The organism is Afipia sp. OHSU_II-C1, assembly GCF_000497575.1.
In the GTDB taxonomy this organism is placed as follows: Bacteria; Pseudomonadota; Alphaproteobacteria; order Rhizobiales; family Xanthobacteraceae; genus Afipia.
In genome coordinates this window covers 166,579-265,056 of record NZ_APJI01000023.1, presented here as the reverse complement: position 1 = coordinate 265,056, position 98,478 = coordinate 166,579, and the positions used below count along the sequence as shown (strand labels likewise).

Genomic DNA, 98,478 nt, shown 5'->3' with positions numbered 1-98,478 from the left:
ATCAGCGATTTACTTGGGGAATGTGGGCTGCATTGGAGATCTGGCGTGCTGTCGACCGCCAGACCTGATGCAATCAGGCGGCGCGATTTGTACTCGTCACGGAAACTGTGCGCGGGCACCGTCGTCGCAGCGCGAACGTCGAGTTGGGTTGCGGCCACGATCCGTTGCGAACAGGAGAAGACCCGGCGGCATATGCCGCCGGGCCTTCTTTCGCCCGGCCTAGAAGGGGATGTCGTCGTCCTGATCGGACTGCCTGTCGCCCTCGCTTTCGGTCTGCTTCGCCCGGCTCAGGAAGTCGACCGTTTCGGCGATGATCTCGCAGCCGTAGCGCTCAACGCCCTGCTGGTCGGTCCACTTCGTGTAGTGGATGCGGCCGCGCACCAGAACCTTCATGCCCTTCTGGCAATGCTCCTGGACCGTCTTGCCGAGGCCGTTGAAGCAAGTGATCCGGTGCCATTCGGTGTCCTGGACCCGATAGCCGTCCTTATCCCGAACAACCTTGCCTTCCGAGTAGCGGGGCCGCGAGGTGGCCAGCGTGAAGTGGGTGATACGCGTCCCGCTCTGGGTGGTGCGGGATTCGGGGTCCTGGCCGATGTTGCCAGCGAGAATGACGATGTTCTGCATTTTAAGTCTCCGTTGCTCCTCGGAGGGACCATTCCCTCCGACGAGACCCGGAAAAGACCGTCGGGAGACGCCAGCACTGACGCCTCGGCGGCAGCTCGACCCCTAAGGCCCGGAGTGGCGCGGGCAGGCGCTTTAGCGCCAACACGGTCCGGAGCCGCGGGGGTTGCGGCCGGAAACCGAACGGTCTTAGGGGATCAATCAGTCGGGGGGATTGGCGCCTCTGAGAGCCGGATTACGGAGACGCCCGGCGGAATCATCGTTCGAGCCGACAGCAGCATCGCCTCAGAATCAACACCGCGTCGCCTTGCCGGCTCGCTCGTCACCCCATTCACGGCCACCGCTCACGTCGCCAGACGGAAGGCCATTCGGGAAAAGGCAAAAACGCTATCGGACTCCAGGTGAATGGTCGCGATTGCGGTTCACTGGGAGGCGGCGTGATCCGCCGGCATTGCCGCAAGTGCAAATGAAGTTGATGCGGCCTGCGTTCACGAGAATGAATGCAGCAGGGCAACGACCGTTACGGCCGTGAAAGATTCATGCCCCATGACCGATTTCCGGAGCCGGGCGCAGCTGATCGAAATTGCGGCGGTGAGGACTGTCTCGACCTGACATTCATATTCTGAGCGGGACGCCCAGAGTTCGGCGGTAAAAGCTGCGGGGTTTCCCGAAAGCGGAAGATCGCGAGTGCTTCAGCGCGACAAGACGCTTTCACCAAGTGCGTTGAGACTGACGATTGCGGCGCCGCCGATGAACAGACCGGCGGCTCCACAAAGGAGGTTGAGCGCGATGGCCGAGTCGATGGCGTGCTTCGCGACACTATGCACGAGCGCATAGCCGGCGATCGCGGCGGGCACAGCGAAGACGGCGAGAGCGACCAGGCGCAGAAGCGGATTCTTCGCGAAGCCGAGAACGGCGATGACGAGCGCGACGGACAGCAACGCAGCGGCAATGGCGGCGAAGCCCGACATCATCACGCCGGCTCCAGCGTCCCAGGTGTATTGAGCCGCCGTCAGTCCGGCCCAGAAAGGAAGCGCGTAGATCGCGAGATTATAGGCGACGACGCAGAATGCGATCGTCAAAAAAACGGCGAGCAGGATCAGCGTCATGGAAGCCTCCACATGAACGGTTGAGAGTTCACGACAGGCTGCCTGTGGATGCGCTCCGCCTGCGACTATACTGCTTTGCCGGTTCTGCGTGGGTCGTGCATTTTTCCTCGGACATACCGATGTCGTCAAGTAACGTTCGGAGGTCGATCGTCTGCATCGTGGTGGTTCATTTGCCGCTATCGTACTTCGATCATCAACCAGCAAACGAGCATTGATATGTTGCGCAATAGGAGGCGACGTCATGACGCGGAAAGTCCGCAAGGATGATTTCCCGGTCAGCCAGGTGCGCCGCTATCTCGAACCCGGCCCGATCGTCCTTGTGTCATCGCAATGGCAAGGCAGGACGAATATCATGACGCTCGGCTGGCTACGATTCTGGAGTTCTCGCCGTCGCTCGTCGGCCTGATGATTTCGGGCGGCAATCACAGCTTCGATATGATCAAAAGCAGCGGCGAATGCGTGATCAACCTGCCGACAACGGCGTTGACCGACACAGTGGTAGGGATCGGCAATACGTCTGGAGCAGAGATCAACAAGTTTGCGGAGTTCGGTTTGACGGCAGGCCCACGATGTCGAGGCGCCGCTGATCGATGAGTGCCATGCGAACTTCGAGTGCCGCTTGCACGACGACGTGTTGGTCGATCGCTATAATTTTTTCATCTTCGAAGTGGTGAAGGCGCATGTGGCGGCTTCACCGAAGCATCCCGAGACGCTGCACTACACCGGCGATGGTGTGTTCATGGTATCCGGCAAGATCATCAGCCGGCGCTCGCTGTTCAGGCCCGAGATGCTGGGTTGAGGCGGCGCTTATGCGCCGCCGTTGAACTTCATGACCGGAATGCCGAGCTTGCGGGCCTTGTCCGCAAGGTTCTCCTGAATCCCGGTGCCGGGGAAGACGAGGACGCCGACGGGCAGGACGTCCAGCATGGCATCGTTACGCTTGAAGGGCGCCGCCTTGCCGTGTTTCGTCCAGTCAGGCCGGAAGGCGACCTGCGGCACCTTGCGCCTGTGTGCCCAACGGGAGGCGATCAGTTCGGCTCCTTTCGGCGTGCCGCCGTGCATCAGCACCATGTCGAGGTGCTTGGCATGGACCTGATCGAGCTTCGCCCAGATCAGGCGGTGGTCGTTGAAGTCGGCGCCGCCGGTCACGGCAACCTTCGGGCCAGCAGGCAGCAACACCTCGGTCTCGATCCGGCGCTTCGCCGCAAGAAAGTCGCGGCTGTCGATCATCGCGGCGGTGAGATTGCGATGGTTGACGATCGAGCCGGTGCGCGGCCGCCACGCGGTGCCGGTATGGTGCTCGAAGGCCTCAGTGGCGACGTCGCGGAATAGTTCCATGCTGTTGCGCCGTTCGATAAGGGTCTGACCTTCTGCCGTGAGGCGCTCCAGTTCGACCGACTTCACCTCGCTGCCATCCTGTTCGTTCTGGAGGCGGCGCTGCCCCTGTTCGTTGTCGTCTAGTTCGCGCTCCACCCGGCCCGTGGCGCGGTGGAAGAGATTGACGGTCCCCCAGAGCAATTCTTCGAGGTCGGGTTCAAGGCGGGTATCGCCGAGCGTCGCGATGAGGGCGTCGAAGATATCTGCGACAGCGGCGGCGACGGCATTGCCCTCGGGCAGCGGCCTCGGATCGGGTTCGTCCTGAAATGGGCGCCAGCCGTAGAGCTGGAGTTCGGTGAGAACATGATCGGTGGGAGACGAAGCGTGGACCGGCTCAAAACCTGCATTATCGTCTTCGTTCGTCATCGGGAGCGTCCTTTGTCTGGAGACCGCGCCCATCGCGGCCTTCGCAGGCGTCGAAAGCCCACGGGCGGGACGGCCTGGCAGCCCTCGCCATCTCGCGAGGGCCTTGATGGCCAAGCCCGGCTATTTTGTTTCGCGCTGCAAAGGCGGGGCTCGTCCCCGCCGGCGGAAAATAGCCGGAGCGCCGCCATTGCCCCGCCGGCTCGTTTGTGGGCCGATCGCCCTCTCAGAAGGCCGTGGGTGCGGGACTCTCCGACAAGAGAAGGCTGCTCGCGGTGATGAAGGGAGACGGCAGTTCGAGAAGACGCCCAGCCGCGCCTTGTCTCCCGCCGATCCCTCAACCCTCCATGAACCGGCTGACGTCTTCGGGACGAAGCTGCTCCTTCAAGGCCGCCCGAAGGGCGTCGACGCCGCGCCAGCGCAGATCCTCGTTGAAGTCCTCGCACACCGGCGACACCGAAATCGCCTCGATGCCGACGTTCATTGCTCTGGCGACCAGGCTGTCTCGCGCGCCGTCTCCGGCCGGGTCGCGATCTCTGAAGACATAGAGCCTGCGCACCGTCAGCGGGAACAAGATGGCGGCGAGGTGAGCGGCCGAGAGCGCCGCCAACATCGGCATGTGGGGCAGAACCATGCGGGGTGATAGCACGGTCTCGATGCCTTCGCCGGCCGCGAGCACCTCACCGGCGACGCCGAAGCGGACGCCGCGCCCGAGAAGGTCGCCCATCGCCCGGCGCGGTGTATCGACAGGCGCCTTGCCCGAACCGTCCGGGGCGAGCCAGGTGCGGTGCGCGCCGGTCTGCCGGCCCTCGAGATCGGTGACGGCGGCGACCATCGCCGGCCAGATCTCGGTGGGCGAATGCTCGTCGGGCTTGTAGTAGCACCTCGGATGGTAGCGCAGCGCGGTAACGCCGACGAGCGACGTGATCGCCCGCCCGTTGAGGTAGGTCGCCGCGAGCGTGCCGCCGATCGGCTGCGCCATGGCGAAGAGACGCCGCGACGCTTCAGGTGAACCCGACAGCGCCGGACTTGCGGTCCGGTTCGTCGGCGCGCTCTGCGGCTCGGGATGCGGGAGCGCGAGGAAACGGCGCGCTTCCTCGGCCACATCCTTGAAGTCGACGAGGCCGAGCGTTTCGCGGATGACGTCGAGAAGATCGCCATGCTCGCCGGTTGCTCCGTCGGTCCATTTGCCCGCGGCGCCCTTGCCGGATTCCGGCCCTGCAAGGCGCACGAACATCGAGCGGCCGGGCGTGTTCTTCGCATCGCCGACGATCCAATATCGTCCGGCGCGATGGCCGGACGATAAATATTGTTTGCAGACGGCCTCGGCATGTCGGCCGAGACGAGACGCCAGTTCGGAGGCATCGTGACGCGCCATCACGCTGTCTCCTGCTCGCCGATGCGCGCGACCGGCCAGCGATCAAGCAGCTTGCCGAGCACCGTCGGAGCGTTGGCGTCGGTCGGCACGAACATACGCAGCTTCCACGAGATGATCTCATGGTAGAGGCCGTAGGCGGTGAGGCGTTCGCGCATCGTGTCGTCAAAGCCCGACAACTCGATGCGGTTCGCGCCCATGACGCGGGCGCGTCGAAGCTGGAGGCCCTCGGCAAGATCGAGGATCGTCCGGCCGTCCATCAGAGCCGTGAAGGCATCGTCCGGCGTGAGTGAGGTCGAGCGGGTTGTCGTCGCGGTGGCGGCCCAGGCCGGCGAGACCTTGCGGCCGATGATGCGCTCGCCCGCATCGGTCTGGAGGCGATAGACGCGCGTGGACTCGTGCGGCAGCCGTTTCCAGATGGGAAGGAGAAGCCCCGTGACCATGTGCAGCTTGGTCTCGGAGAACGGTGGCACCTCGGAGATTTCAGCGATCCACGCGGCGGCGAACGCATTGCGGTCGGTCTCGATCCAATGCGTCTCGCGCATCTGCCGGATCGGCAGATTGTGGGCTTCCATCGGCCGGATCAGCCGGACGCGGCGCTCGATCTCGCCGTCATCGAGCATGACGCTGCTCGCAGGGATCTGCACCGCGGCGCGGCCGGAGCGCTCGTTGATCAGCAGGGCCGCACGCGGGTCGCGGAGTTCGGCAAGGGCGTCATCGAGCGTCAGCGGCCGATTGCGCTTGCGCTCATTGATCGTCAGCAGGCTTGTTTCCGCGCCTGTACGCGGATGCGTGTAGATCGTCTGTCGATCGGTGATGACGAAGCTCTCGGCGCGCAGCGTCTCCAGCCCGGCATCATAGGTGCCCGACGCGATCGCACCCTCGATCCTGGCGGCAAGAAGCTGCTCGAAGGCCGTGAACAGCACGCCCTGAAGCTCGATGGTGAGCGCGAGCAGCCGGTTCAAAAATGTCGTGATCGGCGGCAGCTCGTCCTTGATGCCGTTCGAGTCCATCAGCTTCAAGCCGGTGGCGGTCTCGAAGCGCTGGAGCGAGCATCCCTCGACCTTGCCGCGGACCAACAGGAAATAAAGCTGGCGCAGCGCGTCGCGCGCATAATGCGATTCCAGATTGTCCTCGGGCCGGAACAACCCCTGTCCGCCCGTCTGGCGCTGGCCGCGCGTGATGGCCCCCAGCGTGTCGAGGCGACGCGCGATGGTCGATAAGAACCGCTTCTCGGCCTTCACATTGGTCGAGATCGGGCGGAATAGCGGCGGCTGCGCTTGATTGGTGCGGTGGGTGCGGCCGAGACCCTGGATGGCGGTATCCGCCTTCCAGCCGGCCTCGAGAAGATAATGGACGCGCAGCCGCGTGTTCTTCGCGGACTTTTCCGCGTGATAGCTGCGGCCGGTGCCGCCGGCATCCGAGAAGATGAGCCCGCGCTTCAGATCGTCCATGAAGGCTTGCGTCTCCGCGAGATTGGCGGACGCCGCGCGATTCTCGACCACGAGCCGGTCGACGGTGGCGCTGCGCTTGCGCACGATGCGGCGCGAACGGCCCGTCACCTCGGCGACAACATCGGCGCCGAAGTGCTGGATGATCTGGTCGAGCGCGCCGGGCACCGGCGGCAGGCTGGCGAGCTTGGCGATCAATTCATCGCGGCGCGCGACAGCTTCGTGGCTCTCGACCGGATGGCCGTCACGATAGACCGGCCGCGACGACAGGTTTCCCGAACTGTCGGTGAAGCGTTCGTAGAGCTGCACCGGGAAGGAATGGGCAAGGTAGTCGAGGACGTATTCGCGAGGCGTAATGTCCACGCGCACGTCATTCCATTCCTCGGTCGGCAGTTCGGCCAGCCGCCGTTCCATGAGTGCCTCGCCGGTCGAGACGATCTGGATCACGGCCGAATGACGCTCTTCGAGATCGCGCGTGATCGAACGGATCAGGGTCGGCGTTTTCATGCTGGTGAGCAGATGGCCGAAGAAGCGCTGCTTGGCCGACTCGAAAGCCGAACGGGCGGCGGACTTCGCCTGCCGGTTCAGCGTGCTCGATCCGCCTTCGCCGGCGCCGGTGATGTTGGCGGCCTGCATTGCGGCGTCCAGATTGTTGTGGATGATGGCGAACGCGCCCGCATAGGCATCGTAGATGCGGATTTGTTCGGGCGTCAGTTCGTGCTCGACAAGCTCGTATTCGACGCCGGCGAACGAGAGCGAGCGGGCGGTATAAAGGCCGAGCGCGCGCAGGTCGCGGGCCAGCACCTCCATCGCCGCGACGCCGCCCGCCTCAATCGCCTCGACGAACTCGGCGCGCGTGACGAACGGAAAATCCTCGCCACCCCACAGGCCGAGTCGCTGGGCGTAGACAAGATTGTGGACGGTGGTGGCGCCGGTTGCCGAGACATAGACAACGCGCGCGTTCGGAAGCGCGTGCTGGAGGCGCAGGCCAGCACGGCCCTGCTGCGAGGCGGCGACGTCGCCGCGCTCGCCCTTGCCTCCGGCGGCGTTCTGCATGGCGTGCGCCTCGTCGAAAATGATCACTCCGTCGAAATCGGAGCCCAACCATTCGACGATCTGCCTGACCCTGGAAACCCTCTCTCCGCGATCGTCGGACCTGAGCGTAGCGTAGGTTAGAAATAGGATGCCTTCGCTGAGCGTGATCGGCTTGCCTTGCGGGAATCGCGACAGCGGCGTGACCAGCAAACGCTCCATGCCGAGTGCGCTCCAATCGCGCTGCGCGTCCTCCAGCAGCTTGTCGGACTTCGAAATCCAGACCGCCTTGCGGCGACCTTGCATCCAGTTGTCGAGAATGATCGCGGCGGACTCGCGACCCTTGCCGACGCCGGTGCCATCGCCGATCATGAAGCCCTGACGGAAGAGGACGCCGCTCTTGGCGTCGTCGGACGCGGCGGTCAGGACGTCGAACGTGGCGTCAACCGTCCACGCGCCGGCGAGATAGTTGGAATGCGCTTCGCCGGCATAGATGACGGTCTCTAACTGAGCGTCGGAAAGCAGCTCGCGGATCTTCTCCGGCAAGCGCGGCCGGTAGCTCGGCTTCGGCGGCGCTATGCTCGCCATGGCGGCCGACTGGACGAGCTGGGTCGGATGCGCCTGAGATCCGGCAATGTGGATTGCCTGAAGTCCGTATTCCTCATAGATGGAATCGGAGATGTGGCCGCCCTCGGCTGCCTGCCAATCGACGGTTTCGTATTCGAGCGGAATGCCGTCCGGCTCAGCCAGCGCGGCGGCTGGAGCAGCCTTCGCCGCCCGGTTCAGATAGCCGCGCACGGTGTGGGCGACGGCTGGCGCCGCGACCGGCACGGCGACGGACGGATCGACGTGCAGCCGGCCGGGCAGATGCGAGGCCAGCCAGCCGAGCAGCGTGGCGACGTCCGGCGCGATGCCCGGCGCGGCCGGAAACGCGGTCGGATCGTCGGCGGGCATCTTGTCGATGACGGTCAGCCGCGTGGCGATGGTCGTGCCGTGCTTGGCATAGACCGAGCCGTCGATGGCGGCCGAGAACACGACGCGGCCGCGTTCCTGCAGCCGGGCATAGGCCGAGGACCAGGCCGACGCATCGGGCGCGAAGTTCGCGCCGGTGATGGCGACGAGACGGCCGCCGGGAGCGAGACGCGCCAACGCCGAGGCAACATGGCGAAAGGCGGCGTCGGCCATGCGGCCTTCGACATTCGCCATGACCGAGAACGGCGGGTTCATCAGCACCACGGTCGGGACCACGGCCGGATCGAGATGGTCGTCGATCTGAGCCGCGTCGAAGCGCGTGACGGATAGGGCCGGAAAGAGGGAAGAGAGAAGCGAGGCGCGCGTCTCGGCCAGCTCGTTGAGCACGAGCGAGCTGCCGGCGATCTCGGCCAGGATGGCGAGGAGTCCGGTGCCGGCCGAGGGCTCCAGCACGCGGTCGGCCGGCGTGATCGCGGCGGCCGTCATCGCTGCAAGACCCAGCGGAATCGGCGTCGAGAACTGCTGGAAGGTCTGCGCTTCCTGCGAGCGGCGCGTGTGCGTCGGCATCAGGCCGGCGATCTTGACGAACTGCGGCAGGATCGCCGTCGGGTTGCCGACTTTACGGAAAAGCGGCTTTCCGTATTTGCGCAGAAAGAGGACGGTTGCGGCTTCGCAGGCGTCATAGGCCGTCTTCCAGTCCCATGCGCCGGCGGAGTCGGAAGCGCCGAAGGCAGCTTCCATCTTGCCGCGCAGGGTGGCGGCGTCGATGCGCTGACCGCGTTCGAGATGTGGAAGGAGGAGCTGCGCCGCGGCGAAGATCAAAGGCGCGCTGTCGGAATCGCTGACGAGCAGAAGCTGTGCGGCAGCGGGCAATGCCACCGATGCGGAAGTCATGGTCATGATGCGAACCTCGGGAGAGCGGGACGGGAGTGAGCCGCGCAGCGCTCTCTCTCGACCGCACTGGCTCACATCTGTCCCCGCCACGCTCTCGCTCTCAGATCATGGCGGTCGCCAACATGAAAAAAGCGCCCCACCGAAAGGCGGAGCGCTCGTGAAATTCAATCGATGGCCTGGAAGATCTCCGATGCCTCGGGATGTCCGTCGCACCAGGCATGCAAGCGATGGTAGCCTTCCACCAGATGGTCGGACTCAAATTGGAAGGAGAGATGTGAGAAGGTGAAGAGCGTGGCGATGATGCCTGCGGCCTCCGCCGAGACCTCGCCGCGAAATTCGGTGATGTCGCTTTCGATCCGAAAACGCGAGGTTGATTTCGGCGCCAGAAACAATGGCTGGCCATCGCATTCGTAGAAATTCCAGAAGCAGCCGCCATAGTCTCGGGGGCTAAGACGATCCATGAATGTATAGACGGTATTTTCAGCGACGATCAGATGGCGAAGGCCGAATATCGTCGGCAAGAACATCTCGCGGCGGTTGTCCGGAACAAGCGTCGCGACATGGGTACTGGCGTCTTGCGTCGTCATGGGGCTGATCTCCCGAGAGCGGAAGAGGACGAGTCTGGATAGCGCTCTCTCTTCTTCTGTTCGGGCCCATCCCCCGACAACCCTCTCCCTCTCAGTTCGACCAAAGCTCGTTTGCGATCTCGCGTGCGATCATGGCCCGCGCCTTCATCATCAGGTGGTCACCGCGCGTTTCAGGATGATCGATGAACCGCGCGGCAGGGCCGTTCTCGATCCAGTCGGCGTAGGAACACCAGCTCCGGTCGGTCAGTGTCGGACGCCCAATGCGGTTTCGGCTCGACGACGCCGCCGCCGCCGCGCATCTCTTCCCACGGAAGCGAGCGCTCCGAGGGAGGATTGCGGCGATCATCAGCGAAAATTTCATCGATGGTCATCATGCTGCACCGCTGTCTTCGGACTTCTCGATGAAGCTGGCCGGATTGTCGGGATCTGGCGGCAGGTAAGCGTCGTAGGGATTGCAATCCGCAACGAGATGGCCGAACGGCGCGAACACGTAATCGTCTCCGTCGCGTTCGACAGCGCACAGGACGTAGCGCGGCTCGCGCGTCACGACGTCGAGGCACTCCAGGAGTGCTAGGTTGCCGTCATCAGCCGCGCGCAGCATGGTGTTGAAATTCGTGCGAACGGGATCGGGAATAGCCATGGGGTTCTCCTGAAACAAAATGGCCCGCTGTCGAAGGGACAGCGGGCCAGGTGGGTGGGGAAATGCGGTGGTCAGGCGGCGGCGCGGCCCTCGACGACATCGGCGCCGACCTCGTCGGCCGTGATCTCCTCAAGGCGAGCATGGTGATAACCGGCCTTGGCCAGCCACAGTTCGGCAGCTTCGCGGTTGTCGGCGAGATACAGCAACTCTTCATCGTCGCCGATCCGGTTCAACACACGGACCATGCCGATCTTCGGACGTTCGGCTATCTCGAAGCTGAGATCGCTGTCGACCGAATGGGTGCGTATGACGGTGACGAGGATCACCGAGCCGGATTCGAAATTGCCCTCGTGCAGGGTGATCGAGGCCGGCGCGATATAGGTGGCGCGATCGCGCGGCGGCTGTTTGCGCACGAGCCGACCGACACCGTTGCGGCTTTGCCAGGCCGCGAGCTTCTTGGTGAAACGCGCTGGCGGCTTCGGCTTGTGATCCGTGTAGCGGATCAGGGCGCCGATGGGCGCGATATCGTAGATATTGTGTGCGGACATGACGTCAGCCTCCTGAAATGAAAATGGCCCGGCGGGATGTCGGGCCTTGGGATGGAAGGGAAGAAAAGCGGGGCGACCGGGAGCCGCCCCGCTGGTGCGCGTCACTCGGCGGCGGCGAGAACCGTCGGATCGTCGATAGCGTCGGTTGCAGCTTCCTCGTCGCCGCCGGCGAGGAACTCCGGCAGTGCGACGTCGCCGCCATCTTGCCCCGCCGAGGTTTCAACAGCCGGCGCCTCGGCGATGAGGCGCAACGGCTCCGGCAGCCAGCCGGTGTCGGCCAAGAGACGTTCGGCCTCCCGCGCCATATCGTCCTTCTTCAGGTGGTCGATCAGGCGCACCTTCTCCTCACCAAGCGCCTCATGGATCGCTTCGAGGATGCGGGGCTTGGTGACGCGGCCGAGGTAGTTCGCGACGGTCGGCCGGAAACCGGCATCCGACATGTCGAGGCCGGTGACGCGAGCAAGGCGGTCGGCTTCCGCCATGCGGGTCCGCAGGCCGTGCTCGGAAATCCCGGTCGCGCTCATCGGATTTGGACGCTCATAGAGCGCGTTGATCCCGAAGGAAACGCAATGGGCGAGAAGCGCCATGCGGCTGGCATCGTCGAGCACGTCGAGCCAGTCCCACAGCGCGTCATCGTCGGCCGGCAGATCGGCTTTCCAGCCCGCATGCCGTTCGCTGACCGATTTCGCGTAGGCGCTGTCCTTGAGGTCAATTCCCTGCTCACGGAAATACACCTCACGCATCGACACCTGGACAGCCGAACCGCTCGTGGAGCGCTTGAAGGTGTCACGGACCAGCCGGTGCAGCAGCGCCGTCATGGCGATGTGCGGATGAGAGCCGACAGCATCGCTCAGCGCGACGGTGCGATGCGCCGTCAGTTCGGCAACCAACCGCTCGGGAAGAGGCTTGATGATCTCTTCTTCCTCTTCGGGCTCGGCCGGCTGTCCGCCGATGGTGACGACGGTGCGCTTGCCATCCGGCGCGAGCGTGTCGTCGGCGACGTCGTTATCCTGTGGGGCATTGCCGTCGACGGTCTCGGGCTGTTCGTCCTCGGGACGGACCCAGCCGCGATCGACGACAAGGGCGCCGTCCTCGTCGACAGTGACGAAGGCACCGGCGATGGCGATCTCGGCGGAGTTATAGATAGCAGGACGGCGTTCGAAGACGTCGAGCTGCTTCTCGATCTCGCCGAGCCGGTGGTCGATGTCGTCCGGCAACTCGTCGTACTCGGCATATTCAGTCTCGAGACGCTCCTGCTCCTCGCGCAACTTCTCGCGCTGCCGCTGCTCCTTCTTGGTCAGTGGCGCGAAGGTGCCGGTGATTGCGCGCAACCCGTGATCATGGCCATAGGGAAGTTCGAGGTCGGCGTTGACCCACTTCCAGCCTTCGGCCGCGACCTCGTCGGCGGTGACCTTCAGTTTCTCGGCGACAAGGCGATCGAGAAGCGCCACATCTTCCAGCCAGCCGTTCTCGTCATCATCGAAGAGGTAGCTCGGAAGCACCTGGCCACCTGCCGCCATATAGGCATCGATACCGACGAACAGCGCGCGTTTGTCGGATGCGGCAACGGTGGTTTCGGTCAGCATGCTCCGGATACGCGAGGGCTCGCGATAGTAAGACTGCTTGACAGCCTCCCATACTTGCTCCTGACGGGCATGATCCGGATGCGCGGTGAACGCCTCCAGCATCGCCAAGGTCATGGCATCCTGGGCATACACGTCGTGCAGCTTTGGCGAGACCTTGGCGAGCGCGAGGCGCTGATCGACATAACGCTGGCTGGTGAAGTAGGCGCTGGCGACTTCCTCGGTGCTCATCCCGCCGTCGACCATGCACTGGAACGCCTTGAACTGATCGAGCGGATGCAGCGCGAGCCGGAATGTGTTTTCTGCCAGCGAGTCGTCGGTCGCCGAGGTCTTGGCGTCGGCCTTCTTGACGATGCAGGGGACAAGGCCATCGGCGGGGAAGCGACCGGCTTCGACCAGGCGTGCGATCGACCTGTAGCGGCGTCCGCCAGCCGGAGTCTCGAAATCGCCAGTCTCATTGCCGTCGGCATCAAGAACCACGCGAACATTGAGGCCCTGTATGAGATCCTCGCGGCGGTCGATGTCACGGGCGAGGTCGTCCACGCCGGCCTCGACGCCGGTTTGGCGAACGTTGGCCTCCGACAACCTGATGCGGTTGAACGGAATGTCGCGTGCTCGCGAGAAGACGATGATTGCGGGTGCGCGTTTTTTCTTGGCAGCTTTTGCCATGGTGGGTTACTCCGTGACGGGCAGCCGGGAGCCTCTCTCTCGACCTATCAACCCGTCAGCGAAAACCCATCCCCTCTCTTCCTCTAAGCCGCGGAACGCGCGCGTTAGGTTGGCGCCGTGCGATCATTGCGTATCGGTGGAGAGGAGGATCATGCCGCGTTCCTGTCCATCGAGGATTCGGCAGCGACCGCAACGGAATTGTCTTCCGGCAGGAAGGACAAGATCCAGTCGGCCGCCTTGCTGGCCTGGCTGGCGGCGCGGACGACGGCGCGGGAATCCTCGCGCAGGGTTTCGAGCCAGGAGCCAATGTAATCCGCGTGGCGCACCGTCGGCACGGTGCCGAGCGAGGCGCAGGCGAAAGCGCTCGACATCTCGGCAACCAATTCCTCGAAGGCATATTTCCTCGTGCCGAAGGAGCCGGAGAGATCGCGATTCAGCCGGCTGTGATGGCCGCTGGCGTGCCCGATCTCATGCAGTGCCGTGCGATGCCAGTTGATCGGTTCGAAATAGGCTTGCGGCGGAGGAACCTGCACATAGTCGTGCGCCGGGATATAGAAGGCGCGGTTGCCGCCGATGCGGAAGTCGATGCCCGTTGCTTTGATGAGCGCTTCGACCTTCGGCTCGATCAAGCCTTGCGGCGTCGGCGGCGCAGCGACGGCGATTTCGTCGGGCAGGCCCTCGCATTGCGCCGCGTTGAAGACGGTGAAGCGCTTCAGGAAGGGGATCGATTGCGCTTCCTCGCCGGTTTCGCGAGCGCGCTGCTTCTCGCCCTCGGGCACGAAGCGATCGGCATAGACGACAGTGGTGCCGCGCTCGCCCTTGCGGACATTGCCGCCAAGAGAAAGGGCTTGGCGGAAGGTGAGCCAGCCCTGGCCGGGAAAGCCGTGCTCGATGACGGCGCCCCAGAGGATCAGAATGTTGATACCGCTGTAGGTGCGACAAGTCCCGGCATTCTTCGGGAAGCCGAGCGGGGCTTTTGCCGTGGACGAGCCCCATGGCTGAACCCAGGGGAAGCGGCCGGCCTCCAGCTCGGCGATGACCTTGGCGGTGATTTCGTCGTAAAGGTTCGCCCGGTTCGCGCCGGCGCGTGGGGTGCGATCATGTCTGGACATCGCGGTTCTCCGCGACAGGCGCCGGAGACCTGTTCTCCAGCCCTCAACCCGTCACGGCAAACCCGGCCTGCACTCTCACTCTAACCGGGACGACGTGGTCGGTATTCAGAGGCCAGCTTCCTCAAACACCTTCTTGAGGATAGGCAGCGCCGTCATCGCGGGTGGCCATCCGGCGTAGAATGCGATCTGCGTGACAGCCTCGATAATCTCTTCCTTGGTCACGCCATTCTCGAGCGCCTTCTTGATGTGAAACGGCATCTCGTTGATCCGGTACATCGCGATCAGGCAGGTGATCGTCACCAGGCTGCGGTCACGCGGCTTCAGCGAGGGGTTTTCCCAGACGTCGCCAAACAGCACCTTGTCGGTGATCTCGGCAAGGTGTGGCGCGATGTCGCCAAAGGACTTGCGCGCGTTGGTCGGTTCAGTAGGCATCGTCTTTACTCCTACGGTTAGGGGCCATGGCATGACGGCCGCCACGGTCATCGAGATCGCGGATCGGCGCGTGAAGAGTGGCGCAAACGCCATCAGTGCGCGGTGAAACCGCCATCGACCGGCAGCGCGGCGCCGATCACGAAACTGGCCGCCGGGCTGCACAGCCAGAGCACGGCCGCGGCGATTTCCTCGGAACGTCCGAGGCGACCGATCGGCTGCTGCTTCATGATCTCGGCCATCGCATCCGATTGACCCTCCAGCATCGCCTGCACCATCGGCGTGTCGATCGTGCCGGACAGATCGCATTGATGCGGATGCCGCGCGGCGCATATTCGACGCCCGCGCTTTTGGTCATCCCGATCACGGCATGTTTGGTCCCGTGATAGGCGGCGCGTCCGGGCAATCCGACCAAGCCCCCGAGCGACGAGCAATTGACGATCGCCCCCGAGCCCTGCGATCGCATCACTCTGAGTTCATGCTTCATGCAGGCCCACACGCCGCGCTGGTTGACGGCGGTGACGCGCTCGAAATTCGCCAGCGGCTCGTCCGCTGCGTCGGACGGGGGCACCTGGATGCCGGCATTGTTGAACGCCATGTCGAGCCGGCCATATTCGGCGACCGCCAGGTCGATCATAGCCGCCACCTGCGTTTCATCGGCGACGTCGCAGGCCGTGCCGATCGCGGCGCCGCCCGCGGCGACGATCCGCTTCACTTCCTGCGCGGCGAGATCGCCATCGATGTCGGCCAGCACCACGGATGCGCCATTCTCGGCGAAGGCGCGCGCGGTCGCGAGCCCCATGCCCTTGGCCGCGCCGGTGACCAGCGCGACCTGATCCTTGAAAACATAGACCGGGTTCATGAGGTCAGCCCTCCCGACCGGCGGCGGCGATCTGCCGCTTCTTGCCGAACACCGGGAAGGCACCGGCCTCTCCGTAGTCGGTGCTGTTCTCCCAACCCTTGAGGGTGTCCATATCGGCATCGGAGATGACGAAGCCGATGGCGGCATTGTCGCGCATGTGCGCCGCATTGGCCGTCTTGGGTAGCGGGAGCAGGCCGAGCTGGAGGCAATAGCGGATGCAGAACTGCGCGATGCTGACCCCATAGCGCTGCGCCAGCGCGCCGAGCTGGGCGTTCCTGAGCGCGGCGCCATGGGCGACAGGGGAGTAGGCTTCGACCAACAGCCCCTTCGATCGCGAATAGTCGATCAGGTCGAACGGGGTGTTGCCGACATGGGCCAGGACCTGATTGACCATCGGCGCGACGTTGCCGTTGTCGAGCAAATTGTCGAGGTCCGCGGCCTCGAAATTCGAGACGCCGATCGCGCGGACCTTGCCGGCGGCGTAGGCTTCTTCGAGCGCGCGCCATGCTTCGAGATTGCCTTCGAAGAAATGCTCGCCTTCCCGAAACTCTGCCCAGGGCTGCGGGCTGTGAATCAGCAACAGGTCGATATGATATAGCCCGAGCGCCCGGAGCGACTTGTCGATGCGGGCGCTTGCCGCAGCGAAGGTCTTGCACTCGGCTGTCAGCTTCGTGGTCACGAAAATCTGGTCGCGGGATACGCCGCTCGCGCGAAGCCCCGCGCCCACGCCGTGCTCGTTCTCATACGCCTGGGCGGTATCAATGTGGCGATAGCCGATCTCGATGGCTTCGCGCACGACACGTCCGGTATCGGCGTCGGGAATGCACCAGGTGCCTAGCCCCAGCTTCGGGATCTTCACCCCGTTTGCGAGAGTATATGTCTCTTCCAGTATCATGCTGCTTACCTTCAATCTGTACCCTTCGGGCCGGGGCCGTACCCCGGCTTCTTGGTGAGCGTGCTCCATCGACCCCGAATGTCAGTCTCGTAGACCTGGGCGGTCCACGCGTCGGGCTGGACCTCCTCGAAGCCGACCGACACCGCTTCATCGCCGTAATTCAGGATACGGGTGACATCCCGGACGATGGCCGCGGACAAATCGCGCTTCTGCGCGTCGGATTTGCCGGGCCAGAGCTTCACGATGACGTGGGGCACGGACTACTCGCTTCCCAGCGGCGCGAGATATTCCTCGTCCGTCACCTTCTCCATCCAGACGACATTCTTCCCGTCGATCGTGTCCTGAATGGCGATGTGGGTCATGCCCTCGTGTGGGGCGGCGCCATGCCAATGCTTGTGCTCGGCGGGACACCACAGGATGTCGCCGGCGTGGAACTCCAGCTTCGGTCCACCCTCGACTTGGGTCCAGCCGACCCCTTCGGTCACGATCAGCGTCTGGCCAGCGGGATGCGTGTGCCAGGCAGTGCGAGCGCCGGGTTCGAAGTGGACGATCCCGCCACTCATGCGCGATGGATCGGGGCGCTGGAATGCGCCGGTGACAGTGACCTTGCCGGTGAAATATTCGGGCGGGCCGTCGACCGTCTTGAGGTCGGCTTTACGGGTGATGTCCATGGTCGTGATTCCTTCCTGTGCCGCGGCGGCACCTGTGGCCGACACGACAGCGGCAAGGACAATTGCGAGCTTGATCATGATGGCCGGGCTCCAAATCGAGTCGCTCGCCCTGGGCATTGAGCATGGCCATCATTTAGTCGGTCGGGCCGATCCGGATTAGCGCCCTCGGAAGCAATGAACTGATGAACACAGATCAACAGCGTGTTAGTGTGATGCAATGCAGCTAAGCCGGACCGATCTTGCCGATTTCCTCTACTTCCTGGCTATCGTCAGACATTCCAATTTCCGTCGCGCGGCCTTGGAAATGGGGGTCACGACCTCGGCACTGAGCCATGCCATCACCGCACTCGAAGCGCGGCGCGGTGTTCGATTGTTGAACAGAACCACGAGGAGCGTGACGCTCACTGCCGCCGGGGCGGAGCTTCGGGCGTCAATCGAAGGTCCATTGCAGATCGTTGGCGAGGCGGCGGAGAACCTCAACAGGTTCCGGGATGCGCCGATGGGCCGCGTCAGGATCAACATTCTGGAGGATGCGGTCCCGCTTCTGCTCGACCCTGTCATGCCGATCTTCGTCGACCGCTATCCAGAGGTCGAGGTCGACATCAGTGTGAGCAACCGCCGATCGATGTCATCGCGAGCGGTTTCGACGCCGGTATCCGCTATGGCGGCACCGTGCCGGAAGACATGATCGCGCAGCGGCTGTCGCCGGACATCCGTTGGGTTGCCGCCGCGTCGCCCGTCTATCTCGAACGCTTCGGTACGCCTACTACGCCACACGATCTGCACAAGCATCGCTGTGTCCGCATCCGCTTGGGTAATGACCAGATCTATCAGTGGGAATTTGAGCGCGGACAAGAGGCCGTCGCGGTCGCCACACCTGGCCCGCTAACGGTGGATGAAAGCCATGCGGCGATCGGCTTTGGCCTCAGCGGCGTCGGCATGATCTACGGCGCGGAACCGGTGCTCCGGCCGTATTTGGATCGTGGCAGCTTGAAGGTCGTGCTAAGCGACTGGGCGTCGATGGGCAGCGGGTTTCACGCCTATTATTCCGGTCGCCGCCAAGTCCCCACTGCATTGCGCCTGCTCATCGATCTCATCCGTGAGATTGCTCCACTCCACTGAAGCTTACCGTGCAGGCGTATCACTGTATCACTGCTCGATCCGTCAGTTGGTTTCTGCCGACGCTCTTGCCCTTCGGGGGCGTTGCGGGGGGCTCCCCGCAGAAGGGGGTGTGTCGGCAACGAGAGTGCCGACCAGGGGGAAGACTTTCCCCCTCCCACACTCGTCAGGAACGCCGGTATCCGCGCATTTCCTCGTCGACGATGGCCTCCACGACCTTCATGTCCATCTCGGCAGCGGGTAACAGGCGCGCAACCTCGGAAGCAACCTTTGCCCAATGCCAGAACTCAGGCCTGTTCCCTTGTGCGCGGCTACGGGCGGCCAGGCGCTGCGCTTCATAATAGGCTTGGCGTTCGTGGTGCGTAATCAGGACGCGGGCGTCCTGCTGCCAGCGTTGGCGCATCCGTCGCCGGCGCTCGATCCAGTCGGTGAGGACACGGAGCATTTAGTTGCGCTTTCCGATGCGGAAAGAACCGGCAGGAAGGGCGATCATGGTTCGGGAGCCATTCCCCTTTCGACGTCCGCCTGCGCATTCTGGATGTACAGCCACCTAGCCGAGCAATTTTGGCTCGGTTCTCTGAATGAAGTCCAAATTTCTGAGTTTTGGCTATAGTTTAGCAAGCGACTCGTTGGAGGGGATAGTGAACATTTATTGCAGGGGGGCAGCTCGCATCAGGCACATGGCGACTGGCGATATCTATGAGATCGAGAGTGACGAACTGGATTGGGATGCGGTGGGCGGCGATGAACGCCAGATGGGGCCGGAAATCCATTATGAAGCGATATTAGAGCATCCCGCGTTGGGGGAGCTTAGATGGTCGCTGTGGGAATATCCCATAGGGGCTGAGAACCGTCATGAGACGAATGTGGGAGGGCATGGAGTCCTTGAAGATTTTGAATTCGGCCTTGAACATGATGAGCCTGAGCCGGACGATCAGGAGGGAAATTTGGACAAACCAGGAGGAGCGGAAGAGCCAAAGCAGACATTCCGTTTCATTCGAGGGAGCGACACCGATAGTCGCGAATATGATTGGGTCGAAGGCGCCGATATTGTTCGTAAGGCTCTGGCGGAGTCGTTGAACGCGAAAAATGTCGCTTTCCTACTCGGAGCGGGGTGCTCGTCGCTACGTGTAAACAATGCCGAGGTTGGTATTCCAACCATGGCACCGCTTGCCGCAGAATTCACGAAAACGCGCAAAGAGGATGTTGCGGACTTTCCCACGATTGCGGAGCGTAAGGTGTTCGTCGAGCAACTCGGCATTGATATCAGCGCGAAGGAATATGCTCGTAATCTCGAACGCCTGATGGAACTGCTTCACAGCCTGCGGTTTGCGCTGGAGCGAAGCGCGCTTGAAGTATCGAAAAAGCAACTGATTGCCGTGGTGTCGGTCATAAAAAAGGTTCAGGCTTTTCTGTGGGAAAAATGCACCAAAGGGGCCTTTGCCGTCGGTGATCGCGGTGTTCTGAATCTGTATGAAACTTTTTATCGGAAACTCGTTCTGCGTGACCGTTCTCTGCCGCGGCCCTGGGTGTTCACGACCAATTATGATCTTTTCAACGAGACGGCTATGGATAGGCTTGGCCTGCCATATGCAAACGGGTTTTCCGGTGTTGTCGAACGCCGCTTCAATCCCGCGACTTTTCGGTACGCGTTAGCCGAGCAGCTCGATCTGACAAGCCGAAAATGGTCGGCAGTCGATGGGTTCGTCTATCTCTGCAAGATCCATGGTTCGATAAGTTGGACGGAGGACGATCACGGTCTCTTCCCGATTAGAGAAACAGCGGCTTCCGAAGTGCCCGGAAAGGTCATGATTTATCCAACGCCAGGGAAGCAGAATGCCAGCCTCGGATCGCCTTATGCCGACCTTTTCCGTGAATTCCAGTCGCGGGTCGTCCGGGAACAGAGCGTTCTGTTTACGATGGGGTACGCATTCGGCGATGAGCATATCAACAACATCATCTATCAGGCGCTGACGATACCCACGTTCCGACTGGTTATCTTTGTAGACCCCAATCTCGATGGCGATATCGCCAAATTGAAAGCTCTCAACGATCCCCGGATTTGGATCATAGGGGGTGAAGGCCCGGAAGCGGGACGCAAGGCGCATTACTTCGATACGATTATCGAGCAGTTCATGCCTCAGCGACCGAGTGAACGCATTGATGAGGCTGTCCGCAAGGTTCTAGATGCGATGGCTCCTTCTCAGAAGAAGGAGGAACAAGAATGAGCCGTGACGACCGAAAGCGGGCTATCGGCAAGGTCGTCTCCGTTGCGGCCGATAAATTTGTCGTCGAGATGCACGCTGGGACCGACAACTTCACGGTCGTCGGATTCGATGACGTCCACTACGTGGCTCGCCTCGGCTCCTTTTTAATGATCCCAGCGCAGACGGAGTATGTCGTCGCAGAGGTCGTCGGGCTTCGCGAGCGAGATGTCGGCAGTTCAGATCGACGCGATGGCGATATGGACAAGGCGTCATCGGCGAAGTTTCTGGATGTCGTACCGGTGGGGATGCTTCCCCAAAAACTAGACGAGAAATTTCGGTTCGGTGTGTCTATATTCCCGTCGCTCTACGCCGATGCGCTCTATGCTCTGGACGCCGAACTCGATCGCGTGTTTGAGACGGACGTTCCAAGCGAGCCAGCTCCGAAGAGGGGAGGACACCCGCCTATCCCGCCGGAGGCAACTCGATTCCGCGCGTTGACAATTGGTCGGTCCGTTATTTTCGACGGCTACGATGTGAAGGTTCGAATTGATGACTTCTTCGGAGGTCATACTGCGGTCCTCGGAAATACCGGCAGCGGGAAGTCCTGCACGGTTGCATCCGTGATTCAGTCGCTGTTCGATAAACCCGACGAGCATCATGCCCGTGGTGCGACGTTCGTGATATTCGACGTCAATGGAGAGTATGCTCGGGCGTTGACGCCCTTGGCGAACGGCAACGGAATCGGCGTTTCCCACGTCGTTCTCGATGGAACCGCTGCCGAAGGCCGTTTCCGGCTACCCCACTGGTTTCTTGAACAGTCGGAATGGGAGTTGCTCCTTCAGGCGAGCGAACGCACTCAGGTGCCAATCCTGCGTATGGCGTTGGGTCTATCGACGCTGTTTTCGGGAGGGAACGCACAGGAACTCAATGGTATCAAGAATCATATCTTAGCGACCTGCCTCAGTCAGATCCTGCGTGACGACTCTGGGAGTCCGTCGAAACACGATCGTATGGTGGGCCTCCTTCAGCGCTTCAATACTCAGCAAATTAATAATCCAACGATTGCACAGTTCATCAGGATTAATTTCGGCCAGATGGCCAATCCCCAAGGGCTGACAAACTACCTTCTTGGTGGAGCACAGGGAGGAGGGTTCATTATCGATGGCCTGAAGATGCCTACCTATAAGTCTCTTCCATTTGAATTTTCTGCCCTTGGCGAAGCCCTGGACCTCGCGATCCTCTATGAGGAAGCGCATGGAAACCGGCAGATACGCGACTACTGCTCCCAGATGATCACCCGATTCAAATCGCTCGAAGAGCGGGCGGAATATGCTTTCCTGCGACACGATCTACAGGGTGGTGGTCATGATCCATCCATGGGCACCTTTCTGTCGCAGCTTTTGGGTTTGGTGCAAAATGACGCAAACTGGGTAAAGCGAAATCAGCTCATCATCATCGACATGAACTCGGTCGAAGATGAAGTGGTAGAACTCGTGGCTTCCGTTCTGGCACGGATGTCGTTTCGTCTTCTTCGCCAAGCCGATCCACGCAATCGCTTTCCTGTCCATCTGCTTCTCGAAGAGGCGCATCGCTACGTTGCATCCACTCCATCGCGCTATGCGATCGATGCGAGCCGCGTCTTCGAGCGCATTGCGAAAGAGGGCCGAAAGTACGGCCTTTTCCTCTTGGTCGCATCTCAGCGACCGAGCGAGTTATCGAAGACGGTGCTTTCGCAGTGCTCAAACTTCGTGATCCACCGAATCCAAAATCCAGATGACCTCTCACATATTCGGCAGATGACACCGTTTATCTCAGATGCCGTTCTAAAGCGACTTCCCTCATTGCCAAAGCAGCATGCTTTGGTTTTCGGGACCTCTGTCAATCTTCCGACAACATTCAAGGTCCGCGACGCTGATCCACTTCCTGCAAGCGATGACGCTAGAATCCGCGATCTTTGGTTCCACGAACAAGGGCGCGCGGCTCAGGTGCTTATTGGCGTGGCGCCTATTCAGCAGGCAGGTGCGGGAGACGTCTTCGACTAATGACCAACGCCTCAGATTTGGAAGCTTTCGCTGCGGCGCTCGAAGCCAGCTCGGACTATCGAGTTCTTAGGCGTCTTCGACCTCGCCCCACGGTTGAAGGATTCGATGTTGCTGAGACACGCACGGGCCTTATGATCGATGTTGAGACGACAGGTCTCGATCCGGATCGGGATGAGATCATTGAACTCGCGATGGTGCCGTTCCGATACGCGCTTGATGGCACGATTGTAGAGGTCCTGGAGCCTTTCGACCGTCTCCGTGAGCCGAGCAAACCGATTTCGTCCGAAATCACTGTGTTGACGGGGATTACGGATGCAATGGTTGCGGGAAAGTCGATTGACCCCTCGGAAGTCACGATGTTTGCTGCGCCGGCGGCTGTAGTCATAGCCCACAATGCGGCGTTCGATCGGCGCTTTCTGGAGCGCTTCAGCCCTGTGTTTTCAACCAAGCCATGGGCGTGTTCTATGTCGGAGATCGACTGGGCAGCCGAAGGGTTCGAGGGCGCGAAGCTCTCCTATCTCGCGATGGCTCTAGGCTTTTTTTACGACCGGCATCGAGCTGCGAATGACTGCTTGGCCGCCATTGAGTTGCTTGCACGCGAGTTACCTCGTGCACGAGCGCCAGCCTTGGCAAAGCTGCTTGAGCGCGCGCGGTTGCCGACCTGGCGGATCTGGGCTGAGAACTCACCATTTGAATTCAAGGACCTCCTAAAAGCGAGGGGATATCGTTGGAATGGCGAAGAAAACGGAAAGCCGAGATCTTGGTATGTTGATGTTTCCGACGCTGAGAAAGAAGCGGAAATCTCTTACCTTGCGCGAGAAATATACCAATATGAAGTAGACGTTCGAACAGTTCGTGTCACCGCCTATGATCGGTTTTCGAACAGAGTCTAGCTCCCTTGGCCGCCGCCGTGATTGCTGAAAAATTAGTTTTGTTGCTGAGCTTCGTTTGTGTGCTGACAGGCACTCAGAACTTAGTTGATCGAAGTAATTGCAGCGCTCTCTCCAACCCTTCCTGGCTCTGGGCGGCGACCTCGATTGGTCGTGGGGCAACGGCATCACCCAGAGATCGTAGATGAGAGTTGCCGGTTGTCAGCCAGAGATTGCGACGCTCGTTATCTCTGATCGCTGTCTCCGCGGCAGTGCACAGCTTGCTCTTCCTCTCCTCCTGTTGAGTTACCATGCGCATTTGACGATCTTTTTCGGCTTGGCGTCGCGCCTCTATGGCTCGTTGCTCGTCGGCCGCCTTGCGAGCCAAGTCGTCTGCAATACGTTGTTGATGTCGCTCTTCTGCTTGTCGCTGTAGTTCTTCGTGGCGGCGTTTGCGCTCCGCTTCGGCTAACTCTTCGCGTCGGCGCTCTTCGTCACGTTCTTGTTGACGTTCGGTACGTTTCGTGTCCAGCAGAGCGTCCCAAGCGGCGGCGTCAGGCGCCGGCTGCGTTACCCATCGAGCCGATGCGCCCCATCCTTTGCCGGGCAAGGGCAAGCGATAGCGGAAGTGCTCGTCACGACCAGGCCACGCACGGAGCACCTCGTCGTCAGAGACCAAAGGATCAGGGGCGTGCTTTCCGCACGCTGGGCACTTCTGGCGGGCTCGCTTTGGTTGGAAGTATGCACTTTCACCGCCGTCGCTCAATGGCCCCAAGGGAAGACCGACTTTCCTCGATAGTGCTTCGGCTGTCGAAAGGATCGGTTCATACCAGCGCCACTCGTCGCGCACGACTTTGACGGGAAGTGTGCGCGGTCGGCGAGGATGTCCGATGAGGAGATGGGTAATCCTGAGAAAACGAGCTTTGCAGTCTGAACATTCTTCTGCGTGATGCACGAAGGCTCCTGGCACAACCTCGGTGTGTTCCTTGCCTCGCCAGGTCTTGCTACCTTCGAGGATGGGACGGAGCTGACGCGCGAGCGAGTTGGAAAGGTCGTCGGATGCGAGCTGGAAACTCGACGCTTGGTAGCCGCGAAGATGCGGAGCATTGACGCGCAACTGTAGGATGGCGCCGGCAAATTGATCTGCGCCGATCTGTTTTCCGTCAACAGGACGAAAATCGTCGGTAAAAGCGACGGGCCTAACTCGCCGAGCAAAATCTGTTGTCGCTTGCCCTCGTGTTGCAGTTCGAAGCAAGCCGGGATGGTTCCCTGTAGATCGATTTTGTACTTCCATCCAGGAACGGTGCGGATGAGTCGAGCAAGTTCGTTTGCCATCCCCACTTGGCGCTCAACGGCGCCGAGCAGGCCCCTGACTGCCGCCCCGACACTTGCCATCTGTTCTCGGATCGAGGTTCCGTGGACGGGAGCTTGTAGGCCGTCGCCAAAATCGTTGAAGTGATTTCTCGGACCTTTGAGCCAGAATGCGGAAACCTCCGAGGCTTCGAACCTGTCGTTACGTGCCCCAGTCCGTCGTTTTGCCTGCGCCGAAAGCTGGACTTCGATTGCGATCTTGATGCTGCCGCGTATGGCTAGAACGTCGGCGCGCCAGCCGTCGCCTGAGACCTCAACATCTGCCTGCCATCCTACCAGAGATTGAACTGCTCTTGCCGCGGCGGCCTTCAAGGACTCATGTTCGTCAGATTCGCCGCTGGAAGAGCAGCGATCGTAGCCGGACTTGTGGGCAAAATAGCGCAGATCGAGCGGACTGTGGCTGGCATAAGCTGGGGCATCGCAGCAGGACATACGGAGCCGATTTTCTGTCCCCTTTGACGCACGCTGCGCCTCTGACCAGTCCCCGTCCGAGCAGAGGATAGAAACTATTTCGCGGCCATCGAGCTTAGCCTTCAGAGGCATTACAGCTCCGCGTCGATGACACGCCGGCGCGCGATGGTCATCGATCTCGAGCATTGTCGAATCTGGTCCGTTAACAGCAGCTTGAGCCGTAGATTCTTGTGTCCGGAGATCATGTTTGAGAGCCTATCTCGTGTTGAACTCCATATAGGTGGAATAGGCGCGCATTCCCTTAGCGGCATTCGATTTGGCTACGACCGTTCGATTAATCCGCTGTTGCAGATACTCGCAAACTGCATTGAACTTCTCAATTGGTAGTAGCCGCCAAGGGGCACCGAAATTGCTCTCAATGTTCTTGGATATCGCGCCATAGCTGAATTTCGACGCGCGCATCCGGTCTGCACCGGCAAATTTATTGTATCGGTCGATTAGATATTGCACATAGCGCGTGGTTTCCTGATCAGAACCGATCGTTCCGGGTGGTGCATTAATGCTGATAGAGCGACGGGTGGTGCGCACATGGACTTGGTGCGCTTGAATGGCGCCGGGACTGTTGATCGCGATATTGCCGCTGTTCTGGCCGATCGTGATCCGGTCGAGGTCGTTCAAGAGAAGCTTTGCGAATATGAGATCGGCCGGTTGCTCGGCTCGGCCGGCGGCGCTTTCGTGAATGGTCTTCATGTCTTGCAGAACATCAACCGTATAGATCTGCGGCTCCCCGTCGACAACTTTGTGATGATGTCTGCACAAGAGGAGGAGGTTGCCAAAATCGTTCCGGCCTTTGTCAGATTGTGAAGGATCGTAGCGAGGGCCTCCGGGGCTGCGAGCAGCGATATGACAAATTTCGCCAGTGACGTTACCCGCGGTTTCGATGATTGGCAGCGTGCATCTTGGGAATGCGCAGGTGTTTCCGGAAAGAGCGAATAATCGCTTTATGGTCTTAGCCGTCGGTTCTGCCATTGTGTTCCGTTGCCTTGCATTGACAGTTGGGCTGGAAGAGTCCGCCTAGCTCTAACGATTGACGAATCGAATTTGTGGTTCAGAAAGCAGCCTAGCAACCTAAGTCCCTCGGTGTGAGTAAAGTACTCGCTCAGTGACTGAGGTAGAGCCGTCGGTGTTGTTTCTCTCGTTGAGCGTCTCAATCATTAGCGGTTAGAGCCCTGAGTTCGGCGAGGAAGGTGGTGCCGGCTTCCACAGCTTGCATTGCCGGGTCCGCGTCAATATCCACGCCAACCCGTCACGGCACACCCGGCCTGCACTCTCACTCTTAGGGGGGGCGTTGCGAGGGTCTCCCCGCAGAAGGGGGCGTGTCGGCAACGCAGTGCCGACCAGGGGGAAGGCTTTCCCCCGCAAAACCACAAATGCGGAAGTCAGGATTTCAGAGGGCGAAACACCGTCTACGTGGTAGCTTCGAACCCGGCTCTCAAGCCTTCAGCATTTTTTCAATAACGTGCATGGGTAGCACCAGGCGCATGGAATCAGGCAGGCGCACGAAGCCGTTGCCCTCATAGAAGGCAGCGGCGCGCTCATTGATCGCGTCAACGACGAGCATCGACGAACCAACAGTCGAGGCTGACGCATACGCTCGCTGCACTGCGTCGGCGAGAAGGATTCCTCCTAGACGCTCTCCTTGCCTTGCGGCCGAAACCGCAAGACGCCCGATCAACGTGGCGCTCACTAACGGATAGCGTGGCACATATTTGCGGGCAGCGGCCGGTACGTCGCCCTGTTGCAAGCCCGTTGCGCAGAGCGTGTAATAACCAAGCACCGTCCGGTTCGCCTCGGACTCCACAAGGATGAAGACACCATTCGCCTTGCGCCGCACGTCCTGACTCGCCTGCGTCCGCAGATACCGGTCGAGGCTGTCGACGCCGCATGAAAAGCCATCGCGATCATGATCGGCGGAGAACGGCTCGATTCTCAAGTCCGATCGAGAGTCCGTCATGTTCAGGAAGCAATGCGACGCCTGTGCTCGGCGATCGCGCGCGTGAGTCTTTCGCTCGGTTCGGGCGGGTTCATCAGCGCGTTGAAGAAAGCCTCGCGATCACGGTTCGAGAGCACGAGCGTCTCATGTTCGGCGATCGTCCGGCGTGCGGTATCGGCGAGCGCAGTGACACAGAAGTCGCTCACCTTGCGCTGCGACAGATGAGCCGCGCGCTCGATGAGATCCTTGGTCTCTTCATCAATCCGGAACCCGAGCCGCTCGACACGGCCGGGTACGTTTCGGGGGGATCGGGCCTGATTGCTTGACATAAGAATTCACCTGATAACAGTTTTATAGCTTAAATGTACGTCTAATTGACGAACATTGCAAGTTAAACGTGCGGCGATTCTCGTAATGCGACACGGGATGGGTCAGGTTGAGCGTGAGGCAGTTCCGTGTTTATCCCCGAGGTCACGTGGACGGGATCGGGCCGGAAGCGATCGGGCGGGTCACTCCTATGCCGCCTTCATGACTCGCGGAACCTTTACCTCGCGCTGTTCGAAGGCCTCTCGCGCACGTGCAACCTGCCGTCGCGCGGCCCCGCGACCTAGCCAGTCGCGAAGTTCTGGTTGCGCCGTCAACGTATTTCCGAGTGCTGAAAAGATGGTGTTGCTGATCGCCTGCTGTTGGGCGCGCAGATGATCCTCCAGCAGCTTGTGTCGCGTGATGTACCCTGAATTCACGCCGGGGACCGAATGATTCATCAGCATGCGGGCGTCGAGTTCCGAGACGCCGGCAGGGGTTGCGACAGTGCGATACGTTTGGCGTAGCTCGTTGCCCCACTTCGACAGCACCGCTCGATCTTCCTTCTGCTCGACCAGATGACCATCGGCACCATCGGCAGGAAACAGCCAGTCTTTCGCCTCATAGGGGTGCATCTGCCGGCCGAACCGAATGGAGCGCATGAGGCAATTGATCGCCTGCCGGGACAGCGGGATGTCGAAGGCACGATCGGCGCCTCCCTTCGGGCGCGGGATGTGAAGAACCCGACGACGCAGATCGAGATGTTCGAGCCGAGCTTCTTTCAAGGCCGTTGGACGCGATGCCGAGAGGAGGGTGAACAGATGAAATTCGCGCCGTATCGGATTGTCGAGTGTCGCAGCCTCGACGAACCAGCCTTTCAAGTCGGCGACGCCCATCCCTGTATCCCGTCGCTTCTCGTGATTCCAATCGACGCTATCGACGGGATTGTCGGGCGGCAGTTCGCGATTGGTCTTGCGGGCGTGATTGTAGATGGCGCGGAAGGTGCGCATGCTGCCATTCGCGATGTAGGGTCCATGCTTTTCACTGATGGCGTCGTGCTTTGCGGAGACCTGGCCCGGATCGTCACCAAGTTGTTTCAGAGGCGTATCCAGCCAGTCCTTGAAAATGCGCTCGACGTGATCGCGGTAGCTCTCGATCGTCCGCGCGCTCCGGTTCTTGCGCTCCATTGCGATTTTGTATCGGGCCCACGCCTCTTTGAGGGTGATCCCGACCGGGCCGGGCTTTTGCTCGTTTGCGAGGTCAGCAATCGTCGATGCCTTCGTGGCTTTCTCGTCGCTCTTGGGGTGTATGCCGCGACTAATTTGGATCAGATATTCCTTGGCCACTGCACGCGCCGCACGGGTCGAGAGCTGCTTAGAATCGCCAATCGCGATGCGGATGGTGGAGGCACGTTTGCCCTGTTGGCGAAGGTCGCCCTGGACCATAAAGGTCTTCTTTCGGGCTCCGACCATCAGGAAGAAGCCCTTTTGGTCGGTATCTCGGACAATGTAGCGTCCCTTTTCGGGCAGTGGCAAACGCTCGACTGTCTTATCGTTCAAGGGGATACGCATGTCGGCCATTTGCGAGCTCCCGAGATTCTGAAACGGTTTTTGAAACGGTTTTGGCGGAATGGGGTGTCTAACGGGCTCCCTACGCCACCACAAGAGGATATGCGATAATACCTTGAATTACAAATAAAAATATGCTTATTCGGAAAGTTAGAAGTGCTGCCGGATAATGCCTCGTAAGGGACTTTTTGAACTACGAATCTGGGGGTCAGGAGTTCGAATCTCTTCGGGCGCGCCATTCCTGTTCAATGACTCGCCTCTCAGTCGCTTACCGCTTCCGGCTGCCATCCCGCCGTCGCCGACAGCGCGCGCGCGTGGGCGAGCAGTGTCGTTGCCGTCGAGCCTTTCAGATTGTCGTCGAGAATGCCGATCGGCCCCATCATGGTAATGGCCGCGATCATGAAACCGGTTTGATCGAAGATCGGCGCCGAAAAGGATGTGAAGTTCGGCAACAGGGCATCGCGGCAGCGGCTGATGCCGTCCCGCTGAATCGCCGCCACCATCTCCTCCACCTCGGCCTTCGTGGCAGGCGCGTCGTCGATTCGTGCGTGCCGTGATCCTTCTTCCTTGAGTTCCTGATCGAGCATGTGCGCGGTGATCGAACGCGGCAGATGCGCAAGGAAATTGCGGCCGAGCGCCGAGCGTAGCAGGCTGAGCACGCTACCAACGCGCAGTTCGATGATCGGCCGGCTGGCGCCGCCTTCGACACGGTAGATGATGGTTGGTCCACGATTGCCCCACACGCCGAGGAAGACCGTGTGGCCGATGGTCGTCGCGAGTTCGGTCATCGCAGGACGGGCGGCGGTGAAGACGTCGAACTGCTCGATCGCGGCCATGCCGAGTTTCAGCGCGTAAGGGCCGAGCGCATAGCAGCCGGTGTCGGCTTCCTGCCGCACAATGCCCACGGCCTGAAAGCTGACGAGATAATAATGCACATTGGCTGCCGACATTCCGGTGTTGGCGGCAATCATCTTGAGCGGGACCGGACGCAATTCGGTGCGCAGATAATCAAGGATCCGGAAGCCGATCTCGATCGACTGGATGCCCCGCCGTCCGCCACGTTCCGTCTTTTCCAATTTGACGGATTTCGACTTTCCGGTCGTCGCGGAGCGCGCGGATGTTGGCGCAAGCGGCCTCTCTGGCGGTTGGTTTCCGCGCGGCTTCCTCACTGAAAATCCTTTTAGATCAGAGTGTTATCGATTTGGGCCCATGCCGTATTATTGGGCTGGGCGCGCCATACATTCAAGCTTGTCTAATTTGATAATATCATATCTATCTGACTATATACGAGGCGATCGTTCCGAGCGTCGTAGGGCGGGGCTGACGGAACTACAAACAGGGGAATGACGATGGATGCGGTAACGGCGACGGCAGCAGCGGCCGATCACGATCTCACGCGCAACGAAGAGCGGCAGGTCGTTCTGGCTTCGACGTTGGGCACGGTGTTCGAGTGGTACGATTTCTTCATCTACGGCTCGCTGGCCGTGTTCATGAGTTCGGTGCTGTTTCCGCCGGATAACCCCACGGCGGCCGTGCTGGCGTCGCTTGGCGCTCTTGCTGCCGGTTTCGTTATTCGCCCGATTGGTGCGGTCCTGTTCGGACGTATCGGCGATCTTGTGGGCCGCAAATACACCTTCCTCATCACGATCGTGATGATGGGCGGCAGCACGGCGCTGATCGGCTTTCTGCCGACCTATGCGACCGTGGGCCATGCGGCGTGGATTTCGCTGGTGGTGCTCCGTCTGATCCAGGGCCTTGCGGTCGGCGGAGAATATGGGGGTGCCGTCATCTATGTCGCCGAGCACTCACAGCCTCATCGGCGCGGGTTGCTGACGGGCTGGATCCAAATCACGTCATCGGTCGGTCTCGCGCTCTCGATCGCCGTCATCATCGGCACCCAGAGCCTGATGAGCGAAGCTGATTTCAAGGCCTGGGGCTGGCGCGTTCCCTTCATCATCTCGATTCTGATGCTGGCATTCTCGATCTATGTGCGCGCCAAGCTGCATGAATCGCCGGTGTTCGCGCGTCTCAAGGCCGAGCGGCGGCTGTCAAAGAATCCGGTTCGCGACACATTCGGCCGCTGGTCGAGTCTGCGCCTCGTGCTGATCGCACTGTTCGGCGCCACGGCGGGCATGGGGGCGACCTATTTCACCGGTCAGTTCTACGTGATGATCTTCATGCAGCAGGTGGCGAAGATCGATCTGCAGACCTCGTACACGCTCATGGCTGTCGGTCTGGTGATCGGCGCGCCGGCTTTCATCTTCTTCGGCTGGCTGTCCGACCGGGTTGGGCGCAAGTGGCTGATGATGGCGGGTCTCGTTCTCTCGGCTCTGTGCTACCGGCCGATGTTCGCCTCGCTGCTGGAAGCGGGCAATCCGCAACTCGTGGCCGCAACCCAGAGCGCGCCTGTTCTGGTGCATGCGGATACGTCCAGCGAAGGGTGCAGGTTCGGTCTTGCCGCCGCGCTGCTCAGCACGCACGGCGATCACGCCAAACCCTGCGTCCAGGCTAAGAAGCTGTTGATCGCGAGCGGTATCAACTTCAGCTACGCGCCGCCGGTCGACGGACAGGCTGTGGCGATGACGGTCAGGGGGATCACGATCAAGGGTTACGATCCGGGAGGTTACCGCAAGGCGCTGGCCGACGCGGGTTATCCTGCAAAGGCCGACCCGGCCAAGGTGTCGTCCGGCTACATCATCTTCCTGCTGGTGGTCATGACCATCATTGTGGCGATGATCTACGGGCCGGTAGCGTCGTTCCTTGTCGAGGTGTTCCCCGCAAACATCCGGTATACGGCGCTCTCGTTCCCGTATCACATCGGCGCGGGCATCTTCGGCGGCTTCCTGCCGTTCTTCGCCACCTACCTTTCATTGGCAGTCGGCGATGTGTTTGCGGGGCTTTGGTATCCGGTCGTGATCTGCGCCACCGTTGCGGTGATCGGCTCAATCGTGCTGCCGAACAAGCCGAAGCTCGAAACCGACCACTAAATCTCACATCGTAATCCACGGGCTGCCTTCATGGCAGCCCGTGTTTCGTCATCTCTTCGCCTTCCGGGACAGGTGTCATGACTTCAAAAAAGAACAGCAGCTACAAGGCCGCCGTTATTCAGGCTGCATCGAATCCGACCGACACACTCGCATCGGCCCAGAAGGCCGCAAGCCTGATCGAACAAGCCGCGAAGGCCGGTGCAAGGCTGGCGGTGTTCCCGGAAGCCTTCCTCGGGGGCTACCCGAAGGGCAATTCGTTCGGTGCGCCGGTTGGCCAGCGCAAGCCTGAAGGGCGCGAAGCATTCCGCGCATACTGGGAACAGGCGATCGATCTCGATGGCCCTGAAGTCGAAACGATTGCTACTGCGGCGGCCGCGACCGGACTCTTCGTCGTGATGGGCTGCATCGAGCGCGATCACGGTACACTGTACTGCACCGTGCTGTTCTTCGATGGCGCCAACGGTCTCGTGGGCAAGCATCGCAAGCTGATGCCGACCGCGGGTGAACGGCTGATCTGGGGCTTTGGCGACGGCTCGACGATGCCTGCCTTTGAAACATCGCTCGGCACCATCGGCGCGGTGATCTGCTGGGAAAACTACATGCCGGCATTGCGTATGCACATGTACAGCCAGGGCGTCAGCATTTACTGCGCCCCCACGGCGGATGATCGCGACACCTGGGTGCCATCGATGCAGCACATCGCGCTCGAAGGGCGTTGTTTTGTGCTCACGGCCTGCCAGTACATCAAGCGCGGGGCGTATCCCGAAAACTACGAGTGTTCGCTCGGCGACGATCCGGAGACCGTGCTGATGCGCGGCGGCAGCGCCATTATCAATCCGCTCGGCAAAGTACTTGTCGGACCGGATTTCGACGGCGAAACGATCCTCTATGCCGACATCGATCTCGATGACATCGCGCGCGGCAAGTACGACTTCGATGCAACAGGGCACTATTCGCGGCCGGATGTGTTCCAGCTCACTGTCGATACCCGGTCGAAGTCCGCTGTCTCAACGATCCCGGCTTTGCCGGCGAGGAGCTGAGCAGCATGTTCTTCGATATGGGCCAGCTTGCGGCGGACATCCGCTACAAGATTCTCACCGCAACCGTCACCCCGCGCCCCATCGCCTGGGTGACGACCCGCTCACCCGATGGCGTCGCAAACGCGGCTCCGTTCAGCTTCTTCAATGTGTTGGGGCACGAGCCGCCGACGGTTGTGCTCGGGCTGCTGCGCCATCCCGAAAAGGGACTAAAGGACACGGCGGAGAATATTCTTGCGACCGGCGAGTTCGTCGCGCATCTGGTGCCGCACCAGATGGCGGAGGCGATGAACACGACCTGTGTCGATGCGCCGTCCGAAGTTGATGAACTCGTGCTGGCCGGCTTGCGGACAGTGCCATCACAGATGGTTTCGCCGCCGCGCATAGCCGAAAGCCCGGTCGCATTCGAGTGTCGTACACTTTCGACGCATGAGACAGGACCGAGGCAGGTTGCCGTGATCGGTGAGGTCGTGTGCGCTCATGTGGCGGACGAGTTCGTGCTCGATGCTGGCAAAGGCTACATCGATACGCTCGCTCTCGATCTCATCGCCCGCATGCATGGGAGCGGGTGGTATGCGCGTCCGGCGGACCTGTTTCAGTTGGTGCGCCCGGGTTCGACCGCCTAGCGGTGTCCATGCTGAATCGCCAGCAGCACCACGATGATGATCGCCAGCGCGGCATCGGCTCAGCTTGCGCGCATTGCGCATCTGCCTGCCGCCATTTATGTCGCGTATCGAGAACGTTTGTCCGCGCGCTCGTGCCGTCTGGTGCATATGTCCTGTCTGCCAATGATGGTCGGGCGAAAACAGGAACGCGCATGCGCAGATCAGTCATGGTGACGAATGCGCCGAGTTCCTTTTCGGGCCGCAGTCGTCATTGACTGTTCCGCAAGTGGAGCAATCGCCGTGCCAACACCGTTGGCTTTGATCGGGCAATGTTTTTTTGAGTTTCCAGCGAATGCGCTGGGGCGGCGTCACGCGGAATGATGCGAGTCTGTGCAGCATGCCCATCTCGTGGGCATGACCGTTACTGCTTCGATGCGGTTCTCAGCCAGTCGCGAAACAGGTTGAGTTTCGGGGTCGCCGGCCTGTCTTGCGGCGTCACGAAGTAGTAGCCCGCCGACGGCATGGAGACATTGAACGGCACCACCAAGCGTCCGTTCGCAACGTCGTCCGCGACATAGGCGGTGTGACCCATGGCGACGCCGAGACCGTCGATGGCGGCCTGAATGGTCATGAAGGCCAGATCGAATGTCAGCCCGCGGTTTTGCGACAGGTGCGCGGGCAGGCCTGCGGCGGTGAGCCAAAGGCGCCAGTCGTCGATGGTGCTGGACGTATGCAGCAGCGTGGCATGCTCCAGGTCTTCCGGCCGCCGCAGCGCGCGTTCGCCAGTCAGGAGCTTCGGGCTGCAAACCGGAAACAGATGTTCGGCCATCAGCCACTCGGCATCCAGCCCGGGCCATCGCCCCTGTCCGTACCGGATCGCCGCGTCGACATTGCTGGTGCGGAAATCCACCAGTTCGGTCGAGGTGGTGATGCGAACATCGATCTCCGGATGCTGTTCCTGAAAGGACGACAATCTGGGCAGCAGCCATTTCACGGCGAGCGATGTCAGGGTGCTGATCGTCAGCACGCGATCGTCCCCTTTTCGCAGCAGGCGGTCGGTGGCGGTGCGCAAGTCCTGAAATGCGGCACGGATGCCCGGCAGGTATTCGGCGGCCTGCGGCGTCAGCGCCAGCGCGCGGCTTTGCCGGATGAACAGCTTGATGCCGAGTTCTTCCTCTAGCCGCCGGATCTGGTGGCTGATGGCGGTCTGGGTGACGTTCAGCTCCTGCGCGGCATGGGTAAAGCTGAGGTGCCGTGCGGCGGCCTCGAAAGCGCGCAAACCGTTCAGGGAGGGCAGTCTGGCGGTCATCGGCACCTCTAATACATGAGATTATCTCATAATACAGGGGACAAGCTATCGTTTGTCAATGGGGGTTCGCGAGCAGATATTCCCACCATCAGATTTATTTCAGGAGGCTACGATGTCTGCTTACACCACAAACTTGATGACAAATCATCATCATTACGACTTCCTCCGTCACCCGATTTCGTCGATTTCTGACGTGCTGCATACGTGGCAGCAGCGTTCGCAGCGCCGGGCAGAACTCGCCCGTCTCAGCGACAAGGACTTTCACGACGTCGGCGCGAGCTGGAGCGACTTCGCCTACGAGGCCAGCAAGCCCTTCTGGCGTGCGTAAGGCGCCCTTGCGAGTCTGATCCGTCTCGTCCTCCTCCCCGGATCAGGCTCGCTTTTTCTTTCGCATAGCAGCCGATGGAGCGTGTCATGCTGGCAGAAACCGATCATCGCTTTGTTCTGGGCAACCTCGGCCGCTTCACCGATATTGTCCGGCTGAAGGACGGCAGATCGCTGACGGTGCGTTTCATCGAACCGAAGGATGCAGATGCGCTGTCGTCCTATTTCCGGTCGCTGTCGCGGCAGTCGCGCTACAATCGCCTGATGAGCGCCGTCAGCGAGTTGCCGCCGTCAGAGCTCGACAAGGCGCTTCATGTCGGCGAGGGCAGCCGCTTTGCGGTGGTTGCCGAAATGAAGATCGACGGCGTCGAGACCATCGTCGGCGAGTCCCGCTACAGCTACGACGCCAGGACGCAGGATACCGAATTCGGATTGTCGATCGGCGATGCCTGGCAGGGACAGGGCATCGGCTCCGCGATGCTGTCGAATCTTGAATGCCGCGCGGCGGCGCTCGGGGCATCGCGGCTGTTTGGCGAAACCCTCCGCAACAACGAACAAATGATCGGGCTGGCCCGCAGGGCAGGCTATGTCTTCGCGGGCACGCCGAGCGACTGGCGGCAGGTGCGGTTCGAGAAGCCGCTGCATCGGGCCACCGAGATTCCCTGCGAAAGCTGGAAGCAGGCTGCGATGGCGGGCTGGCTGCAGAACGCAGCGCTGCTGGTGGCGCATTGATCCTCCGATCGTTACGGCACGGCAGCCCTGCTGCCGTCGGCTTGTATGCCCTCCGCCGGATCGAATAGTGTCCCGGAAGGCGCCGGTTCCGGCGTTCGATCCGGGAGCAATCGATGGCGCAATCTGTAAAAGGTGATGTCTGGCTGGCGGCAGGGGTCCGCACGCCGTTTGCGAAGGTCGACGGCCCGCTTGGCGGCGTCGACGCCATCTCATTGTCGGTGCCGGTGGTCAAGCACATGATCGAACGGCTGGGCGGCGGCAAGCCGGACTTTGCGGTGTGGGGCAACGTGGTGCCGAACCTCACCTGGAGCAACATCGCACGCGAAATTCTCATGGACGCTGGAGTCGATCCGACGGTGCCGGCCTATTCCACCGTGATGGCGTGTTCGACCAGCATGATGGGTGTGTTCGAAGCCGCGGGCATGATCGACGGCGAGGTGCGCAATCTCGCGCTGGTCGGCGGCGTCGACAGCCTCAGTCAGGTTCAGCTCGGTCTCGGCATGTCGCTGTCGAACTGGGTGCGCCAGTTCCAGACCGCGCGATCGCTGGGACAAAAACTCACCCACGCCATCGATCTCAAGCTCAGCGATGTGCGTCTCTACATTCCGGCGGTCAGCAATCGCACCACCGGCATGAGCATGGGCGAGCACACCGAGATCACCGCCAAGGTCTGGAACATCTCGCGCGAGGCGCAGGATCAGATCGCACTGGAGAGCCATCAGCGTGCAGTGGCCGCATGGGATCGCGGCTTCTTCGATGGCCTCGTCATTCCGTTCGACGGCGTGAAGCGCGATACCATTGCGCGCAAGGATACCTCGCTCGAGAAGTTGGCGCGGTTGCCGCCGTCCTTCGACCGCAAGAGCGGCAAGGGGACGCTGACGGCGGGTAATTCGTCGCCGCTTACCGACGGCGCATCGAGCATCTGGGTGGCCTCGAAAAAGGGACTGGAGAAGCTTCCCGCGCAGACACCGCGTGTAAAGCTGATCGACTGGGAAATCGCGTCGGTGGATTTTCGCACCGAAGGCCTGCTGATGGCGCCGCCCTACGCGATCCCGCGGCTGCTGGCGCGGCATGCGCTGACCTACGCCGACATTCAGCTCTGGGAAATTCATGAGGCCTTTGCTGCGCAGGTGCTTGCGCACATCAAGGCGCTGGAGAGCCCGGAATTCATCCGCGACAAGGCCGGCGTCAACGCCGAGTTTGGCAAGTTTCCGCGCGAACGCCTGAATCCGAACGGCGGCAGCATCGCGCTCGGACATCCGTTCGGAGCAACCGGCGCCCGGATATTGAGTCAGTCTGTCAAGGAACTGGCGGTGATGCCCAAGGGAAGCCGCGCCATTGTCAGCATCTGCGCCGACGGCGGGCAGGGGACCGTGGCGCTATTGGAAGCGGCCTGACGCTCAAGGTTTCCACGCCATGCCGTAGACCTTGCGTCCCGACACCGGATTGACGTCGTCGTGGGTGTGGACGAAGCCGTTGCGCTCGTAGAAGCGGATGGCGCGGGCATTGTCGGTGTTGACCAGCAAGGTGATGCCGCCCGGCGACGTCGCCTTGGCCTTGTCGATCAGCACATCGCCGACGTCTGATCCCCATGCCTCCGGCGCGACCACAAGTTGGTCAAGATAGCCAGATGCATCGATGGTGACGAAGCCGGCCATGGTGCCGTTCTGCTCCGCAACGAAAATCTGCGCGGCGGGCACGAGTTCATCGCGCCAGCGCGCGCGCCATCCGTCCAACCGCTGCGCGAAGTCGATCGACGGATAGGCTTGGCTCCAGGTGCGAAACCACAGGTCGATCGCCGCGTCCTCGTCGCCGGCATTGTAGGGCCGCAGCGTGAAGGATGCGCTCATGATCGCGGCACGCGGCTCATCGCTCGGTCAGTTTCAGTTCGATGCGGCGGTTGCGCTTGTAGGCTTCTTCGGTTTTTTCAGCATCGAGCGGCTGGAATTCCGCGAATCCTGCCGCGACCAGGCGCTGCGCCGGGACGCCGAGCGAGACCAAATACTGCACCACCGAGATGGCGCGCGCCGAGGACAGTTCCCAGTTCGACTTGAACTGCGGGCTGTTGATCGGCCGCACGTCGGTATGGCCGTCGACACGCAGCACCCAAGCGATCTCAGCGGGAATCTGCTTGTCCAGATCGATCAGCGCGGTGGCGAGCTTGTCGAGTTCAGCGCGGCCTTCCGGCAGCAGCAGCGCCTGCCCGGTGTCGAAGAACACCTCGGACTGGAACACGAAGCGGTCGCCGACAATGCGCACATCCGGGCGGTTGCCGAGAATGGCGCGCAGCCGCCCGAAGAATTCGGAGCGATAGCGTGACAGTTCCTGCACCCGCTGCGCCAGCGCCACGTTCAGCCGCTGGCCGAGATCGGCGATCTTGGTCTGGGATTCCTTGTCGCGTTTCTCCGAGGCATCGAGCGCTTCCTCCAGCGCGGCGAGCTGCCGGCGCAGCGCGCTGATCTGCTGGTTCAGCACTTCGATCTGCGCCAGCGCCCGCGCCGAGACCTGCTTCTCCGAGTCGAGCGCCTTGCCAAGTTCAGTGGCGCGGCCCTGCGCACTCGCGCCCGCACCGGCGAGCCCGTCATAGAGACCCTTGACGCGGTCGCGCTCGGCCTCGGCGGATGCAAGCCCCGCGCGCATCTGCGAGAGTTGATCGTCGAGATTCAGCTTGCCGAGTTTTTCCAGCGAAAGGAGATCGTTGAGCTGTGCGATCTGCGCATTCAGCCGCTCAAGTGCCTTGTCCTTGCCGGTGACCTCCTGTGACAGAAAGAATTGAACCACAAGGAACACCGACAGCAGGAACACGATGGCGAGCACCAGCGTCGATAGCGCATCGACGAAGCCCGGCCAGTAATTGAAACCGCTGTCGTTGCGGCGTGAACGCGAAAGCGCCATAGGCTGTCTCCGTTCAGTTGGTCTCGGGCTGCCGCGCGAGGCGCTCCAGCAGCGCCTTGATTTCCTTGTTCTGTTCGCCCTGGCCGTCGGCCCATTCGCGGATCAATTGTTGTTCGGTGCGCATGTGATGCACGAGGCCCTGGATCGCTTCGGCGAGATTGGCCATCGCCGTGGTAGAAGCGCGGTTCGATCCCATCTCCTCGACTGCCGTTCGCAGCCGGTCGAGGGCGGGATTGAGATCTCCGTTCGTCGCATGACCGTCGCCGGCATACTCCTGTACGGTCTCGGCCATCCAGTCTTCGAGGTCGGTGTAGAAACGGTTCTGCGCCTGGCTCGATTGCAGATCGAGAAAACCGAGGATCAGCGACCCGGCAAGGCCGAACAGCGAGGACGAGAACGAAATGCCCATTCCGCCGAGCGGAGCGGCGAGGCCTTCCTTCAGCGTGTCGAACACCGAGCCGGCATCGCCGCCGACTTTCAGGCCCTCGATCACCTTGCCGACCGAACCGACGGTTTCGATCAGGCCCCAGAACGTGCCGAGCAGGCCGAGAAACACCAGAAGCCCCGTCATGTAGCGCGACAGGTCGCGCGCTTCATCGAGCCGGGTCGCGATCGAATCCAGCATATGGCGCATGGTCTGCTGCGAAATGCTCATGCGCCCGCCGGTGCGGTGACTGAGCATGGCGGCCATCGGCGCCAGCAGTGTGGGACGGCGGTCGACCGCAAGGCCGGGATCGGAAATACGGAAGCTGTTGACCCACGAGATTTCAGGATAGAGCCGGATCACTTGCCGGAAGGCCAGGATGATGCCGATGGCCAGAACGCCGACGATCAGTGCGTTAAGGCCGGGATTGGCGAGAAACGCCACCCAGATCTGCTTGTAGAGCACCACAAGCAACAGGCTGCACAGAACGAGGAACACCAGCATCCGGACCAGGAAGATGCGCGGTGTCGACAGTTTTGTGACACTGATGTCGGCTGCGGTGCTGGAAGCGGGAGCTTTTGCCATGGCGGATCTTCAATCCTTGTCCGTGGAACGTGTCGGGCATCAATATGGCACAGCGGGGGCGGGAAAAAAGACACCATCGCCGATTTGACCCCAGCTACGGAACCATCGGCCGTGACAACGGCTTCGATCTTGTCGGTGAATGCATGAAGCCGGCCCACCGGTAACTCAGGGTGGGTTGCGTGCGTCTCCTCCTCCGCGTGATGGCGCGGAGCGAAACGAAACGATGTAGGGAAGCCATGCTCGAAAGGTGGATTGCTTTGCCGTGATCGCAATGGCGGTCGATTATTCTTCCGCTCAGCCCAGCGGTTTCAGAATCTTAACGAGCTCGCGCTGGATCGTCTCGTTGCCGCAGACGACATGACCGGTGGCCATTGCGGTGTCGCCGCCCTCGATGCCGCTGACGACACCGCCGGCTTCGCGCACCATGATCAATCCTGCCGCAATATCCCACGGCTGAAGATTGCGCTCCCAGTAGCCGTCGAGGCGGCCAGCCGCGACGAACGCAAGATCGAGGGAGGCCGCGCCGAAGCGGCGCAGGCCTGCGACGCGATTCTGCATTTCCGCCATCTCGCGGCGGGAGAGTTCGTGATCGCCGCGTCCGATGTGCGGCAGGCCGCAGGCGACTACGCATTCGCTGAGTTGTTTGCGGCCGGCGACGCGCAGGCGCTGCTCGTTCAGGAATGCGCCCTTGCCGCGTTCGGCAATGTAAAGTTCGTCATTGGCGGGATTGTAGATCACCCCCGCGATGATCACGCCGTCGCGCTGTAATCCGATCGAGATCGCGAACTGCGGAATGCCGTGAAGGAAGTTGGTGGTGCCGTCGAGCGGATCCACGATCCATGTGTTCGACTTGTCGGTGCCCTCGCGCGTGCCGCCTTCCTCGCCGAGAAAGCCGTAGCCCGGACGCGCCTTGGTGAGATCTTCGTAGAGCATCTGCTCGGCGCGCTTGTCGGCAAGCGACACGAAGTTGGCCGGCCCCTTCAGCGACACCTGAAGGTTTTCGATCTCGCCGAGATCGCGCTTGAGGCTGCGGCCGGCGCGGCGCGCGGCCTTGACCATGACGTTGATGAGCGCTGAATGAAGCATTGTCTCGGCTTGCTGGATGAAGTGTGGGGCTGGTGTTGCGGGATAAGCGCTGGCGCGTCAAGAGTAATGGCGGTGGTTATTGCTCATTTCGTGCCGAACCATTTCTTGGCGAGGTCTTCGGATTTTGCTTTTTCTATCGGAGATAACTGCGCAAATTTGGCATCGAGGTCGGGATCGCCGTTCCCGGCGGTCTTCGCGATCAGATGCCACTTGAAGCCATGGATCTTGTCGACGGGAGCGCCGAGACCGTCGACCAGAATGCGCGCCAGGCGGTTTTGCGCGATCGGACTGTTCTGCCGCGCCGCCCTGGTCAGCAGCGCGATCGCGGTGGGCACATCCTTGGGCGTGCCGGTGCCGTTGTAAAGTGCGATGGCATATTCGACCTCGGCATCGAGATTGTCAGCCTGCGCGGCGGCGCGCATCCAGCGCGCGGCCTCTGTGAGATTCTTCTCCACGCCGCGGCCTTCCTTGTAGAAAGTCGCGAGGGCGTACTGCGCCTCGGGATTGCCGGCATTGGCGGCCTGAAGAAACAGTTCGGCGGCGCGCTTGATGTCCTGCGGGAAGACCTGCCCTTCGAGATAGAGCAGCCCGAGATTGTAGGCGGCCGCGGCCTTGCCGAGCTTGGCGGACGATGCCAGGAGCCTCGCGCCTTCGTTGCGGTTGGCAGGACCGTCGCGTCCGGCGATCTTCATCATGCCGAGCGCGAACATGGCTTCGCGGTCGCCGCGATCGGCGGCCTGCTTGTACCATTCCGCTGCCTTGGCGTCGTCGCGCTTGATGCCGAGCGCATTGGAATAAAGCTCACCCAGCAGCGTCATGGATTTCGGATCGCCGGTTTCCTGCGCGCGCTTCAGTGCAAGATTGAAAGCGGTGCGATACAGGCCCGACTGGTAGGCGCCGTAAGCGAGATCGGCGTTTGGATTGTCGGGAGCGGCGGGCGCAGGTGCAGCAGCCTTTTCTGGCGCGCTCTTCTTCTGTTTCTGCGTGTCGGCTTTGGGTACGGCCGCTTTCGGCGGAGCTGCCTTGGGAGCGGTGGATCTTGGCGCAGGCCGTGCCGCTTCCGGTTTGATCGGCTCCGGAAAGGGATTTGGGCCCCCCTGCGCCAGAGCATGTGCCGAGAGCGCCACAACACCGGCAGCAACCGATGCAAGCAGTCTTGCATGAGCGGCTGCGAATGGTGTGGCACGGCGAGGCGCGGTCATCGCGGCTTATTCTCCTGCGACGGTGGAGTGTGCGAGCGACGATTTAAAGCCTCGCGCGATGGCCTGACTGGCCTCGGCCAGAGCAGCCTGTGCGCCGCGCGCATCCTGCCAGATGATATCGCCGACCAGGACGAAATCCGCGCCGGCCGCTGCGAACATCTGCGCCTCTTCCAGAGTCGCGGCAAAGCCCACGCATGGAGGCTCGAACAGTTCGGCCCACCAGTCCAGCCGTTCGCAGATCGCGTCCGCCGAAGGTCGTTCGCCGTTTGAATCCGGCTCGCCGAACAGCACGTAATCCGCGCCGGCTTCACCGGCGACCATGGCATCGTGCCGCGTGATGAGCCCGCCGACCCCGAGAATGCGGTCGGGCTTCAGGCTCGGCATTGCCTCCTGCATTGCCTCGATACCGCTGACGTTCGCGCCGTCCGCGCCGGAGCGCGCCACCTGTCCGAAATGCTGATCGATCAGCAGGGCCGCGCCGGCGTTCTGGACCACAGGCGCCAGCACTTTGGCGCGCTGAATGATGCTGCGCTCGTCGCCGGGCGCTAGCCGCAGCAGGAGGGCGGCGACATCCGCCGCCGCAATCAACGCCGGCAGTTCGGCGACAAGCCGGGCCGGGTCGGCGACAACCGGCGTTGCGAGATAGAGACGAGGCGCGGGGCGCGGCGGGGGAGGTTTGGTGGCCATGATGGCGGTGTGATGCCCCCGGACTGCGGCCAAAAAAGGGGCGGGACCATGTCCCGCTGTTTCAAAATCATTTCAGTAGCAGGCCATCCTTCGAGGCTCGCCGCAAGAGCGGCTCGTATCTCGGGATGACGTCTTACTCAAAACCGTCACCCTGAAGTGCCGTCGTATCGCGACGGCCTCGAAGGGTGATATGCTTACGTCAGGCGATCTTCGGGTTGAGTTCGCCCTTGGCGTAGCGCTGCGCCATCTGGGCGGTGGTCAGAACCTTCTTGATCTTGCTGGCCTGCCCCGCGGTGTTGAACTCTTCCAGGCGCTGCTTGCAGAGCTTGGTCATAGCTTCCATCGCGGGCTTCAGATACTTGCGCGGATCGAACTCGCTCGGGTGCTCGCTCAGGATCTTGCGGATCTGGCCGGTCATCGCCATGCGGTTGTCGGTGTCGATGTTGATCTTGCGCACGCCGTTCTTGATGCCGCGCTGGATTTCCGAAACCGGAACGCCCCAGGTCGGCTTCATCTGGCCGCCGAACTTGTTGATGATGTCCTGCAGGTCCTGCGGCACCGACGACGAGCCGTGCATCACAAGATGCGTGTTCGGCAGCTTGCGGTGGATTTCCTCGATCACGTTCATCGCAAGGATGTCGCCGTCCGGCTTGCGGGTGAATTTGTAGGCGCCGTGCGAGGTGCCCATCGCAATCGCCAGCGCGTCGACCTGGGTTTCCTTGACGAACTTCACGGCTTCATCGGGATTGGTCAGCAACTGGTCGTGCGACAGCTTGCCTTCGAAACCGTGGCCATCCTCCTTCTCGCCTTCGCCGCTTTCCAGCGAGCCGAGCACGCCGAGTTCGCCTTCCACCGAAATGCCGCCGAGATGCGCCATCGTTGTCACCGTCTTGGTGACGCCGACATTGTAATCCCAGTCGGCCGGCGTTTTGCCGTCGGCCTTCAGCGAGCCATCCATCATCACCGAAGTGAAACCGGCCTGGATCGCGGTCATGCAGGTGGCGGGTTCGTTGCCGTGATCGAGATGCACGCAGACGGGAATGTGCGGATAGATTTCCGTCACCGCGTCCATCATGTGCTTGAGCATCACGTCGTTGGCGTAGGAGCGCGCGCCGCGCGAGGCCTGGATGATGACCGGCGCATCGACGGAGTTGGCGGCTTCCATGATCGCCAGCGCCTGCTCCATGTTGTTGATGTTGAATGCCGGCACGCCGTAGTTGTTCTCAGCAGCATGATCCAGCAATTGACGCAACGTGATGCGAGCCATGTGTGCTTGTTCTCCGTGATCTTGGCCAGCGCCAAGGGCGCCCGATCCATTTAAAAAATCTAGCGTACTCTAAGAACCTCTACGCCGGGCAAAGGTTTCCCTTCCATCCACTCCAGAAAGGCGCCGCCGGCGGTCGAAACGTAGGTGAAATCCGAGCCCACGCCAGCGTGGTTCAACGCCGCAACGGTGTCGCCGCCGCCGGCGACGGACACCAGCTTGCCGGCCTTGGTGCGTGCGGCCGCATATTTGGCGGCCTGAACCGTGCCGCGGTCGAACGGCGACATCTCAAACGCGCCGAGCGGCCCGTTCCACACCAGCGTCGCGGCGTCGTCGATCGCGGCATCGATCCGCCTGATCGACTGCGGGCCGACATCGAGGATCATGCCGTTGGCCGGGATCGCATCGAGGCCGTAGGCATGCGATGGCGCGTTGGCTTCGAACTTTTCAGCAACCACCGCATCGACCGGCAGGATGATCGCGCAGTTGGTGGAATTCGCCTTCACGAGAATGCGCAGCGCGGTGGTGGCGAGATCCTTTTCGCAGAGCGACTTGCCGACATCGACTCCCTGCGCATGCAGGAAGGTGTTGGCCATGCCGCCGCCGATCACCAGCGCATCGACCTTGCTAACGAGGTTCTCCAGAAGATCGATCTTGGTCGAAACCTTCGAGCCGCCGACAATGGCGATCACCGGATGGACCGGCTGTTCCAGCGCTTTGCCGAGCGCGTCGAGTTCGGCTTCCATGGTGCGGCCGGCATAGGCCGGCAGCACGCGGCCAAGGCCTTCGGTCGAGGCGTGGGCGCGATGCGCGCACGAGAAAGCGTCGTTGACCCAGATGTCGCCGAGCTTGGCGAGCTGCGCGACAAAGGCCGGATCGTTCTTCTCTTCACCGGGATGAAAACGGGTGTTCTCGAGACAAAGGATCTCGCCGTTCTTCAGGCCCGCGACGGCCTGTTCGGCGATCGGGCCGACGCAGTCGGGCGCGAACTCGACATGGTGCTTCACCACGTAACCCAGCGCGGCGGCGACCGGCTTCAGCGAGTCCTTCGGGTCCGGTCCCTTCGGTCGGCCGAAATGCGCAAGGATAATGACTTTGCCGCCGGCTTCCGACAGTTCGATGATGGTCTTGGCGATGCGTTGCAGACGCGTGGTGTCGGACACGCGTCCGTTGTCCATCGGCACGTTGAGATCCACGCGCAGCAGCACGCGCTTTCCCTTCACGTCGACATCATCGAGGGTGCGGAATCCGGACATTGCGATCTTGCGTTCTTCCCCGTCGCCACCCTGGGGTACGAGCGTCGTCGATGCGAGCCTCGAAGGGTGGAAGTTTGTTCGATGTCATCCTGCGAGGCGCGCGACTCGCGCCTCGGGATGATGTTGTTTTTCAGATCAGCTTGCTCATCGCCGCGGCGGTGTCCGCCATGCGGTTCGAGAAGCCCCACTCGTTGTCGTACCAGGACAACACGCGCACCAGATTTCCGCCCTGCACCTTGGTCTGGTCGAAGGCGAAGGTGGAGGAGTGCGGATCATGGTTGAAATCGATCGAGACGTTCTGATCGCTGGTGGTGCCGAGGATGCCCTTGAGCTCCTGGGCTGCGGCGCGCTTCATCGCGTCGTTGATCTCTTCCTTGGTGGTCGCCTTCTTGGCGACGATCTTGAGATCGATCACAGAAACGTTCGGCGTCGGCACGCGGATCGCGACGCCGTCGAGCTTGCCCTGCAATTCCGGCAGCACGAGACCGATGGCCTTGGCCGCGCCGGTCGAGGTCGGGATCATCGACAGCGCAGCCGCACGGCCGCGATAGAGATCGCTGTGCATGGTGTCGAGGGTCGGCTGGTCGCCGGTATAGGCATGGATCGTGGTCATGAAGCCGGTCTCGATGCCGACGGTGTCGTTCAGCACCTTGGCGACCGGCGCGAGGCAGTTGGTGGTGCACGAGCCGTTGGAGACGACGAGATGATCCTTGGAGAGCTTGTCGTGGTTCACACCATAAACGATGGTGGCGTCCGCGCCGTCCGACGGCGCGGAGACCAGCACGCGCTTGGCGCCTGCGGTCAGATGCGCCGAAGCCTTGGCCTTGGCGCTGAAGATGCCGGTGCATTCCATGGCGATGTCGATGCCGAGGTCCTTCCAGGGCAGGGTCGATGGATCGCGCACTGCGGTCACCTTGATCTTGCCATTGCCGAGGCTGATCGAGTCGCCCTCAACGGTCACGGTGCCCGGGAACCGGCCGTGCACCGAGTCATAGCGCAGCAGATGGGCGTTGGTTTCGACCGGCCCGAGATCGTTGATGGCGACCACCTCGATGTCCGTGCGCTTGGATTCATAAATGGCCCGCAGGATGTTGCGGCCGATACGGCCAAATCCATTGATCGCGACACGGACTGCCATTCTCAAGTTCTCCTCAACGGTTCGGAAATGACGATTTTCGAGGCGGTTTTTGCCCCGAATGACGGTTTGATGCAATCACTTGAATCCCCAAACTTGGGCCAAGGTTATCGCGCCGGGAGCCATCCGGCTCCGGGCCCTCATTTCGCGCATTCTTGCCATGCGAACCGGTCCCGGCTCGCACGGAAATGCGGTTAAAGACGGGCCTGCGCGGCCTCCGCCACGGCTTCCGGGGTGATCCCGAAATGCCGGTACAGGTCCTTGTAGGGGGCGCTGGCGCCGAAGCCGTCCATGCCGACGAAAATGCCGTCCGAACCGATGATCGCATCCCAGCCCTGACGGATGGCGGCCTCGACGGCGACCTTCACCGGCGCTTTGCCGATGATGGCGGCGCGCTTGTCGGCGGGAAGCTCCAGCAGCAGGTCCATGCAGGGCACGGAGACCACCCGCGTCGGAATGCCGCGTGCGGCGAGCAACTTCTGTGCCTCGACGGCCAGCGAGACCTCAGAGCCGGACGCGAAGATCGAGACTTTCGCCTCGCCGTCGGCCTTGGAGATTTCATAGGCCCCATTGGCGCACTTGTTGTCGGCATCGTTCGCCAGACGCAATTGCGGCAAATTCTGGCGGGTCAGCGCCAGCACGCTGGGGCGATCCTTGGCTTCCAGCGCGAGCTGCCAGCATTCCAGCGTCTCGACGGTATCGCAGGGCCGGAACACGTTACAGTTCGGGATAGCGCGCAGCGCCGCCAGATGCTCGACCGGCTGATGCGTCGGACCGTCTTCGCCGAGGCCGATCGAATCGTGGGTGAGAACGTGGATCACGCGCTCGCCCATCAATGCGGCGAGGCGGAGCGCCGGGCGCAGGTAGTCCGAGAACACAAGGAACGTGCCCGAATACGGGATCAGGCCGCCGTGCAGAGCCATGCCGTTCATGGCAGCGGCCATGCCGTGCTCGCGGATGCCGTAGTTGACGTAGCGGCCGCCGTAATTGTTGGCGGAGATCGCGACCATGCCCTTCACGCGGGTGTTGTTGGACCCGGTGAGGTCGGCGGAACCGCCGATCATTTCCGGCACAGCGGCGCAGAGCACTTCCAGCGCATGTTCGGAGGCGGTACGGGTGGCGATGTCCTTCGGGCTCGCGGCGAGCGAGGCCTTCATAGCCGCCACCGCATCGGAAAGGGCCTTGGCAGGAAGATCGCCCTTCATGCGGCGCTCGAACTCGGAGCGAACGCCAGCGTCCTTGGTGCCGATAGTCTTGGTCCATGACGTGCGCGCGTCCTTGCCGCGCGATCCGGCTGCGCGCCAGGCGTCGAGAATGTCCTGCGGGACTTCAAACGGCGCCGAATCCCAATTCAGGTTCTTGCGGGCGCCGGCGATTTCATCGGCGCCGAGCGGCGAGCCGTGCGACTTCTCCGAGCCCGCCTTGTTGGGCGCGCCGAAGCCGATCACGGTCTTGCATGCAATCAGGGTCGGACGGTCGGACTTCTGCGCGCGCGTCAGCGCGTCGGCAATCGCCTTCTGATCGTGGCCGTCGACGCGTTCGGCGGCCCAGCCGGCCGATTCAAAGCGTTTCACCTGATCGACGGAATCTGACAGCGAGATCGCGCCGTCGATGGAAATGCCGTTGTCGTCGAACAGCACGATCAGCTTGTTGAGCTTGAGATGTCCGGCAAAGGCGATGGCTTCCTGGCTGATGCCTTCCATCAGGTCGCCGTCGGAGGCGAGCACGTAAGTATGGTGATCGACGATGTCGCCGCCGAACTCGGCCGCCATGTGGCGCTCCGCCAGCGCCATGCCGACGGCGGTGGCAATGCCCTGTCCGAGCGGGCCGGTGGTGGTCTCGATCCCCGGGGTGACGAAATTTTCAGGGTGCCCCGGCGTGATCGATCCGAGCTGGCGGAAATTCTTGATCTGCTCGATGGTCATCGACGAATTGCCGGTCAGATACAGCAGCGCATACAGCAGCATCGAGCCGTGACCGGCGGAGAGCACGAAACGGTCGCGATCCGGCCATGCCGGGTCGCTGGCGTCGAATTTCAGGAACTGCGTGAACAGCACGGTGGCCATGTCCGCAGCACCCATGGGCAGGCCCGGATGGCCCGATTTCGCCTTTTCCACGGCATCCATGGCGAGTGCGCGAATCGCATTGGCCATACGGGAAGGGTCGACACGCACAGTCATGGGATGTCCGCCTGAAATTCGGTGTGGGAAGTGGCCGCATGTCTCAAAAATGCCACGGCCGGGGAAGCGTTCTAGGGGGTGGATAGCATCGCGAAACCCTTGAGTCCAAGGGCATTGCAGCCTTTCCGCCGGGAGTTTTCGCTTTGTGTGCATAGCTTGCGGCCAGCGTTGCGCGCGGCTCTTCCGGGTCGTAAATTTATCCGCCTAAATGCTTGCCGGTCCGCTGCTTTTCATGCCGGGCCAGAGTTCGAAGGGCGTCCGTTCCGTGATGACTGATCGCAGTGCCAACGGTCTTGCCAATCCAGAACCTGCCCCATCCGGGGCGAGTGACATCGAACTCGCGACCCGCCGGCTGGCGGCGGCGCTCGATGCGCTCGAAAGCGCCGTTGAGCGGCGGCGGGAATTCGACCGTGCGGACGACGAGCTGGGCGCGCGGATCCAGGCGCTGGGCGCCGATCGCTCGCGTCTGGCCAATGAACTCGACGGGACGCTGGTGCGCTCGCGCGCGCTGGAGCGGACCAACCGCGAGATCGCGGAACGCCTCGATGTCGCCATAGACACCATCCGTTCGGTGATCGAGTCCGGAGAAGCTCCATGAGCCATATCAACGTCACCATCAACGGCCGCCAGTACCGGATGGCCTGCGAGGCGGGGCAGGAAAGCCGGCTGCTGCGGCTGGCGGAAAGCCTGGAAGCCCGCATCGCCAGCCTGCGCGGCAAGTTCGGCGAGATCGGCGATGGACGCCTGACCGTAATGGCTGCGCTCACTGTGGCTGATGAACTCGTGGATGCCGGGCAGCGTATCCGCGCCCTCGAGGAAGAGCTCAACGCGCTGCGCGATGTCCGTGTCGTGGCGGCGGACCGGGCCCGGGCAACGCAATCAGCGGTCGCCAATGCGCTGAATTCGGCGTCCGACCGCATCGAGAAGATGACCCAGGCGCTGAATCGCCCGGCCCGCAACGGGATCGCGATCGGTTAATCCCCGCCGTCCAATCGTCCACACGCCCGAGCGGGATCACTAGCGGTGTGCCCTGATCGTGGTTACATTGTCCGTGCGAGGCTGCGTCGCGCGTCAGAAGCCATATATCCCCGGGGCCTTATCGATCCTTTAGGGAACTGTCCCTGGCCGGGTCCGTGGACCCGATCATATGGTGCCCACCTACTTTCGTAGGTGCTCCGGGATCGAGTGCTTCAACGGCCATCGTGGCTTCGCACTTTCTTTTCGCCTCCGCCCTCTTGCCGCATGAGAGAGGCGACAAGGACTCGCCGCGTTGGATGGAAACCGTTTTCTCGACAATCTGAAAGACGATTTCCGGCGCGGTGCGCTGGCGCAGCGTGACGCCCTGAGCGCCGAAGCGCGCGCCGACGCCGCGCGTGCTGTCGCCGAGGTGCCGCTGCCGGTTGAACTGCCGCGGGGCGTCATCGTTGCAGGCTATTCGCCGATCAACAGCGAATTCGATCCGTTTCCATTGATGCGCGCGCTTGCGGACAAGGGGGCCGTGCTCGCGCTGCCGGTGATCATCGCGCGCGATCACGCCCTGATCTTCCGTGAATGGCAGCCGGAGCAGGGACTGGTGCGCGGACCCTACGGTATCTTTCAGCCGTCGTCGGACGCGGATGAGGTTGACCCTGACATCGTGCTGGTGCCGATGGCGGCGTTCGACCGCGCCGGTCACCGCATCGGCTATGGCCGGGGTTATTATGACCGCACGCTGGAAAATCTCCGCGCGATCAAGAAAATCACCGTCATCGGCGTCGCTTTTGCAGTGCAGGAAATCGAGACAGTGCCGCGACTTCCGCACGACGAGCAACTCGATTGTGTGCTAACGGAACGCGAGCTGATCGATCTGCGGAGATTATAATTTTGCGAATTCTGTTTGTCGGCGATGTGGTGGGGCGCAGCGGCCGCGTGGCCCTCAACGAAACTCTTCCGGGACTGATCCGCGACTGGAAACTCGATCTCGTTGTGGTGAACGGCGAGAACGCGGCGGGCGGCTTCGGCATCACCGAAGCGATCTATCACGAATTTCTGGAAGCCGGAGCCGACGCGATTACGCTCGGCAACCATTCGTGGGATCAGCGCGAGGCGCTGGTGTTCATCGATCGCGCCCCGCGCCTGATCCGTCCGGCGAATTTCCCGCCCGGCACGCCGGGTCGCGGCGCCGCGCTGATCGATACACGAAGCGGCAAGCGCGCGCTGGTGATCAATGCCATCGGCCGCGTCTTCATGCAGCCGTTCGACGATCCGTTCGCCATCCTTGATCGCGAACTGAGCGCATGTCCGCTGCGGGAGGCCGCCGATGCCGTGCTCGTCGATTTTCATGGCGAGGCGACCAGCGAGAAACAGTCGATCGGTTATTTCTGCGATGGCCGCGCCAGCATCGTGGTCGGCACGCATACCCATGTGCCGACATCCGACCATCGCATTCTTCCCGGCGGCACGGCCTACATGACCGATGCCGGCATGACCGGCGATTATGAATCCGTGATCGGCATGCAGAAGGATGAACCGTTGGGACGGTTCCTGCGCGGCTATCCGGCGGGACGTTTCGAGGCGGCGGACGGCGTCGGGACGCTTAGCGGCCTTGCGGTCGAAACCGACGACGCTACGGGTCTCGCCACGCGCGTCGCCGCGGTGCGGATCGGCCCGCTGCTGGAACGCGCGGTGCCGGATTTCTGGTGACCTAGATTTTATAAGCCGTTCTGAATCCGCCCCAGTGGCGGCCCCTGACGCGGATCGGCACGTCGATCTCGCGCATCATGATCGTTTTGCCGTTGCCCATGTCGCGGGCGTAGCTCTGGATCAGATACGAGCGGATGTTGCGGCCTGCGGCCAGTCCAGCGGGGTCGTTGAAGATGCGGCGGTTGCGTGAGTTCGCCGTGTTCCATGCGACATCACCCGCGCGCTGCGGATGCGAGTACATCTTGTTGTGCACCGGCAGATAGCCGTTGCGGTCGATAGTGGCGCAGAAGGCAGCCCGCGCATCACGCGCAAGCATGGCTTCCTGGATTTCAGGCAGCGCGCGATCGGCCCAGTCGAGGAAGCGCGTGCGGTATTGCACCGGATCGGTGCCTTCGATCTTCACATAGTTTTCGTCGAACAGATCGTCGATGCTGATGTCGCCCTTGGCGACGGCGTTCTCGAAGATCCTGGAAATTGCATCGCCGGCTTCCATGGCGCGGGTGACGAACTCGGTGTTCTCGTCGTGAATGGACCAGACCTTGTCCTCGATCCGGTCCTTGAGTGCGGCATCGGGCGAGACGAATGCGGCCTGCGCGCCGCCACTGGTCTGGCCGGTGACGCGGAGGCTGCACGGGCCGATGTCCTGCAGCTTGGCCTTCATGATCTGCTGCAACGGCAGGGACGCCGCGCTTGCACCGCCAATCAGAATACCGTCGACGGAAATCTCGAACACCTCCGCCTTGACCGGCGACCGTCCGGTGTCGATCTCGATCTGAAGGCGGCACGGCATCCGTTCGGCCTTGCGCTCTTCGTTCTCGTTCTGGCGGAGCAGCACCGCGCAGCGCGTTTTCAGCTTTTCGGCAAACATCGTCACGGCCTTGCCAGCCTGCGCCACGCTCTCGCCATGGGTTTCGGCTTCCCTGGCGGCGTTGTCGATTTCCGCGCTGCTCGTGCCTACCGATGAGATGAACTGCGACGCCGACGCGGCATTCTGCGTGATTTCGCCGGTGGTTTCGTTCTGCTCGGCGACTGCGCCATTGACATGCGCGAACACCGGCTTGATCGCGTCGATAGCTGCCGTGATGCGATGGACTGCGTCGAACGATGTCGCGGCGTCCTGCTGCAGGGCGTCGATTTTCTGCTTGATCTCTTCGGTGGCGCTCTGGGTCTGGACCGCCAGCGCCTTCACCTCGGAGGCGACGACCGCGAATCCCTTGCCGGCCGAACCGGCGCGCGCGGCCTCGATGGTGGAGTTCAGCGCAAGCAGCGTGGTCTGCTTGGCGATGGTCGCGATCAGGTTGACGACATTGCCGATGGCGGCGGAGGATTCCCGCAGCCGCTCGACATTGAGGCTGGCTTCCTGCGCTGCGGCGCTGGCCTCATCGGCGAGCTTGCTGGCATCGCGCACCTGCGCGCCGATGCCGTGGGCCGACTGGGTGAATTTTTCCGCGGCCTGCGAGAAGGTCTCGGCGGTGGCCTGCGCGTCGCTGGTGCGGTCGGCCAGGGCGTCGGCGCGGTGCCGGATGGCGGACAGGGTGCTGGCGGTGGACTGGGCGCCGCTGGCCACCGAACTGGCCGCGCGTTCGAGCTGGCGGATCATCGCGACCAGTTCGAGTTCAAGCAGTTCGAGGATTTCGCGGGCTGAATCGTGCTGGGACGATGCAGCGGGGTCCGGTGTTGCGACCGGCTCGGGGGCAATATCCGGGCTCGCCTGTTCTGGCAGCCGCTTCCGAAAAAGTCCGAACGCCATAAGAGGTCTCTGAAATGGGAGATGAATAGGTAGGCAGTATCGCACCTCGGCATGAACTCATGGTTAACTGTTGCCTGCCGGATGGGCTGGCATCCCACACCGCCGTACCAAAATCGGCCGATCTGCCTTTAAATTTTGCCGGTCCGGGCCTATAACGCCGCGCCGCCGGGCAGTTGCGTTAATGATGCCTGCGATTCCCGATCCTCTCGAGAGACCCCTATGGCCGGACATTCCCAATTCAAGAACATCATGCACCGCAAGGGCAAACAGGACGCCATGCGGTCCAAGATGTTCGGCAAGCTCGCCCGCGAAATCACCGTCGCCGCCAAGCTGGGAACCCCCGACCCCGCGATGAACCCGCGGCTGCGGCTGGCGATCACCGCGGCGCGCGCGGAAAACGTGCCGAAGGACAACATCGAGCGCGCGATCAAGAAGGCCATCGGCAACGACGGCGAGAACTACGATGAGATGCGCTACGAGGGCTACGGCCCCGGTGGTGTCGCCGTCATCGTCGAGGCGCTCACCGACAACCGCAACCGCGCGGCCTCCGACATCCGCTCCTATTTCACCAAGTCCGGCGGCAATCTCGGCGAAACCGGCTCGGTGTCGTTCATGTTCGACCGCGTCGGCGTAATCGAATACGACGCCAAGGTCGCGTCCGACGACGCCATGCTGGAAGCGGCGATCGAAGCCGGCGCCGACGACGTGGCATCCAGCGAGGACGGCCATGAGGTCTATGCCTCGCCGGAAACGTTCCGCGAAGTGGCCAAGGGCCTCGAGGCCAAGTTCGGTGAAGCGCGCAAGGCGGCGCTGATCTGGAAGCCGCAGAACACCATCGCCGTGGACGACGAGACCGGCGAGAAGCTGTTCAAGCTGCTCGACCTTCTGAACGAGCATGATGACGTCCAGAACGTCTATGCGAATTTCGAGGTGTCGGACGCGCTCGCCGCCAAGATGAGCGCGTAAGCTCTAACGGTCCCCTGAAGATTTTTTCTTGACGCCGCGCTGCTGAAGGATCATGTCAGCCGCGGGGGTGCGTTCGCGCGCGTTCGGCGCCCATCACTGGAAACCAATCAACTATGCCAAGCGACAGTCCACGTATTTCGCCGACAACGGTCCCAGTGGTCTAGAGCGCTCCAGCTCACCGATCGCTGCCGTTGCCGGCAGAACCCGAAGGTGAGCTATGACTGATACCCATGCAGCGCACGATGGCGCTTTCAATGCGGCCGTTCTTGCCGCGACGCTGATCGGCGAGCATGCCGCCGACACCGTCGAAATTCTTAACAAGCTTCCTCCGCCGGATGCCGCGGATGTCGTGCGGCTGCTGCCGCGCGATCTGGCGATTGAAATTCTCGACAAGCCCGAACTGGACTTCGGCGCCGAGATTATCGAGGCGCTGCCCCGTCATGTTGCCGCGCCCCTGCTTGCGGGCATGTCCGCGGACATGGCGGCGGATATCGTGCAGCAGCTTGATGAGCCTGCAAAGACGGAGCTGCTGGCCGGGCTCGATGACGTGTCCCGCGGCGCCATCGTCGGCCTGCTGGCCTATCCGGAGAACACCGCCGGCGCGATGATGACCACGGAATTCGTCAGCGTGCCCGGCAACTGGACCGTCGCACAGACGCTTGAGCATATCCGCAAGGTCGAGCGTTCCCGCGAAACCGTTTATGCGATTTATGTGCTCGACCCCGTCACGCGGCGTCTTGTCGGCGCGGTGACCCTGCGCCGCCTGATCTCGGGTGAGCCGTCGGCGAATATCCTGACTCTCGCGCCGACCCATGAGCCGATCACGACATTTCCGCTGATCGACCGTGAGGAGGTGGCGCGCGTCATCACCCGGCACGATCTGCTCGCCGTGCCGGTGATCGACAAGACCGGGCATCTGCTCGGCATCGTGACCGTGGACGACATCATCGACGCGATCATCGAGGAAAGCACCGAGGACGTGCAGAAGTTCGGCGGCATGTCGGCCACCGAAGAGCCTTATATGCAGATCCGGCTGCCGGACATGATCCGCAAGCGGGGCGGCTGGCTGGCAATTCTGTTTCTCAGCGAGATGCTGACGGCGAGCGTGATGCAGCACTTCGAGGGCGAGCTTGAGAAGGCCCTAGTCCTGACGCTGTTCATTCCGCTGATCATGAGCTCGGGCGGCAATTCGGGATCGCAGGCGACATCGCTGCTGATCCGCTCGCTGGCGCTGCATGATGTGAAGCTGGCGGACTGGTGGCGGGTGATGCTGCGCGAACTGCCGACGGGTCTCATCCTTGGCGGTCTGCTCGGGGCGATTGGCTTTGCGCGGGTCGTGGCGTGGCAGAAGCTCGGCATCTACAACTACGGCGAGCACTGGCTGCTGGTGGGATGGACCGTGGCCGCCGCGCTGGTCGGCGTGGTGACCTTCGGTTCGGTGGCAGGATCGATGCTTCCCTTTGCATTGCAAAGGATTGGGTTCGATCCCGCCAGCGCGTCCGCTCCCTTCGTCGCGACCCTCGTCGATGTCACCGGCCTGATGATTTATTTCAGTGCCGCATTGCTGATCCTGCGCGGGACGCTGTTGTGACCCCCGGACGCCGGGGGCGGTTTCGCGTATGATCGGCGGATGGCAACGAGCGCGATTCGCATTCTTGGAATTGATCCCGGCCTGCGCCGGACCGGCTGGGGCGTGATCGACATCGACGGCAACCGGCTGATCTATGTCGGTTGCGGCTCGGTGGAATCCCGCGAGGCCTTGCCGTTGGCCGAGCGTCTCCTGGCGATTCACGAAGGCCTTGCCCGCGTCCTCGGCGATTTCAGGCCGCTGGAGGCCGCCGTGGAGCAGACCTTCGTCAATAAGGATGGGGCATCGACCCTGAAACTAGGCCAGGCACGCGGCGTCGCCATGCTCGCGCCTGCGATGTTCGGCATTGCCGTGGCCGAATACGCCCCCAACCAGGTGAAGAAGACCGTGGTCGGGGCAGGGCACGCCGACAAGAACCAGATCCGCGTCATGCTGGGTGTGCTGCTGCCGAAAGCGAATCCGAAAACGCCGGACGCCGCCGACGCGCTGGCGATTGCCATCACGCACGCCCATCACCGCCAGAGCGTGATGCTGAAGCTGAGAGTCGCTGGCGCATGATCGGAAAACTTAAAGGCCTGATCGATTCCTACGGCGAGGACTATGTGATCCTCGACGTGCAGGGCGTCGGCTATCAGGTGCACTGCTCGGCGCGCACGCTGCAGGCGCTGCCGCAACAGGGCGAGGCGGCAGTGCTCTCCATCGAGACCTATGTCCGCGAGGACCAGATCAAGCTGTTCGGCTTCCGCAGCGACATGGAGCGCGAATGGTTCCGGCTGCTGCAAACCGTGCAGGGTGTCGGAGCCAAAGTAGCGCTTGCGGTGCTCTCGACCTTGCCGCCGTCCGATCTCGCCAATGCGATTGCGCTGCGCGACAAGGCTGCGGTGGCGCGCACGCCGGGCGTCGGGCCGAAGGTGGCCGAGCGCATCGTGACCGAACTCAAGGACAAGACTCCGGCCTTCGCTACGGTCGATCCGGCGGTGGTGCATCTGTCCGGCGCGCTCGACGAGAATCGCGCCCCGCAGCCTGTGACTGATGCGATTTCCGCGCTGGTCAATCTCGGTTACGGTCAACCGCAGGCGGCGGCTGCGATTGCCGCAGCGTCGCGCAGCGCTGGGGAGAAGGCCGAGACGGCGCAGCTCATCCGGCTTGGCTTGAAGGAACTGTCTAAGTGAGTGCCGTATGACCTCGCCCCGCATCGTCACGCCGGAGCGCCGCGCCGACGACATCGGCGATACCTCGCTGCGCCCGCAGAACCTGTCCGAGTTCGTCGGCCAGCAGCAGGCGCGCGCCAATCTTCAGGTGTTCATTGATGCGGCGCGCAAGCGTAACGAGGCGCTCGATCATGTGCTGTTCGTCGGCCCGCCAGGCCTCGGCAAGACGACACTCGCGCAGATCGTTGCGCGTGAACTCGGCGTCGGCTTCCGCGCCACCTCCGGCCCGGTGATTGCGAAGGCCGGTGATCTCGCGGCACTCCTGACCAATCTCGAAGAGCGCGATGTGCTGTTCATCGACGAAATCCACCGGCTCAGTCCGCAGGTGGAGGAGGTGCTCTATCCGGCGATGGAGGATTTTCAGCTCGATCTCATCATCGGCGAGGGACCGGCGGCGCGGTCGGTGAAGATCGATCTGGCGAAGTTCACGCTGGTCGGCGCGACCACGCGCGCGGGATTGCTGACCAATCCGCTGCGCGATCGCTTCGGCATTCCGGTGCGGCTGAATTTCTACACCGAGGAAGAACTGGAGAAGATCGTCACCCGTGGCGCGCGGGTGCTCGGCATCGGCATGACGCCGGATGGCGCCAACGAGATCGCGCGGCGCGCCCGCGGCACACCGCGCATCGCGGGGCGGTTGCTGCGGCGGGTGCGCGATTTCGCCTCGGCCGCGGATGCCAGTGCGATTGATCGCAAGATTGCGGACAACGCGCTCGGGGCGCTGGAGGTGGACAAGGCCGGTCTCGATGCGATGGATCGCCGCTACCTGACGACCATCGCCTTGAACTACGGCGGCGGGCCGGTTGGCGTCGAGACCATGGCGGCGGCACTCTCCGAGCCGCGCGACGCCATCGAGGACATTATCGAGCCGTTCCTGATTCAATGCGGCTACCTGCAGCGCACGCCGCGCGGGCGGCTTCTGACATCGCATGCGTTCAGGCATCTCGGCCTTGCCGAGCCGTCGCGCGATCCGTCGCAGTTCGGGCTCTTCAGTGGAGACGAGAGCGACGGGGAACCGTAATTCCGCTCCAATTCATGAGCATGGATGGGATGCATCGCGGTGAAGCGGTCATGATCTCACGCCGACATTTTTTCCGTTTCATCGGCGCGTTCGGCGCTTAGACCACGGCTATGGGTTCGGGGTTGAACCGGCCCGGCTGAAGGTCACGCGCTACAGCGTCGCGCCGCTGGGCGCGCCTGCGGCCAGCTCATAGCGCCGCCCGGCGCTTGCGCTGCTTGGCGTTTTGCGCAAAAGCTGCAACATGACCATTCATCTCGACGGATCGATCCGCGACGGCAAGCACGTGATGCAGGTGCGTGTCTATTACGAAGACACCGATTTCACCGGCATCGTCTATCATGCCAATTATCTGCGCTTCATGGAGCGCGGCCGCACCAACTATCTGCGGCTGCTCGGCGCCGACCAGCATGCGCTGTTCGCGGAAGCGCAGAACGAAGCGCCAGGTTTTGCCTTCGTGGTCCGTTCGATGCAGATCGAATATCTCAAGCCCGCGCGGATGGACGATGTGCTCGATGTCGTGACGGTGCCCGCCGACATCCGGGGCGCGTCGATCACGCTGGCGCAGGAAGTCCGGCGCGGCGACGATGTGCTGGTCGAGGCGCGGGTCAAGGTCGCGTTTGTGTCCGGCGGTCGCGCCCGGCCGATTCCGAAGGCGCTGCGCATCGCCATGAAGGCCGACCAGGACGCGGCCTGAGTTTCCCTAACTTCATTGCGATCTTTTGGCTTGGCGCTTGACGGATTGTACTGATTGGCACAAGTTGTACCTATCGGTACAAACAGGAGTCCTCCCATGTCGCGTCCGCCCCTGCCGCCGTTTACAAGAGAAACCGCCGCGCAGAAGGCGCGCATGGCGGAAGATGCCTGGAATTCGCGCGACCCGGTGAAGGTCTCGCTCGCCTACACTGAAGACAGCATCTGGCGGAATCGCTCGGAATTCTTTCAGGGCCGCGCGGCGATTGTCGAATTCCTCACCCGCAAGTGGGCGAAGGAACACGAGTACCGTTTGATCAAGGATCTGTGGGCGTTCGATCGAAATTTTATCTCTGTGCGCTTTCAGTACGAATGGCACGACGATGCCGGAAGCTGGTTTCGGTCCTATGGCAACGAAAACTGGGAATTCGACGAGCACGGCTTGATGAAGCGCCGTGAAGCCAGCATCAACGATGTGGCGATCAAGGACAGCGAGCGCCGGTTTCACTGGCCCGCCCCGGGCCCGCGGCCTGCGGATGTTCCCGGCCTTGCGCCGGTTCCGAAGTGAGCTAGCCGGCGAGGACTGCAATGGCAAAAACCGAAGCTGCACGCAGAGACATTCTGGCCGCGCTGGCCGAAGTATTCCGCGCGCATGGCTATGAGGGTGCGACACTTGCGCTGATCTCGGATGCGACCGGCCTCGGCAAGGGCAGCCTCTACAATTTCTTTCCCGGCGGAAAAGAGCAGATGGCGGATGAAGTGCTCGCCTCGATCGATCGCTGGTTCGCCGACAATATCTATGCGCCGCTGCGAACAGCCGCCGATCCCGTGAAAGGCATCGCGGACATGTATGCCGCGGCGGATGATTATTTCCGCTCGGGACAGCGGGTCTGTCTTGTCGGCGTGGTTGCGCTCGGCGCGTCGCGTGATCTGTTCGGCGAAAAGGTGAAGGTCTATTTCGCCGGATGGGTGGATGCGCTCGCCGCGGCACTGCGGCGTTATGGCGACGACAAGAGCGCCGCGCGCCGCAAGGCCGAGCATGCGGTGCTGGAAATCCAGGGGGCGCTGGTGCTGGCGCGCGCCTTCAATGATGCGAAAGTGTTTTCCCGGTCGCTGAAGGAATCGGAGCGGCGGTTGCTGGATTGATTGTCCGTCATTGCGAGCGAAGCGAAGCAATCCACTCTTGCAAAAATGGATTGCTTCGTCGCAAGTGCTCCTCGCAATGACGAGACGTCTTCCGTTACGCCGCCGCCTTGTGACGCGCGATTTCGGCCTTGTAGAGCTCGAACTCCGCGGCGAGAGCCTTCATCACGCTTGGACGCGTCTTGAACCGGGAGAGATAATCGTTGATCGCGGGCCACTTCTTCAGGTCGATCGGCGGCGTTGCCATGGTCCAGTTCAGCACGGTGCCGAGATAGGCGTCCGCCACGCTGAAATGATCGAGCAGGAATTCACGGCCTTCCAGATGTTTGTTCAGGACGTCGAGCCGCGAGAGATACTTCTCCAGCACATAGCCCTTCATCTCCGCCGGAGCTTTCCTGTCGAGCAGCGGCAGGAATAGTCCCTTGTGCAGTTCGGTGCCGATGAAGCACAGCCACTGATGCAACCGGCTGCGCTCGATACCCGCGCCTGATCCGATGCCGGCATCCGGAAAGCGATCGGCGACATACTGAAGGATCGCCGCGTTCTCGGTGAGAACCAGACCGTCGTCGGTGCTGATGGTCGGCACCAGGCCGAGCGGGTTCACCGAGAAGAAATCGGATTCGTCCTGAAGCACCTTCTTGGATTTCGGATCGACTTCCAGATAGCGGGCGTCGGCGCCGGCCTCATAAAGTGCGATGCGGGTTGCCATCGAACAGGCGAGGGGCGAGAAATAGAGCTTCATGGTGCGTCTCCTTGTTGAAACCGGTCCGTCCTTGATTTTTATACCGTTCCGCATAAATTAAATGCGGTCAAGAGAATTATTTGCGAAATGGTACAAAAAAAGCCTCAGCCGGCGAAAGCCGCCTCCAGCGCGCCGAAAAAACGCGGTCGCCCGCGTGCCTTCGAGCCGGATGTCGCGCTCGGCAAAGCCATGGACACCTTCAGGGATGGCGGCTTCGCAGCAACCTCGCTGGACGATCTCAGCGAGGCAATGGGGATCAATCGGCCGAGCCTCTATGGGACATTTGGCGACAAGCGCGAACTGTTTCTCAAGGCCTATGAGCGTTATCGCGCCGAGATGGCGGCAAAGTTCGCTCCTGCTTTCGCGCCCGGACTGACGCTGCGGCAGATGCTTGAAAAGATCTATGCGACGGCGCTCGATGTCTATCTCGCCGGCGAAAACGGCCCGCGCGGCTGCTTCACCGTGATGACGGCGACCTCCGAGGCGATGGCCGACCCGGAGATTCGTCCCCTTGTGCAGAGGGCGCTTGGCTCGACGCAGCGGACGCTCGCGAAGCGGTTTCAGGTCGCAATCGAAACCGGCGAACTGCCGCCGACGGCGAATGTGCAGATCCTCTCCCAGATCGCCGCATCGACCGTCGAGGCGCTGGCGATCCGGTCCCGTGCTCGGGTGCCGCGCGCGGAGCTGGAAGCCATCGCCAAAGGAACTGTCGATTTGATCTGCGGGCCTTCGGCAGCGGGGACAAAGGTTTAGTGACGTCGGGGCCCTACTCATGTAAAAGGACTTTACATGAGTAGATACGCAAGATGAGTTGGAAGAACCGCGGCCGCCGCGAAGGCGGCTACCATCACGGCAATCTGAAAGAGGCGCTGGTGCAGGCCGCGCTCGATCTGATTGCGAACAAGGGCCCGGCGGGGTTCACCTTCGCCGAGGCCGCGCGCTCGGCCGGTGTGAGCCCGGCGGCGCCGTATCGCCATTTCCGCGATCGCGACGAGTTGCTCGCCAGTGTGGCGCAGCAGGGCTTCGAACAATTCGAATCGCAACTCACCGCGGCCTGGGACGATGGCCGTCCCGATACGCCGACCGCGTTCCAGCGCGTCGGCAAGGCCTATCTCGCGTTCGCGCGCGAAAACCCCGCATATTACTCGGCAATGTTCGAATCCGGCGTGCCGCTCGAGGCCAATCCCGCGCTGCTGGTGGCGTCCGAGCGCGCCTTCGCCATCATCCGTGCAGCGTCCGAACGGCTGGTGGCAATGGCGCCTCCGGGCGTGCCGCGCCCGCCCGCGATGATGATGGCGCTCCACATCTGGTCCATGTCGCACGGCATCGCGTCGCTGTTCGGACGCGGCGATGCGGCGCGCCGCAAGCTGCCGATGTCGGCGGAGGACCTGCTGGAAGCGGGCGTGCTGATTTACCTCAAGGGCCTCGGGTTCCCGACCGACCACCATCACCGGCCATCCAAATAATTTGCGCGACCCCCGAGGGGGCCCGCTTGACAAAATCCCGGGATGTTTTATCTATGTAAATGTTATTTACATTCACGGGAACGTGAAAACTGGGAGGACGCCTATGGCGAACACCGCAAACGCCAACACTGCACGTCTCGACCGATGGGGCCGCCCGGACTGGGCCGGACCGCATCACGACAACTACGACTCGCGGCACGACTGGCAGCCGCGGTTTCACCCCGGGCGGATCATTCTGATCGTTGCCGGTTTCATCATCTGGTGGCCGCTGGGTTTGGCCGCCCTCGCTTACTCACTCTGGAGCAGAAACATGGGTTGCTGGTCTCACGATCGTCACGGCCGCTGGGCCGACAAGATGGAGCGCATGCAGTACAAGATGGAGCGGATGCGCAACCGGATGGAAGGCCGCGGCTTCTACGCGCCTTCGAGCGGCAACCGCGCCTTCGACGACTACCGCATGGAGACGCTGCGCCGTCTCGAGGAAGAGCAGACCGAGTTCAAGGATTTCCTCGACCGCCTGCGTCACGCCAAGGACAAGGAAGAGTTCGACGCCTTCATGGCGCAGCACAAGCAGCGCCCGACGCCACCGAACGATCAGCCGCAGGGATAAGACAAGCCCCGTCTCCCTGACTGGCTAACGAAGCCGCCCACCTGTCGATCAGGTGGGCGGTTTTGTTTTGCGCGTCTACTTACGAAGCACTGGTTGAAGATTCGGATGTTGTCTCGTCGTTAGATCAACAATCCAAGCGATCATGATGCCAACAAAGTAAGACATGATGTCCCACCACGAGAAATACTTTCCGATCAATAATACGCCGAGTGTGGTGTCGCGAATTCTATCGAGTGACGGCGTATGCCAGAGCTGGCGGAATTCGATAGTTGCAGAGAAAATGGCGCTTCCAATTGCCAATTTCTGAGAACCTGCCTTTGGCCACAGGATAACGGCTGCGCAATAGATCAGGCTCCCCCACAGTGCAGAGCCGAGAAATTTCAGAAGAATGTGATGTCCGAGTGCTGGCCAGCGCGTCACCAAGCCAAGCCCAATAATCAAGAGCGAGATTATTAAGAACCGGTTGCGTCGGTTGCCAAGCATCCTAGTGAACCTCCTTCTCTGAATCTGACTGTTGCTCGAGCTCGGGCTGCATGGGCTGAGGTTTGATGATGAGCGAGACGAGCGTGTAGCTGATAATTAGAAGAAGGTACCACGACCCTAGCTTGCTGATCGAAACCATCGACCATCCATGCAACTGGGCCGGATAGAGCCACGTCTTGGTGTAGGTGCCGATATTTTCTGATAGCCAGATGAAAAGTGAGACAAGAATCAACCCAAGCAGTAACGGCATTGATCGATAGGTTATCCAAACCCGAAAGTAGATCTTTGTCCGCGCAAGCAACGCAACGCTGACGGCAAAGAGGGCGATCCGAAAATCGAGAATGTAATGATGAGCGAAGAAGTTTATGTAAATTGCAATGCTCAGTATGCTCATCGCCCATAGTGGCGGATGATGATCGAAGCGAAAATCAAGCAGTCGCCAGACCCGGCAAAGATAACTGCCGATACAAGAGTACATAAAGCCGGTGAACAAAGGGACCCCGCCGATACGGAAAATATTGGGCTCTGGATAAATCCATGAACCGACGGATGTTTTGAATATCTCCATCGTCGTTCCGACAACGTGATAAACTAGAATGACCTTGGCTTCGTCTAGGGTCTCCATGCGCGTTGCGAGAAGCGCAATCTGAAGACCAGCGGCTGCAACGAACAGGAAATCATAGCGGGCTAACGGTATCCACGATGGATACCAAAAATGAGTCGCTAAAAGCAGACCGACCATCGCTCCGCCAAATAGGCATGCCCAGGCTTGCTTGATTCCGAACCGCACGAATTCATAGAGCCAGATTGTCATTTGTGAGCTTGCAAGCATCGCTGCCAACCAGCGATCGGCGTGGAGCAGTCGCACACGAAATGAGATACGTTTTTTCGTCTGCTGAAGAACACTCATGATGCCACTTTCACCGACTGAGGCTCTTGTCGGGTTGCCCTCATCTGAAACCTGATTTCAATGGCGATCTTGAGCAGCACAAGCACGATCAGCGGTCCTGCTGTGCCGATCGCCTGCGCGATGAACGCGCCGCCCATGATCGCCACATGCATGATCACGATACGGGTGTAGAAACCGCCCATGATTTCGCCGGTGTCGGCATTGGCCGGCGGCGTTTTCGCAAACACGAAACGGTTGACCACGTCGTTGATGAAGATCGCGCCTTGACCCACGAACAGCGCCAGCAGCGGGATCCATAAATCCTTGCCGATCACGATCAGGCGGATGAAATCCCGCGCGTCATGAATGCGCCCGGTCCACGGCCCGGCGAACAGCGTGTAGATGAACAGCATGTGCACGGACATGAACAGCCCGGCATGCACGGTGAAGAATCCGGCAAGGGCAAGCGTGCCAGCGATGCTGCGGCCTGCCGCCGATCCCGGATCGCGGAACATCGTCGCGGCGCGCAGAATGGTCCAGAACCCGATCACCGCGGTTTCCAGCCAGTACAGGCAGAGCAGGACGAAGGTGTCCCAACCCCAGAACAGAATTCCCGCCAGCGGCACGAGGTTCGACAGGATCAGGATCGATGAGGTGAGCGCGCCGCGCCGGGATGCACGTGAGCGGGCCGTTGTGGGGACAGTGGATGTCATACGCCGATTAAATCCGATCCTGCGCCACAAACAAAGCAGATGCGCTCAGGCTGAGGTCTTTCCGGTTTGCCATCGCAGCCTGGATGGGTTTGAATGCAGCATGATCAGAACCGTGATCTCATCGCGCCGCCGCTGGTGGCGAGCCGTGTCGTGTAGCGGCATCTGGTAGGCTGATTCCCGCGATCGCGTGCAGGCGCAATCTTGCGCTCACGCTTCGTTCGTCGCCGCTTTTCTCCGACCTTTCCAATCTTGTCGTCCATGGCCTCGGTTTACTGGGCCTGCGGAGTCATCATGCCTACGACCATGCAGCATCTATTTGCCATGCCCGTGGGGGCGCTCGCCTGGCTTGGCCGTCAGGGCGCGCGGGCCATTGCGGCGCTGGTTTTCATCGGCATCGCCGTTCCGCCGCTCGGCGTCTTGCTGAAGCCTTATGTCACCGAAGCGATATTCCTGCTGCTCTGCATTTCGTTCATGCGGGTCGATGTCGCCGCAATGCGTGGGTATCTCGCGCGGCCGGCGCTGGTGATCGCTGCGACGCTGTGGAGCAGTTTCGCTGTGCCGCTGCTGTTCGGCTGCGCCGGCATCGTCAGCGGCCTCGACCGGTTCGCACCGGATCTGTTTCTCGGCCTGATGCTTCAGGCGGTCGCGTCGCCGATGATGGCCTCGCCCGCGCTGGTTGCGCTGATGGGGCTGGACTCGACGCTGGTGCTGATCACCCTCGTGACCGGGACCGCGCTGGTGCCGTTCAGCGCGCCGTTGTTTGCGTGGCTGTTCTTCGGAGACGCGCTCACGCTCTCGCCGCTGGCGCTCGGGCTGAAACTGTTCGCGATCCTGTTTGGCGCTGTCCTTGTTGCCGCTGTCGTCCGCCGTCTTGCCGGCGCGGAAACCATCGCCCGCCACAAGCAGCCGATCGACGGCGTCAACATTCTGGTGCTGCTGGTGTTCGTCAGTGCGGTGATGGGACCGGTCGCCGCGAGCTTCTGGGCCGCGCCCCTCCGCGTGCTGGGTCTTCTGGTGCTGGCCTTTGCCCTGTTTGCGGCGCTGCTGGCTGTGACCACGCTGGTGTTCCGCAGGGCCGGCCTCGCGCGTGCGCTTGCGCTGGGGCTGATGGCCTCCCAGCGCAACATGGGCCTGATGCTGGCCGCCGTGGACGGGGCGTTGCCGGGACTGACCTGGCTGTACTTCGCGCTGGCCCAGTTCCCGATTTACCTGTCGCCGCAACTGCTCACGCCGCTGGTGCGGCGGCTGCGGGGCGTTGCCGCGCCCTCGCCATGATCCGGGCCTGGAACCGGCTCCGGTGCTGCCTCACAGGGTTGGTTTGCAGGGCATTTTCGGGCCCTGATTGGACTGCGGTAACCCGACCTTAACCCTGATTAGCGTTTGGTTATATGGGCTGACAGCCCTCGTTTTGACACGTTAGCAGGGGATTCAGAGCCCGGCCTCGGGACAGGCCATCCCACGCGACACGAGACCGGACGGGGCGATCGGCAGCGTTGGCGCTTTCGCTGCGGCGGTCATTGCCTTGCGGCGACCGCGATCAGCGCGTTAGCGCGTGAAATGAAGTGACAATCGCCTTGAGAGGATACCGATCATGAATCCAGCAGACGTAGCGCAGTCGGCTCTGCCGCTGGCCTCCGCTGACGTGTCGCTGATCTCGCTGTTCTGGCATGCGCACTTTGTCGTGAAAACGATCATGCTCGGGCTGCTGGCGTGTTCGGTGTGGGTCTGGGCCATCGCTATCGATAAAATGCTGCTTTACTCGCGCACAAAGAAGGCCATGGACCGCTTCGAGCAGGCATTCTGGTCGGGGCAGTCCATTGACGAATTGTACCGCGCGCTGGCGGCCAAGCCGACGCAGTCGATGGCCGCCTTGTTCGTGGCGGCGATGCGCGAGTGGAAGCGTTCGTTCGAAAGCCATTCGCGCTCGATCGCCGGCCTGCAGATGCGGATCGACAAGGTGATGAGCGTGTCGATCGCCCGCGAGGTCGAGCGGCTGGACCGCCGGCTGCTGGTGCTGGCGACGGTCGGCTCGGCGAGCCCGTTCGTCGGCCTCTTCGGCACGGTCTGGGGCATCATGTCGAGCTTCCAGTCCATCGCGGCGTCGAAAAACACCTCCCTGGCAGTGGTCGCTCCCGGCATCGCCGAGGCCCTATTTGCCACCGCCATCGGCCTGATTGCCGCAATTCCGGCGACAATTTTCTACAATAAGTTCACCTCCGAGGTGAACCGGCAGGCCCAGCGGCTTGAAGGTTTCGCTGACGAGTTCTCGGCGATCCTGTCGCGCCAGATCGACGAGCGCGCGTGAAGGGGAACGAGTTGAACGACGGCTTGGGATATTCGTCATGGGCATGAATCTCGGGGGCGGATCGGGCGGCGGCGGACGCCGCGGCTATCGCCGCGCCAACGTCATGGCCGAAATCAACGTCACGCCCATGGTGGACGTGATGCTGGTGCTGCTCATCATCTTCATGGTGTCCGCGCCGCTGCTGACGGTCGGTGTGCCGCTCGATTTGCCGCAGACCGCGGCCAAGAGCCTCGATCAGGACAAGGAGCCGCTGACGGTTTCGGTCCAGCTCACCGGCAAGGTGTTTCTCAACAACACCGAGATCCCGATGAACGAATTGGTGCCGAAATTGACGGCAATTACCCAGGCGCGCGGCGGCATGGATGAGCGTATCTTTGTTCGCGGCGACACAAAGGTAGATTACGGTACGGTGATGCGCGTGATGGGACGCCTGTCCGCCGCAGGGTTCAAACGCGTAGCTCTGGTGACCGAGGTCGAGCAGGGAAACTGACGTGAAGATCGACAAGACCGTCGCAGCGTCTGTCGTTTTGCATGCCCTGGTGATTGGCTGGGGCATGGTGTCGTTTTCGACCAAGGCCTTCGAGTCGATGCCGGAAGATTCCGTGCCGGTCGATATCGTTTCCGCCGAGCAGTTCGCCAAGGCGATGCAGGGAATGAAAACCGGCAAGAAGGAAAACCCGAAGCCGATGGTGGAGAAGGTCGCCGAGCCCAAGCCTCCGGTTGAGGATGCCGTGGGCAAGATCGACGACAAGAAGCCGCCGGTGGTGACCGAGGCGGCCCCGCCGCCCACGCCCAAGCCCGAGGAAAAGCCGGTCGAGAAAAAGCCCGATCCGCCGAAGCCCGTGGTCGAGAACAAGCCCAAGGAAGAACAGAAGCCTGCGGAGAAGAAGCCGGATCAGGCGAAAGTCGATCCGATCGCGGAAGCGCTGAAGAAGGAAGAGGCCAAGAAGCCGCCCAAGCCGCAGCAGGTCAAGGCTGCGCCGCCTCAGCCGCAAAAGCAGCCGACCGAACGCACGTTCGACCAGTCGAAGATCGCCGCCCTGCTGGACAAGCGCGATCCCTCGCGCGAATCCATCACCGGTGCTGCGCTGAATTCGCAGGCCGCGCTTGGCACAGCGAAGGGCAGGGCCGCCGACAACTCCGCGACCTGGGGCGCGATGTTCCGCCAGCAGGTGGAGCGGTGCTGGAAGAAGCCGTACGGCGGCGTCGAGGCGCAGAAGGTGGAAGCGGTTTTCACCATCAAGCTGAAGCGCGACGGCACGCTGGAAGCCAATCCGGTGCCGCTTTCCAGTGCTTCGACTGGCTATTTCCGCGTTTATCAGGACAGCGCACTGCGCGCGATCATCGAGTGTCAGCCGTATAACCTGCCTGCGGCCTATTTCGACGAGTGGAAATTTTTCGAGCCCGCATTCACTGAAAAATTTTCGTAACGGCATGATCCCGAAGAGCGGAAATCGGTTTTCGGATCAGATCATGCCCAGACATATAACAAACGGCGACATCGCCAGAATGAAGTTTGGATAGCATGCGAGACTTGAATAACGAAGGTTCGGACGAGTTGCAGGCCAAGTTGAATCCGATGATCCCGACCCGCCGCCAGATGATGACGGGAGCCGCTTCCGCGGGATTGCTGCTCGCGACACCGATGCGCCGCGCGCTCGCGCAGGCTCGCGTCACGGTGACCGAAGGCAACTTCCAGCCGATCCCGATCGCGATTCCGAATTTCGTTCCGGGTAGCCAAGGCGACAGCGAGGTCGCTGCCGGCATCGCGCAGGTCATCACCAACAACCTGAAGCGGAGCGGACTGTTCGCGCCGATCGATCAGGCGGCCTTCATCGAGCGCATTTCCAACATCGACGTGCCGCCGCAGTTTGCGAACTGGCGTCAGATCAATGCTCAAGCGCTGGTCACCGGACGCGCCACCCGGCAGGGTGACGGCCGCCTCAAGGCTGAATTCCGCCTGTGGGACGTGCCGCAGGCGCAGCAGCTCACGGGTCAGCAATACTTCACGTCGCCGGAATCCTGGCGCCGCATCGCGCACATCATCTCCGATCAAATCTATGAACGCCTCACCGGCGAAAAGGGCTACTTCGACAGCCGCGTCGTGTTCGTCGATGAGACCGGCCCGAAGGATCGCCGCGTCAAGCGCCTTGCGATGATGGATCAGGATGGCGCCAACGTGCGTTACCTCACACGCGGGGCCGATCTCGTGCTGACGCCGCGGTTCTCGCCGTCCACGCAGGAAATCACCTACATGGAATTCGGCCAGGGCGATCCTCGGGTCTATCTCTTCAATGTCGAAACCGGACAACGCGAGATCGTCGGCAACTTCCCCGGCATGTCGTTCTCGCCGCGGTTCTCGCCCGATGGCCAGCGCATCATCATGAGCCTGCAGCAGGGCGGCAACTCGAACCTGTTCGTGATGGACCTGCGCTCGAAGTCGACCACGCGTCTGACCGACACACCGGCCATCGATACGTCGCCATCCTATGCGCCGGATGGCGGGCGGATTTGTTTCGAGTCCGATCGCGGCGGCAAGCCGCAGATCTATGTGATGGGCGCGAATGGCGGTGCGGCACAGCGCATTTCATTCGGCGAAGGCAGCTATTCGACGCCGGTGTGGTCGCCGCGCGGCGATTACATCGCCTTCACCAAGCAGGGCGGCGGCCAGTTCTCGATCGGCATCATGAAGCCGGACGGCTCGGGCGAACGCATTCTGACCTCCGGCTATCACAATGAAGGGCCGACCTTCGCGCCGAACGGCCGTGTCGTGATGTTCTTCCGTGAAGCGGGCGGCGGGCCGTCACTGTACACGGTGGATATTTCCGGACGCAACGAACAGAAGGTTCCGACACCAGGCTTCGCTTCCGACCCGGCATGGTCGCCGCTGCTATCGTAAATGAAGTCTTAAAATCCTGGCCCGGTTTCTTCGGTTTCGCCGGTAGGATTTGTTTATTCTGCTGAATTTGCAGGTGGATTTTGTCCGTCGCTGATCGCGGCAAGACATAAGTAACGATGTTCCCTCAGAAAGACTTCATCTGCGGTGGGTAAAGCTGAGCCGTTCAAAAGGACGTGCGCGCGCCCATATGCAACTGCTTCATCGAAAGAACAGCCCAGACGAAGAGACTCTGTCGCCGTCGATCTACGCGGCGCTGGTCGATTCCATGTGCCAGAATTCCTGGCCGATGCTGTTCGGGGCTATCTGCGCCGCGGCCGCGGCTTTGATGACGGCGCTCAAGACCGGCTACGCTCCGATCTGGCCGTGCGCGCTGCTGATCATCACCATCGGTATCGCGCGAGCGATCCAGATGCGCAAATACGAGAAGCGCACGACGGTTCTTTCCCCTGAACAGGCCGCCGATTTCGAGCCGCGCTACATGCTCGGCGCGATGCTCTACGCCGGAGTGCTCGGACTTTGGTGCGCGATTGTGCTGCTCGGCACTGACGATCCGATCGCCCATATGCTCTGTACGACGGTGACCATCGCCTATACCGGCGGCGGTGCTGCGCGCAATTACGGCCGCCCTCGTATCGTCCAGCTTCACATCCTGCTGTCCTGCGGGCCGATGTCCCTCGCGCTCGCGATCCATGGCGATCTTTACCACATCGGGCTGGCGGGCCTGCTGGTGCTGTTTTTCCTCGGATTGAAGGACATCAACCTGAGCCTGCATTCGATTTTCGTGAAGGCGCTGCTGGCCAACGAGCGCGAGGCGTCGATCGCCGCGCAGTTCGACACTGCGCTGAACAACATGCCGCACGGTCTTTGCATGTTCGATGCAAACGGCTGCCTCGCCGTGATGAACTATCGCTTCCATTCCATGATGGGGCTGAAGACCGATCTGATCGGCTCTGGCGCGTCCGCGGCCGAAGTCGTTGCCGCCTGTCTCAAGGCCGGCACGCTGACGGCGGCCAACGCCGATACGATCATCGCCCAGACCGCGAGACAGCAGCAAGCCGAGATCGTCACACTCTATTCGACCGGCTCCGAGGAGCGGGCGCTGGCATGGACCTTCGAGCCGATGGCGGACGGCGGCACCGTCGTGCTGGTCGAGGACATTACCGCGCGCCGGAACGCCGAAGCCAAGATCGGTCATATGGCGCGGTTCGATGAACTCACCGGGCTGCCGAACCGCGTGCACTTCCGCGACGAAATCGGCCAGATGCTGGCCTCGAGCCGCGCGCCTCTCTCCGCGCTGCTGTTTGTCGACCTCGATCAGTTCAAGCAGGTCAACGATACGCTCGGTCATCCGAGCGGCGACAAGCTGCTCTGTGCGGTGACGGCACGGCTGCGGCGGTTGCTGCGGCCGGAAGACTTCGTCGCGCGGTTCGGCGGAGATGAATTCGTCGTGTTCCAGCGCGGAATCCAGTCCACCGAAGATGCAGCGGCGCTCGCTCGCAGAATCGTCGACCGCCTCAGCGAACGCTATGAGATCGATCATCATCTGGTTGAGATCGGCGCCAGCATCGGCATTGCGATGACCTCGCCCGACGCCAGCGTCGACACCCTGCTGAAGAATGCAGACATGGCGCTTTACCGCGCCAAGGCCGACGGCCGCGGCACCTTCTGCTTCTTCCGCGAAGAGATGGCACACACAGTCGAGACGCGTCGCGTGCTCGAACTGGATCTGCGCCACGCGCTCGCGCATGAAGAGTTCGAGCTTTACTATCAGCCGCTGGTCAATCTGAAGTCCGGCCGCATCTCGACCTGCGAAGCGCTGCTGCGCTGGAACCATCCGACACGCGGCGCGGTTTCTCCGGCCGATATTATTCCGGTCGTGGAAGACATGGGGCTCGTCGTCGACCTGGGCCGCTGGATCCTGCGCAAAGCCTGCATGGAATGCATGAAGTGGCCGGACCCGGTCAGCGTCGCGGTCAATTTCTCGTCGCAGCAATTCCATCAGCGCGACGTGATGACCGAGGTCCGCTATGCGCTTGAGGTGTCAGGACTGCCGGCGCACCGGCTTGAAATCGAAATTACCGAGTCGTCCCTGCTGCGCAACACGCAATGGACGCTCGATGTGCTGACGCAACTGCGCGAGGCCGGCGTGCGCATCTCGCTCGACGACTTCGGCACTGGCTATTCGAGCCTGAGCTACCTGCACAATTTCCCGCTTCAGAAGGTGAAGATCGATCGCTCGTTCCTCGAGGATATCGGCAGCAGCCAGCGGCCGCTGACCCTGTTGCGCGGTGTCGCGCGCCTCAGTGCCGATCTCGGCATGTCCGTTGTGGTCGAAGGCATCGAGACCAACGAGCAGCTTGAGCTCATCAGCGCAGAGGGCACCGTCACCGAGGCGCAGGGCTTCCTGTTCAGCCGTCCGGTTCCGGCGCCGCGGGTGCGCGAACTGCTGAAGGCGTCGCACGGGACCGTCAGCAAGGACGTCATCCCGCTTCGCCAGACGCTGCGCTGACACAGCGCGCGGCTTTAACATCGTCTCCTCAATGGACATGACTGCAATGCCAATTGATCGCGCGCGCATCGGCAAGAGTTAAGGTTAACTCATGCAACGCTTTGCGATTTTGTTAAGAAGGTATTAACCTCTGTTCATGTGACGCGGTACTGTCGTATCGCTCGGAGCATCGAAAATGGTGTCTGCTGTCCGAACGACCGGCCGTTCGTCGGAACGGTTAGCCTATCCGCTGGAAGCCGTTGATTATAAACTCGCCGAAACACAGGCTGAGAAAGAACAACTCTATCGTCTGCGCTACCGCGCCTATCTGCGCGAGGGGACCATCGACCCAAACTCGCAGCAGATGATTCAGGACCAGTACGACGACCTTCCGAACTCCTGGAATTTTGGAGTCTACCGAGATGGCGTCCTGATGAGCTCGCTGCGCATCACGGTCTCGTCGCCGGAAACGCCGGCATGTCCCTCGCTCGCGGTCTTTTCCGATCTGCTTGAACCCGAAATCGCCAAGGGCCGAGTGCTGATCGATCCGACGCGGTTCGTCGCCGATCCCGATCGCGAATCCCGTTGCCCCGAACTGCCGTACATTACGCTGCGCCTTGCCTATATGGCCTGCGAGTACTTCGATGCGGATATCGGATTGGCGAGCGTGCGGGCCGAGCACCAGGCGTTCTATCGCCGCGTGTTCCTGCACAAGTCGATCAGCGAGCCGCGGAATTATCCGAGCCTCACCAAGCCGATTTGCCTGATGGCGGTCGACTATCCGGCGATGCGCGAGCGGGTCTTTGCCCGTTACCCGTACTTCCGCTCGAGCTTCTTTGAGCGCCGCAAGCTGTTCGAGCGCAGCCAGCCGCTTGCGGAGTCCGTACCGGTTCTGACCCTGCCGCAGTTTCCGTTCGCAAAGGCGACCATCGCGCCGCGGCCCTGAGCAGGCTTCGTCATCGCGTAACGGCTAAAAATTCGCACAAATAAAGGGCTCCAGCCGCCGGCGGGGCCCTTTTTGCTTGGCGCATTCACCGTCGCGCCATATTCATACCGCATTAACCATGGGTATCGGTTTTGCTGGATGTGAGGCATTTGAGTGGCTCCGGCAACGCCTCATCAAGGTTGACGGAACGTTCGCTTAACCAAGCCGCTGTAGACCGGACCCCTAGTCATCAGAACCAGAGCGTGGAGGCTCCGGAATGAAACATCAGATGCGTATCCTCCAGGGATTGAAGCTTGCCGCCGTTTTGGCTGTGGCGCTGTCGATGGGCGCCTGCGCCAACAAGACCGGAGTCGGTGGCGACGCCATGGCGAGCGCGGCGGTGCCCGGCAGCCAGCAGGATTTCGTCGTTAACGTCGGTGATCGCGTGTTCTTCGAGAGCGACCAGACCGAACTGTCGCCGCAGGCGATTGCGACCCTCGACAAGCAGGCGCAGTGGCTCCAGCAGTACAACCGCTATTCCTTCACGATCGAAGGTCACGCGGACGAGCGCGGCACCCGCGAATACAACATCGCGCTCGGCGCGAAGCGTGCCCAGTCGGTTCGCAGCTTCCTCGCCTCGCGCGGCATCGATCCGAGCCGCATGCGGACGATCTCCTACGGCAAGGAGCGTCCGGTCGCGGTGTGTAACGACATCTCGTGCTGGTCGCAGAACCGCCGCGCTGTGACCGTGCTCAACGCCAGCTCTTAAGGGCGTTGTCGATAGCTTCTAAAAGCGGCGCCTCCGGGCGCCGTTTTGTTTTGGAGCGGGTGCAGGTATGTCATCGATACAGATCATGGAGAGGCAACGAGCCGCTGTGCGAAGCCATATTTTTGGCGTACTGAACCGCTCAATCTTGGTCGCTTTGAAAAGCGATGCCCTTACTGTTTTTCGGGTCAAAATGTCATCCAGATTTCAAATTTTCGTCTGTGCGGTGCTCGCATTCGCGCCTGCATGGCTGCCTGTCAGCGCGGTCGCGCAGCAGGATCTCGATCCCGAAATGCGCATCGAGCGGCTGGAAAACCAGCTTCGCACGCTGACCGGCCAGAACGAGGAATTGCAGTACCGCAACCGCCAGCTTGAAGAGCAGTTGCGGGCCCTGCAGGGCGCCCAGCCGGCGCAGCCCGGTCAGGCCGCCGCGCCTCGCTCCGCCGTGCCGAGCGTCGCCGTCGCGCCGCAGCCCAATGCCGGCTACCAGCCAAATCCGGGTTACCAGACGCCACCCGTCACCGGTCCAGCGCCTGCGGTGATCACGGCCCCTGTCGCCAGCACCGGCCGACGCGGCGATGCGTTCGATCCAAGTCAGAATCCGAACGCGCCGGGTGTGCCGCGTGCGCTGGGCGGAGGGCAGGCGCCTTTGTCCGGCGGTCAGGTCGGTGCGCCGGGCGGGCGTGACGCAGGCGAGCCGCTCGATCTGTCGAATGTTGGCGGTCCGCGCGATCCTTACGGCGCGCCGGCGCAGCGTCCGGTGCCACAGGCCCCGAACACGACGGCGTCGCTGACCACCCTGCCGCCGTCGGCAACGCCGCGCGACGAGTTCGATCTCGGCATCGGCTACATCCAGCGCAAGGACTATGCGCTGGCCGAAGAGACGATGCGCAACTTCGCGCAGAAATATCCGACCGATGCGCTGCTGCCGGATTCGCAGTACTGGCTCGGCGAGAGTCTGTACCAGCGGCAGAAGTACCGCGACGCTGCGGAAGCCTTTCTCGGCGTGACCACGAAGTTCGACACCTCGGCGAAGGCGCCGGACTCGCTGCTGCGTCTTGGTCAGTCGCTCGCCGCGCTGAAGGAAAAGGAAGCTGCCTGCGCCGCCTTTGGCGAAGTCACGCGCAAGTATCCGCGCGCCTCGAATGGGGTGAAGCAGGGCGTGGCGCGCGAGCAGAAGCGGGTTGGCTGCTAGTATCAATCCGTCATTGCGAGGAGCGCTTGCGACGAAGCAATCCATTCTCCTTAAAGGTGGATTGCTTCGCTTCGCTCGCAATGACGGGGTGGAACGTCTATTCTGATGCCTGCAGTTCTTTCCCCGTCGGGATAAAAACCGGGCTTCTGAACACTATGCCCTCCGCCGAAACGTCGCCTGTTTCAGTTCTGGACGCGAAACGCCTGTTCGCCGACTGGAAGGCTGCGCCCGCGGTGGTGCTTGCCGTGTCCGGTGGCCCGGACTCCATGGCCCTGATGTGGCTGGCCGCGCGGTGGCGGCTTGCGCTGAAAAAGGGGCCGCGTCTTCTTGCGATCACAGTCGACCATGGCCTGCGCAAGGAGGCCGTGCGCGAGGCCCGCGACGTCAAGCAGCTTGCCGGCGCGCTCGATATCGAACATCGCACGCTGCGTTGGCGCGGCGAGAAGCCGAAAACCGGATTGCCCTCGGCCGCGCGCGAGGCACGTTACCGATTGCTGCTGCGCGCCGCGGCGAGCCACGGGGCGTCTCATATCTTCACCGCGCACACGCGGGACGATCAGGCCGAGACCGTGATCATGCGGCTGTCGCGCGGCAGCGGAATCGCGGGACTGGCGGCGATGGCGCGGCAGTCGGATCGCGGCGGTGTGGTTCTGGCGCGGCCGTTTCTGGATGTGCCAAAATCCCGGCTGGTTGCGACGCTCACGAAGGCCGGAATCGCGTTTGCCGATGACCCGACCAATCACGATCCGCGCTTCACCCGCCCGCGGCTGCGCGCACTGATGCCTGCGCTGGCGGCGGAGGGCGCCGATGCGCGGGGGCTGGCGCGTCTTGCGTCGCGTCTCGCGCGCGCCAACGCCGCGCTCGATGTCATGACGGATGGCGCCGAGCGTTATCTGGCCAGCATCAACGGCGCGGCGGCTGGCAGTTTCGACCTCGCGGCCTTCACGGCCCTGTCCGATGAAATCCGGGTGAGGCTGCTGATGCGCGCGATTGACCGCAGCGGTCACGAAGGACCGGCCGAACTCGGCAAGGTCGAGACGCTGTTACAGGCGATCGACAGGGCCACGGCCAGAAAGAAGCCGGGTCCGGGCGTTCAACTGAAGCAGACGCTGGCCGGAGCGCTCATCAGCGTCCGGCAGGGACGCATCTATATTGTTCCCGCACCTCCGAGGGGCCGGCGGATGGCTGGTTTGCCTTAACCACTGTTGAAATAGCCCCGCCAAACCGCCCTTATTTCACCCGGAATGACGTTAAGATGCGTTAAATAGTCCCGAGAGGTTCCCTTGGCATCCGGGGGCGCCACACCTAGATTGTAAAGCAATCCGCACCGAAAAACGTTTTGAAGACCCAAGGACATCAGGCCGCGATCCATGCGGCCACGAAGGAAGCCCAATGAACGCCAATCTGCGCAATTTCGCCCTCTGGGTCATTATCGTCTTGCTGCTGTTGGCATTATTCACGTTGTTCCAGAATCCGGGGCAGCGGGCTGCCTCGCAGGATATTTCGTTCTCCCAGCTTCTGACCGAGGTTGACCAGAACCGCGTTCGCGACGTGGTCATCCAGGGGCCGGACATCAACGGCACCTTCACCAATGGTTCGACCTTCCACACCTATGCGCCGAACGACCCGACGCTGATCAAGCGCCTGTATGACGGCAAGGTGTCGATCACCGCCAAGCCGCCGGGCGACAACGTGCCGTGGTTCGTCTCGCTGCTGGTGTCGTGGCTGCCGTTCATCGCGCTGATCGGCGTTTGGATCTTCCTGTCGCGCCAGATGCAGGGCGGCGCGGGCAAGGCGATGGGCTTTGGCAAGTCACGCGCAAAGATGCTCACGGAGGCCCATGGCCGCGTGACGTTCGAGGACGTCGCGGGTGTCGATGAAGCCAAGCAGGATCTGCAGGAGATCGTCGAGTTTCTGCGCGACCCGGGCAAGTTCCAGCGCCTCGGCGGACGCATTCCGCGCGGCGTGCTGCTGGTAGGCCCTCCGGGCACCGGCAAGACGCTGATCGCGCGTGCGGTCGCCGGCGAAGCCAATGTGCCGTTCTTCACGATCTCGGGTTCTGACTTCGTCGAAATGTTCGTCGGCGTCGGCGCAAGCCGCGTGCGCGACATGTTCGAGCAGGCGAAGAAGAACGCGCCGTGCATCATCTTCATCGACGAAATCGACGCGGTCGGCCGTCATCGCGGCGCCGGCCTTGGCGGCGGCAATGACGAGCGCGAGCAGACCCTGAACCAGTTGCTGGTCGAGATGGATGGCTTCGAGGCGAACGAGGGCGTGATCCTCATTGCCGCGACCAACCGTCCCGACGTGCTCGATCCCGCGCTGCTGCGTCCCGGCCGTTTCGACCGTCAGGTCGTGGTGCCGAATCCGGACGTTGTCGGCCGCGAGCAGATCCTCAAGGTCCATGTCCGCAAGGTGCCGCTGGCGCCGGACATCAACCTCAAAACCATCGCACGCGGCACACCCGGTTTCTCCGGCGCCGACCTGATGAACCTCGTCAACGAGGCCGCACTGACCGCCGCACGCCGTAACAAGCGCATGGTGACGCAGGCCGAGTTCGAAGAGGCCAAGGACAAGGTGATGATGGGTGCCGAGCGCAAGTCGCTCGTCATGACCGAGGAAGAGAAGTTGCTGACGGCCTATCACGAGGGCGGCCACGCTATCGTCGGCCTCAACGTCGTCGCGACCGATCCGATCCACAAGGCGACCATCATTCCGCGCGGCCGTGCGCTGGGCATGGTCATGCAACTGCCTGAGCGCGACAAGCTGTCGATGTCGCTCGAGCAGATGACCTCGCGTCTTGCCATCATGATGGGTGGACGCGTGGCGGAAGAACTGATCTTCGGCAAGGAGAAGGTGACCTCCGGCGCATCGTCCGACATCGAGCAGGCCACGCGGCTTGCCCGCATGATGGTCACGCGCTGGGGTCTGTCGGAAGAGCTTGGTACGGTGTCCTACGGCGAGAACCAGGACGAGGTGTTCCTCGGCATGTCGGTGTCACGCACGCAGAACGCCTCCGAGGCAACCGTGCAGAAGATCGACAAGGAAATCCGCCGCTTCGTCGAAGAGGGCTACAAGGAAGCGACGCGCATTCTCACCGAGAAGCGCGCCGACCTCGAAACCCTGGCGAAGGGCCTGCTCGAGTTCGAAACGCTGTCGGGCGACGAAATCACCGATCTGTTGGCCGGCAAGAAGCCGAACCGCGAATCGGTGCTGGAGCCGACCGGCCCGCGCACCTCGGCGGTGCCGCCCGCCGGCAAGCCGCGTCCGCGTCCGGATGCCGGTCTCGAGCCGCAGCCGCAGGCGTAAGCGCCTTTAGGTATTGCCATAAAGGCCGCCCTTGGGGCGGCCTTTATTCTGGCCGTTTCCGGCGCAGGTTTAAGGGGTTCATCAAGTCAAACCGGGCACTTTCCGACGTGGATGCCGCACCCGGAAGCAAATCCGACCATGTTGCAGGCCTGATACAGACCGCGATGACGATGCCGGCGCCGATATCCGGCGATGCCGAACACGCCGCGGTTCCCCCAATCGTGGTGCTGATGTGCGTCGCGCTGTGTATCATGAATGTATTGTCGCTGGTCGGATCGGCGATCACCGGTCAATGGATTCTCGATCTTCAGGGTCTTGGAATTCCGACTGACTTCACCAACGTTTATGCCGCTGGACGGCTCGTCCTCGATGGCTACCCGGCTACGGCCTATGACTGGGATGCGCACAAGCTGGTTCAGGAGCCGGTGCTCGGCCGGACGTTCGCCGACTTTTTCGGCTGGCATTATCCTCCACCGTTTCTTTTCGTTGCGGCATCGCTTGCAAAGTTTCCCTATTCGGTCGCGTTCGCCGGATGGGCGGCGATCACCTTCTCGTTCTATATTGTCACCATCCGCGCGCTGACGAACCATCGCATTGGATGGCTGCTGGCCTGCGCGTTTCCCGTGGTGATGTTCAACGCCCTGATGGGCCAGAACGGATGCCTCACGGCGGCGTTGATCGGCGGAACGCTTTACCTGATGCCCAAGCGGCCCTGGCTCGCCGGCGTATGCCTTGGGCTGCTCACCTACAAACCACAGTATGGCCTGATCTTTCCCCTCGTGCTGATCGCTGCCGGGCAATGGAAGACATTCGCGTCGGCTGCGCTGACCGGCGCATCGGTCGCGGCATTGTCCTGGTGGGCGTTCGGCAATGTAACTTGGATCGAGTTCTTTCACTGGCTGCCGCGCGCGTCGGCAGCCTTCCTGTCCGATGGCGCCGCCACCTTCGGCAAGATGCAAAGCACCCTGTCACTGGTGCGGTTTCTTGGTGGTGGCGATACGCTCGCCCGCAGTCTTCAGTGGGGCGTGAGCGGGATGGTGGCGCTCGCGGTCGTCATTCTCTGGCGCAGTCGCGTCAGCTACGAGATCAAGGCCGCGGCGCTGGCTACCGGAGCATTGCTGGCAACGCCATATCTCTATTTGTACGACATGATGGTGCTTGCTATTCCCGTGGCGCTGATTCTGCGCATGGGCATTACGGACGGTTTTCTCGATTACGAATTGCCGGCGCTCGGCGTTGTAACCGTGTTGCTGATGGTCTTCCCGTATGTCGTCATGCCGACCGGACTTGCCGCGGCACTGATCGTTGCGGCGCTGATTGCGCGCCGCGCGTACTTGCAGTGGGGCGACGATCGGGACCCGGTCTTACGGCCTTAAACGCATAGCGCGCATGCATTTCCGTCACCTTTATTCGCCGCAGGTCGCAGCCGAAATGCTTGACCCTCCGCCGCATTCACCGCACGCATAAAGTCTTCCTGCGGATGAATCGATGACGGCCCCAGTCCCTCCAGATCACTTCCACGCGCCTGCCTACTGGTCGCGTAACGCCATCATGCCGGGCATCGTCGCCATTGCGCCGATGCTGCCGGGCACGCTTGCCTTCGGCATGGCGTTCGGCGCGCTCTGCGCGCAGAAGAATTTCACCCTCACCGAAGTGCAGGTGATGATGGCTTTCGTTTACGGCGGGCTGTCGCAGTTCGTCGCGGTCTCATCCTGGCCCAATACGCTGACGGTGTCCTCGATCGCGACGCTGGCGCTGCTGACGGCGACCGTGAACATCCGTTTCTCGCTGATGAGCGCCAGCCTGCGCCCATGGTTCGGCACGTTGCCGTGGTGGCAATCGTTTCCCTCGATGCTGCTGGTGACCGACGGCGGCTGGCTCGCCGCCACGCGCTACCGCAACCATGGCGGCGCGGATGCGTCGTTCTTCGTCGGCGGGGGCATCGTGCTGTACGTCCTGTGGTTCGCGTCGTCGCTGCCGGGGTATCTGCTCGCCGGGCAGCTCAGCGATCCGAAGAAATACGGCGTCGATCTGGTGGTGCCGGCGTTCTACGCGGCGATGCTGGTGCCGGCCTGGAAAGGCCCGCGCCGGGCGATCCCGTGGGCGGTGTCAGGTATCGTCGCGCTGACGGTGCATTGGCTCATGCCGGGCTGGTGGTTCATCATTGCCGGCGCGGTCTCCGGCGCGATCAGCGCCGGGCTGATGGACGATCCGTCGACCGATGATGTGAAGACGCATGGAGGCGCCGCATGAGCGAACTCATGCGCTCCGATGTGATGATCGCATTCGCGGGGATGACGGCAGTGACGGTCGCTTCGCGTCTCGGCGGCTACTGGCTGATGGGCTATGTCACCATCACCCCGCGTGTGCGCCGGATGCTCGATGCATTGCCAGGTTCGATCATCGTCGCCGCGTCGCTGCCGGTCGCGGTGAATGGCGGCGCGGTCGTACTGTTCGCCATCGGTGCGGCGATCGCCCTCACCATTATCCGGCGCAACGAATTCGTCGCCGTGATCACCGGGATGGCGGTGGCGGCACTGGCGCGCGCGCTCGGCTTCAGCGGTTGAGAATTCCGGGAAGAACGGGCCGGTTCCGGCAAGGAATCGAATCCGGAAAAGAAGTATCTTTTTTGCTGCACTGCGAATTTGAATCCGTGTGCACTGAAACGCTTGTCTCCGCTTTTGAACTGGTGTTCACTTCTTTTTGGGAGACGAACGCCATCAATGGTTTACAGGCGAACTCATCAGGTCGTGAAACGCCTTGCGGCACGCCGCAATGCGATCCTTGCAGCAGCCCGCGACGCAGCTGCTGAAGGCGGAATGGCTGCGGTTCAGATCGCGCCGGTGGCCACCCGCGCGAATGTCGCCGCAGGCACGGTCTATCGCTATTTCCCCTCCAAAGCCGATCTGATCTCCGAGTTGATCGCCGATGTTTCGCGGGCGGAACTCACCGCGATCCGGCGCGCCGCCGATGCTGCGCCGGGGCCTTCGTCGGCGCTTGCCGCAGCTGTCACCACCATTGCTGTGCATGTCGTGTCGAATCGCAAGCTGGCCTGGGGCATTCTGGCCGAGCCGGTGGATGTCGATGTCACCGAATCACGCGTTGCCAGCCGCCGGGAGATCGCCGCTGAGGTCGAAACCCGGATTGAGGCGGCGGTGCGGGCAGGGCACCTTCCGGCGCAGGATATCTCGCTAGCTGCCACCGCCCTGATCGGGGCGCTCCATGAATCGCTGGTGGGTCCGCTGGCGTCCGCCGATATCGACGACCCGGTGAAACTGCGCGATGCGGTGCAGGCGATCACGCTGTTCGCGCTGCGGGCTGTCGGTGTGCTCGATGCCCGCGCCCGCGGTCTCGTGGTGCAGGCGGTGATGCCGGTGATGCCGGCGCGGCGGGAGCTGGGTGCTCTGGTCGGATAGACGCCGCCCGGTCCAGCCTCACGTTCTCTCGAACCCGAATGTCTCCAGGCATGTGAAATGCGGCGAACTCAGATTCGCTATTCCGGTTTGGAACTGTTCAAATAGTGCCAGACATGCTGATATATCAGAACAGCAAGGCGTGATACGACGCGCCGTTTTTTGGAGTGCGCGTATGTCCATCATGATGCCTGAAGCCGATCAGGCGGTACTCGCCCGCCGTGACGAGATCGTCGCGGCCCTGCAAAAAATCGTGCCGGGTGAAGGCGTGATTTCGAGCGCACGGGAAATGCAGCCTTATGAGTCCGATGCGCTGACGGCCTATCGCCAGCCGCCGATGGTGGTGGTGCTGCCCGACACCACCGAGCAGGTCTCGCAAGTCCTGAAGTACTGCCACGACAACGGCATCAAGGTGGTGCCGCGCGGCTCCGGGACCTCGCTGTCCGGCGGTTCGCTGCCGCTGGCGGATGGCGTGCTGCTCGGCCTTGGCAAGTTCAAGCGCGTCCGCGAGATCGATTTCGAGAATCGCGTGGCGGTGGTCGAGCCGGGCGTGACCAATCTCGCCATCAGCCAGGCGGTCGCGCACGAGGGATTTTACTATGCGCCCGACCCGTCGTCGCAGATCGCCTGCTCGATCGGCGGCAACATCGCGGAGAATTCCGGCGGCGTTCACAGCCTGAAATACGGACTGACTACCAACAATGTGCTGGGCTGCGAGTTCGTCCTCATCACCGGCGAAATCCTGCGGATCGGCGGCAAGGCGCCGGAGACCGACGGCTATGACGTGATGGGAATCATCACCGGCTCCGAAGGTCTGCTCGGTGTCGTCACCGAAGTGACGGTTCGCATTTTGCAAAAGCCGGAGACCGCGCGTGCGCTGATGGTCGGCTTTGCGGAGATCGAAGCGGCCGGACAATGCGTCGCCAACATCATCGGCGCGGGGATCATTCCGGGCGGCATGGAGATGATGGACCGGAATGCCATCCATGCGGCTGAAGCCTTCGTCCATGCGGGCTATCCGCTCGATGTCGAGGCGCTGCTGATCATCGAACTGGATGGTCCGGCGGTTGAAGTGGATGAATTGATCGAGCGCGTGGAGAAGATCGCGCGCGCATGCGGTCAGACGACACTGCAGATTTCGAATTCCGAGCAGGAGCGGCTGTTGTTCTGGGCCGGACGCAAAGCCGCGTTCCCGGCGGTTGGCCGTATGTCGCCCGATTACCTCTGCATGGATGGCACCATTCCGCGCGGCAAACTGCCGGAAGCGCTGGCCGGCATTCGCGACCTGTCGGAGAAGTACGGTCTGCGCGTCGCCAACGTCTTCCATGCCGGCGATGGCAATCTGCATCCGCTCATTCTCTACGATGCCAACATCGCCGAGGAGATGGACAAGGCGGAGGCCTTCGGCGCCGATATCCTGCGGCTCTGCGTCAAGCTCGGCGGCGTGCTGACCGGCGAGCATGGCGTCGGTGTCGAGAAGCGTGACCTGATGCCGGAGATGTTCAGCGATATCGATCTGGCCCAGCAGCAGCGGCTGAAATGCGCGTTCGACACCCAGGGGCTGCTCAATCCCGGCAAGGTGTTTCCGACCCTGCACCGCTGCGCCGAACTCGGACGTGTCCACGTCCATGGCGGCAAGCTCGCCTTTCCCGACATTCCGCGATTTTAAGCTGATGATCCGGGATCGAGAGAACCGCTTGCCGGGTCAGCTTCGCATGCAAACGAGACAGGATAAGGCGTGGATACGTTGAAGGTACGCGATGCCGGTGATGTGGAGGAGGCCGTGCGCAGCGCGCTCGCCGCCGAGCAGCCGCTTGAGATCGTCGGGCACGGCAGCAAGCGTGCCATTGGGCTGCCGATGGCCACCAATGCGGTGCTGGATCTGTCCGCGCTGAACGCGGTGACGTCCTACGAGCCGAATGAGTTGATCGTCACCGTGCAGGCCGGCGCGCCGATGGCCGATCTGCTGTCCCTGATCGATTCCAAGAACCAGCAATTCGCGTTCGATCCGATGGACACCTCGGTGCTGCTGGGAACGCCGCGCGGGGCCGGAACGGTCGGCGGCATGATCGGCGCCGGGCTCGCGGGACCCCGCCGCATCAAGGCCGGGGGCGTGCGCGACCACCTGCTCGGTGCCAACGCGGTTTCGGGCTTCGGGGACTCGTTCAAGACCGGCGGCAAGGTGGTGAAGAACGTCACCGGCTATGACCTCTGCAAGCTGCTGGCGGGCTCATGGGGCACGTTGTCGGTGATGACCGAGGTGACGCTCAAGGTGATGCCGAAGGCCGAAACCGAGCGCACGCTGGTGCTGCGCGGTCTTGACGACGTGGCCGCGAACCGGGCCATGACCACGGCCCTCGGATCGCCCTACGACGTGTCGGGTGTGGCGCATCTTCCGTTGTCGGTCTTCCGCGACACCGGAGGCGGGCTCGCCGGTCTGGGATCATCGCAGCAGGCGGTGACCCTGATCCGTCTCGAAGGCATCGGCGCTTCGGTCCCTCATCGTGCTGGCTCGGTGAGCAAGGCGCTTGCGTCGTTCGGTGCGGCGGAGATGATCGAGGACGATGCCTCCGCTGCGGTCTGGGCGTCACTTCGCGACGTCACACCATTCGCGGCGTCGGGATCTCTGGGTGCGTGGCCGGTGTGGCGTATCGTCTGTCCGCCGGCTTCCGGCGGTGCATTCGGTCAGGCGCTGGCCCGCGATACCGGCGGCGACGTGATCTACGACTGGGGCGGAGGACTGATCTGGGCGGCGCTGCCGCCTGCGGCCGACGCCCATGCCGCACTGCTTCGGCAACGGCTAAGGCCGATCGGCGGCCACGCCACGCTCGTTCGCGCGGCCGACCAGGTCCGCAATACGGTCGATGTCTTCCATCCGCAGGACGCCGGCGTCGCTGCGCTCGGCCAGCGCGTCAAGGCGAGCTTCGACCCCAGAAACATTCTTAATCGCGGCCGGATGGTGCGCACATGATCCGGAACGGCAACCCATGAAGACCGAATTTTCCCTCGCCCAGCTCGCCGATCCCGACATCCGGGAAGCCGACAAGATCCTGCGCGCCTGCGTCCATTGCGGCTTCTGCACCGCGACCTGCCCGACCTACGTCCTGCTCGGCGACGAGCTCGACAGCCCGCGCGGCCGCATCTACCTGATCAAGGATATGCTGGAGAACGACCGCAAGCCGACGCAGGAGGTGGTCAAGCACATCGATCGCTGCCTCTCCTGCCTTGCCTGCATGACCACCTGCCCCTCGGGGGTGAACTACATGCACCTCGTCGACCAGGCGCGGGTCAAGATCGAGGAAGAGTATGCGCGGCCGTTGCCGGAACGCTTTCTGCGCGGCGTTCTCGCTTATGTCCTGCCGCGTCCGGGCCTGTTCCGGGTCAGCATGATGGGGGCCCGTCTCGCCCGTCCGTTCGCAGCCTTGCTTCCTTCTTCTGCCAAGCATGGGGTTACGCCGACATTCTTTGACCGGCTCCGCGCGATGCTCGCACTTGCACCGAAGCATCTGCCTGCGCCCGGGCCATCCGGCGGCAAGATCTTTCCCGCAGAGGGCCAGAGGCGCGGCCGCGTGGCGCTTCTGCAGGGATGCGCCCAGCAGGTTCTGTCGCCCGGCATCAATCAGGCCGCGATCCGGATGCTGACCCGTCAGGGCATCGAGGTGGTGCTGGTGGCCGACGAGCAGTGCTGCGGCTCTCTGACCCATCACATGGGGCACGATGATGATGCGCTGAAACGCGCGCGGGCGAACATCGAGGTGTGGACAAACGAGATCGACAGAAACGGTCTCGACGCCATCCTCGTGACCACGTCGGGATGCGGGACGACCATCAAGGACTACGGCTACATGCTGCGAGAAGACCGCATGTTTGCAGCAAAAGCCGCACGTATCTCGGCCCTTGCGAAGGACGTCACCGAGTACCTCGCTGGCATCGACATCGCGTGGCCGCAGAGCAAAAACGATCTCGTTGTCGCGTATCACTCCGCATGTTCGTTGCAGCACGGACAGAAAATCACGCAGCTTCCGAAAGAATTGCTTTCCAAGAGCGGATTCGTGGTGAAAGATGTGCCGGAGAGTCATCTGTGTTGCGGTTCGGCAGGAACGTACAACATCCTCCAGCCCGACATTGCGAAGCGACTACGCGAACGAAAGATCGCGAACATCGCATCGACGAAGCCGGACGTTGTCTCTGCCGGCAACATCGGCTGCATGGTGCAGATCGGCTCTGTGGAAAGTACCGATGGAACGTCAGTCCCTGTGGTGCATACGATTGAGCTGCTCGACTGGGCGACCGGCGGTCCTCGACCGGATTTATTGACGAGATCAATGAAGGGCCCCCGCGTTGGGAGTGCCTGAACGCCGGCTGAGATGCGGCCGGCGGAAACAGGAGGACCACAATGGCTAAAGGTAAGAAGAAGAAATCCAAGGGCAAGAAAGCTAAAAAGCTGATGGCGGCCAAGAAGACCGCCAAGAAGGCTGCAAAGAAATCGGCAAAGAAGGCCGCGAAGAAATCCGCTAGGAAGTCGGCGAAGAAAGCCGTGAAGAAGTCCGCCAAGAAGGCGGCCAAAAAATCCGCGAAGAAATCCGCCAAAAAGTCGGCGAAAAAATCCTCCGCCAAAAAGGCCGCTGCGCCGAAGAAGGCCGCTCCGAAAAAGGCCGCGAAGAAGCGCGCTCCGAAGCCCGCTGCTGCTCCGGCCGCCGAGCCGGCACCGGCGTCCGAATCGAGCTGGTCCAGCCCGGCTCCGGCTTCGACCCCCAGCTGGTCATCGGGCTTCGGCTCCGGTAGCGACGACAGCAACAACTGAGATCAGGGCCTGCTTCGGCGGGTTTGCTGGTGCCTTTCGGAAAAGCCGCAGCGGTTTCGCTGCGGCTTTTTTCGTGCGTTCAGGGGCGCGAATCGGACCCGGATCCAGAAGGACCTGTGGGGATATCGAGGGGGAACCGGGCGGAAATGCTCGGATCTTTCGGCCGGATGGGCAAATTAGGGCTGAAATTTGTTGTCGGAATGCAACACTGCGGCAGAACATCACCCCGAAGCCTCAAAACGCCTAAAAAGGCGGCAGTTGCTTGGGTTTTTTGCTTCACGCAAATGGCATTGCCCATCACATTGATGCCACGAAACGAATTCGCGCAGTCGATTAACGCTTGTCTCTCGGACCTTCGGCAATCGGACTGAATTGTAAACGATGATGGGGATCGTCATGAAGAAAGTAAGTTTGTCGGTCGCAGCAGTTACGATCGCTGCGATGGGTCTGGGTTCGGCGTCGGCTGCCGATCTGGGCAAGGTCTACACCAAGGCTCCGGCACCGGTTGTGGTTTCGCCTTGGGATGTCGCGTTCGGCGCAGCGGTCATGAGCAACTACGTGTTCCGCGGTGTGACGCAGTCCAACAAGAACGCGTCGGTCTCCGCTTACTTCGAACCCCGTTACAACATCAATCCGAACCTGCAGCTTTACGCCGGTGTCGCCGGTGAAAGCATCTCCTTCACCAACCGTGCGGCTGCTGAAATCGACGTCTACGCCGGTATCCGCCCGACCTTCGGCGCCTTCGCGTTTGACTTCGGTGTCTGGGGCTACCTGTATCCAGGCGGGCAGTGCACCGAAAGCTTCGGTGGTCCGGGTGGTGCGGCTGTTTGCCCCGCCGGCTCCAGCTTCGTTCTGCCGAGCTTCAACGGCATGAAGAAGGACGTCAGCTTCTACGAAGTGTACGGCAAGGTGAACTACACCTTTAACGACTACTTCGCGATGGGCGGCAACGTCTTCTACTCGCCGAACTTCCTGAACACCGGCGCTGACGGCACCTACGCCTCGATCACCGCCAAGCTCACCGCACCGAGCAACCTGTTCGGCTCGAGCGGCGTCGGCGCCTACGTGTCGGGTGAATTCGGCCGCCAGTGGCTCGGCACCTCTGACTCGTTCTACGGCACCAACGTGGTTGCCGCCGGCTTCGCCGGTCCGTTCCCGAACGGCATCAAGTATGACGATTACAACACCTGGAACGTCGGTGTCGGCTTCACCTACAAGGTGTTCACCCTCGACCTGCGCTACTCGGGCACCGACCTGTCGAAGGCTGGCTGTAACGCTTTCACCAGCGACTTCACCGCTCAGCAGACCGGTTCGTTCAGCGCGATCAACCCCGGCGGGTTCGGCTCCAAGTGGTGCGGCGATCAGTTCATCGCCAAGCTCTCGGCTGACGTGACCCTTGGCGCTCTGAAGTAATCTCCTTCGTCTGAAGGATGTGAGGGCGGCAGAGAAATCTGCCGCCCTTTTCTTTTGGCTCTGATTTTGCAGCAGCTACCCTGTGAGCAGGAACTGGCGAGACAGATCGTCCGGATTTTGGGACGAGGCGGGACAGCGCAGGCTGAGGGCAGGGGTCATTGCAGGCCTCGGCGCCGCGCTGGCCATTGGCGCCATGGAGTTCCTGTCGGTTACATTGACCTACCCACTGGCCGTGATCCCGTTCGCGACATCGATCGTTCTGGTGATCGGCTCACCCGAGGCCACGCCGGCGCAGCCGCGCGCGCTGATCGGTGGCCATCTAGTGGCAACACTAATCGGGCTGATGGTGGTGAATGCGGTGGGCCCGCAGCCGTGGGCCGCGGCGCTTGCGGTCGGCCTCGCGGTCCTTGCGATGTTCTTCACCGGCACGTTTCATCCGCCGGCCGGGATCAATCCGCTGCTTGTGGTGTCGCTCAATCTGCCGTGGACATTCATCGTTGCCCCGGTTCTCGCCGGAGCATTGCTGCTCGCGGCGTTCGCATTCGTCTGGCATCGCGGCGTCCGGCGTCAGGATTGGCCGGAGCGCTGGCTTTAGATTGTCGCGACCCGTTCGCTTTCATCGAGCGTGAACTGCTCGCCGGAGCGCACCAGCGACACCTCGCGCTGATGGAATGCCTCGAGCGTCTTGCGGTGCCCGATCGAGACAATCGTGGTCTGCGGGAGCTTCTCTACGATCAAGCGATAGAGCATCTCTTCGGACGGTTCGTCCAGCGACGCGGTGGCTTCATCGAGAAAGAGATACTGCGGCGCGTGCAGGAGCGCACGCGCGATGCCGAGCCGCTGCTGTTCGCCGAGTGACAGCGTCCTGTTCCAGTGTCCGTCCTCGTCGAGCCGCTCCGCCAGCGCGGGGAGGCCGATGAGTTTCAGTACATCGCCGAGCTGCGCCGCGCTGTAGGTGCCATCCTTCGAGGGATAGGTGATTGCCGACGCCAGCGAGCCGACGGGGAAGTAAGGCCGTTGCGGCAGCATCATCAATGACGCGCCTTTGGGGACCGAGATCGTGCCCCTGCCGAACGGCCAGATTCCCGCGATGGCGCGGAACATTGTCGATTTTCCAGAACCGGAGGGACCGGTGACCAGCGTGCGCTCACCGCTTTTCAGCCTGAAGCCGGAGGCCTGAACCAGCGGCCTGCCGTTCGGCAAAGTGAGCAGCAAGTCGTTGAGCGCGACGACATTGCCCTCCGCGGCAACCGGCTGAATCGAGTCCGGGCTCACCGCGAGCGCCTTCGCCGCGTCAATCCCGGCCTCGAAGCCGTTCAGGCGGGCGACCACAGCCTGCCACTCTGCCAGCGAGCGATAGGTCGAGATGAAGAATGACAACGCGCCCTGCACGCTGCCGAAGGCGGATGCGGTCTGCATCATGCCGCCGAGCTGCATCTTGTTGGCGAAATAAGCCGGCGCGACCAGGATGTAAGGAAAGATCACCGAGGCCTGAGAATAGCTCGCGGTGAAGGCCGTCACCTTCTTGGTGCGGCTCATGATGCCGAGCCAGTTCTCGACCACCGCGCCGAACCGCGTCAGCAGGCGTTGGCGTTCGGCGGCATCGCCGTCGAGCAATGCGATCTGTTCGGAATTTTCGCGGACGCGCACCAGGTTGAAGCGGAAATCCGCCTCGTATTTCTGTTGCCTGAAATCCAGTCCGACCAGCGGCCAGCCGATCAGATGCGTCAGCCAGGTTCCCAGCGCGGCGTAGATCAGCGCCCCCCAGACCATGTAGCCCGGAATGTCGATGTCCCTGCCGAACAGGTGCAACGGCGCCGCGCTCGACAAGGTCCAGAGGATCACCACGAACGACGCCAGCGTGACGATCGAGTTCAACAGGCCGATGCCGATGTTCAGCGTGCGGTCGACGAACAGCTTGACGTCATCGGTGAGGCGCTGGTCGGGGTTGTCGGCGGCGTCGCCCTGGAGCTGCATCCGGTAATGGTTGGCGTTGCTAAGCCATTCGCCGAGATAGCGCTCGGTCATCCATTTGCGCCAGCGGATCTGCAGCCACTGGTTCAGGTAGAGCTGATAGACCGCGATAATGATGAAGATCGTGACGATGACCGTGAAGTAGATGATCTCGTAGACGAAGCTGTCCCAGTTGCGCTCCTGCAGCGCGTTGTAAAACCGGTTGTTCCATGAATTCAGCAGGACGTTGATGCCGACGGTCGCGAGTTCGATCACGATCACTGCGGTTAGCAGGATGATACCAGCCCATTTGTCTTCGGAGCGGAAATAAGGTGCAGCAATCCGCCACACCGTTTTGAGGGTCGAGCCGATCCCATTCACAGATCTTTTCTCCTTGGGAGGGCCGTAAGGCCCTGAAAGATATCAGAAATACTCAAATACTAGACGAAAGTCGCAAAATGTCCTGCCTGCGACATCTTGTCCATTGTGCGGCATTCACTCTAGCATGCCGCCGACGGCGAAAGGGCTGGGGAGCCCGTTTCATTTGGCATTGTGAGCGTTTTGGGGCCTCCGCCCGCGCTTACGGTTTTCATCACACGGTTGTGCTCTCCGGCTTGCAGACGCGTTGACCAACCACGCTCTGGTCAGGCGTCGCCAACAATGACGTGGGGAGGAAACTGCAATGTGGAATCAAATCTATAATCCGCTGGGGAATACCGCGCTGTCGACGATCGCGGCCGCCATCCCCGTCGTCACGCTTCTGGTGCTGATCGCGAGTGGCAAGGTCAAGGCCCACATCGCTGCGATCATTGCGCTGATCGTCGCCAACGTCATCGCGATTGCCATCTTCACCATGCCGGCCGGCATGTCGATCCGCGCGTCCTTGCTCGGTGTCGTCGTCGGGTTCTTCCCGATCGGCTGGATCGTGCTCAATGTCATCTTCCTTTACCGCATCACAGTCGAGACCGGGCGTTTCGAACTGCTGCAGCGTGCGATCGGCGGTGTCACCACCGACCGGCGCCTGCAACTGCTTCTCATCGCCTTCTCGTTCGGCGCCTTCTTTGAAGGCGCATCAGGTTTCGGCACGCCGGTGGCGATTACCGGCGCGGTCCTGATCGGGCTTGGCTTTTCGCCGCTGGCCGCGTCGGGCCTGTCGCTGATTGCCAACACCGCGCCGGTTGCTTACGGCGCGCTCGGCACCCCGATCCAGGGCCTCGCATCGGTAACGGGCTTCGACCCATACGTTCTCGGCGCAATGGTCGGACGGCAGTTGCCGTTCTTCTCGCTGCTGGTGCCGTTCTGGGTGATCTGGGCCTTCGCCGGATGGCGCGGCATGATGCAGGTGTGGCCGGCCATTTTGGTCACCGCCGTCTCGTTCGCGGTCCCGCAGTTCGTGATCTCGAACTTCATCAATCCATGGATCGTCGATATCGGCGCGTCCTTGATCTCGATGGGTGCGCTGATCCTGTTCCTCAAGGTCTGGCAGCCGAAGGAACTCTGGACGTCGCCGGCGCTGCGCAGCAATGATGAATCAGCTGCGACGATGGCGCCGGCCAAACCGCTGGACACCACGCCGCTGACGCAGTCCCAGCTCTGGAGTGCGCTGCTGCCGTGGATCATCGTCTGCATCGTGATGCTGATCTGGGGTACGGGCTCGTTCAAGACCTGGGCGAACTCGATCTTCACCTGGAACTATCCTGTTCCCGATCTGCACAACATGATCAACAAGGTACCGCCGGTGGCTGCGAAGCCGACGCCGGAAGGCGCCGTGTTCTCGTTCACCTATCTGTCGTTCACCGGAACGGGCATGCTGATCGCCGCGATCATCTCGGGCATCCTGATGGGCTTCTCGCCCGCCAGGCTGATCGGAGAATACGGCCGCACGATCAAGGTCTGCGCGATTTCACTGATCACGATCTCGGCGATGCTGGCGATTGGTACATTGACGCGCCTGTCGGGCGTCGATGCAACACTCGGTCTGGCGTTTGCAGCGACCGGCGTGCTGTATCCGTTCTTCGGCACCTTGCTCGGCTGGTTGGGTGTGGCGCTGACCGGCTCCGACACGGCTTCGAACGTGTTGTTCGGCAACCTGCAGAAGATCACATCGGAACAGCTCGGGCTGTCGCCGATCCTGATGGCGGCTGCGAACTCATCCGGTGGCGTGATGGGCAAGATGATCGACGCCCAGTCCATCGTCGTGGCGTCCACGGCAACCAACTGGTACGGCCACGAAGGCTCGATCCTGCGGTATGTGTTCTGGCACTCGATCGTGCTGGCGTGCCTCGTCGGCGGCCTCGTGATGCTGCAGGCCTACGTCTATCCGTTCACGGCGATGGTATTGAAGTAACCATCGCTGCTGGCGCGCGCAAAAGCATCCCCGCGGCGCAAGCCGCGGGGATTTTCTTTGGCTTTCCCGCCCGCGTCATGCGCGTCAATTTGAACAGCGCGCGCACTGGAAAAAACAGTCCTGAACGTCTAGAACCGCGCGCGGTTTGAAACTCGTGAGGTCATCATGACGGTTCTGCGACACGCTCTCGCCGGTCTTGCTTTTGCCATCGGCGTCATCGGTCAGGCTCATGCCAGCGAGTTTCCGTTTGGAGCGGAAATGACCCTCGAAGCGCGGCCGCAGCCGGGATCGAAGAGAATCCCGACGCTTGAGATCGGCGACAACGGCGAGGCGCAGCTCGATCTGTGGTGCAAATCCGGCAAGGGTCAGTTCTCGGTTGCCAATGACACCGTGATCTTCGTGCCCGGCGCGATGGAAGATCGCGGCTGCACGCCGGAGCGTGCGCAGCTTGATGACGCCCTGATCAATGCGCTCGGCGCTGCCGCCACCTGGAAACGGCAGGGCGATTTCGTTTCGTTCATCGGCGCGACGACGCTGCGGTTTCGCATCAGCACGAACTGAGCGCGCTCTAGCGCTCGCGCAGGATCATGTCGGCGCAGGCGCCGGCAGACTGGATCACGCCGGTATAGCCGCCAAATCCAGCATAGGCCGAGGCCAGGTACAGTCCCGGCACCGGTGTCGCGGGTGTCTGTCTCAATGCGCGAAACAGCGAGCGCGGCGGTGTCGGTGCGAATCCATACACCGCGCCCTGCGGCGCGCCGAGATACTGGCGCACCGACAGCGCGGTGTTGAAGGTCGATGCGGTGATCGCTTGCGTCAGTCCTGGATAGTGCCCGTCGAGATAGGCCACGAGCGCATCCTGCCAGCGCGCGCGTTTGGCGCGGTAGCTGTCCTGATCGCCATCTGCCCAGTTCGACAGCCGGTCAGGCCCGACGACGGACAAAACATACGGCGGCGCCGGTACGCCCGATTCAATTGCGGCATAATCGACGATGGCGAGCGGCGGCATCCGCTCAAGAGGCTCATTCGCCATCAGCGCTGTCGCTCGCGAGTAATCGTCAAGACTGGTCATCCAGCCGGGCAGCAATTGCGTCGAATAGCTGCTGAGGCCGACGTCGCGCGGCGGCTGCGACAGGCCGAGTGTCAGCATGAATAGCGAGATCGACCGCTGACGATGGCCATAGGCCGCGGTGAGCTTCGCGCCACTGGTTTCGGGCAGCAATTCGGCCAGGGTTTCGGGTGCGGCGTTGCCGACGACACGTGCGGTCTCCGCGGTCTGCGGATCGCTGCCGTCCCTGGCTGTGTGGGTGACGCTCACGATACGGCCATGTGCATCGATGCCGATGCTGCTGGCGGTCCGCCGCAGGATCACATCACTGCCTGCTGCCTTGATGGCCCGCGCCAGTGCACTGGAGAGGCGCTGCGATCCGCCCTGCACATAGCGCCCGCCGCTGAGCAGGTAGCTGCCCTGGGCGGCCGCAAAGAACATCCACCAGGTCGCCGCCGGATTGTCATTGTAATAGGAGAGGTTCGCAGCCAGCGCGGCCTTGACCGCTTCATTGTTGCCGAACACGTGGTCGAGCTTCTGCGACAGCGACAGATTCCAGTCTCGGATCGAGGGCAGCAGGTCCCGGAGTGCAGCGACGGCTTGCAACGGTGTCTTGAAAACCTGCGCCCCGCGCGACAGCACCCCCGTTGCGGATGCGATCTGTTCCATCTCCCTGAGCAGGCGAACGATGCCCTCGCGGGCCTCCGGAAACCGCTCGATCAGCGCGTGTCGGGCGGCATCGAAATTGTCGGGCAGGGTGAGCGGCGCGCCGATCGGTCCGCCGCGCACTTCATAGAAGGCGCCTGATGGAATCCATTTTACGGCATCGAGCACGCCGGCGCGCGTCAGTGGACCGTGCTTGGGGTCGCGCGGATCATGCGGATCGCTGGTCTCATGCAATGAGCCTTCGACGAACAGGTCGCCGACCTTGTAACTCGACGCCGCACCGCCGACCGAATTGCTGCGCTCGATCACCAGCACCTTGCGGCCTTCGCGCGCGAGAATCGCGCCGCTGGTGAGGCCGCCAAGGCCCGCGCCAATGATGACGGCGTCGTAGCGCGCCATGCGCTAGCGGATCCTGTAACGGGCGGGACGGCGGGCTATTTCCATGATGCCTTGTCGGTGTCCCAGCGCTGGCCTTTCAGTTCGGCGGTGATCGCCTTGATCATTCCGTCGTCGTCGTTGAACGTACTTTCTTCCTCGCCGCCGGAATCCTCGGAGAACTGCAACTGGGGTGCAGCGGTCTCGTCGGTGGTCTTGCTTGAGGGAATGCCGAGCCAGACGATCAGCCGATCCGAGCCGCCTGGCCTGTCGGGGCTGACCAGCGCGGTGATTTCCAGCGTCTCGGTCAGGTCGAGCGCAGGCGCGAGCTGGCTCGGACGCTTGAGTGTGAAGGTGAGTTCGCCGGTGGCCTCGTTCCATGTGGACGTCGCCGGTTTCGCGGCCATCACTTTCGCGGCGATATTGGTGATGGCGGCCGTGAATTTGTCACGGTTCAGTTTGCCGCCCTCGCTCCAGTCGCCGGCGGCAAAACGTACCGCGCGCTCCATGTCGTAAGTGCCGGAGGTCCAGCCCGCCGCAACCACGCCGGGAGCGGCCTTCAGGTTTGCAATCAGGGCCGGCGCGCGGGCGGGATCAATGAAGAGGCGCAGCACCTGATGGCCGGAGCGCAGCGCGTTGCAATCGGTTGCGATGCTGTCGAGAGCGATCTGGACGTTCTGGCCCTTGAGGCTCTTGACGAGCGGCACGAAATTTTCACGCTTCACGCGCACGGCGACCGATTGCGGCGACACCTGCGTGAAGTCCTTCGGCGCCTCGCTGAGGTCGTCGTCGACCACCTGCGACTGCTGAAATTCCTTCTCATCGACATCGGCGTTGTCCGGTGACGAGACCGAGGTGAGATGATTGCCGACCGTGATCTTCCCGTCGAACGAGACGGATTTGCTGCCCTTGCGGATCAGGCTGACAGTGACAGGCGTCTTGTTCTCGATGCTCTGTCCGCTGCCGGAGAGCTTTTCGCCTTCCACCTTCAGGTCGATGACAAAGCGGTCCTTCCGGTCCGAGGCGGTGGATACGGAATAGCAGACGTCGAGTGTGGACGAGACCAGCTTCCCGCCCTGGCGCGTCTCCTTGATGAAGGCGTCGACCGGCAGGTCGCCGAGAAGATCGCCGAGCGAATTGAAGTAGCGGACCTCACTCGCGGCCGGTGCCGCCTTCGCATCCTTGGCGGTCTGGGCCTGAACCGGCAACGCTCCTGCCAGTGCGAGAGTGCAGCCAATCATCAATGCGCGCATGAGGTCTCATCCTGAGTCGAATTGGAACCGGACAATCTCAAAAGCGGGCCGGATTGTCGCGGTGATTCTTGAATATGAGACAATAAAAAAGGCCGCCCGCAGGCGACCTTTGATGTCGTTGCGATGAACGGGTGGCTTAGAAGCCCATACCGCCCATTCCGCCCATGCCACCCATTCCGCCGCCCGGCATCGCCGGTGCTGCTTCCTTCGGAATGTCGGCGACCATCGCTTCGGTGGTCACGAGAAGACCGGCGACAGAGGCTGCGTCCTGCAGGGCGGTGCGAACCACCTTGGCCGGATCGATGATGCCCTTGGCGACGAGATCGACATACTCTTCGTTCTGTGCGTCGAAGCCGAAGGTCTCGGTCTTGTTGTCGAGGATCTTGCCGACAACGATGGAACCTTCAACGCCGGCGTTCTCGGCGATCTGGCGGATCGGAGCTTCCAGCGCCTTCAGCACGATGTTGATGCCGGCCTGCACGTCGGAGTTGTCATTGTTGATCCGGCCGACGGCCTTCTTGGCGCGCAGCAGCGCGGTGCCGCCGCCCGGAACGATGCCTTCCTGAACGGCCGCGCGGGTTGCGTTGAGGGCGTCCTCGACACGGTCCTTCTTTTCCTTCACTTCGATCTCGGTCGCGCCGCCGACGCGAATGATCGCGACGCCGCCGGCGAGCTTGGCCAGACGCTCCTGAAGCTTCTCGCGGTCGTAGTCCGAGGTGGTTTCCTCGATCTGCGCCTTGATCTGGTTCACGCGCGCCTCGATGTCGGGCTTCTTGCCGGCGCCGTTGACGATGGTGGTGTTTTCCTTGTCGATCACGACCTTCTTGGCGCGGCCGAGCATCTTCAGGGTGACACTTTCCAGCTTCATGCCGAGGTCATCGGAGATCAGCTGACCGCCGGTCAGGATCGCGATGTCTTCCAGCATGGCCTTGCGGCGATCGCCGAAGCCCGGAGCCTTGACGGCTGCAACCTTGAGGCCGCCGCGCAGGCGGTTCACGACGAGGGTCGCGAGCGCCTCGCCTTCGATGTCTTCGGCGACGATCAGCAGCGGCTTGCCGGTCTGCACCACGGCTTCGAGCACGGGAAGCATCGCCTGAAGGCCGGACAGCTTCTTCTCGTGCAGGAGGATGTAGGCGTCCTCGAGTTCGGCCGTCATCTTCTCGGGGTTGGTCACGAAGTACGGCGAGAGATAGCCGCGGTCGAACTTCATGCCCTCGACGATGTCCACTTCGGTGTCGAGCGACTTGGCTTCTTCAACCGTGATGACGCCTTCGTTGCCGACCTTCTGCATCGCCTTGGCGATCATCGAGCCGATGTTCGAATCGCCGTTGGCCGAAATGGTGCCGACCTGAGCGACTTCTGCGGAGGACGCGACCGGCTTGGCGCGCTTCTCGATGTCCTTGACCACGGCGGTCACGGCGATGTCGATACCGCGCTTGAGATCCATCGGGTTCATGCCGGCGGCAACCGACTTGGCGCCTTCACGCACGATCGCCTGGGCCAGCACGGTGGCGGTGGTGGTGCCGTCGCCCGCGGTGTCGTTGGTCTTGCTGGCGACTTCGCGCAGCATCTGCGCGCCCATGTTCTCGAACTTGTCCTCGAGCTCGATTTCCTTGGCGACGGTGACGCCGTCCTTGGTGATGCGCGGTGCGCCGAAGCTCTTGTCGATGACGACGTTTCTGCCCTTGGGGCCTAACGTCACCTTGACGGCGTTGGCGAGGGTGTCGACGCCGCGCAGCATGCGGTCACGCGCGTCTCCGGAAAATTTTACGTCCTTGGCAGCCATGGGGTTTACTCCTGATGATGTGTGTTTCCGTCATCCCGAGGCGTGAGCCTCGAAGGACGACGGCGGATGAATGTGGCCGTGCTTACTTCAGCACGCCCATGATGTCGGACTCTTTCATGATGAGGAGTTCCTCACCGTCGAGCTTCACTTCGGTGCCGGACCACTTGCCGAACAGCACCGTATCGCCTGCCTTCAGATCAATCGGGATCAGCTTGCCGGCTTCGTCGCGGCCACCGGGGCCTACTGCGACGACCTGACCCTGCGAGGGCTTTTCCTTGGCGCTGTCTGGAATGATGATGCCGCCTTTGGTCTTCTCGTCGGCGTCGATGCGCTTGACGACGACACGATCATGCAGCGGGCGAAAAGTTGTCTTGGCCATCGGATGTCCTTTGGGCGTTGGTTAGGTAAGATTTGACGTGCGGCGGGGCGCGGGTCGTGGATAATGGGTTCAGCTAACCCCTTGAGGGGACGAAGCCTTACCCTTAGCAATCGCGCTCCAAGAGTGCTAATGACGGGGTCGGGAATATGGGTTGCCGCCGATCCTGTCAAGCAAGGCCCTTAAGGCCTTGGTGAGGCCAATATAGGATGATCTGGAAACCATAAAGGGGAACGCTGCGTAATGACGGGGGTCAGCTCACGCAGTGTGACGGCGGGTCTGTCGGTCTGGCAGGCAGCCAAGTGTTCTTGCCGGGAGACACCATGACCACAGTGAGCGAGCGTACCAAAGCCTCCAAGATCGTCACGCTGACGGCCATTTCAGTACTTTCGGGTTTTCTGGGTGCCTGCGGCGGCGGCGGC

Annotated in this window: 94 protein-coding genes, 1 other RNA gene and 2 pseudogenes (1 of these 97 only partly in view); 52 read left to right on the top strand and 45 right to left on the bottom strand. The window is 62.0% G+C overall.

Annotated features, from left to right (window positions below; genetic code table 11):
* Positions 1 to 219: 219 nt before the first annotated feature.
* Together I554_RS0123335 and I554_RS0123330 are read right to left on the bottom strand one after the other, a co-directional pair.
* Positions 220 to 624: a single-stranded DNA-binding protein gene (locus tag I554_RS0123335; RefSeq protein ID WP_024574137.1), complete on the bottom strand. Its 405-nt coding sequence runs from the start codon at positions 622 to 624 to the stop codon at positions 220 to 222.
* A 689-nt stretch (positions 625 to 1,313) separates the two neighbouring features.
* Complete coding sequence (locus tag I554_RS0123330) at positions 1,314 to 1,730, bottom strand: hypothetical protein (protein WP_024574138.1); 417 nt, start codon at positions 1,728 to 1,730, stop codon at positions 1,314 to 1,316.
* Between the two features lie 241 nt (positions 1,731 to 1,971).
* Here I554_RS0123330 and I554_RS25825 point away from each other — a divergent pair.
* Positions 1,972 to 2,529, top strand: a pseudogene (locus tag I554_RS25825) (flavin reductase family protein).
* Positions 2,530 to 2,537: 8 nt separating this feature from the next.
* On the opposite strand, the gene I554_RS0123320 reads toward I554_RS25825, so the two are convergent.
* From I554_RS0123320 to I554_RS0123255, 14 genes and pseudogenes are all read right to left on the bottom strand, one after another.
* A complete protein-coding gene (locus tag I554_RS0123320; protein WP_024574139.1) occupies positions 2,538 to 3,473 on the bottom strand; it encodes a DUF2493 domain-containing protein in 936 nt (311 codons plus the stop codon).
* Between the two features lie 334 nt (positions 3,474 to 3,807).
* Positions 3,808 to 4,848, bottom strand: coding sequence for a toprim domain-containing protein (locus I554_RS0123315; RefSeq protein ID WP_024574140.1), 1,041 nt, complete (start codon positions 4,846 to 4,848; stop codon positions 3,808 to 3,810).
* A complete protein-coding gene (locus tag I554_RS0123310; RefSeq protein ID WP_024574141.1) occupies positions 4,848 to 9,200 on the bottom strand; it encodes a strawberry notch-like NTP hydrolase domain-containing protein in 4,353 nt (1,450 codons plus the stop codon). Before I554_RS0123310 ends, I554_RS0123315 begins: the two co-directional genes overlap by 1 nt.
* Before the next feature lie 158 nt (positions 9,201 to 9,358).
* A complete protein-coding gene (locus I554_RS0123305; RefSeq protein ID WP_024574142.1) occupies positions 9,359 to 9,781 on the bottom strand; it encodes an antirestriction protein in 423 nt (140 codons plus the stop codon).
* A gap of 91 nt (positions 9,782 to 9,872) precedes the next feature.
* Complete coding sequence (locus tag I554_RS25820) at positions 9,873 to 10,142, bottom strand: hypothetical protein (protein ID WP_343205813.1); 270 nt, start codon at positions 10,140 to 10,142, stop codon at positions 9,873 to 9,875.
* A 9-nt stretch (positions 10,143 to 10,151) separates the two neighbouring features.
* Positions 10,152 to 10,421: a DUF6117 family protein gene (locus tag I554_RS0123295; protein WP_009337840.1), complete on the bottom strand. Its 270-nt coding sequence runs from the start codon at positions 10,419 to 10,421 to the stop codon at positions 10,152 to 10,154.
* A 71-nt stretch (positions 10,422 to 10,492) separates the two neighbouring features.
* Complete coding sequence (locus I554_RS0123290) at positions 10,493 to 10,969, bottom strand: hypothetical protein (protein ID WP_024574143.1); 477 nt, start codon at positions 10,967 to 10,969, stop codon at positions 10,493 to 10,495.
* A gap of 101 nt (positions 10,970 to 11,070) precedes the next feature.
* Entirely contained in the window at positions 11,071 to 13,221 is a 2,151-nt protein-coding gene (locus tag I554_RS0123285; protein ID WP_024574144.1) for a ParB/Srx family N-terminal domain-containing protein, read from the bottom strand.
* Between the two features lie 149 nt (positions 13,222 to 13,370).
* Positions 13,371 to 14,333 carry a zincin-like metallopeptidase domain-containing protein gene (locus I554_RS0123280; RefSeq protein ID WP_024574145.1) on the bottom strand — a complete coding sequence of 321 codons (963 nt, stop codon included), beginning with the start codon at positions 14,331 to 14,333 and terminating at the stop codon, positions 13,371 to 13,373.
* A 105-nt stretch (positions 14,334 to 14,438) separates the two neighbouring features.
* Complete coding sequence (locus tag I554_RS0123275) at positions 14,439 to 14,765, bottom strand: carboxymuconolactone decarboxylase family protein (protein WP_009337834.1); 327 nt, start codon at positions 14,763 to 14,765, stop codon at positions 14,439 to 14,441.
* Between the two features lie 92 nt (positions 14,766 to 14,857).
* Positions 14,858 to 15,624: pseudogene (locus I554_RS25815) on the bottom strand (SDR family oxidoreductase).
* A gap of 4 nt (positions 15,625 to 15,628) precedes the next feature.
* Positions 15,629 to 16,519, bottom strand: a complete 891-nt coding sequence (locus tag I554_RS0123265) for an aldo/keto reductase (protein WP_024574146.1) — start codon at positions 16,517 to 16,519, stop codon at positions 15,629 to 15,631.
* An 11-nt stretch (positions 16,520 to 16,530) separates the two neighbouring features.
* The gene (locus I554_RS0123260; RefSeq protein WP_009337829.1) at positions 16,531 to 16,776 is read right to left on the bottom strand and encodes a tautomerase family protein; all 246 of its coding nucleotides are present in this window, start codon (positions 16,774 to 16,776) and stop codon (positions 16,531 to 16,533) included.
* A 3-nt stretch (positions 16,777 to 16,779) separates the two neighbouring features.
* Positions 16,780 to 17,268, bottom strand: a complete 489-nt coding sequence (locus tag I554_RS0123255) for a cupin domain-containing protein (RefSeq protein WP_029659303.1) — start codon at positions 17,266 to 17,268, stop codon at positions 16,780 to 16,782.
* A gap of 139 nt (positions 17,269 to 17,407) precedes the next feature.
* Between I554_RS0123255 and I554_RS27690 the strand changes: the two genes are divergently transcribed.
* Together I554_RS27690 and I554_RS27685 are read left to right on the top strand one after the other, a co-directional pair.
* Complete coding sequence (locus I554_RS27690) at positions 17,408 to 17,878, top strand: LysR family transcriptional regulator (RefSeq protein WP_244432835.1); 471 nt, start codon at positions 17,408 to 17,410, stop codon at positions 17,876 to 17,878.
* Entirely contained in the window at positions 17,863 to 18,312 is a 450-nt protein-coding gene (locus I554_RS27685) for a LysR substrate-binding domain-containing protein (protein ID WP_244432834.1), read from the top strand. The genes I554_RS27690 and I554_RS27685 overlap by 16 nt, the downstream gene beginning before the upstream one ends.
* A gap of 163 nt (positions 18,313 to 18,475) precedes the next feature.
* Here the strand turns inward: I554_RS27685 and I554_RS0123240 are convergent, their stop codons facing one another.
* Positions 18,476 to 18,754 carry a hypothetical protein gene (locus I554_RS0123240; protein WP_009337824.1) on the bottom strand — a complete coding sequence of 93 codons (279 nt, stop codon included), beginning with the start codon at positions 18,752 to 18,754 and terminating at the stop codon, positions 18,476 to 18,478.
* 235 nt (positions 18,755 to 18,989) lie between these two features.
* Between I554_RS0123240 and I554_RS0123235 the strand changes: the two genes are divergently transcribed.
* Genes I554_RS0123235 through I554_RS0123225 form a run of 3 tightly spaced genes read left to right on the top strand, consistent with a single transcriptional unit; the run spans position 18,990 to position 23,451 of the window.
* Entirely contained in the window at positions 18,990 to 20,537 is a 1,548-nt protein-coding gene (locus I554_RS0123235) for an SIR2 family protein (protein ID WP_244432833.1), read from the top strand.
* Complete coding sequence (locus I554_RS0123230) at positions 20,534 to 22,558, top strand: ATP-binding protein (RefSeq protein WP_009337820.1); 2,025 nt, start codon at positions 20,534 to 20,536, stop codon at positions 22,556 to 22,558. Before I554_RS0123235 ends, I554_RS0123230 begins: the two co-directional genes overlap by 4 nt.
* Positions 22,558 to 23,451 (top strand): 3'-5' exonuclease, encoded by an 894-nt coding sequence (locus I554_RS0123225; protein WP_024574149.1) that lies wholly within the window; start codon positions 22,558 to 22,560, stop codon positions 23,449 to 23,451. The genes I554_RS0123230 and I554_RS0123225 overlap by 1 nt, the downstream gene beginning before the upstream one ends.
* A 73-nt stretch (positions 23,452 to 23,524) precedes the next feature.
* Here I554_RS0123225 and I554_RS0123220 read toward each other — a convergent pair whose 3' ends face one another.
* From I554_RS0123220 to I554_RS0123185, 7 genes are all read right to left on the bottom strand, one after another.
* Entirely contained in the window at positions 23,525 to 24,106 is a 582-nt protein-coding gene (locus tag I554_RS0123220; RefSeq protein WP_024574150.1) for a hypothetical protein, read from the bottom strand.
* An 83-nt stretch (positions 24,107 to 24,189) separates the two neighbouring features.
* Positions 24,190 to 25,395 carry a hypothetical protein gene (locus tag I554_RS26080; RefSeq protein WP_152527631.1) on the bottom strand — a complete coding sequence of 402 codons (1,206 nt, stop codon included), beginning with the start codon at positions 25,393 to 25,395 and terminating at the stop codon, positions 24,190 to 24,192.
* Between the two features lie 69 nt (positions 25,396 to 25,464).
* A complete protein-coding gene (locus I554_RS0123205) occupies positions 25,465 to 26,238 on the bottom strand; it encodes an HNH endonuclease signature motif containing protein (protein WP_009337812.1) in 774 nt (257 codons plus the stop codon).
* A gap of 463 nt (positions 26,239 to 26,701) precedes the next feature.
* The gene (locus I554_RS0123200) at positions 26,702 to 27,202 is read right to left on the bottom strand and encodes a GNAT family N-acetyltransferase (protein ID WP_244432832.1); all 501 of its coding nucleotides are present in this window, start codon (positions 27,200 to 27,202) and stop codon (positions 26,702 to 26,704) included.
* A 23-nt stretch (positions 27,203 to 27,225) separates the two neighbouring features.
* The gene (locus I554_RS0123195) at positions 27,226 to 27,531 is read right to left on the bottom strand and encodes a DUF1778 domain-containing protein (protein WP_009337808.1); all 306 of its coding nucleotides are present in this window, start codon (positions 27,529 to 27,531) and stop codon (positions 27,226 to 27,228) included.
* A 186-nt stretch (positions 27,532 to 27,717) separates the two neighbouring features.
* Positions 27,718 to 29,085: an integrase family protein gene (locus I554_RS0123190; protein WP_024574155.1), complete on the bottom strand. Its 1,368-nt coding sequence runs from the start codon at positions 29,083 to 29,085 to the stop codon at positions 27,718 to 27,720.
* Between the two features lie 248 nt (positions 29,086 to 29,333).
* The gene (locus I554_RS0123185; RefSeq protein ID WP_024578204.1) at positions 29,334 to 30,149 is read right to left on the bottom strand and encodes an IclR family transcriptional regulator; all 816 of its coding nucleotides are present in this window, start codon (positions 30,147 to 30,149) and stop codon (positions 29,334 to 29,336) included.
* Positions 30,150 to 30,422: 273 nt separating this feature from the next.
* On the opposite strand from I554_RS0123185, the gene I554_RS0123180 reads away from it, so the two are divergent.
* The 3 genes from I554_RS0123180 to I554_RS0123170 all read left to right on the top strand — a co-directional run bounded on the left by I554_RS0123180 (position 30,423) and on the right by I554_RS0123170 (position 33,723).
* Positions 30,423 to 32,060: an MFS transporter gene (locus tag I554_RS0123180; protein ID WP_244432831.1), complete on the top strand. Its 1,638-nt coding sequence runs from the start codon at positions 30,423 to 30,425 to the stop codon at positions 32,058 to 32,060.
* Between the two features lie 77 nt (positions 32,061 to 32,137).
* Complete coding sequence (locus I554_RS0123175) at positions 32,138 to 33,100, top strand: carbon-nitrogen hydrolase family protein (protein ID WP_024574158.1); 963 nt, start codon at positions 32,138 to 32,140, stop codon at positions 33,098 to 33,100.
* A 5-nt stretch (positions 33,101 to 33,105) separates the two neighbouring features.
* The gene (locus I554_RS0123170) at positions 33,106 to 33,723 is read left to right on the top strand and encodes a flavin reductase family protein (protein ID WP_024574159.1); all 618 of its coding nucleotides are present in this window, start codon (positions 33,106 to 33,108) and stop codon (positions 33,721 to 33,723) included.
* Between the two features lie 400 nt (positions 33,724 to 34,123).
* On the opposite strand, the gene I554_RS0123160 is transcribed toward I554_RS0123170, so the two are convergent.
* Complete coding sequence (locus I554_RS0123160; RefSeq protein WP_024574161.1) at positions 34,124 to 35,011, bottom strand: transcriptional regulator GcvA; 888 nt, start codon at positions 35,009 to 35,011, stop codon at positions 34,124 to 34,126.
* Between the two features lie 112 nt (positions 35,012 to 35,123).
* Here I554_RS0123160 and I554_RS0123155 point away from each other — a divergent pair, with 112 nt between their 5' ends.
* The 3 genes from I554_RS0123155 to I554_RS0123145 all read left to right on the top strand — a co-directional run bounded on the left by I554_RS0123155 (position 35,124) and on the right by I554_RS0123145 (position 37,464).
* Positions 35,124 to 35,339: a DUF1127 domain-containing protein gene (locus I554_RS0123155; protein ID WP_024574162.1), complete on the top strand. Its 216-nt coding sequence runs from the start codon at positions 35,124 to 35,126 to the stop codon at positions 35,337 to 35,339.
* Positions 35,340 to 35,425: 86 nt separating this feature from the next.
* The gene (locus I554_RS0123150; RefSeq protein ID WP_024574163.1) at positions 35,426 to 36,067 is read left to right on the top strand and encodes a GNAT family protein; all 642 of its coding nucleotides are present in this window, start codon (positions 35,426 to 35,428) and stop codon (positions 36,065 to 36,067) included.
* A 113-nt stretch (positions 36,068 to 36,180) separates the two neighbouring features.
* Positions 36,181 to 37,464, top strand: a complete 1,284-nt coding sequence (locus I554_RS0123145; protein WP_024574164.1) for an acetyl-CoA C-acyltransferase — start codon at positions 36,181 to 36,183, stop codon at positions 37,462 to 37,464.
* A gap of 3 nt (positions 37,465 to 37,467) precedes the next feature.
* On the opposite strand, the gene I554_RS0123140 is transcribed toward I554_RS0123145, so the two are convergent.
* The 10 genes from I554_RS0123140 to tkt form a co-directional block, all read right to left on the bottom strand.
* Positions 37,468 to 37,917: a GNAT family N-acetyltransferase gene (locus tag I554_RS0123140; protein WP_024574165.1), complete on the bottom strand. Its 450-nt coding sequence runs from the start codon at positions 37,915 to 37,917 to the stop codon at positions 37,468 to 37,470.
* Between the two features lie 16 nt (positions 37,918 to 37,933).
* Entirely contained in the window at positions 37,934 to 38,962 is a 1,029-nt protein-coding gene (locus I554_RS0123135; protein WP_024574166.1) for a peptidoglycan -binding protein, read from the bottom strand.
* Between the two features lie 13 nt (positions 38,963 to 38,975).
* Complete coding sequence (locus I554_RS0123130) at positions 38,976 to 39,971, bottom strand: hypothetical protein (protein ID WP_024574167.1); 996 nt, start codon at positions 39,969 to 39,971, stop codon at positions 38,976 to 38,978.
* 294 nt (positions 39,972 to 40,265) lie between these two features.
* Positions 40,266 to 41,057, bottom strand: coding sequence for an inositol monophosphatase family protein (locus I554_RS0123125; protein ID WP_024574168.1), 792 nt, complete (start codon positions 41,055 to 41,057; stop codon positions 40,266 to 40,268).
* An 83-nt stretch (positions 41,058 to 41,140) separates the two neighbouring features.
* Entirely contained in the window at positions 41,141 to 42,259 is a 1,119-nt protein-coding gene (locus I554_RS0123120; RefSeq protein WP_024574169.1) for a tetratricopeptide repeat protein, read from the bottom strand.
* 6 nt (positions 42,260 to 42,265) lie between these two features.
* Positions 42,266 to 42,946, bottom strand: a complete 681-nt coding sequence (locus tag I554_RS0123115; protein WP_024574170.1) for a thiamine phosphate synthase — start codon at positions 42,944 to 42,946, stop codon at positions 42,266 to 42,268.
* Positions 42,947 to 43,145: 199 nt separating this feature from the next.
* Positions 43,146 to 44,213 carry a class II fructose-bisphosphate aldolase gene (fba, locus tag I554_RS0123110; protein WP_024574171.1) on the bottom strand — a complete coding sequence of 356 codons (1,068 nt, stop codon included), beginning with the start codon at positions 44,211 to 44,213 and terminating at the stop codon, positions 43,146 to 43,148.
* 59 nt (positions 44,214 to 44,272) lie between these two features.
* Positions 44,273 to 45,466, bottom strand: coding sequence for a phosphoglycerate kinase (locus I554_RS0123105; protein ID WP_024574172.1), 1,194 nt, complete (start codon positions 45,464 to 45,466; stop codon positions 44,273 to 44,275).
* 130 nt (positions 45,467 to 45,596) lie between these two features.
* Positions 45,597 to 46,604 (bottom strand): type I glyceraldehyde-3-phosphate dehydrogenase, encoded by a 1,008-nt coding sequence (gene gap, locus I554_RS0123100; protein ID WP_024574173.1) that lies wholly within the window; start codon positions 46,602 to 46,604, stop codon positions 45,597 to 45,599.
* A 191-nt stretch (positions 46,605 to 46,795) separates the two neighbouring features.
* Positions 46,796 to 48,781, bottom strand: a complete 1,986-nt coding sequence (gene tkt / locus I554_RS0123095) for a transketolase (protein WP_024574174.1) — start codon at positions 48,779 to 48,781, stop codon at positions 46,796 to 46,798.
* A 268-nt stretch (positions 48,782 to 49,049) separates the two neighbouring features.
* On the opposite strand from tkt, the gene I554_RS0123090 reads away from it, so the two are divergent.
* The 5 genes from I554_RS0123090 to I554_RS0123075 all read left to right on the top strand — a co-directional run bounded on the left by I554_RS0123090 (position 49,050) and on the right by I554_RS0123075 (position 51,463).
* On the top strand, positions 49,050 to 49,379 hold the full coding sequence (locus tag I554_RS0123090; RefSeq protein ID WP_024574175.1) for a DUF4164 domain-containing protein: 330 nt from the start codon (positions 49,050 to 49,052) through the stop codon (positions 49,377 to 49,379).
* The gene (locus I554_RS0123085; protein WP_019195440.1) at positions 49,376 to 49,759 is read left to right on the top strand and encodes a cell division protein ZapA; all 384 of its coding nucleotides are present in this window, start codon (positions 49,376 to 49,378) and stop codon (positions 49,757 to 49,759) included. The genes I554_RS0123090 and I554_RS0123085 overlap by 4 nt, the downstream gene beginning before the upstream one ends.
* 75 nt (positions 49,760 to 49,834) lie before the next feature.
* A non-coding RNA gene (gene ssrS / locus I554_RS26610) (6S RNA) lies at positions 49,835 to 49,994 on the top strand.
* 57 nt (positions 49,995 to 50,051) lie between these two features.
* The gene (locus I554_RS0123080; RefSeq protein ID WP_024574176.1) at positions 50,052 to 50,642 is read left to right on the top strand and encodes a 5-formyltetrahydrofolate cyclo-ligase; all 591 of its coding nucleotides are present in this window, start codon (positions 50,052 to 50,054) and stop codon (positions 50,640 to 50,642) included.
* A 2-nt stretch (positions 50,643 to 50,644) separates the two neighbouring features.
* Positions 50,645 to 51,463 (top strand): TIGR00282 family metallophosphoesterase, encoded by an 819-nt coding sequence (locus I554_RS0123075; protein ID WP_024574177.1) that lies wholly within the window; start codon positions 50,645 to 50,647, stop codon positions 51,461 to 51,463.
* Position 51,464: 1 nt separating this feature from the next.
* On the opposite strand, the gene I554_RS0123070 is transcribed toward I554_RS0123075, so the two are convergent.
* Positions 51,465 to 53,213, bottom strand: coding sequence for a methyl-accepting chemotaxis protein (locus I554_RS0123070; protein WP_024574178.1), 1,749 nt, complete (start codon positions 53,211 to 53,213; stop codon positions 51,465 to 51,467).
* A 219-nt stretch (positions 53,214 to 53,432) separates the two neighbouring features.
* Here I554_RS0123070 and I554_RS0123065 point away from each other — a divergent pair, with 219 nt between their 5' ends.
* The 8 genes from I554_RS0123065 (at position 53,433) to I554_RS0123020 (ending at position 59,835) form a co-directional block, all read left to right on the top strand.
* Entirely contained in the window at positions 53,433 to 54,179 is a 747-nt protein-coding gene (locus I554_RS0123065; RefSeq protein ID WP_006022281.1) for a YebC/PmpR family DNA-binding transcriptional regulator, read from the top strand.
* A 217-nt stretch (positions 54,180 to 54,396) separates the two neighbouring features.
* Complete coding sequence (gene mgtE / locus I554_RS0123060; protein ID WP_024574179.1) at positions 54,397 to 55,770, top strand: magnesium transporter; 1,374 nt, start codon at positions 54,397 to 54,399, stop codon at positions 55,768 to 55,770.
* 39 nt (positions 55,771 to 55,809) lie between these two features.
* Entirely contained in the window at positions 55,810 to 56,325 is a 516-nt protein-coding gene (ruvC, locus tag I554_RS0123055) for a crossover junction endodeoxyribonuclease RuvC (protein ID WP_024574180.1), read from the top strand.
* The gene (ruvA, locus tag I554_RS0123050) at positions 56,322 to 56,939 is read left to right on the top strand and encodes a Holliday junction branch migration protein RuvA (protein ID WP_024574181.1); all 618 of its coding nucleotides are present in this window, start codon (positions 56,322 to 56,324) and stop codon (positions 56,937 to 56,939) included. The genes ruvC and ruvA overlap by 4 nt, the downstream gene beginning before the upstream one ends.
* Before the next feature lie 7 nt (positions 56,940 to 56,946).
* On the top strand, positions 56,947 to 57,999 hold the full coding sequence (gene ruvB / locus I554_RS0123045) for a Holliday junction branch migration DNA helicase RuvB (RefSeq protein WP_024574182.1): 1,053 nt from the start codon (positions 56,947 to 56,949) through the stop codon (positions 57,997 to 57,999).
* Positions 58,000 to 58,240: 241 nt separating this feature from the next.
* On the top strand, positions 58,241 to 58,693 hold the full coding sequence (gene ybgC / locus I554_RS0123030) for a tol-pal system-associated acyl-CoA thioesterase (RefSeq protein WP_006022276.1): 453 nt from the start codon (positions 58,241 to 58,243) through the stop codon (positions 58,691 to 58,693).
* Between the two features lie 96 nt (positions 58,694 to 58,789).
* On the top strand, positions 58,790 to 59,257 hold the full coding sequence (locus tag I554_RS0123025) for a nuclear transport factor 2 family protein (RefSeq protein WP_024574183.1): 468 nt from the start codon (positions 58,790 to 58,792) through the stop codon (positions 59,255 to 59,257).
* A 20-nt stretch (positions 59,258 to 59,277) separates the two neighbouring features.
* Positions 59,278 to 59,835, top strand: a complete 558-nt coding sequence (locus tag I554_RS0123020; RefSeq protein ID WP_024574184.1) for a TetR/AcrR family transcriptional regulator — start codon at positions 59,278 to 59,280, stop codon at positions 59,833 to 59,835.
* Positions 59,836 to 59,929: 94 nt separating this feature from the next.
* Here I554_RS0123020 and I554_RS0123015 read toward each other — a convergent pair whose 3' ends face one another.
* Entirely contained in the window at positions 59,930 to 60,574 is a 645-nt protein-coding gene (locus tag I554_RS0123015) for a glutathione binding-like protein (protein ID WP_024574185.1), read from the bottom strand.
* 87 nt (positions 60,575 to 60,661) lie between these two features.
* Between I554_RS0123015 and I554_RS0123010 the strand changes: the two genes are divergently transcribed.
* The 3 genes from I554_RS0123010 to I554_RS0123000 all read left to right on the top strand — a co-directional run bounded on the left by I554_RS0123010 (position 60,662) and on the right by I554_RS0123000 (position 62,650).
* Complete coding sequence (locus tag I554_RS0123010; RefSeq protein ID WP_024574186.1) at positions 60,662 to 61,327, top strand: TetR/AcrR family transcriptional regulator; 666 nt, start codon at positions 60,662 to 60,664, stop codon at positions 61,325 to 61,327.
* A gap of 53 nt (positions 61,328 to 61,380) precedes the next feature.
* A complete protein-coding gene (locus tag I554_RS0123005) occupies positions 61,381 to 62,040 on the top strand; it encodes a TetR/AcrR family transcriptional regulator (RefSeq protein ID WP_024574187.1) in 660 nt (219 codons plus the stop codon).
* A gap of 103 nt (positions 62,041 to 62,143) precedes the next feature.
* The gene (locus tag I554_RS0123000; protein WP_024574188.1) at positions 62,144 to 62,650 is read left to right on the top strand and encodes a DUF2852 domain-containing protein; all 507 of its coding nucleotides are present in this window, start codon (positions 62,144 to 62,146) and stop codon (positions 62,648 to 62,650) included.
* Between the two features lie 75 nt (positions 62,651 to 62,725).
* On the opposite strand, the gene I554_RS0122995 is transcribed toward I554_RS0123000, so the two are convergent.
* From I554_RS0122995 to I554_RS0122985, 3 genes are read right to left on the bottom strand one after another with little or no spacing between them, the layout of a single operon-like run.
* Complete coding sequence (locus I554_RS0122995; protein ID WP_024574189.1) at positions 62,726 to 63,133, bottom strand: DUF2809 domain-containing protein; 408 nt, start codon at positions 63,131 to 63,133, stop codon at positions 62,726 to 62,728.
* 1 nt (position 63,134) lies between these two features.
* Positions 63,135 to 64,043, bottom strand: coding sequence for a DUF817 domain-containing protein (locus tag I554_RS0122990; RefSeq protein ID WP_024574190.1), 909 nt, complete (start codon positions 64,041 to 64,043; stop codon positions 63,135 to 63,137).
* On the bottom strand, positions 64,040 to 64,735 hold the full coding sequence (locus I554_RS0122985; RefSeq protein WP_024574191.1) for a DUF6498-containing protein: 696 nt from the start codon (positions 64,733 to 64,735) through the stop codon (positions 64,040 to 64,042). Before I554_RS0122985 ends, I554_RS0122990 begins: the two co-directional genes overlap by 4 nt.
* Before the next feature lie 291 nt (positions 64,736 to 65,026).
* Here I554_RS0122985 and I554_RS0122980 point away from each other — a divergent pair, with 291 nt between their 5' ends.
* From I554_RS0122980 to I554_RS0122880, 21 genes are all read left to right on the top strand, one after another.
* Positions 65,027 to 66,010, top strand: a complete 984-nt coding sequence (locus I554_RS0122980) for a Na+-dependent transporter (protein WP_024574192.1) — start codon at positions 65,027 to 65,029, stop codon at positions 66,008 to 66,010.
* Positions 66,011 to 66,326: 316 nt separating this feature from the next.
* Positions 66,327 to 67,040: a protein TolQ gene (gene tolQ / locus I554_RS0122975; protein WP_024574193.1), complete on the top strand. Its 714-nt coding sequence runs from the start codon at positions 66,327 to 66,329 to the stop codon at positions 67,038 to 67,040.
* Between the two features lie 37 nt (positions 67,041 to 67,077).
* Positions 67,078 to 67,530: a protein TolR gene (tolR, locus tag I554_RS0122970; RefSeq protein WP_024574194.1), complete on the top strand. Its 453-nt coding sequence runs from the start codon at positions 67,078 to 67,080 to the stop codon at positions 67,528 to 67,530.
* Position 67,531: 1 nt separating this feature from the next.
* Positions 67,532 to 68,470, top strand: a complete 939-nt coding sequence (locus tag I554_RS0122965; RefSeq protein ID WP_024574195.1) for a cell envelope integrity protein TolA — start codon at positions 67,532 to 67,534, stop codon at positions 68,468 to 68,470.
* A 149-nt stretch (positions 68,471 to 68,619) separates the two neighbouring features.
* Entirely contained in the window at positions 68,620 to 69,939 is a 1,320-nt protein-coding gene (gene tolB, locus I554_RS0122960) for a Tol-Pal system beta propeller repeat protein TolB (RefSeq protein ID WP_029659306.1), read from the top strand.
* Positions 69,940 to 70,126: 187 nt separating this feature from the next.
* Positions 70,127 to 72,448 (top strand): EAL domain-containing protein, encoded by a 2,322-nt coding sequence (locus I554_RS0122955; RefSeq protein ID WP_024574197.1) that lies wholly within the window; start codon positions 70,127 to 70,129, stop codon positions 72,446 to 72,448.
* Between the two features lie 175 nt (positions 72,449 to 72,623).
* Positions 72,624 to 73,373 (top strand): acyl-homoserine-lactone synthase, encoded by a 750-nt coding sequence (locus tag I554_RS0122950; protein ID WP_024574198.1) that lies wholly within the window; start codon positions 72,624 to 72,626, stop codon positions 73,371 to 73,373.
* Between the two features lie 256 nt (positions 73,374 to 73,629).
* Entirely contained in the window at positions 73,630 to 74,121 is a 492-nt protein-coding gene (gene pal, locus I554_RS0122945; RefSeq protein WP_024574199.1) for a peptidoglycan-associated lipoprotein Pal, read from the top strand.
* 190 nt (positions 74,122 to 74,311) lie between these two features.
* Positions 74,312 to 75,313 (top strand): tol-pal system protein YbgF, encoded by a 1,002-nt coding sequence (gene ybgF, locus I554_RS0122940; RefSeq protein WP_024574200.1) that lies wholly within the window; start codon positions 74,312 to 74,314, stop codon positions 75,311 to 75,313.
* Between the two features lie 155 nt (positions 75,314 to 75,468).
* Positions 75,469 to 76,512: a tRNA lysidine(34) synthetase TilS gene (gene tilS / locus I554_RS0122935; protein ID WP_024574201.1), complete on the top strand. Its 1,044-nt coding sequence runs from the start codon at positions 75,469 to 75,471 to the stop codon at positions 76,510 to 76,512.
* Positions 76,513 to 76,705: 193 nt separating this feature from the next.
* Positions 76,706 to 78,622 carry an ATP-dependent zinc metalloprotease FtsH gene (ftsH, locus tag I554_RS0122930; RefSeq protein WP_024574202.1) on the top strand — a complete coding sequence of 639 codons (1,917 nt, stop codon included), beginning with the start codon at positions 76,706 to 76,708 and terminating at the stop codon, positions 78,620 to 78,622.
* A gap of 164 nt (positions 78,623 to 78,786) precedes the next feature.
* Entirely contained in the window at positions 78,787 to 79,998 is a 1,212-nt protein-coding gene (locus tag I554_RS0122925) for a glycosyltransferase family 87 protein (RefSeq protein ID WP_029659985.1), read from the top strand.
* A 112-nt stretch (positions 79,999 to 80,110) separates the two neighbouring features.
* A complete protein-coding gene (locus I554_RS0122920) occupies positions 80,111 to 80,875 on the top strand; it encodes an AzlC family ABC transporter permease (protein WP_024574204.1) in 765 nt (254 codons plus the stop codon).
* Positions 80,872 to 81,189 carry an AzlD domain-containing protein gene (locus I554_RS0122915; RefSeq protein ID WP_024574205.1) on the top strand — a complete coding sequence of 106 codons (318 nt, stop codon included), beginning with the start codon at positions 80,872 to 80,874 and terminating at the stop codon, positions 81,187 to 81,189. Before I554_RS0122920 ends, I554_RS0122915 begins: the two co-directional genes overlap by 4 nt.
* A gap of 156 nt (positions 81,190 to 81,345) precedes the next feature.
* Entirely contained in the window at positions 81,346 to 82,038 is a 693-nt protein-coding gene (locus tag I554_RS0122910) for a TetR/AcrR family transcriptional regulator (RefSeq protein ID WP_024574206.1), read from the top strand.
* A gap of 172 nt (positions 82,039 to 82,210) precedes the next feature.
* Entirely contained in the window at positions 82,211 to 83,704 is a 1,494-nt protein-coding gene (locus I554_RS0122905) for an FAD-linked oxidase C-terminal domain-containing protein (RefSeq protein WP_024574207.1), read from the top strand.
* Positions 83,705 to 83,773: 69 nt separating this feature from the next.
* Positions 83,774 to 85,006, top strand: a complete 1,233-nt coding sequence (locus I554_RS0122900; RefSeq protein WP_024574208.1) for an FAD-binding protein — start codon at positions 83,774 to 83,776, stop codon at positions 85,004 to 85,006.
* Between the two features lie 16 nt (positions 85,007 to 85,022).
* Positions 85,023 to 86,390 (top strand): glycolate oxidase subunit GlcF, encoded by a 1,368-nt coding sequence (gene glcF, locus I554_RS0122895; protein WP_024574209.1) that lies wholly within the window; start codon positions 85,023 to 85,025, stop codon positions 86,388 to 86,390.
* 41 nt (positions 86,391 to 86,431) lie between these two features.
* On the top strand, positions 86,432 to 86,839 hold the full coding sequence (locus I554_RS27410; RefSeq protein WP_024574210.1) for a hypothetical protein: 408 nt from the start codon (positions 86,432 to 86,434) through the stop codon (positions 86,837 to 86,839).
* 396 nt (positions 86,840 to 87,235) lie between these two features.
* On the top strand, positions 87,236 to 88,252 hold the full coding sequence (locus I554_RS0122885) for a TorF family putative porin (RefSeq protein WP_024574211.1): 1,017 nt from the start codon (positions 87,236 to 87,238) through the stop codon (positions 88,250 to 88,252).
* 82 nt (positions 88,253 to 88,334) lie between these two features.
* Positions 88,335 to 88,847, top strand: coding sequence for an HPP family protein (locus I554_RS0122880; protein ID WP_024574212.1), 513 nt, complete (start codon positions 88,335 to 88,337; stop codon positions 88,845 to 88,847).
* Here I554_RS0122880 and I554_RS0122875 read toward each other — a convergent pair.
* Entirely contained in the window at positions 88,844 to 90,586 is a 1,743-nt protein-coding gene (locus I554_RS0122875; RefSeq protein ID WP_024574213.1) for an ABC transporter ATP-binding protein/permease, read from the bottom strand. The genes I554_RS0122880 and I554_RS0122875 overlap by 4 nt on opposite strands.
* A gap of 301 nt (positions 90,587 to 90,887) precedes the next feature.
* On the opposite strand from I554_RS0122875, the gene I554_RS0122870 reads away from it, so the two are divergent.
* Together I554_RS0122870 and I554_RS0122865 are read left to right on the top strand one after the other, a co-directional pair.
* Positions 90,888 to 92,552, top strand: coding sequence for an L-lactate permease (locus tag I554_RS0122870; protein ID WP_024574214.1), 1,665 nt, complete (start codon positions 90,888 to 90,890; stop codon positions 92,550 to 92,552).
* 165 nt (positions 92,553 to 92,717) lie between these two features.
* Complete coding sequence (locus I554_RS0122865) at positions 92,718 to 93,113, top strand: META domain-containing protein (protein ID WP_024574215.1); 396 nt, start codon at positions 92,718 to 92,720, stop codon at positions 93,111 to 93,113.
* A gap of 7 nt (positions 93,114 to 93,120) precedes the next feature.
* On the opposite strand, the gene I554_RS0122860 is transcribed toward I554_RS0122865, so the two are convergent.
* The 4 genes from I554_RS0122860 to I554_RS0122845 all read right to left on the bottom strand — a co-directional run bounded on the left by I554_RS0122860 (position 93,121) and on the right by I554_RS0122845 (position 98,059).
* A complete protein-coding gene (locus I554_RS0122860) occupies positions 93,121 to 94,665 on the bottom strand; it encodes an NAD(P)/FAD-dependent oxidoreductase (RefSeq protein WP_024574216.1) in 1,545 nt (514 codons plus the stop codon).
* Between the two features lie 35 nt (positions 94,666 to 94,700).
* Positions 94,701 to 95,894, bottom strand: a complete 1,194-nt coding sequence (locus tag I554_RS0122855) for a hypothetical protein (protein ID WP_024574217.1) — start codon at positions 95,892 to 95,894, stop codon at positions 94,701 to 94,703.
* A 136-nt stretch (positions 95,895 to 96,030) separates the two neighbouring features.
* Entirely contained in the window at positions 96,031 to 97,680 is a 1,650-nt protein-coding gene (gene groL / locus I554_RS0122850) for a chaperonin GroEL (RefSeq protein WP_024574218.1), read from the bottom strand.
* Positions 97,681 to 97,762: 82 nt separating this feature from the next.
* Entirely contained in the window at positions 97,763 to 98,059 is a 297-nt protein-coding gene (locus I554_RS0122845) for a co-chaperone GroES (protein WP_024574219.1), read from the bottom strand.
* A 320-nt stretch (positions 98,060 to 98,379) separates the two neighbouring features.
* Here I554_RS0122845 and I554_RS0122840 point away from each other — a divergent pair, with 320 nt between their 5' ends.
* Positions 98,380 to 98,478, top strand: the beginning of a protein-coding gene (locus I554_RS0122840) for a hypothetical protein (protein WP_024574220.1). The gene runs 435 nt beyond the window's last position; the window shows 99 of its 534 coding nt (coding positions 1–99); its start codon is at positions 98,380 to 98,382; the stop codon falls past the right edge of the window.

Coding starts and splice junctions, on each gene's coding strand:
- I554_RS0123335 (WP_024574137.1), bottom strand. CDS start 624: ATGCAGAACATCGTCATTCTCGCTGGCAACATCGGCCAGGACCCCGAA.
- I554_RS0123330 (WP_024574138.1), bottom strand. CDS start 1,730: ATGACGCTGATCCTGCTCGCCGTTTTTTTGACGATCGCATTCTGCGTC.
- I554_RS0123320 (WP_024574139.1), bottom strand. CDS start 3,473: ATGACGAACGAAGACGATAATGCAGGTTTTGAGCCGGTCCACGCTTCG.
- I554_RS0123315 (WP_024574140.1), bottom strand. CDS start 4,848: ATGGCGCGTCACGATGCCTCCGAACTGGCGTCTCGTCTCGGCCGACAT.
- I554_RS0123310 (WP_024574141.1), bottom strand. CDS start 9,200: ATGACCATGACTTCCGCATCGGTGGCATTGCCCGCTGCCGCACAGCTT.
- I554_RS0123305 (WP_024574142.1), bottom strand. CDS start 9,781: ATGACGACGCAAGACGCCAGTACCCATGTCGCGACGCTTGTTCCGGAC.
- I554_RS25820 (WP_343205813.1), bottom strand. CDS start 10,142: ATGAAATTTTCGCTGATGATCGCCGCAATCCTCCCTCGGAGCGCTCGC.
- I554_RS0123295 (WP_009337840.1), bottom strand. CDS start 10,421: ATGGCTATTCCCGATCCCGTTCGCACGAATTTCAACACCATGCTGCGC.
- I554_RS0123290 (WP_024574143.1), bottom strand. CDS start 10,969: ATGTCCGCACACAATATCTACGATATCGCGCCCATCGGCGCCCTGATC.
- I554_RS0123285 (WP_024574144.1), bottom strand. CDS start 13,221: ATGGCAAAAGCTGCCAAGAAAAAACGCGCACCCGCAATCATCGTCTTC.
- I554_RS0123280 (WP_024574145.1), bottom strand. CDS start 14,333: ATGTCCAGACATGATCGCACCCCACGCGCCGGCGCGAACCGGGCGAAC.
- I554_RS0123275 (WP_009337834.1), bottom strand. CDS start 14,765: ATGCCTACTGAACCGACCAACGCGCGCAAGTCCTTTGGCGACATCGCG.
- I554_RS0123265 (WP_024574146.1), bottom strand. CDS start 16,519: ATGATACTGGAAGAGACATATACTCTCGCAAACGGGGTGAAGATCCCG.
- I554_RS0123255 (WP_029659303.1), bottom strand. CDS start 17,268: ATGATCAAGCTCGCAATTGTCCTTGCCGCTGTCGTGTCGGCCACAGGT.
- I554_RS27690 (WP_244432835.1), top strand. CDS start 17,408: ATGCAGCTAAGCCGGACCGATCTTGCCGATTTCCTCTACTTCCTGGCT.
- I554_RS0123240 (WP_009337824.1), bottom strand. CDS start 18,754: ATGCTCCGTGTCCTCACCGACTGGATCGAGCGCCGGCGACGGATGCGC.
- I554_RS0123235 (WP_244432833.1), top strand. CDS start 18,990: ATGGCGACTGGCGATATCTATGAGATCGAGAGTGACGAACTGGATTGG.
- I554_RS0123230 (WP_009337820.1), top strand. CDS start 20,534: ATGAGCCGTGACGACCGAAAGCGGGCTATCGGCAAGGTCGTCTCCGTT.
- I554_RS0123225 (WP_024574149.1), top strand. CDS start 22,558: ATGACCAACGCCTCAGATTTGGAAGCTTTCGCTGCGGCGCTCGAAGCC.
- I554_RS26080 (WP_152527631.1), bottom strand. CDS start 25,395: ATGCTCGAGATCGATGACCATCGCGCGCCGGCGTGTCATCGACGCGGA.
- I554_RS0123205 (WP_009337812.1), bottom strand. CDS start 26,238: ATGGCAGAACCGACGGCTAAGACCATAAAGCGATTATTCGCTCTTTCC.
- I554_RS0123195 (WP_009337808.1), bottom strand. CDS start 27,531: ATGTCAAGCAATCAGGCCCGATCCCCCCGAAACGTACCCGGCCGTGTC.
- I554_RS0123190 (WP_024574155.1), bottom strand. CDS start 29,085: ATGGCCGACATGCGTATCCCCTTGAACGATAAGACAGTCGAGCGTTTG.
- I554_RS0123180 (WP_244432831.1), top strand. CDS start 30,423: ATGGATGCGGTAACGGCGACGGCAGCAGCGGCCGATCACGATCTCACG.
- I554_RS0123175 (WP_024574158.1), top strand. CDS start 32,138: ATGACTTCAAAAAAGAACAGCAGCTACAAGGCCGCCGTTATTCAGGCT.
- I554_RS0123170 (WP_024574159.1), top strand. CDS start 33,106: ATGTTCTTCGATATGGGCCAGCTTGCGGCGGACATCCGCTACAAGATT.
- I554_RS0123160 (WP_024574161.1), bottom strand. CDS start 35,011: ATGACCGCCAGACTGCCCTCCCTGAACGGTTTGCGCGCTTTCGAGGCC.
- I554_RS0123155 (WP_024574162.1), top strand. CDS start 35,124: ATGTCTGCTTACACCACAAACTTGATGACAAATCATCATCATTACGAC.
- I554_RS0123150 (WP_024574163.1), top strand. CDS start 35,426: ATGCTGGCAGAAACCGATCATCGCTTTGTTCTGGGCAACCTCGGCCGC.
- I554_RS0123145 (WP_024574164.1), top strand. CDS start 36,181: ATGGCGCAATCTGTAAAAGGTGATGTCTGGCTGGCGGCAGGGGTCCGC.
- I554_RS0123140 (WP_024574165.1), bottom strand. CDS start 37,917: ATGAGCGCATCCTTCACGCTGCGGCCCTACAATGCCGGCGACGAGGAC.
- I554_RS0123135 (WP_024574166.1), bottom strand. CDS start 38,962: ATGGCGCTTTCGCGTTCACGCCGCAACGACAGCGGTTTCAATTACTGG.
- I554_RS0123130 (WP_024574167.1), bottom strand. CDS start 39,971: ATGGCAAAAGCTCCCGCTTCCAGCACCGCAGCCGACATCAGTGTCACA.
- I554_RS0123125 (WP_024574168.1), bottom strand. CDS start 41,057: ATGCTTCATTCAGCGCTCATCAACGTCATGGTCAAGGCCGCGCGCCGC.
- I554_RS0123120 (WP_024574169.1), bottom strand. CDS start 42,259: ATGACCGCGCCTCGCCGTGCCACACCATTCGCAGCCGCTCATGCAAGA.
- I554_RS0123115 (WP_024574170.1), bottom strand. CDS start 42,946: ATGGCCACCAAACCTCCCCCGCCGCGCCCCGCGCCTCGTCTCTATCTC.
- fba (WP_024574171.1), bottom strand. CDS start 44,213: ATGGCTCGCATCACGTTGCGTCAATTGCTGGATCATGCTGCTGAGAAC.
- I554_RS0123105 (WP_024574172.1), bottom strand. CDS start 45,466: ATGTCCGGATTCCGCACCCTCGATGATGTCGACGTGAAGGGAAAGCGC.
- gap (WP_024574173.1), bottom strand. CDS start 46,604: ATGGCAGTCCGTGTCGCGATCAATGGATTTGGCCGTATCGGCCGCAAC.
- tkt (WP_024574174.1), bottom strand. CDS start 48,781: ATGACTGTGCGTGTCGACCCTTCCCGTATGGCCAATGCGATTCGCGCA.
- I554_RS0123090 (WP_024574175.1), top strand. CDS start 49,050: ATGACTGATCGCAGTGCCAACGGTCTTGCCAATCCAGAACCTGCCCCA.
- I554_RS0123085 (WP_019195440.1), top strand. CDS start 49,376: ATGAGCCATATCAACGTCACCATCAACGGCCGCCAGTACCGGATGGCC.
- I554_RS0123070 (WP_024574178.1), bottom strand. CDS start 53,213: ATGGCGTTCGGACTTTTTCGGAAGCGGCTGCCAGAACAGGCGAGCCCG.
- I554_RS0123065 (WP_006022281.1), top strand. CDS start 53,433: ATGGCCGGACATTCCCAATTCAAGAACATCATGCACCGCAAGGGCAAA.
- mgtE (WP_024574179.1), top strand. CDS start 54,397: ATGACTGATACCCATGCAGCGCACGATGGCGCTTTCAATGCGGCCGTT.
- ruvC (WP_024574180.1), top strand. CDS start 55,810: ATGGCAACGAGCGCGATTCGCATTCTTGGAATTGATCCCGGCCTGCGC.
- ruvA (WP_024574181.1), top strand. CDS start 56,322: ATGATCGGAAAACTTAAAGGCCTGATCGATTCCTACGGCGAGGACTAT.
- ruvB (WP_024574182.1), top strand. CDS start 56,947: ATGACCTCGCCCCGCATCGTCACGCCGGAGCGCCGCGCCGACGACATC.
- ybgC (WP_006022276.1), top strand. CDS start 58,241: ATGACCATTCATCTCGACGGATCGATCCGCGACGGCAAGCACGTGATG.
- I554_RS0123025 (WP_024574183.1), top strand. CDS start 58,790: ATGTCGCGTCCGCCCCTGCCGCCGTTTACAAGAGAAACCGCCGCGCAG.
- I554_RS0123020 (WP_024574184.1), top strand. CDS start 59,278: ATGGCAAAAACCGAAGCTGCACGCAGAGACATTCTGGCCGCGCTGGCC.
- I554_RS0123015 (WP_024574185.1), bottom strand. CDS start 60,574: ATGAAGCTCTATTTCTCGCCCCTCGCCTGTTCGATGGCAACCCGCATC.
- I554_RS0123010 (WP_024574186.1), top strand. CDS start 60,662: ATGGTACAAAAAAAGCCTCAGCCGGCGAAAGCCGCCTCCAGCGCGCCG.
- I554_RS0123005 (WP_024574187.1), top strand. CDS start 61,381: ATGAGTTGGAAGAACCGCGGCCGCCGCGAAGGCGGCTACCATCACGGC.
- I554_RS0123000 (WP_024574188.1), top strand. CDS start 62,144: ATGGCGAACACCGCAAACGCCAACACTGCACGTCTCGACCGATGGGGC.
- I554_RS0122995 (WP_024574189.1), bottom strand. CDS start 63,133: ATGCTTGGCAACCGACGCAACCGGTTCTTAATAATCTCGCTCTTGATT.
- I554_RS0122990 (WP_024574190.1), bottom strand. CDS start 64,043: ATGAGTGTTCTTCAGCAGACGAAAAAACGTATCTCATTTCGTGTGCGA.
- I554_RS0122985 (WP_024574191.1), bottom strand. CDS start 64,735: ATGACATCCACTGTCCCCACAACGGCCCGCTCACGTGCATCCCGGCGC.
- I554_RS0122980 (WP_024574192.1), top strand. CDS start 65,027: ATGCCTACGACCATGCAGCATCTATTTGCCATGCCCGTGGGGGCGCTC.
- tolQ (WP_024574193.1), top strand. CDS start 66,327: ATGAATCCAGCAGACGTAGCGCAGTCGGCTCTGCCGCTGGCCTCCGCT.
- tolR (WP_024574194.1), top strand. CDS start 67,078: ATGGGCATGAATCTCGGGGGCGGATCGGGCGGCGGCGGACGCCGCGGC.
- tolB (WP_029659306.1), top strand. CDS start 68,620: ATGATCCCGACCCGCCGCCAGATGATGACGGGAGCCGCTTCCGCGGGA.
- I554_RS0122955 (WP_024574197.1), top strand. CDS start 70,127: ATGCAACTGCTTCATCGAAAGAACAGCCCAGACGAAGAGACTCTGTCG.
- I554_RS0122950 (WP_024574198.1), top strand. CDS start 72,624: ATGGTGTCTGCTGTCCGAACGACCGGCCGTTCGTCGGAACGGTTAGCC.
- pal (WP_024574199.1), top strand. CDS start 73,630: ATGAAACATCAGATGCGTATCCTCCAGGGATTGAAGCTTGCCGCCGTT.
- ybgF (WP_024574200.1), top strand. CDS start 74,312: ATGTCATCCAGATTTCAAATTTTCGTCTGTGCGGTGCTCGCATTCGCG.
- tilS (WP_024574201.1), top strand. CDS start 75,469: ATGCCCTCCGCCGAAACGTCGCCTGTTTCAGTTCTGGACGCGAAACGC.
- ftsH (WP_024574202.1), top strand. CDS start 76,706: ATGAACGCCAATCTGCGCAATTTCGCCCTCTGGGTCATTATCGTCTTG.
- I554_RS0122925 (WP_029659985.1), top strand. CDS start 78,787: ATGACGATGCCGGCGCCGATATCCGGCGATGCCGAACACGCCGCGGTT.
- I554_RS0122920 (WP_024574204.1), top strand. CDS start 80,111: ATGACGGCCCCAGTCCCTCCAGATCACTTCCACGCGCCTGCCTACTGG.
- I554_RS0122915 (WP_024574205.1), top strand. CDS start 80,872: ATGAGCGAACTCATGCGCTCCGATGTGATGATCGCATTCGCGGGGATG.
- I554_RS0122910 (WP_024574206.1), top strand. CDS start 81,346: ATGGTTTACAGGCGAACTCATCAGGTCGTGAAACGCCTTGCGGCACGC.
- I554_RS0122905 (WP_024574207.1), top strand. CDS start 82,211: ATGTCCATCATGATGCCTGAAGCCGATCAGGCGGTACTCGCCCGCCGT.
- glcF (WP_024574209.1), top strand. CDS start 85,023: ATGAAGACCGAATTTTCCCTCGCCCAGCTCGCCGATCCCGACATCCGG.
- I554_RS27410 (WP_024574210.1), top strand. CDS start 86,432: ATGGCTAAAGGTAAGAAGAAGAAATCCAAGGGCAAGAAAGCTAAAAAG.
- I554_RS0122885 (WP_024574211.1), top strand. CDS start 87,236: ATGAAGAAAGTAAGTTTGTCGGTCGCAGCAGTTACGATCGCTGCGATG.
- I554_RS0122870 (WP_024574214.1), top strand. CDS start 90,888: ATGTGGAATCAAATCTATAATCCGCTGGGGAATACCGCGCTGTCGACG.
- I554_RS0122865 (WP_024574215.1), top strand. CDS start 92,718: ATGACGGTTCTGCGACACGCTCTCGCCGGTCTTGCTTTTGCCATCGGC.
- I554_RS0122860 (WP_024574216.1), bottom strand. CDS start 94,665: ATGGCGCGCTACGACGCCGTCATCATTGGCGCGGGCCTTGGCGGCCTC.
- I554_RS0122855 (WP_024574217.1), bottom strand. CDS start 95,894: ATGCGCGCATTGATGATTGGCTGCACTCTCGCACTGGCAGGAGCGTTG.
- groL (WP_024574218.1), bottom strand. CDS start 97,680: ATGGCTGCCAAGGACGTAAAATTTTCCGGAGACGCGCGTGACCGCATG.
- I554_RS0122845 (WP_024574219.1), bottom strand. CDS start 98,059: ATGGCCAAGACAACTTTTCGCCCGCTGCATGATCGTGTCGTCGTCAAG.